The sequence below is a fragment of the Mesorhizobium sp. M0292 genome (assembly GCF_040321695.1).
GTDB lineage: Bacteria > Pseudomonadota > Alphaproteobacteria > Rhizobiales > Rhizobiaceae > Mesorhizobium.
The window spans coordinates 112,373-224,599 of sequence record NZ_JAMYSB010000008.1; the positions used below are offsets into that span (position 1 = coordinate 112,373).

The following is a 112,227-nucleotide window of genomic DNA, read 5'->3' on the forward strand; positions in this document are numbered from 1 at the left end:
CCAGCCTTACCGACATGATCGAGCCGATAGAAGGGGGCGCTGCGGCGGACAAGTCGCTGCCGTTCCAGTTTTCGCCGCTGTGGCGAAACCTGGAAGTGAAGGTCAAGGTTCTTGCCGACCTCGACCCCACTGGAGCGTGGCGGGCGACGCTCGTCGACTACTCCACCGACGTCAACGACCAGCTATCGCGCGAGACCGTCGATGCCGCCTTCATCCTTGCCTTCGAAGCCTATCGGGACGAGGCCCAGCAACGCTTCGTCCAGGTCGATCTGGCGCTGAAAACGGAATGCGCCTCGATCGTCCGCGTCAGCACGCCTTTGCACAAGATCATTGAGGACCTGGGGCCATGAGCGATGAACTTGCGACAGGCACGGAGACCGAAACTCCGGCCGATTTTATTTCGCTGAGCGACATCCGGATCGCACATCTCGAGCTGATGCGCATCGCCAGCAGCAATGAAGCCGTCGACCCATCGATGAGCCGCAGCGACAAGGCCGGCGCCGAGACGACGGAAGCCAGCATCGACAACACGGCCCCCGATGCGCAGGCCATCCGCGACTTCCTGGCCAAGGCACGGCGCGCCGGCAGCTCCATCGCGCGGGAATCCGACCGGCGCGCGGCGCAGCGCATACTCGATTATTGGTCCGCCGAACTGGTCACGCGGCCGGGCATCACCTCAGCCGACGTCAGCCCGGCGCGGCTCGCGTCTTTCGCAGGTGGCGGCGGCCTTGAAACGGTCGCTGTCGCGGCGGACGATCCGGGGTCGGTTGCAACGGATGCCATTGTCGGGCCGGCCAAAGCCGGCCCCACGGCCTCTGGGTCCAACGAGCAATCCGCATCCGACGACGAACTGAGTTCGGACGAACTGACCGAGCGCTTTCGCATCCGTGTGGCCGCTCAGGCCAGGCAATGGAAGAACACCGGCTATGCCGGTTATCTCCTGCGCGGCGAAGCGCTGAAGGAGGCGGCGGAGCTGCCGCAAGGTGCCGACATTGCCGAGTTCGTTGAGGCGAGCGCCAAGGCGGAGACGGACAGCCAGAAGCAGCGCGATCGCAGCAAGAACCTGCTGATCGCCGTGTTCGGCCTGGCAGCCCTGATCCTGGCCGCAACAACCTATTTTGCCTTCCTTCAAAGAGATGATGCTTTTGCGGAAGGCGAGAGGGCCGGGAGGAAGGCAGTCCAGATCGAGAAGCTCAACGACAAGCTTAACGCCGCCCTGAAAGACGCAGAAAATGCGCGTGCGCAAGCTGAGGCAGCACGTGATGTTGCCTTGAAGAATGCCGACGACGCGGCCAAGAGGCTCGCCGAGCAACAAGCTACGCAGGCCACGTTACGGTCCGCGATCGTGCTGGTGGTCCAACAGCTCAAACTCGGCAAAATGGCCATAGACGAACTGACACCCGATTTACGGCAGGCCGTGCTTGTCGAACTGGCCGGTCAGGTCAAGAACGGCGAGGTCTCAATCAGCCAATTGCCGGTGCCGTTGCAGAGTGCGCTTGAACCGCTGCTCGGCCAAGCTATCGACAAGCAGCCCAGCAGTTCAACAGGCTACAAGGTCGATTTCATCCAGGCCAAGATCGGCTTGCCCCGGCTGACCGGCGATTTGGCTCGCGACGCATCGGCCACACCGCTGGACTACATCAACTATTCGCTGGTCATGGGCCGTAGTCACCGCATAGCCATCTATTCAGCGGTCAATCTGGATCGGTCGCAAAGGATGACACTGCAGGTCACCGGAGGTGGATTGAGGTATGATAGTCGGCTGCTGCACGATTTGCAGCCGGACCGTGCCTGGTACCTCAGGCCGGACCGGCGGTGGCTGCCGGCGCGATTGGCGAATGCCAGCGACATCGCCTGGGGCCCCGAATTCACGGGAGATCCTGCAACGGCGGCGCTCAGACTGGCGCAGTATACCTATGTCCTGCCCAACACGATGCCGCAGTCCAGCGCTTTTTACGAAACAAGGTGGGCGCCGCTCGAAAACTGGGTGCGCACGCTGCACAACCCGCTGGCCAACAAGGTGACCATCTTCAGCGGCACCATCTTCAAGCCCACCAGCCACCCGATCGATGGCGTGCCGGTCCCCTATGCCTATTGGAAACTCGCCGTCTCGTCCGTGTCTGCTGCTGTGAAGGGTGAGGTGAGGGAGCCGCAATTCGTCGTTGATGCGTTCCTCATTCCGGGCGATGCTACAGATGAGTTCGACCCTGATCGGTACCGTGTCCCGGTCGCTGAGCTCGAAAACCGCACTGGCCTCAATTTTGGCTATCTTATCGAATGGTCGGACACGCATCCCGGCCCGAACGGAACCGCAGCCGACAATCTGGCCGCACGCCTCAAGTTGCTCGACAGCGCCAACGATGCCCAGGCAGTGCGTGACGAACTGACCTCCGTGCTTGGCAATCCGGATCTCCCTGTGTCCGAAAAACGCAAGGTTGTGGCGGCCCTTGTCGGGATGGCCGGTCTCCAGAGCATGACCGGGCTGACACAAGCGGGGCGCAGCAATGTGCTTGATGCCCTGCTCGGGGTTCCGACTGAATTCTGGGCACGCCCGGACTGGCTGCCTGCGTTCGCCGGGGCGCGTCGGGCGGTTGCCGATCTCATCGTGTCGGCAGCGGGGCCCCAGACGATCGTCGGCGACCAGGATCGCAACGCGCTCAACACTCTGAAGGAGCGGCTCCATATCCAGCCGAGCACGCAGACGGTTTACGTCCAGTTCGCCGGAATGGCGCGCGAGGACGCCGAGGCGCTTTCCGCAAAAATGCGCGCTTTGGGCTGGGGCATACCGAAGCCCGGCGAAGAACGGGTCGCCGCCGCCGCCGGCAAGAACGAGGTGCGCTACAATCCGGATGTCGACGCCGACCGCCGCGCCGCCGAACTGCTGGCCGCCGACCTCACTGCTGCCGGCCAGAAAGTGACCGCCCAGGCGGTACCGGTTATCGGCGCCAACACGCTGGAGATCTGGATCAGCATCTGAGCAATTCCAGGAAAAGTGTGAAACGGTTTCCCGGGAAAAGCGCGAAGCGCTTTCCCTTGGGAATTGCGTCAAACAGGGAGTTAGCCGGCTGCGAGCCGAGCACCGGAAGAAGTCGTTCGTCAAAAAGCCGTGATGCAGCGTTTCAAATTAGCGGCGACAATACGGGCCGGTTTCACTCAAGGGGTTTTTCATGCGCACACGCCACGCCGTCATGCTTGCACTTGCAGCACTTTCCATTCCTGCCGTCTCCATGCCGCTGCAGAAAGCCAGCGCGCTGGAGCCAGAAAAATACACGGTCTATTGCGCCAACGATCACATCGAGGTCTCGTTCTGGGATCTCGAGCAGATGAAGGTGCGCAACGGCTCCGATGTCTGCCAGTTCCAGAGCTATACCAGCTACTCAAGCGCCCTGAATTTCGCGCAGAAGAATTTTGGTGGGGAAGGGGCGAGTTGTAGCTGCTGAATAGAAGCCTGAAATGTACTTCAGGAATGGCAGATGGTGGCGATGGAGGCCGCCATCATTTTCAGGGGGTCAATATCCTCACAGGCGACAGCTTATGTCTTTCACCTCCCCCACTGCCATCTCGCCTTCCCAAAGGCAGTCTTTACGATCCTTTCGAGTTATCGTAACACTTACAGTGCCCTCATTCACGACATATTCGCTTAGCTCGGTAGAATCTACGAGTTGGCCATCGATAGTAATTATATAATCGCGCGGCGGAGTCGGCTTTACTATAATCCTAATTCTTGGCCTCTTATAAAGAATGTCAGTTACGTTCGTATATTTGGAGGCGGAAACGAACACTTCAAACTCGTTGAGGCTGCTGATTGCAAATTTGTTAGTGCCATTGCTCCAAAATCCATAGTCGCCGCCAGGCACCACCGTAACATATCCGGCGTTTGCCATCAGGGCGGCAATGGCCTGCGCCCTTTCGGTATCCAGCCCTGCGTTCTTCGCTTGAGATTCAATGCCAACCGATATCGCCTTCCAAACGACCCCTTTCGCTTGGGGCGTGACAACAATCCCGGTCGAGCTGACCCATTCTGCGATGAAATCGTCGGCAGATAGGCGATATTTGAAAACTTGGGCCTCCACATCTGCGGAAGTTATCGAAAGTACGAGCAGTGATATCAGACCAAAATATCTATTGAGCATTTTCGCCGTCCGAAGAGCTATTTGCACGTTCAAATGCCACTACGACGACCGTAACGGCAAAGAAAAAAATCCCCAAGCCCATAGCTAGAAAATGGGCCTTGTAAGATGTCTGTTGTGGATCCTTGGCAATGCAACTAACAGCATCGTTGAACCACAGATTAGCCAAACCCAGCCTCCATATGATGGCATAGAGAATGGATTGAACGAGGAGAATAATAGAGATCGAAAGGAGCGTGAGGGACGCTTTTTTCAGCTTTATATCGCCCTGAATGCCGAGGAGAAGCGCGGCAGAAAGGCCCACGACTCCAGTGCATATTGTAATGTCAAGATCTAGAATACCGTTCAGGAGTTCGACGACCTGCTTTAAAGGGTCGCTCACTTGATTTTGCGCCGGGCAGGGGGCGTCGGGTGCAGCTACAACAAAAGCCATGATCGAAAATAAAACGACTGTCACCAATATTATTGTAAACGTCGGCCATTGCTTTGCCATAATTCGGCAGATCAAATTGAGTTCGCTGGACGCATAAGTATAAGATAGCACCCAACGATATCCATTAGCAACAAAAGGATTCGCGTGTTGGCCTCGACAGTACCGACGGCGAATGGCGTCCGAATTCAGACGTGAGTCAGTCGCTCACGATGTAACGCCATTAGGCCTGCATTACTGCGCCGAAACGTGTCATTGGTAGGCGAAGCCTTTTCCGTCAGGACCTACGGGAGACGGGCCCGCAATTGAGCGCCATGCAGTTTCCTTGACCCCACAACGCTCACGCCCAATTCTGAGGCGATCAGGAGCAGCCTGCGAGCTGCTTTTTCGCCCACTAATCGTCCACATTCCACTTTGCCCGCCAGGATTCATCGCGTGGAGGAAGTTCCGGTGGTTCAGATTTATCGCCGTTCCTGAAGCACGCTTCCACCTTCAGGAATGCCTTGGCCTCCGGGGCGCAGGAACACGTCCAATGTGTAGATGTTTGCCTCCCCGCCGCCGACCTCTGCGTTTCGGATTTTACGGAGGTGCTCCAGATCCGCGAATTGCTCCTTCGAAAGGAGCCCGCGCGCGTAGGCGCCCTTCCCATCTCCGCCAGCACGAAAGATTGGGCGGTGACCTGCCGTGCGAACGGGCCGCACGTAAAACAAGCCCGACCATCCTTTAACGGAGACTCCCATGATTCTGGAGTTTTATTGCGAGGGAGAGAACACCCAAGATCTTCGACTACTACCTTGACCGCTACGGCTATCCCCGGTCGGCAATGTCCAAACCGCGGGGTATCGAGGGCGTAAAGCAGTTCGTCCTCCGGGGCGACCGGCCAAGCGCAAGGCAGCTCGAATGCATTAACAACGTGTTTCGGCAGCGCCCTTATTGGACGCCGATCTTCTTCCTCGGAGAGTGCCCCTTCTAGCGGAGGGGCATTTCTTGTGCGTCACAGCCCTACAGTAGCCGAGCTGTCATATCATGGGATGGTGCCGCTTTCAGAAGCAAAGCCACGTTCTGACGGGTTTGCGGAGTGTCGGCGACCGTAATCACAACCGAGACGTTATCGCCGGCAATATCGAACCCCACGAGAAATTGTGCGGCAAGCCTCTCGATATCCTCGCGAAAAGACCCAATTGCTTGCACTTCACGCGGCTTGACCTCAATCTGCATCAAATCGAGCCGCACTCGCATGCTCTTCGTAAGAGCGGGATTGAGCCGGTATTTCCCGTTAGTGGGCTCCAAGCTCGGCATATTACGCAAAAGTACCGAGAAAGCTGATGGAGCATTCTCAATTGTGCCGAGGCGCCTGAGGATGTCTGAAAGCTGGTCCTGCATGATTTTCTCAGAGGGCGTAGCCGTTTTGGCGAACTCCACTTTGCCGCGTGAAAAGGTGACCGGATTGTCCACCACATACTCGTCGGCGACCGCTGTTTTGACGAACTCCGTTAGCGTTTTCCGGGCAGCTTCCAGATCCTTCGGCCACTTTCGAGAGAATTCGATCGAGCGAAAAGAGCTGATGTCGAAGGGAATTTTTTGTCCTTCAAGATGCATGTGGATTGTCGGCTTTTGGATCGCGTGCCTGATGCCTATTTCATAAAAAGCATTCGGGTTCAGGTTAGTGAGGTCAGCAATGACCAACTCCGCCGACAGCAGAGCTGTGATAATCTGCTCATCGATGCGGCCAGGATTGGAAATCTTGTCGGCGCGTTCAACCCGAAAATTCGGGAAATGCTCCTCAAAGACGGGCTTGATAATTTCCTCCAGCAGCCAGTCTGCGTGAACCCGATCGTCGCTATCGTTGCCGCCTATTGGCCCGACGACGAAACAGAGCTTCTGTATTGCGGGAAACTTTGCCATCGACGCTCCCCCGAGTGAGAGCTCCCATTGCAGTCAACGCAGCGAGGAAGTCAACGGGATCGCAGCAAGGCCTCCATGGACACCACCTTTTTAGAGATGGGCCGGTCATCATGTACCAGAATGCACCGTGGTGCTGCACGGCTTCCATGGTTAGGCGAGGAAGTCGTCTCGCAGCATGCCTTCAGCAGGTTACGCGCTATGCCGATTTTCATAGGATTCGTCAGGATCAATTCATCCTACGTTTTGAAAGTGTTAGATGGTGGGCGATGCAGGGATTGAACCTGCGACCCCACCCGTGTGAAGGGTGTGCTCTCCCGCTGAGCTAATCGCCCGCTCGTTGCCCGAAGGCCAAGCGAGCCGCGATATAAGGGAGGCAGGGTCGTGAAGTCAAGGAGATGCGCCGGCCTTCTGTGCCTGAAATAGCCGAGGACAGGCGCTGCCGCGGAATCCCCGTTTCGCTCAGCCGGCCGCCGCTGCAATCAGCCGTTCCGCCAGGTCGAGCGTCAGCGCGTCGAAATGCGAAATCACCGCCGATGGCTCGAATTCCCTGACATGGCGGTCGGTGTAGCCGAAATCGACGGCGACCACCGGAATGCCGGCGGCCTTGGCCGTGTCGATGTCGGTCTGCGAATCGCCGACCATCAGTGCTCGATCCGGGTCGCCGCCGGCGAGCCGGATGGTCTCGGTCAGATGGCGCGCATCGGGCTTGCGGAAGGCGAACGTGTCCTGGCCGGCGATCGCGGCGAAATGCTTGGTCAGGCCGAGCGCCTCGATCAGCGCTTTCGAATTCGCCTCATATTTGTTGGTGCAGATGGCAAGCAGGTAGCCGGCCTTCTCGAAGCGGGCGATCGCCTCGACCACGCCGGGGTAGGGGCGGGACTTGCCGGGGATGTTGAGCGTGTAGTGGTCGAGGAACAGCTTGAGCAGCCGGTCGTGCTCCTCCACCGCCAGCGACTTCTGCTGCGCGGTATGCGCGCGCTCGATCATCACCCGTCCGCCCTGGCCGACAAAACGCCGGAAGCCGGCCTCGTCGACAGCGGCAAGCTCGCTGGCGGCAAGGCTGTGGTTGAGGCTGTCGAGCAGGTCCGGCGCCGTGTCGATCAGCGTCCCGTCGAGGTCGAACACGATGATCGGTTGGGTCATGGCCTGTCCTGTGGCTGATGCATTGCAGGCAGGCGATAGCGGCTGCGCTTCTTTCAGGCAAGCCGGTGCGAGCCAAAGTCTTTGACCCTGCGGGCAAAAGTGCTAGGAGCGCGCATCCAGAAAAATCAGAACCAAGCCAAATCCCCGGGGCGAGCATGGATGCGAGGCAGTTGAAGGTCGAGGCCGCGCGGGCTGCCCTTGCCCATGTCAGCGACGGCATGCGCATCGGCATCGGCACCGGGACGACGGCCGACGAATTCGTGCGGCTGCTGGCCGAAAAGATCGCCGCGGGCTTGACCGTCATCGGCGTGCCGACGTCGGAGCGCACTGCAGCCCTTTGCCGCGAACTCGGCGTGCCGCTGTCGACGCTTGAGGAAACGCCCGAGCTCGACCTCACCGTCGACGGCGCCGACGAGATCGACGCGGCGCTGACCCTGATCAAGGGTGGCGGCGGCGCGCTGCTGCGCGAGAAGATCGTCGCGGCGGCATCTCAGCGCATGATCGTCATTGCCGATCGCTCGAAGATGGTCGACACCCTTGGCCGGTTTCCCTTGCCGATCGAAGTCAACCGGTTCGGCCTGCGCGCGACCGAAATCGCGGTCGCGGCAGCGGCCAAAAGTCTCGGCCTTTCCGGCCCGGTTACATTGAGGATGACGGGGGGCCAGCCTTTTGTTACAGACGGCGGCCATTTTATCCTCGATGCATCTTTTGGCCGCATTCCGGATACAAGAGCGCTTTCGAATGCTCTCCATGCCATTCCTGGTGTGGTCGAGCATGGTCTTTTCATCGGGCTGGCGTCAGCGGCCATCATCGCCGGCGGCGACGGCATCCAAACCGTCCATGCCGCCCGAAAACCAGGGAGTTCTACCGATCATGATGTTGCATAACCGGGTTCGCAATCTTTGCGCCGTTCTGACGGCTTCGGCCGTTTTCGCCTTCTCCTCCCCGGCGTTCTCGCAGGAGATCACGGAATCGCATCTGAAGGCGGCGCGGGCGGCGGTCACGGCAATCCACGCGACCGACTCGTTCGACAACATCCTGCCGCAAGCGGCGGCCTCGCTCGAGCAGCAGCTTATCCAGAAGAACCCTGATATGCAGGAGCTGATCGGCAAGACCGTCAGCGAAAAGGCACTGGCGCTGGCCTCGCGCCGTGCCGATCTGGAGAAGGAAGCAGCGCTCGCCTATGCCAAGGTGTTCTCCGAGAAGGATCTCACCGACATCGCCGCCTTCTACAATTCCGATGCCGGCAAGAAGCTGCTCGACAACGGCCCCAACGTGACGCGCGAACTGGTCAAGGCCGCCGACATCTGGCAGAACGGCCTGGCGCGCGATCTCGCCCAGCAGGTCGGCGAAACGCTGGCAGCCGCCGCGAAGGCCGCTGCCCCGGCCGCGCCTGCGCCGGATAACGCAACTGCCCCCGCCGATGGCGCTGCACCTGCCGATGGCGCTGCACCTGCCGACGGCGATGCGCCCGCAGACGGTGACCAGCCGGAAGCGCCGAAGAACTAAGACGTCTGATTTCGCCACCGGCATCCTTGCCGCTGGACCAGAAAGCCCGGTGGAAACCGGGCTTTTCTTTTGGCTTCATGCGGCCTACCTGTCTCAAACATTTCTTGAGGCAAGGAACAGCAGCATGGCCGGTTACGACTACGATCTCTTCGTCATCGGCGGCGGCTCCGGCGGGGTGAGGGCGGCGCGCGTGGCGGCAGCGCTCGGCAAGCGTGTCGGCATCGCCGAGGAATACCGCTATGGCGGCACCTGCGTCATCCGTGGCTGCGTGCCGAAAAAACTCTATGTCTATGCCTCGCAATTTTCCGAGCATTTTGCCGACGCCGCCGGCTATGGCTGGACGGTGCCGGAGGCGAGCTTCGACTGGCCGACGCTGGTCGCCAACAAGGACCGCGAGATTGCCCGTCTGGAAGCGATCTACGAAAAGAACGTGAAAGGCGCCGGCGGCGAGACGTTCCACTCGCGCGCCATGCTGGTCGACCCGCATGTCGTGCATCTCCTGGGCGATGACCGCACCGTCACCGCCGACCAGATCCTGATCGCCACCGGCGGCCGGCCGGCGCCGCACCCGGCGCTGCCCGGTCACGAGCATTGCATCTTTTCCAATGAGGTTTTCGACCTCAAGCAACTGCCGAAGGCGATCATGATCGAGGGCGGAGGCTACATCGCCGTCGAATTCGCCAATATCTTCCATGGCTTGGGCGTCGACACCACGCTGGTCTATCGCGGCAAGGAGATACTGTCGCGCTTCGACATGGACCTGCGGCACATGCTGCACGAAACCATGGAAAAGAAGGGGATCAAGATCCTCTGCCACGCCGTGTCGGAATGGGTCCGCAAACGGCCGGACGGCAGGCTGGATGCGTTGGTCACCGGCGGCAAGGTGCTGACGATCGACCAGGTCATGCTCGCCATCGGCCGCCTCCCAAACACCGAGAATATGGGCCTGGAAGGCGTCGGTATCGAGCTCGGCATAACCGGCGCCATCGTTGTCGACCAGTATTCCCGCACCAACATCGACAACATCTGGGCGATCGGCGACGTCACCAACCGCGTGCAGTTGACGCCTGTGGCGATCCACGAAGCCATGTGCTTCATCGAGACCGCATTCAAGGGCAATCCGACCGCGCCCGACCACGACACCATTCCGACCGCCGTCTTCTCACAGCCGGAGATCGGCACCGTCGGGCTGTCCGAGGACGATGCCGTCAAGCGCTACTCCGATATCGAAATCTACCGCGCCACATTCCGGCCGATGCGGCACACGCTGTCGGGCCGCGACGAAAAGATGCTGACGAAGCTGGTGGTCGATGGCGCCACGCGAAAAGTGCTCGGCGCGCACATCCTCGGGCCGGACGCCGGCGAGATGGCGCAGTTGCTCGGCATTCCGCTGAAGGCCGGCGTCACCAAGGATGATTTCGACCGCACCATGGCCGTCCACCCGACGGCAGCGGAGGAACTGGTCACCATGTACAAGCCCACCTACCGCGTGAAGAACGGCGTGCGGGTCGATTGACGCCCGCGCGCTCGATCTTGAAGAACCCCCCATGGCAGCCGCTGTTGCCACCGCGATGGGAGGCCTGAAGCTTATTACAACAAAGTGCCGCGCAGGATGACCAGCGCCACCGAGAAATAGATCACCAGGCCGGTGACATCGACCAGCGTGGCGACGAACGGCGCCGAGGCGCCCGCCGGATCGAAGCCGATCCGTTTCAGCGCGAACGGCAGCATCGACCCCGACAGCGAGCCGAAGGTGACGATGCCGACGAGTGCTGCCCCCACGGTCGCCGCGATCAGCGGCCAATGCGGCCCATAATCGTAGAAGCCCATATATTGCCAGAGCGCGATGCGGCAGATGCCGACCACGCCAAGCATGGCGCCGAGCACGAAGCCGGTGGGCAATTCGCGCAACGCCACCCGCCACCAGTCGCGAAGGCCGATCTCGCGCAGCGCCAGCGCGCGAATGACGAGCGAGGTCGCCTGCGAACCGGAATTGCCGCCCGAGCTCATGATCAGCGGGATGAACAGAGTGAGCACGATCGCTTTTTGCAGTTCGCCTTCATAGCTTTGCATGGCATTGGCGGTCAGCATCTCCGAGATGAACAGCGCGCACAGCCAGCCGCCGCGCTTCTTGATCATCGCGAGAAAGCTCATCTTCATGTAGGGCTCGTCGAGCGCCTCCATGCCGCCGAAACGATGCGCGTCCTCGGTCGTCTCCTCGATCATGGTGTCGAATGATGTCGTCGATGGTGACGATGCCGAGGATCTTGCCGTGGTCGACGACGGGAACCGCGAGCAGGTCATATTTGGAGATCGTCTGCGCCAGTGTCTCGCGATCGGTCAGCGGCGTCACCGTCACCGGGGCGCGATCCGGCGCCACCGACAGGATCGGATCGTCCGGCTCGCCGGTGATCAGCCGGCGCAGGCCGGTCGAGCGCACCAGCACATGCGTGTCTGGATCGACGATGTAGATGGCGTAGACGGTCTCCCGCGTCCGCTCCACCTTGCGGATGTAGTCGAGCGTGCGCCCGACGGACCAGTCCGACGGCACGCTGACGAATTCGGTCGTCATGATTGAGGCGGCGCTGCCTTCGGGATAGCCGAGAATGGAAAGCAGCGTTGCCCGCAGCGGCGGGACCAACCCGCCGAGCAGCTCGGAGCGCGTCGGCTCATCCAGCTCTCGCAGAATATCGGCGGCGCGGTCGACCGACATGGCGGTCAGCAGCTTGCACGCCTTGGCGCGCGGCAGCGCCTCGGCCAGATCGGAGGCGCCGTCGAGTTCAGGCTGGTCGAAGATCTCGACCAGCCGCTCGAACGGCATTTCGCAAAGCAGTTCTATCGCGGTATCGCGAGCTTCCCGGTTCAGGGCCTCGACGACATCGGCGACGTGATCATTGGCAAGGATACGCGCGATAGCGACGGCATCGTCGCCCGCTACGACGGGGGGTAAATTCGTTCATGGCTCACTCCTTGCCGTCCGGCGGGACGTGAGCCGTTAGAGGTCACATCGAGGCGGACGGCGGTTGCGTTCGACTACTGTCGCCAGGCATGGCGCGGTGACCTTTCTGCTCGCGGGTTCGAGTTGGAATTCAGCGAGCGGGCGCAACATAGGAGCGCATCTTGGCGAGTCAATCGCGGGGGTGGCGGAAAACAGCCGGGAGCCGGCCCAATCGCGAGACTGTGATGATTATTGAAGGGGGAGGGAGCGAGTGCCCCGCCGCCAGTGGCGGAACGCGCTTCGGCGTGGCTGCTATTTCTGCTTCAGCCGGCGTGAAAAACGCATCCATTTGTCCTCGACCGGCCGCGGCTGCGTAAGGATGGTGGTGAGCTCGCGCGGAAGGTTCGGAACAAGCGGCCTCTTGGTGGCGACGCCGTCGGCGATCGCGACCACGCTATGGTAGAATTCCTCGCCCGAGGCCGAACGTGGCGGCACCGCCTCATGCATGATGCTGATCACCGTGACATCGGGACAGTTGTCCTTGATGGCCTGGTGGAAGGCGATCTTGCCATCCGGATCGAGCGCGCCGGTCGCTTCGTCGAGGAACAACAGTCCCGGTTGCTGCAGCACGATGCGGGCCACGACCAGCTTCTGCTTCTGGCCGCCGGACAGCAGCTGGTCCCAGATCTTTCCCTCGCGGCTTTCATCGGCCATGTGTTCGATGAAATCGCCAAGGCCGGCCTTGTGCAGGGCTGCCGCGACCTGCGCATCGCCATAGTCGTCCTCGGAGCCGGGCAGGCACACCAGCTGCTTCAGCGACACCAGCTGCAGCTTGACCTCCTGTGCGGCATAGAAGCTCCTCACACCGTCAGGGAAGACGATGGTGCCGCGGCCATAAGGCCACAAGCCGTTGATCGCCTTGATCAGCGAAGTCTTGCCGCAGCCGGATTCGCCCTTGAGGAATGCCCACTCGCCGCGCCGAAAGCGCAGATTGGCTGCGCTCAGGAACGGCGTGGCGTCTTCACCCTGATGCGCCAGTTCAAGCTTCTGGATGGTCAGGCCGAAGACCGGGTTCTGGCTGGCATAGTGGAAATCGGAACGGCCGGTCTGGCTGTAGAATTCCTGCGGCTGTTGGACGTTTTCAATGGCGTGCGCCAACTCGATGACGCGCTGGCTGTTGGCCCGCAAGGTGGCGAGACTCGGCATGACATGGATGAACCAGGAACATTTGCTGATCAGCGCGTTGACCTGCTCGGAACCGGTTATGTAGCCCTTGAGGTCGACGCCGTTGTGGATGAACGGCACCAGACCAGGTCCGTAGGCGACAACTTTGGCCCCGACGAAATTATAGACCGATTCGAATCCCGCATAGAGGGTGTTGACGATGTTGAGCTTCGACCAGGTGGTATCGATATCGAGATAGAGCCGTCCATGTATCGTCTTTTGCACGTCTTCGCCTTGCGACGCCGACACATGGAAACTGCGGCGCAACAAGGTGATCAGCTCGCTGCGATAGGTGCCTTCGGCCTTCTGCATCCTGACATTGAGCCACTCCAGCATTCCGCCGAGTTTGATCGCGATCCAGGTATTGACGGGCACATAGATGGCAACCGCCAGCAGAGCGAGGACGGCGCTGCCATAGCTGCCGAGGGCATCCAGGCCTTTTACCTCCACGGAATTCGCCAGCAAAGCGCCGCCGACAAAATAAAGTGAGGTGAAGACGCCGAAGACACCTTGGGCAAGCCCGATGGCGCCGCCCGCCATGTCTTTGATGGATTCCTGCACGCGCTGATCGATGTTGTCGGGCGCTGGCGCATCTGGCGAGCCATTCTGAGCGTGGTAGTGAGTATGGTTGGTATCAAGCAGCGCCGCATTGAAACGCGCGTTCAACCAGGCGCGCCATTTGCGATGCAATGTCGCCGATACAAATTTGCAGGCGCCTATGATTCCCATGTCCTTGAACACGACCAGCAGCACAAGCAGGCCGGCATTGGTAAGCACTGATTCAAGGGGCGTGGTATTCGCGGCGTCGTGGAAAAAAGCGATTGAGGCTGCCAGTTCGCCCGCCAACACGGTAAACCAGACGTCGGCCTTGCTCGACAGGGCTATGATGAGTGCGAGGACGACGGTGAGAGCCCAGGCCTCTCTCCACCGGTCCGAGAACCAGTAGGCCCGCATCAGTCCCCAGAAGGTCCGCATCGACGATACTGGCGTCAGGGGCGACGGCCCGGCGGGGGCGTCGCGGTTCCAAAGTGCCGATATTGAACGTCGCGGTCTGTCGACCCGAATCACAATCCCGCCCAAACCTTTTTAGTTTTGTTACGGATAGTAACACCAATTGATCATTTTCTATGAATTTTATCCCGGCGAATGTGAAGCAGCCCACCCGCCGTTGCCATGAGGCAACAGTTGGTGCTGCGAGACCGCCGTCTTTGGGCCGAATTTGTCCTTTGTTTCAAGGTGTTGCGAGAACGCTCAGATGTGCGAATATATTCCCTGAGGGAAGGCTCATACACGGCTTTGTGACCAAAAGGCCTGCCCGTCGGCCGGTTTTCCCACCGCGCGCTAACCGGATCGCCCGAAAAATTGCCGTCCGTGATCGCCCCAGGCCGCCCGAATCATTTCACCGGCCATCATGGTTGGGCACGCAAGATCGTCGCTCCTGCACGGCGACTGCTCATGAGTTGGCCCACGCTTTTTAGCTGCAGCTCAACACCGTTTGACAATCAAGCGCACTGGAATGAACCTTGCCGGGCACTGTCGGCACCGATGCATGTCCGGTCCCCAACAAGGAAGCTCCCCAATGCTTGCACGCGCAGCCGTTCCCGCAATGGTGACGCTCTTTGCCTGGCTGCCTCTTGCGCATGCCGTCAGCCAGACCATTCCGGCAAGCGCCGAAGGGCAAATCGAGTTCAATGCTCCGTCCGGCAACATCGGCTGCATCTACACGCCGAAGGGCGGCACCAGCACCTACGAACCACAGGATGGCGGTCCGGAACTGAGCTGTTCGCGCGTCGAGCCCAGCTACGTCACCGTGATCCTTGGGCCGAACGGCCCGGCGACCTTGATCAAGAATCCGGGAGAGCAGGGCTGCTGCAGCGATGTCGCGAAGCTGGCCTATGGCAACAGCTGGAGCAAAGGGCCGTTTACCTGCCAGTCGTCAACCAAGGGACTGACCTGCACGGGCAGCAACGGGCATGGCTTCTTCCTCAGCAAAGCCAAGGTGACGGTGAAATAACTTCGGTCAGCCGGCCTTTTCCAGCTCGCCCTTGGCCTTTGCAGCCGCGACCTGGCGGATGGCATCCGTCAGCGTGTCGGGGTCCTGCGCGCCCATGACGGCGTATTTGCCTTCGAGCAGGAAACACGGCACGCCGGTGATCCCCATCCGCGATGCCGTGGCGATTTCTGTGCGCACCTCCTCGACGTCGGCATCGGTCGGCAACAGCGTTTCGACCACGGCAGCGTCCATGCCTGCCTCGCGGGCGGCATCGACCAGCACGGCGTGGTCGCCAATATTGCCGCCTTCCTCGAAATACAGCTGGAACAGCCGGCGCACGAGCCGGTTCTGCACGGCTTCACCGGCGGCACCGGCCCAGCGGATGACACGATGCGCGTCCAGCGTGTTGGCGGCCACCTTGATGGCGTCGAAAGCGAAATCGATGCCTTCGGCTTCGCCGAGCGGCTCTATGCGGGCATGCATCTGACGGATGCGCTCGTCGCTGCCGAATTTGGCCAGCATGTATTCGCGCCGGTCCTTGCCCTCGGGCGGGATGGTCGGGTCGAGCTGGAACGGCCGCCAGCGCACATGAACCTCAACGTCGCCGGCAGCGGCAATCGCTTTATCCAGCCGCTTCTGGCCGACGAAGCACCAGGGGCAGACGACGTCGGAAACCACGTCGACGGTAATGGAATTGTCATCGCTCATCTTGATCTCCTGCAGCCGAACGTTTCAGCGAGACCGATCTCGGCCACGCTCAGTTCGGCTTGCGCCACCAGGTCGGCCATTGATAACCGAATATGGGCGTCTTTTTGGGATGGTCCAGGTAATTCCAATAAGCGAGCCATTGCTGCGCGTTGTACTGCATCGGCACCATGTAATTGCCGGAGATCAGCAATCGGTCGAGCACGCGCACGGCGGCGACATAGTCTTCCTTGGTCCGTGCTCTCAGCATCGCGTCGATCGCCGCGTCGACCGCCGGATCGGCGACGCCGGCCAGATTGAATGAACCTTCTCTTTTGGCCTCTGAAGAACCCCAGCGAAGGTTCTGCTCCATACCGGGAGACAGCGAGTTGCTGAACCCGCTCGACCCGACAAGAACCTCAAAGTCGAAACGCTGCTTGCGCGACTGGATCTGGTCGGCCTCGAGGCTGCGGATGGTCACCGCGATGCCGATCTTTTCCAGCGAGCGCTGATAGATGGCGGCAAAGCGTTCCTCGTCCTGCGAGGCCGTCAGGATCTCGAAACCGAACGGGTTTCCCTTTGGGTCCAGCAGGACCCCGTCCTTGACGGTGTAGCCCTGGCTCTTCAGCAGGTCGAACGCCACCTTCAGCACCTTACGGTCCTGGCCGGTGCCGTCATTCACCGGCGGGCGCCAGCTGCCGTCCATGACATCGGCCGGCACGCGGCCGGGGTAGGGCGCCAGCAGCGCCTTTTCCCTGTCGCTGGCGGGATGGCCGAGCGCAGAAAGTTCGGAATTCTGCCAGTAGCTCATCGTGCGCGTGTACTTACCGCCGAACAGGTTCTTGTTGGCCCATTCGAAGTCGTAGAGCATGCCGAGCGCGCGCCGCACCTCCGGATTGGAAAACTTCTCCAGCCGCGTGTTGAACAGGAACCCGGTCACCACGGGCGGTATGCCGGTGTCGAAGGTCTCGGCGATCACCTCGCCGCGATGAAAGGCGGGAAAATCGATATCGCGCTCGCGCTTGACCGGATCGCCCTCATCGTAAATGGCGCAGATGCCTTTCTTGAACGCTTCCGTCTTGGCATTGGCGTTGAGGAAGTACTCGATGGTGATCTGGTCGTAATTGTCGAAGCCGCGCTTGGAAGGGATGTCCTTGCCCCAGTAATTCGGATTGCGCTTGAAGACGATGCGCTGTCCCGGCTGCACCTTGTCGATGGTGTAGGGACCGCTGCCGATCACCGGCTTCAGCGTCGTCTTGTCGAAGGTATCCTTGTTGAAGGCGTGCTTTGGGATGATCGGCGTCAGCGCGATGATCAAGGGGGTCTCGCGATTGGCCTTGTCGTTGAAGGTGAAGCGCACGCTGTGATCGCCGGTCTTTTCGAGCTTGGCGATCAGGCTCATGCGATCCCTGTAGGGCGGGCGGCCCTTGTCGGTGAAGACATCGTAGGTGAACAGCACGTCATCCGGCGTCACCGGCTCACCGTCCGACCACTTCGCATTTGGATTAAGGTGGAATTCGATCGATTTGCGCTCCAGGTCCATATCGGCGCTGTCTGCGAGCAGGCCATAGAGGGTGAAGGCCTCGTCGTAGTTGCGCATCATCAACGGCTCGAAGACGAGATTGCCGAAAATGAGGTCCTGCATGCCGCGCGCCGTGGTGCGCAGGCTCTTCAGGATGAACGGGTTCAGATTGTCGAAGCTGCCGACGACGCAGTAAGTGATGTTGCCGCCCTTGGGCGCATCGGGATTGACGTAGTCGAAATGCTGGTAGTCGGCTGGCAGCGCCGGCTCGCCCTGCATGGCGATGGCATGTTTCGGTTCCGACATCGCCACGCCGGGTGCAAAGGCGAAGAACGAGATTGCGGCGATCAGCCAAACAAGAATGCGGCCCATGACCGTCTCCTTACTGGGCGGCTTGATGATTCGGAGTGCACCCTAACATGGCGCCGCGGCGCTCCGGCCAGATACATTAATCCAAATCGCACGACCCAAATTGCGAGGCCAAGAATTGCAGGCGGCGGGCTGGATTCGGCTGCTCATGCAGTGTAACACGCGCTCCGAAGTCATTCTGTTGCCTCAATTCGGCAACAGGTAGCAGGACCACACGGCGCGAAGAAGCCGGTCCCGGGATCATTTGAGAGGAAATGCACGACATGACGAGCCTGAACAGCAACGCATACCGCCTTTCGGTCCTGGCCGCGGGCGTGGTCGGCTTTCTGGGCGCCGGACTTCCCACCGCTTCGGCACAGCAACAGATTCCGCAGGGTTGGTTCAAGGCCTGCACCAAGCAGGAAGATGTCGACATCTGCAATGTCCAGAACATCATCACTGCCGGCAACGGCCAGTTCGTCACCGGCGTCAGCCTGATCGAGTTGAAGGGCAAGGTAAACCGCAAGGTCTTCCAGGTCACGGTTCCCCCAGGTCGCCTGGTGCCCCCCGGCATCGCCCTGCAAATAGACGCCGGCAAGGCGACGAAGCTGGATTATGTCATTTGCTTCGCCGACCGTTGCGTTGCCGAAGTGCCGCTGACCGACGCGCTCGTCGCTTCCTTCAAGAAGGGACAGGCGATCACGCTGACCTCGATCAACTTCCAGAGTCAGCCAAATCCAATCAAGGTTGCCTTGACCGGCTTCAGCGGCGCCTTTGACGGCGCGCCGCTGCAGCAGTCGGACATCGAGGACCGGCAGAAAAAACTTCAGGATTTCGTCGTCAAGAACAACCAGGACTTCGCCAAGAAGCTCAAGGACGAGCAGGCCAAGGCCAAAGCCGCCAACTAATCGCCGGGACAGATACCGGAGCGACAAAAAGCGGGGTCATGCCCCGCTTTTTTGTTGTCGTCACGTCGATGCAAGGTGATGTCAGTGTCTCGACTGGCGTTTTGGCTCATAGCGTCCGTCGGGCCGCTTGTCGAACATCTCGCCGATCTGTGGATGCCGGACCGGTTCGCCCGATTGATCCTCGAGCAGGTTCTGCTCGGAGACATAGGCGATGTATTCGGTTTCCGAATTCTCGGCGAGCAGATGGTAGAACGGCTGGTCCTTGCGCGGCCGCACGTCGGCCGGGATGGCTTCGTACCATTCGTCGGTGTTGGCGAATTGCGGATCGACATCGAAAATGATGCCGCGGAACGGAAACAGCCGATGACGAACCACCTGTCCGATCGAAAATTTGGCCGTTTTCATCATACTCACCACTAAGCCTCTAGAGCGCCCGGCGTCCCCTCGAATGTGCGAAGAGCGCTCTAAGACTTTGAATTTACACACACCGTGGCCAAAAATCGAGCCCGACTTAGGTCTGGGATCAGGCTTTATTTGGCGCAGATAGCGTGTCAGTTCAATGCCGAAGCGCTTGACGCCTGATGAAGCTACGGGCTAGCCCAGTCCCGGGGTTTCGGGCCAGGGCAAAAATGTCTGACATTGTCGGTCTTGTTCTTCCGTTCTTCGGGCTGATTTTCATCGGCTTTCTGGTCGCGCGCATGACCAGGCAGCCGCTGGAAGCGCTTGGCTGGATGAACACCTTCATCGTCTATGTCGCGCTTCCTGCCCTGTTCTTCCAATTGCTGGCCCGCACGCCGTTCGAACAGTTGACCGAATGGCGCTTCATCTTCGGCTCGGTATTTTCCACCTACACGATCTTCTCGATCATGTTCGTATGGTCGGTGACGGCGTCGCGCGGCGAGATCGCCCAGTCGACGATCAAGGCGCTGGCCGCGGCCTACGGCAATATCGGCTATATGGGGCCGGGGCTGGCGCTGCTCGCCTTCGGCGAACAAGCGGCGGTCCCCGTTGCGCTGATCTTCTGCTTCGAAAATATCATGCATTTCGCCATCGCGCCGATGATGATGGCGCTGTCGGGCGACGACAAGACATCGCCGTGGCGGCTCATCCTCGGCGTAGTCAGGAAAATCGTCCTGCACCCGTTCATCATCGCGACCGCGCTTGGCGTCGGCGCCGCCTATCTCGGCTTTCACCCACCGCAGCCGGTCGATCGCCTGCTCGAATATCTGTCTCGGGCGGCCGCCCCTTGCGCCCTGTTTGCCATGGGCGTGACGCTTGCGCTCCGGCCCCTCAACCGCGTGCCGCATGAGTTGGCGTCGATCGCGGCGCTGAAGCTGATCCTGCATCCATCGCTCTGCTACGTCGTGCTGAGCTGGATCGGGAACTTTTCCGAAATCTGGGTTTTTTCAGCCGTGCTTTTGGCGGCATTACCGACCGCAACTAACGTCTTCGTTATCGCCCAGCAATATGGCGTCTGGGTGCAACGCGCCTCGGCCAGCGTGCTGATCACCACCTGTCTCTCGGTGCTGACGGTGACCGGGCTGCTCTACATGATCCGCCACGGCATCTTACCGCCGGACCTGTTTCCCTGAACCGCCGGCAAGCGCCGCAAAGCCGCTGCCCGGCCTCAAGCCTTCGCGCATGAAAAAGGCGCGCAGCGGCGCGAAACTGCCGAGCACATTGAGGCCGGCGCTGCGTGCCATCTGCGCCGGCAACATGTCCGACAGCAACGACATGTTAAGCAGATTGACCGCGCCCGAACGCGCCAGAACGTCGGGACGGCGCCTGGAATCATAGGCGGCCAGGGCCTTCGCGGCGCCGGGGTCGCCGCGATTTTCACCAGCGATTCCAATCAGATCCTCGATGTCCCTGATGCCGAGGTTGAGACCTTGGGCTCCGATCGGCGGGAATACATGTGCAGCCTCGCCGACCAGCGCCACCCGGTTTTGCGCGAAGCGCCCCGGTGATGCCGCTGATAGCGGGTAAATTTGTCGGCCGGGCTCGACCGACACCCGGCCCAGCATCGACTGCATCTGCTGCTCGACACGCTCGGAAAGCGTCGCGTCATCGAGTGCGGCGAGGTCCTTCGCCGTCTCCGGTTTCACCACCCAGACGAGGCTGGAGCGGTTGCCGGGCAACGGCACCTGGGTGAACGGCCCGGTCTCTGTGTGGAACTCGGTCGAGGTGAAGCCGTGTTCGCTGCGATGGCCAAAATTCAGCACCAGCGCCGCTTGGCGGTAGGATCGCACCGAGGCCACTATGCCTGCCGCCTCGCGCGCCGGCGACAGGCGCCCATCGGCAGCGACCGCAAGCGCGGCCGAGACTTCGCGACCATCAGTCAAGACGGCATGCGCCTGATCGGCGTCCAGACGCCAACTCTCGACCATCGACGTCAGCCATTCGATGCCGGGATGCGCCGCGACGGACTTGGCCAGCGTCGGGTTCAGCGCACTGTTGGGCAGGTTGAGCCCGAACTGCTCCTCGCCGATCTCTATGGCGCGAAAAGTCACCACCGGGCTGCGGATCAGCCGGCTGGTCGCATCAACGATGCGCATGACCTTCAGCGGCGCGGCCTTCGGCGCAAGTTCGGCCAGCACGCCCAGCCGATCGAGAACCTTGAGAGCAGGGTTCATCAGCGCCGTGGTCCGGCCATCGGGCCCGCCTGCTTCGGGTCCGACCAGGGTTACCGGAAAGCCCGCCTCGGCGAAACCGAGCGCCGCGATCAGTCCGGCAGGGCCGCTGCCGGCTACCAGTATCCGTGCTGTCTCGCGATGATCCAAATTGGACTTCCAGTTTGCGATGCAGGTGTCTACCCATGGATATAGGTCAGACCATGCGGCTTGATCAACGCGGCGATTAGGCTCATTCGGTTGTCATGACCGGCCAGCAGGACGATTTCAGCCATCTCGACCGCGCCGGCCGCGCCACGGCAAGCCTGGCCCGCAGCCCCCGCCTGACGGTCAACATCGCCATCGTCGGCGGCATTCTGCTCGCCTGGTTCATTCTCGGCGCCATGGCGATCCGCGGCGCCGAAGGCCGGCTCCCCGGCGTACCAGGCGATGTGGTCCTGCGATATCTGCCGCAACTGCCGCTGCCGGATGTCCTCGACCGCTTCTTCGGCATGTGCCTGACGCCCGCACCACTTGATGCCGGCGGCGCACAGCTTCTGGCGTTGATCGTGATGTGGTTTTCGATGGCTGTGGCGACGATGCTGCCGTCGGCGGCGCCGATGATCCGTACCTATTGTGAAATCGCCGACACCGCCCGCATCAAGGGCGAGCCGGTGGCCCACCCGCTGGTCCTGGTTGCCGGCTACCTCTCGACATGGCTTGTCGCCTCTATCGGCTTCGCGGTGCTGACGTTGCTCGTCCACGCATTTGCGTCCTCCGCTCGATTGCTCGATCCGGTGAGCGGCCTTGCCGCGGCGGCCGCGCTGCTGGTTGCCGGCCTCTACCAGTTCAGCAGCCTCAAGCAGGCCTGCCTGACAAAATGCCGGAACCCGTTCTCGACACTGTTTTCCAACTGGAGCGCGGAGCCGGGTGGCATCTTCCGGCTAGGGCTGAAGCAGGGCCTGTGGTGCCTCGGCTGCTGCTGGGCGCTGATGCTGGTGATGTTTGCCGTCGGCGCGATGAACGTGTTCTGGATGGCGCTGATCGGCCTGTTCACCTTGATCGAAAAACAGACCACCGGCAGCCTTCCAACCCGAGTGGCCGGTGCGATACTGCTTGTCTGGGCAATCGCCCTGCTAGTAGTCTCGGCATGACGGGGGATAATTCCATGGCAGAGCAAGGCTGGGCAATGAAAGGAGAGCTCGTGCTCTCCTGCAATTGCACGGTTTTTTGTCCTTGCGTGCTGTCGCTTGGCAGCCATCCGCCGACGGAGGGTTATTGTCAGACCTGGGCGGGCTTCCGCATCGACGCAGGCCATTTCGGCGAGGTCGACCTGTCCGGCCTCAATCTCGGTCTGGTCATGGAAATCCCCGGCTATATGAGCCGCGGCAACTGGACCGCAGGCCTGTTCATCGACAAGCGAGCCTCCGTCTATGCGGTGAAAGCGCTGACCAGGATCTTCACCGGGAAGGCCGGCGGAACCACCGCGCTGTTGTCGATCCTTGTCGGCAAGTTCCTCGGCGTCGAGCAGGTGCCGATCACCTACGAGACGCGTGACAAGACCCGTATTTTCCAGATACCGAAGATCATCGACGGGGCGGTCACACCGATTCCCGGCAAGGATCGCGAGAAGGATACCGTGATCGGCAACTCGGAATACTGGATCGCGCCGGAGATCATCGTGGCCAGGTCCGACAAGAGCAAGATGCGGGCTTTCGGCCGCAACTGGAACTTTGCCGGCCGCTCGGCCGAAATCTGCAAACTGGATTGGCGGGGCCCGTGAGCAAGAACACAACCGCCAGAAACGCCGCCAAAAAGATCACCGACCGGATTCCGAGGCCGAAGAAGAAGGTCACCTGGCCGCAGGCGCGGGCATTCTCGGTGCATCTGTTGACCGCGTCTGGCTCGTTCCTGGCCTTCCTGTCTCTGGTGGCGGCAAGCGAGCAACGCTGGACGGCGATGTTCTGGTGGCTGGGTCTGGCGCTGTTCGTCGACGGCATAGACGGGCCGATCGCGCGCAAGCTCGAGGTCAAGGAGATTTTGCCGACCTGGTCGGGCGAACTCCTCGACAACATCATCGACTATGTCACCTACGTGCTGATCCCGGCCTTCGCACTCTACCAGCGCGGCTTCATGGGCGAAGGGCTGTCTTTCCTGTCGGCGGCCATCATCGTGGTGTCCAGCGCCATCTATTATGCCGACACCGGAATGAAGACGAAGGAGAACTTCTTCAAAGGCTTTCCGGTGGTCTGGAACATGGTCGTGTTCACGCTGTTCGTCATCGAGCCGGGACAGTGGGTGTCCTTCGGCGTCGTCGTGGCGGCCGGCATCCTCACCTTCGTGCCGATCAACTTCATTCACCCCGTGCGGGTGGTGCGGCTGCGGCCAATCAATCTTGGCATGACGCTGCTCTGGTGCGCTTTCGGTGCGCTGGCGCTGGCGCAGGCGGCCCTTGCCGCCTTCTACGACCAGATCGGCGTTTTGGGCGAACAGGTCAGCGTCTTTACCAAGGTCGGCATCACCATCACCGGACTTTACCTCGCCTGCATCGGCGGTATCATGCAGTTCTTCCCCAAACTCGGCGCCAAGCCGGACACTAAGAAAGCCTGACCGCAGGAAAGCCCACAAATGTCCAAAGCAATCCGTATCCACGCCCATGGCGGTCCGGAAGTCCTGACCTATGAAGACGCCGATCCGGGACAACCCGGCGCCGGGCAGATCCTGGTCAGGCACACCGCGATCGGCCTCAATTTCATCGATGTCTATCACCGCATCGGCCTCTATCCGCCGCCCGGCGGCTTCCCGCTGATCCCGGGCGGCGAGGCGGCAGGTGTGGTTCTCGAGGTCGGCGCAGGCATCGACTGGCTGAAGCCGGGCGACCGCATCGCCTATGCCGTCAATGTCGGTGCCTATGCCGAACAGCGCATTGTCGCCGCCGACCGCGTGGTCAAGGTACCGGACCGCATCAGCGACGAACAGGCCGCCGGCATGATGCTTAAAGGCATGACGGCGGAGTATCTGTTGCGCCGGACCTTCAAGGTGAAGGCAGGCGACACCATCCTGTTTCATGCCGCCGCCGGCGGCGTCGGGCTGATCCTGGGACAATGGGCAAAACATCTCGGCGCCACCGTGATCGGCACGGCAAGCTCAACCGACAAGATCGAGCTCGCCAAGGCGCATGGCTTCGACCATGTCATCAACTACAAGGAGCAGGATTTCGTCGCCGGCGTCGCCGCCATCACCGGCGGCAAGAAATGTGACGTCGTCTACGATTCGGTCGGCAACGACACATTCCCGGCCTCGCTCGACTGTCTGAAGCCGCTCGGCATGTTCGTCTCTTTCGGTCAGTCCTCTGGACCGATCCCGCCATTTTCGATGTCGCTGCTGGCGCAGAAGGGCTCGCTGTTCGCTACCAGGCCGACTTTGTTCGTCTACAACGCCAAGCGTGAAGACCTCGAAGTCTCCGCCGCGGCATTGTTCGACGTGGTGTTGAGCGGTGCGGTCGAGATCAAGATCAACCAGCGTTATGCTCTGAAGGACGCCGGCAAGGCGCAAGCCGATCTCGAAGGGCGCAAGACCACGGGCACGACCATACTGATCCCCTGATCTGCCTTGCTTTCAGCGTTTTGCCGCGACGCCAGGCACTGTTTGCACGAAAAACCGGGCGATCGGTCTGTTGTACGAAGCAGGTCGGTCTTTACCCCTTGAGTTTCCGCTGAAATTCTTGAAGCTCTTTCAAGGTGGGTGCTGCTTTCGCACGAGAGCGGCCAGCGCATACCATGCTGGCGGGAACACAGAACATGTCCGGGAACCGGATGGGAGGCACTGTGAGTGCAGATCACGATGGAGCGAACCTGCTTGAGGTTCGTGGCCTGACCAAGATATTCGGCACGCTGACGGCGTGCGATCATATCGACCTCAACATCGCCAAGGGCGAGATCCACGCGCTGCTTGGCGAAAACGGCGCCGGCAAGTCGACGCTGGTCAAGATGCTGTTCGGCTCGCTGGAGCCCAATTCCGGCGAGATATTCTGGAACGGCGAAGCGGTGCGGATCACCAGTCCGGGCATGGCGAAGAAGCTCGGCATCGGCATGGTGTTTCAGCACTTTTCGCTGTTCGAGGCGCTGACCGCGGCCGAGAATATCGCTCTGTCTCTGGATGACGGCTCACCGATCAGCTCGATCGCGGCCAAGGCGAGGGCGCTTTCCTTCAGCTATGGCCTGCCGCTCGATCCGGACTCGCTGGTCGGCGATCTCTCGGTCGGCGAACGCCAGCGCATCGAGATCATCCGCTGCCTGTTGCAGACGCCGCAGCTCATCATCCTCGACGAGCCGACCTCGGTGCTGACGCCGCAGGAAGCCGACAAGCTGTTCGAAACGCTTGAGCGCCTGCGCTCGGAGGGCAAATCTATCCTCTACATTTCGCACCGGCTGGAAGAGGTCAAACGCATCTGCGACCGCGCCACCGTGCTGCGTCACGGCAAGGTCGTCGGCCATTGCAATCCGCGCGAGGAAACGGCTTCGTCGCTGGCTCGCATGATGGTCGGCAACGAGGTGAAGGCCGTGGTGCGTGCGCCGGCCGAAGGCATCGAGACCGCGCAGCCGCTGCTCGAAACCCGCGCCCTCAGCCGCAAGCCGGCAACGCCGTTTTCGATTCCGCTGAAGAATATCAACCTCACTGTGCGCGCCGGCGAGGTGATCGGCATTGCCGGTGTCGCCGGCAACGGCCAGGGCGAGTTCTTCGAATCCGTGTCCGGCGAGGTGCTGCAGCAGGACGCCGCATCCGTGCGCATCCGCGGCAAGGATGCCGGCTCGCTCTCGATCACAGGCCGGCGGCTGATGGGCGCTGCCTTCGTACCGGAAGAACGCCTCGGCCATGGCGCCGCGCCGCGCATGAAGCTTTCGGAGAACCTGCTCCTGTCGCGCCACGCCACCGACGGCAAGGTTTTTGTCGGCACCGGCGGCACGGTCAAAAGCGGTGCGGTCTATGCCGCCGCCCAGCGCATCATCGTGGCGATGGATGTGCGCAAGAGCGCGCCCGATCCGGAAGCCGCGGCCCTTTCGGGCGGCAATCTGCAGAAATTCATCGTCGGTCGCGAACTCGACCGCAGCCCTGCCGTCATGGTCGTCAACCAGCCGACCTGGGGCGTCGACGCCGGTGCCGCCGCCCACATCCGCCAGGCGCTGATCGAACTGGCGCGCAGCGGCTCGGCAGTTCTGGTCATCAGCCAGGACCTCGATGAGCTGTTCGAGATTTCGGATGCGATCGCGGTCATGCACAATGGCGAATTGTCGAAACCGCTGCCGATCGCCGAGGCAACTTTCGAAAAGATCGGCCTGTTGATGGGCGGCGCCGAGCCCGGCCACGCCGAACATGGTCTGGAGACGGCATGATGCGCCTCGAACTCGTCAAACGCCCGCAGCGCTCTATGCTCTTTTCGGCGCTGTCGCCTTTCATCGCCTTCGCCCTAACGATCATCGCCGGCGCGGTTCTGTTCGCGCTGCTCGGCGTCAACCCGCTGAGCGCATTTGAGATCTATTTCATCGAGCCGATCAGCCAGGTCTGGCAGCTGCATGAGCTGGCGATCAAGGCCGCGCCGTTGATCCTGATCGCGGTCGGCCTGTCGGTCTGTTACAAGGCCAACATCTGGAACATCGGCGCTGAGGGACAGTTCATCCTCGGCGGCATTTTCGGCTCGGCCATTCCGGTGCTGTTTCCCGGGTTCGAAGGCCCACTGGTGCTGCCGCTGATGCTGTTGTTCGGTATGGTCGGCGGTGCCGCCTATGCAGCAATCCCGGCTCTCTTGAAGACGCGCTTCGGCACCAACGAAATCCTGACCAGCCTGATGCTGGTCTATGTCGCCCAGCTTTTCCTCGACTGGTTGGTGCGCGGCCCCTGGCGCGATCCACAGGGCCACGGTTTCCCGCAGACGATCCAGTTCAATGACTCGGCGGTCCTGCCGGAACTGATGCCGGATGCCGGCCGCGCCAATTGGGGTTTTGTCTTCGCGCTTGTTGCAGCCGTGCTGATCTGGGTGCTGATGAGCCGCCTGCTCAAGGGTTTTGAGGTCCGCGTGCTCGGCTCCAGCCCGAGGGCAGGGCGCTTCGCCGGTTTCGGCCTCAACCGCATGGTGTTCTTCGCCTTCCTGCTGTCAGGCGCGCTGGCTGGGCTTGCCGGCATTTCGGAAGTCTCCGGCGCCATCGGCCAGCTACAGCCGGTGATCTCGCCCGGCTACGGCTTCACCGCCATTATTGTCGCGTTCCTCGGCCGGCTCAATCCGCTCGGCATCGTCGCCGCCGGCCTGGTGCTGGCGTTGACCTATCTCGGCGGCGAGGCGGTGCAGAGCGCGCTCGGCATTTCCGACAAGGTGGCACGCGTGTTCCAGGGCATGCTTTTGTTCTTCGTGCTCGGCTGCGACACGCTCATCCACTATCGCATCCGTCTGGTCGGCATGGCGCTGACGAAAAGCGCGGCGAAGCTTGAAGCCGCGCCGAAGTTGAAGGAAGCCCGCTGATGGACATCGCCGTCAACATCCTTTTGACCATCGCCACGGCGGCGACGCCGCTTTTAATAGCGGCCATCGGCGAACTGGTGGTCGAGCGCTCCGGCGTGCTCAACCTCGGCGTCGAAGGCATGATGATCATGGGCGCCGTCGGCGGCTTCGGAGCCGGCTATCTCACGGGATCGCCCTGGATCGGCCTGTTGGCGGCAATTGCCATGGGCGCGGTGTTCTCGCTGCTGTTTGCGGTGATGACGCTGTCGCTCGCCACCAACCAGGTGGCGACCGGCCTGTCGTTGACGCTGCTTGGCCTCGGCCTGTCCGGCATGATGGGGACCAGCTTCGTCGGCCAGCCGGGCGAGCGGCTGCCAAACCTCTACGTTCCGGTGCTCACCGACATTCCCGTCGTCGGCAGGCTGTTGTTCGGCCAGGACCCGATCTTCTACATCTCGATCGCGCTGACGGCGGCCGTCATGTGGTTCCTGTTCAAGACCCGCACCGGCCTCACCCTGCGCTCGATCGGAGACAGCCACACATCGGCACATGCGCTCGGCATCAAAGTCATCCGCTACCGCTATCTCGCGGTCATCTTCGGCGGCGCCTGCGCCGGCCTTGCCGGCGGCCACCTGTCGCTGGTCTACACGCCGCAATGGGTAGAGAACATGAGCGCGGGCCGCGGCTGGATCGCGCTGGCGCTGGTCGTCTTCGCCTCCTGGCGTCCGTGGCGCGTGCTGGCCGGCGCCTACATCTTCGGCGCGGTGTGGATCGGCCAGCTTCATGCACAGGCATTTGGCATTCCGGTGCCTTCGCAGCTGCTTTCTTCTCTGCCCTATCTGGCAACCGTCGTGGTTCTCGTTCTAATCTCGCGCAACAAGCGTCTGACGATGATGAACACGCCGGCTTCCTTGGGGCAGCCATTCGTTCCGGATCGTTGACAACAAAAACAAACGGGAAGCTCCAAGGCTAAACTCAGAGAGGTAACACAATGAAAAAACTGCTTATCGCGTTGATGACCACGACCGCCGCCATGTCACTGGCGGCGTCGGCGCAGGCCGCCGACAAGTTGAAGGCATGCTGGGTCTACACCGGCCCGATCGGCGATTTCGGCTATTCCTACCAGCACGACCAAGGCCGCCTCGAGGTGGAGAAGGCGCTCGGCGCCAAGGTCGAAACCGCCTATCTCGAGAACGTCTCGGAAGGTCCCGATGCCGACCGCGCTTTCGAGCGTCTGGCGCGCGAAGGCTGCAAGATCATCTTCGGCACCTCTTTCGGCTTCATGGACCCGGAAGTGAAGGTCGCCAAGAAGTTCCCCAAAGTGATGTTCGAGCACGCCACCGGCTACAAGACCGCTGACAATCTCGGCATCTACAATGCGCGCTTCTATGAAGGCCGCTACGTGCTCGGCCAGATCGCCGCCAAGGAATCGAAGGCAGGGGTCGCCGGCTATATCGTTTCTTTCCCGATCCCCGAAGTGGTGATGGGCATCAACTCCTTCATGCTCGGCGCGCAGTCGGTCAACCCGAACTTCAAGGCCAAGATCGTCTGGGTGAACTCCTGGTTCGATCCGGGCAAGGAAGCCGACGCGGCCAAGGCGCTGTTCGACCAGGGCGCCGACATCATCGTCCAGCACACCGATTCCACTGCGGCACTGCAGGTGGCGGAAGAGCGCAAGATGCACGGCTTCGGCCAGTCCTCCGACATGATCAAGTTCGCGCCGAACGCGCAGCTGACCTCGCTGACAGACGAATGGGGGCCGTATTACATCAGCCGCGTTCAGGCGGCGCTCGACGGCACCTGGAAGCCTGACAATGTCTGGCTCGGCATCAAGGACGGCGCCGTCAAGCTGGCGCCCTTCACCAACATGCCGGACGATGTGAAGGCGATGGCCGAGGCAACCGCGAAGAAAATCGCAGATGGCTGGAACCCCTTCACCGGACCGGTCGCCAAGCAGGACGGCACGCCGTGGCTCAAGGACGGCGAAGTAGCCGACGACGGCACGCTGCTCGGCATGAACTTCTATGTGAAGGGCGTCGACGACAAGTTGCCGCAGTAAGTATCGGAAACGCAAAAGAGAAGGGGCGCCGCCCGGCGCCCTTTTTCATTCGCGGGCTGCACGCTTCGACTGCGAAACCGCGCCGAGGGCTGTGCCAAAAATCCGAGGGCGCCGGGAGGCGCCCTTTTTGGTAATTTTCTAAACCGCCGAGCCGTAAAGGTCGTAGGCGTCGGCGCGGTCGATCTTGACCGTGACGATGTCGCCTTGGCGCAGCGGGCGGCGCGACTGGATATGCACCGAACCGTCGATCTCGGGCGCGTCGTATTTTGTCCGGCCCTTGGCAGACGTGCCATGCGCCTCGTCGATCAGCACCGGCAGGCGCTTGCCGAGCTTCTTGGCCAACTGCGTCGCCGAGATCTTCTGCTGGCGCTGCATGAAGCGATGCCAGCGCGCTTCCTTGATCTCCTGCGGCACCTGTTCGAGGCCGAGATCGTTGGAGCGGGCGCCGCGGACCGGCTCGTATTTAAAGCAGCCGGCGCGATCGATCCTGGCCTCGTCCAGCCAGTCGAGCAGCATCTCGAAATCCTCGTCGGTCTCGCCGGGGAAACCGACGATGAAGGTCGAGCGTATCGCCAGATCCGGGCACACCTCGCGCCAGCCGCGAATGCGCTCCAGCGTCTTTTCGCCATGCGCGGGCCGACGCATGTTCTTCAGCACCTGCGGCGAGGCGTGCTGGAAGGGGATGTCCAGATAGGGAAGGATTTTTCCGTCCGCCATTAGCGGGATGACATCGGCGACATGCGGGTAGGGGTAGACATAGTGCATGCGTACCCAGATGCCGAGCTTGCCCAGCTCCTCCGACAGGTCGAGGAATTTCGCCCGCACTTCGCGGTCGCCGAACATCGACGTCTGGTACTTGATGTCGATGCCGTAGGCGCTGGTGTCCTGCGAGATGACCAGCAGTTCCTTGACGCCGGCCTTGGCCAGCTTCTCGGCCTCGCGCAGCACATCGGCCGCCGGGCGCGAGACGAGGTCGCCGCGCAGCGCCGGAATGATGCAGAAGGTGCAGCGGTTGTTGCAGCCTTCGGAAATCTTGAGATAGGCGTAGTGGCGCGGCGTCAGCTTGACGCCTTGCGGCGGCAGAAGGTCGATATACGGATCGTGGCTGGGCGGCGCCGCCTCATGCACCGCGGCCATCACGCTCTCATAGGCCTGCGGGCCGGTGATGGCGAGGACGTTGGGGTGCTTCTCTCGTATGACGTCCGGCTCGGCGCCGAGGCAGCCGGTGACGATCACCCGGCCGTTTTCCGAAAGCGCCGAACCAATGGCGTTGAGCGATTCGTCGCGGGCCGAATCGAGAAAGCCGCAGGTGTTGACGACGACAAGGTCGGCGCCGTCATGCTTGCGCGCGATCTCATAGCCTTCGGCGCGCAGGCGCGTGATGATGCGCTCGGAATCCACAAGGGCCTTCGGGCATCCAAGGCTGACGAAACTGACGCGAGGCGCAGACATGAGAAAACATTCCGGGTTTTTTCAGGATCGGCGGCCAGTACCACACTTATTGCGGCATTGGTATGGGCAGCGGCTGCGGCGAACGCGACCACTGCCTCCGGCAGATACCCATGCTGCTACAGAAGCTGTGGGACCGGCTGCGTCAGCTCACCACAGGACTGACATGCGGCCAGACCTCGACAACGCCGCGATAGACCATATCGATCGCGACGTAGAGAATGATCAGCAAGCCGACATAGGCGATCCAGCGGTGGCGATGCAGCAGCTTGGCAATGAAGCTCGCGGCCAAGCCCATTAAGGCGATTGACAGCACCAGGCCTATGACAAGCACCGGAAAATGATCGCGCGCCGCACCGGCGACCGCCAGCACATTGTCCAGCGACATCGAAACATCGGCGACGACGATCTGCAGGGCCGCCTGGCCGAGCGTCTTGCGCGGCGCCTTGCCACCCACCGTTCTGTCGCTGTTGAGGTCGGAATCGGACAGCGCCTCGGTCGCCTCGAACTCGTCGGCATGCGACGTCCGCAGCTCGCGCCACATCTTCCAGCACACCCACAACAAAAGGATGCCGCCGGCCAGCAGCAGGCCGACAATGGCAAGAAGCTTGACGGTGACGGCGGCAAACAGGATGCGCAGCACAGTCGCCGCCAACACGCCGATCAGGATGGCTTTCTTGCGCTGCTCGACCGGCAGGCCGGCGGCGGCAAGGCCGATGACGATGGCATTGTCGCCGGCAAGCACCAGATCGATGGCGATGACCTGGAGGAGGGCCGTCATGCTTGCAGCGCTGAAAATGTCCATCGACCGGAGCCCCTTGCTGTATCGGCGTGTTCGTCGTCGGATATGCCGACGCCCTAACGTGTATGGTTCCCGCGCGTCAAGAGACTGCCGGCGCGATTCCAGGAAAAGTTCCCAGCGGCTTTCCGTCCGGAATTATGCAAAAACAAAGAGTTAGTGCATGTCGCTCAAAAGTGGCCCCGGTTTTGAGACAACGACATGCATAAAAACAAAGCCCTAAAGCGCGTCGCCTGAGTCCGTTCAAACGCGACGCGCTTTAGGTGGGTCAGCTGCTCCATAAAAAGCTGAACCGCTCTAACGGCCGACGCTGAAAGCCACGGGAATAGGGAAGGTCGTTCTGCCAGAGAGAATTCTGGTCGCAGCGAATTCAGTCGTAGAGATTGTACTTCGCCCAGTCGGCTTCCGGAATCTCGTCGCCGATGCGGTAACGGAACTGCAGGACCTCCATATGGTCCGGCGCCGTCTCGCATTTGAACTTCAGCCGGTACCACTGTCCCTTGCTGCGGAAGGCAGCACCCGGGCTGCGGATGACATCGGCTTTCATTTCCGGCGTCGCGAAGGCGTAGGCGACGACGCGGTCTGCCTTGTACTTGTGGTCGTCATGGCTGATGCGGTCGAGCACTTCGGCGTCGCATCTCTGCTCCAGCCGGGTCTCCGGGTCGAGTTTCAGCAGGCCGGCGCGCAGGGCGGCGTCCATCGCGTGGGCGGGCCAGGCCAGCGTCACCGAGGCCAGCGCCGCAAGGAATAGTTTTTTCATGGGCGGGAGAACGACCATAACTCGCGTGAAAAATCAACCGGAGTGCCATTTTGGGGCAGCCGGATATGCGCGGAAATCGTCGTTGGCCGGGCAGGGTGTCTTGACGCAGCCGCTTTGACACGTCGCCGGCGCCATTCTTAATTGTCCGGGCTGCCATGCACCGATTGCCTGTTTCGCCGTCTTTCCGCTTCTCGCGATCGCGGCAGCCACCGCCACGGCCGCAAGGCGATATAGGCAGCGAGGAAGGCTCTTTGTGCAAGGCCGGCCTCGCTGTGCCAGACCTCCCTTATCCCCGCCGCCCTCAATGCCCTTCGTTGGGTGCTGTTGCGTTCCCAGCGCCGGCTGATGCTGCCCGCCCGATAGTATTTGTGGCAGAGCACTTGCGGCACGCGGACAAAGCCGCCGAGCAGCGACAGATGCAGAAGCCAGGTCCAGTCGGCGCTGAATTCGCCTTGGCTGTTGGGCTTGATCCCGCCGCTGCGGTGGAACGCCCAGGCCCTGAATACCCCACGGTTGGGGACCCACCATCCATGCGGCTGGCGCGCCATCACCCGGCCACGCGCAAAACCGTCCTGCAAGCCCTCCAGCAGGTCGAACTTCCACGTGGCACTTTCGCCTCTGACTTCGATCACTTCGACATCGCTGAACGACAGTACGGCCTCGGGATTGGCATCGAGCGCCCGCACCAGCGCCTCGATATAGTTTGGATCGATGACGTCGTCATGGAAGGCAAAGAACATCAATTCGCCGCTGGCATTGACCATCAGATCGTTGGAATTCTTCAGCCATCCCAGGTTTTTGTCCCGACGCAGGATGCGGACATCGTCGCGGCCGCCGGCGAAGGCCGAAACGATCTCGAATGTCGCGTCGGTCGAATTGTCCTCGCCGACCAGGATCTCGATATTGTCCCAGGTCTGCGCGGCGAGGCTGTCCAGCGTACGCGAAATGAATGCCGCCGAATTGTAGCATGGCACCAGCGCCGTGACCTTCGGCCGCCAGCCGGATCGAAGCTCGACTTGTTTCTGCGCTACCTGCTTCGCGCCGCCCTGTTCTGTCTCACCCATTCAGTCGATCCCGCAGATTTGCCGCGCCAGCCTGTCGGCAAGCCACGGCGCCGTCGAATATTTACCTGTGTCGACCGAGATGTAGTTGCCCAGGCGGTTGACCCCGAATTGGTCGCGGCGATGGATCGTGGCTTTCGGGTCGCTGAGCGAACCACGCCCTTGCGCAAACACGAAGCCGCCGCGTACCTCAAGCTCCTCGGCATCGTCGAACATGCTGGAAACAACGGGCACCAACCGAGTGAGCGTGGCGCGAACGTCGCCGATGAACCGCTGTCGTGCGTCGGCATCGAGCGCTTGTGGCGTTTCGATCGACAATTCGCCACTCTCCGCAAGCAACCCGCTCGGGTACCAGGAGAGATAGAAGTTGCGCCCGTCATAGTTTTTTATGTCGCCGAAGGGGCCAAGGGCGACGACCGCGCACGGCACATCGACAGGCTGGCTGGTGCGGCCGAACAGGCAAAGCCTGTAGCGGTGCGACCATCCGGGAACCGGCTCGATGCCGGCCGTGCGGTCGACAGCCAGCCGCCCCTCCCAAAGGCAATTGACGACGATGTCGAACGCCTCACTTTTTTCGCCTGCGACCGCCACGCGCCATTTCCCGTCAATTCCGTCCACCGGCTGTGCCGACAGGACTTTGGCCGCCATTCGCAAGCTGGTGTTGGGTTCACTCCGAAGCACGGCGCAAAGCCGGTCGGCAACCCATCGCGTGTTGACGGATCGCTCCGGCACCTGGAAGCCGCCGACGATCTGGTCCGAGTTGGTGACATCGGCCAATTCAGTTTTGGAAAGCCGATTCGATCGCGCCGCCGATACGTCGGCAAGGTAGCTGGTGGCGTCAGCGTGGCTGCGCACCAATACATCTACACGTTCAAAGATCGCCCCCAGCGCCTCGACAGCGACGACCGAGTTGCGATGGACCAGATAAAGGTCTTCCGAAAAGGTCGTGTGCGCTTCCAGATTGCTTCCGATCAGCTCGGAAACAAGCCTGCCGAAACACAGTCCTCCCGAAAGCAGATGCCGGGCGGTCAGCAGCGAGGGATCGTTCCCGTAGAGATAGCCGAGATGAATCTTGCCCTCGTTCCAACGGCTGGCGCAGGCCATCGGCTCGCTCTCCTTGTCGAAGAGGGACACCGCGTAGCCTCTGCGGGCCATCATGAGAGCGAGGCTGGCGCCCATGATGCCGGCGCCGAGAATAGCCATTCTGCCGCGAGGCGCTGTCATGTCCTGGCGCGCATCGCGGCCTCTCCTTTCCTGACGATTGTCATCAGGGATACGAGACGTAGTTTTCAGGGTCGTATTCGGTATCGCAGAAAACCAGCAAAGACGGGTTCTCGCCTTCATAGGTCTGCAGCGCCCAGACCGCGGCATCGACCAGCACCGCGCGGTTCGATGCGGTGAGCGTCAGCCGTTCGATCTGTTCCTGGTAGCGAAATTCGATGCCGATCTCGCCCGACAGCTGCATCATCAATTGCCGGCCCGAGCCGTGTGCATGTCCCCCCCGCGACGTGCCGCGCGGCGCGGTGACGACGAACGCCCGCACGGCTTGGAAATTGTAACCGTTGAACTCGATAGCTGTCAGCATTCCCCTGGGATCGCTATGTAACGAAGTGGGGATCTCGGTGACCTTGCCGCCAAAGAACGTTCGATGCTGCATAACGTAAGCCCGCCAGATGCCGGTCGAAATTTTACCTCAGACTAGCGCTTATATCAAAAGACAGGGAATACAACCACTTAGGCGGTGTTTGGGAACACTGCAGCGGATCGATGTCGAGCTCGGCCTCAGGCCGATAGGTGCCGACTACCGAAGGTCGCCGCGCCGTCACGACTTCTGAGTCGCGGCCGAAACCACGGCTTAAGACCTTGGTCTGAGCGGTCTAGGACCTTTGAGTTCGGAAGGCCGGCCGGTTCCAAGGAGGGTGATCTACTTCAGCAATTTCAAAGAGTTATGCTGGTTGGCGTTTCGCCGGCCGGCCGCTTCGTTCTCGCAATGAAAGCACATCTATATCTAAGTTTACCCTTTGTGTTAGCGATTCCTCATGTTGCCCGCTATAGCGGTTCGTGGCGGTGGCAATCTCGGAGGTAGTTATGACATCCCGAAAGACCCTTTTTGCTGCATTTGCGGTGTTCTCGCTTCTGGTGTCGCCGGCCCTGGCTGCTGCTGGTGGCAACGGCCATGGTAACGGCCATGGCAATGGTAACGGCAATGGCAATGGCAATAGCGGAGGAAACGGTAATGCTGGCGGCAATGGCGGAGGCGGCGGTTCGGTCGGCAAGTCGGCATCCGCCAAGGGCCAGGCCCCTAAGGGCCAGGTCGCCAAGGCCGCTACCCCTTCTGTGTCCAAGGAAAAGAATATCCATGCCAAGCTCGGCCGGTTGAACTCGCTGCAGCGCAACGCCAACGCCTTTATGCACTCCAAGAGCAAGAACTTCGCTGGCGTGCAGGCTTTTGTGACACAGTCGGCAATAGCCAAGAACGCTCAATCGGCGCTCGATGCCGCTAATCAGGCGGTTACCGACGCCAAAGCGGCGCTCGACGCGCTGAATGCGAAAGCGGCTGACCCGAATACCCTGCCCGAAGATGTCCCGACGCAGGCCGACCTCGATGCAGCACAGGCAGCGCTCGATGACGCCACCCAGGATGCGGCCGCTGCTCAGACCGCCGCCACAGCTGCCGCTGCCAACGTCCCATCGATCGATGCAGCCCTTGCCCAAATGGCCAACAAGCCCGTTGACCCTGAGGTGACAGATTGGGCCAATAGCGTACTTGCCGACAAGATCGACCAAGTAGCCGCCAAGCTGGCGCCGGCCGCGCCTTAAGGCCCCATGCGGCGGCAGCGATCCAATCGACGATAAGCCGTCGGGTCCGCCCGGCGGCTGCACCTTTCTCGCCTATCTGCAGCGTTGGTCCCAATGCAGGTCCGAGATTCTGGTCATGGCTATTTTGCGAAATCTCCAGCCGGGCCGCCGTCCTCAAGGCTGAATTCATGCGTGCTTCGCGCATCTTCATCGACCACACGAAACCAATGCTCCTGAAGCGCTCTAGGCGACACCCTTTGGCCCGTGACCTTCTCTACCGCAGATAACGGATCATCGGCGCTCGTGGCCTGAGTTGAGACACACTCCTCTCCATGCCACTCTTCCACCTGGTACTCTGGCATGCCGGCCTACCTACCGCTCCCCAGAGCCTTCGCTTCCCGCTCCAGCGTCTCGCGTCGGTTGCCGTGCTTCGCGATCAATTCCTTGACCTGCTGCGGGGTGATGCCGGCCTTGGTGGCGAAATACTCGACTTCATAATCCTCATCGGCAGAGACGCGGTCCCGATCGCGGAAGTCCGTCTTCGTTTTGTCGTCGGCCATTTGCTTTGCTCCTGGTTGAATGATCAACCGCAACGTGCAGCCGCAGCCTTTTGTTGCAGCGGAGCCCGGATTTCCGAAACGGTCACATGGGAAAACGGCCCTCAGTCGCAGGAGGTGCTGGTGTTGCTGTAACTTTGAACGGAACGGTTCTTCTCCTTGACGGTTGTGACGTGAAGGAGATGCCTCATGTTTGAAAGTGTGATGTGGTTGATCGTCGTTGCTGGTGGGCCACTGTTGCTGGCCCTATTGATGGCATACGTTCTTATGACCCGACGCCACCGTGGTCCTGCAGAACGCATGGAAAGCGACCGCGCGACCAAACGGCTCTATCGCCAGGACGAACGTTGATCCTGAGGCTGGCGCAACGTTTGCGCTCACGCTGGCCCGCTGCCTCACGGTGGCAGGCTTCTTCGTTTTAGGAAGTTAGGAATAACTTAGCAAAGATTTGGACCTCTTTGAAAATACAGAGGCAATTCAGCACGATAGCCAAATATCTGGCGGAGGGAGTGGGATTCGAACCCACGGTGGGCTTGCACCCACGCCGGTTTTCAAGACCGGTGCCTTAAACCGCTCGGCCATCCCTCCAACGTGACTTTTCAATCATCTAGGAACATCAACCGACCCAGTGAACGACAGTTGGTATCGAATGATACCTATCCTTCCGGACCAGCTTGCGGTTCATTTCTCTAGAGCGTTGCCCATCGCCAAGTCAACCATCGGCGCTGCCATGGATAATAGGGGGTGGCGTTCGTTACCCGAACGGAGCTGCGAACCCGTTTTCGAAGGAGCCGGGATCTAATTGCGATCCTTGCTGCCGACCTGCACAAGTTGCAGAAGACCCAGCACGACAAGTGCGAGCAAGGTAGCCAAAGCCGCGATCTGCCAGAACCCGAGCCCAACCGCCAGGCCTATGGCGCCTGCCAGCCACATGCCCGCCCCAGTGGTAAGCCCTTGAACCTCGCCCTTGGAGAAGAAGATCAAGCCCGCGGCCAGAAATGCCACGCCGGCAGTCGTGGCTTCGATCAAGCGGATAGGATCAATGGCGATTTCCTGACCATCGAAGACGTGAAGATGAGTAATCTCGATCGTGAGGATGGCAATTAGAGCCGTCGCAACACAGACCAGGATGTGTGTCCTCAATCCGGCCGGTCGGTTACGCCATTCGCGTTCGATCCCAACGATGGAGCCAAGGACGGCCGCGAGCAAAAGCCTGGCTGAAATTACGGAAAAGGGCAGCCACGTGTGTTGCCCGAAACGTTCAATGAATTCATCCATGAGGCGCAGAACGTATCTCGGGTCGGTCGGTTCCAGGCAGCCGCGCTTCATGCCACAGGTTCACTTCCAGACTCCAAAGGACAGAGGTCTCGGATGCCTCCTCACAGGCGCCCGGCCAGCCCGGGACCTGGCCGCCACATTCCTGCCCGGTTCCGGACACAATGGATTAATACGCTGATAAACAATTCCTGCGCACAAGGGATGGGGATTGGCGCGTCGCAGGCATTGCTCATCTGGCTCCGCCGAAATTCTAGAAGCGGCGCCTGTGTCGAGACGGTAGGGGACATCGGAAAACATGCAGACCACGACGCATCGGCGTCTTCGTCGCGCTCCTGCTTTGGTGTTGTGCGCTCTTTCGGCTGCGTTGCTGGCCGCGTGCGCGTCGCCGCAGTCCGAGCCGAAAGCCATGGTCTACAAGAAGCCTCGCTCGAAGGAATATTTTGCCGAGACCGAATACGGTGTGAAGGCCAGCCCGCGCGTTCAGTACATGCGGCGCGGCGGCGGCCGCGACCAGTTGGGCAAGCCCTATCAGGTGCGCGGCAAGTGGTATTACCCCAAGGAAGACAAGCGCTACGCCAAGGTCGGTCTCGCCTCCTGGTATGGCGATGCCTTCCACGGTCGTCTCACAGCCAATGGCGAAGTCTACGACATGACCCATCTGACGGCGGCGCATCCGACCATGCCGCTGCCAAGCTACGCCCGTGTCACCAACACCGAGACCGGAAGCTCGGTCATCGTGCGCGTCAACGACCGCGGCCCCTATCACGAGGGACGCATCATCGATGTCTCGGAACGCGCCGCGCAAATGCTCGACTATGCCAAGGTCGGCACGGCCAGGGTCAAAGTGGAATATATTGGCCGCGCACCGCTCGACGGCGACGACGACCAATATCTGGTCGCCTCCTACCGCCCGGGCAACAACCGCCCGGACCCGTCCGATGGCTTGCCGACCGGCGTCATGGTGGCGATGAACGGACCTTCGCCGAGCCTATCTGTTGGCGCACCCCCTGCCGTAGTGCCGTTTCCTGGTCAGTTGACGAATTCCGACACACAGCCAGGGATGTCGATGCAGGCACCGGCCTCAAGCGATGTGACGCTGCCTGAATTCGGGCCGATCGTGCCTCAGCGCCCGGAATCGCCCTTTGCCGTGGCTTCGCTCTCCTACGCGGATGAGCGCGTACAGCGCGCCGACGTCTTTGCAGCGCTTGACGACCAGGGCATGTCGCCAGCCGACATCCTGCAATCGTGGAAGAAACCCAACCCGCAGGCATCGCCTGCCGTTTCCGACTATGTCGCCGCCGGATCCTTCGACGATGCTGCCGAGGCAAAGCGGGTGGCTGCGGCTCTCGAACCGTTCGGCAGGACCGAAATCCAGAGCACCGAACTCGACGGCAATGACTGGTACGCGGTCAATCTCTATCCGGATGGCCATGGCAATGTCGACGACCTCTTGCGCGCGGCATGGTCGCATGGCGCGCCGGACGCGCTGGCTGTGCGCAACTGACCAACAAAGGCACGCCGGTTTTGTCATTGCGCGGTTGATCGGCCGGGAAGAAGCCTGATAGCGTTGCGGCAAGTTTCTGCCGGCTAACAGTCGAGCCTCTTCATGCGATTTCGCCTTTTCCACCCTTTTGCCGGGCTTTTTGGCCTTGGCTTCTTGCTTGCCGCGCTGGTTCCGGCCAACGCGCAGCTTTTTGAGACCAAGGCCACGCAGGCTTTCATGATCGATGCCGAAACCGGCACGGTGCTGTTTTCCAAGGACGCCGACCAACCGATCCCGCCGGCCTCGATGGCCAAGCTGATGACCATGGAGATGGTCTTCAACGCCATCAAGTCGAAGCGCATGAGCCTCGACGACACCTTCGTGGTCTCGGAGAATGCCTGGCGCAAGGGCGGTGCGCCTTCGGGAACGTCGACCATGTTCGCCAAGCTCAAATCGGCGGTCCGGGTCGAGGACCTGATCCAGGGGGTCACCATACAGGCCGCCAATGACGGCTGCATGGTGCTGGCCGAAGGCATGGCCGGCTCCGAACAGAATTTCGCGGCGCAGATGAACGATCGCGCCCGCCAGATCGGGCTGGCGAAATCGACATTCGTCAATTCCACCGGCCTGCCGGCCGACGGCCAGCAGACGACAGTGCGCGAACTGGCGCAGCTTGGCCTGCATATATGGCGCGAATATCCGGATCTCTATCTCTATTACGGCCGGGCCGATTTCACCTGGAACAAGATCTCGCAAAAGAACCGCAACCCGTTGCTGGCCATGGGCATCGGCGCCGATGGGCTGGCGGTCGGGTCGAGCGAGGCGGGCGGTTTCGGCATTGTCGGCTCGGTCAGCCATGACGGAACCAGGGTGTTCGCGGGGATGAGCGGATTGGCCAATGATCGCGAGCGCGCCGAGGAAGCGCGCAAGCTGCTCGAATGGGGCGTCCGCTCCTTCGAGAAGACCGAGATTTTCGCTGGCAACGAAGTGGTCGGCGAGGCCCAGGTGTTCGGCGGCGCCAAATCCAGCGTAGCGCTGAAGGCAAAGGCGCCGATCGACGTCCTGCTGCCGATCGCCAACCGCGACAAGCTGACCGCCAGGATCGTCTATCAGGGGCCGGTATCGGCGCCGGTGGAGGAGGGGCAACCCGTCGGCGCGCTGCGCGTCTGGATCGGCGACACGCTGAGCCAGGAAACGCCGCTTTTCGCCGCCGAATCGGTCGGCGTCGGCACGTTGCCGCAACGCGCGTTTGATGCCGCCAGGGAACTGGCCGTAGGCTGGCTGCGTTGAGTTCCTGCGGCGTGGACCTTTTCTCGGGCGCGGACTAAGACACCAGCGCAAAGCAGGACAAAGGCCTTTCGATTGGCAAGCGGATTTTTCATGACCTTCGAAGGCGGCGAGGGCGCCGGCAAGTCGACGCAGATCGAACGGCTGGCCCAGAAGATGCGCGCCAAGAAATACGATGTCCTCCTCACCCGCGAACCCGGGGGGTCACCCGGCGCCGAGGCGGTCAGGCACGTGCTCCTGTCCGGCGCCGCCGAGCCGTTCGGGCCGAAGATGGAGGCGCTGCTGTTTGCCGCCGCACGCTCCGACCATGTCGAGCAGGTCATTCGGCCGGCGGTGGAGCGCGGCTCCATCGTGCTTTGCGACCGTTTCCTGGATTCGTCGCGCGTCTATCAGGGCGTCACCGGCGGCCTCGATCCGGCTTTCATGGAAGCTCTGGAGGAGGTCGCCATCAACGGCATGATGCCGGACATGACGCTGATCCTTGACATTGACCCCGCCGAGGGCTTGCGGCGCGCCGCCGTGCGGCGTGGCGCCGAGGACGGTCCGGACCGCTTCGAAAAGGAGACGCTGGACATCCACCAGCGCCGCCGTGACGCCTTCCTGGCGATCGCAGCCGCCGAGCCGGACCGCTGCATCGTGATCGACGCGTCGGCGCCTCCCGCTGCGGTGGAGGATGTCATCACCGCGGTGGTGTTCGCCGCACTTGAGGCGAGGGCGCCCGCGCGCAACCGACAGGCGGCGCCCGCATGATCTTCGAACGCATCGCTCCCGAGCAGCACGACACACTGGACGGTGTACCGGAGCCGTCCGAGACGCTGCGCCTGGTCGGCCATGAGCAGGCGGCCGCGATGCTCGCTGCCGCCTATCGCTCGGGAAAACTGCCGCATGCGTTGATCTTTGCCGGGCCGGTCGGCATCGGCAAGGCGACGCTTGCCTTTCACCTGGCGCACCATCTGTTGAAGCATCCGGCCTTCGACCAGGCGCCGGACACGTTTGCCGTTCCCGATCCGGCCTCACCGCTGTTTCGCCAGATCGCCACAGGGGCGCATCCCGGCGTGCTGCATCTGACCAGGCCGCTGAACGACAAGACCAAGAGCTTCAAGACGGTCGTCACCGTCGACGAGATCCGCAAGGTCAACCGCTTCCTGTCGCTGACCTCGCATGACGGCAGCTACCGGGTGGTGATCGTCGATCCGGCCGACGACATGAACACCAACGCCGCCAATGCCTTGCTGAAGAACCTCGAGGAGCCGCCGAGCCGCACGCTGTTCATCCTCATCGTGCATGCGCCGGGCAGCCTTTTGCCGACCATCCGCTCGCGCTGCCAGATGGTGCGGCTGACGCCGCTCGATGCCGGCAGCCTGATGAGCGTTCTGGAAACCGTCGAGCCGCCGCCACCTTCCGATCCTGCCGCGAGCGCGGCACTGGCGGAACGGGCAGGGGGCAGCGCCCGCAATGCGATCCTTCTGACCCAATATGGCGGGCTGGAGATTGCCGGCACGCTCGACGCCCTGGTCACGTCGGGCAAGAGCGACATCGCCGGCGCCTATCGCCTTGCCGAGGCCGTCGCCGGCCGCGACCAGGCGATCCAGTTCGACATCTTCAACCGCCGCGCGCTCGATCTGCTCTCCACCGGCGCCAGTGAAGCCGCGCTGGCTGGGGATCTCGCGCGGGCGAAAACGCTGTCCGACACTTGGCACGAGGCGCTGAACGCCATATCTGAGACCGATACCTACAATCTTGACAAGAAGCAGCACGCCTTGACCATGATCGACCGCCTGAATTCCGCAATGCGAATGTGACCGGTTTCGGCATTGGGGCGGGATGGCAATCGCCGTCTCGATGCGATATCCACCGCTCACATTCATTCGGCCATTCATGACGGTTAATTCATGTCACGCGACACATTCTACATCACGACACCAATTTTCTATCCGAACGGCAAGCCGCATATCGGCCACGCCTATACGGTCATTGCGACCGACGCGCTGGCCCGCTTCCAGCGCCTGGACGGCAAGGACGTGCTCTTCCTCACCGGCACTGACGAACACGGCCTCAAGATGCAGCAGACGGCCGAGAAGGAAGGCATAACGCCACTCGCGCTTGCCGACCGCAACTCGGCGATCTTCCGTTCGATGACAGAGGTCCTGGGCGGCTCGAATGATGATTACATCCGCACGACGGAACCACGCCACTACGAGTCGTGCCAGGCGATCTGGAAGGCGATGGCGGCCAATGGCGACATCTATCTCGACCGCTACAGTGGCTGGTATTCGGTCCGCCAGGAAGCCTATTTCGAAGAGAGCGAAACCACGCTCGGCGACGACGGCGTGCGCCGCGAGCCGCTTGGCTCGCCGGTCGAATGGAATGAGGAGGAAAGCTACTTCTTCAGGCTTTCCGCCTATCAGGACAAATTGCTTGCGCTGTACGAAAGCCGGCCCGATTTCGTCGGTCCGGCCGAGCGCCGAAATGAGGTGATGAGCTTCGTCAGGTCCGGCCTCAAGGACATCTCGGTCTCGCGCACGACCTTCAATTGGGGCGTGCCGGTGCCGGGCGACGACAAGCATGTGATGTATGTCTGGGTCGATGCCTTGACCAACTACATCACCGCTGCCGGCTATCCCGACACCAAGGCCGAGCAATGGCGCTACTGGCCGGCCACGCACATTATCGGCAAGGACATCGTCCGCTTCCATGCCGTCTACTGGCCGGCTTTCCTGATGTCGGCCGGCATCGAACTGCCGAAGCGCGTCTTCGCGCATGGCTTCCTGTTCAACCGCGGCGAGAAAATGTCGAAGTCGGTCGGCAATGTCGTAGACCCCTTCACCATGGTCGAGCATTACGGCCTCGACCAGGTGCGCTATTTCTTCTTGCGTGAGGTGCCATTCGGCCAGGACGGCAGCTACAGCCATGACGCGATCGTCAACCGCACAAATGCCGATCTCGCCAACGGTCTCGGCAATCTGGCGCAGCGCTCGCTGTCGATGATCGCCAAGAACTGCGGCGGCGTGGTGCCGCATCGCGGCGAGCTGACCGAAGCCGACAGCGCGATCCTCGACCAGGCGGTGGAAGCGCTGGGTACCGCGCGCCAGGCGATGGCGGAACAGGGCATCCATCTCGCGTTGGCGGCGATCTTCGGCGTTGTGGCGGAAGCGGATCGCTACTTCGCCTCGCAGGCGCCCTGGGCGCTGAAGAAGACCGATCCGGCGCGCATGGAAACAGTGCTGTGGACGACCGCCGAACTGGTGCGGCGCGTGGCATTGCTGTGCCAGCCCTACATTCCGGGGTCGGCCGGCAAGCTGCTGGACCTGCTGGCGGTGCCGGCGGACAAGCGTGACTTCGCGCATGTCCATGCCGACTATGCGCTGGTGCCCGGCACGGCGCTGCCCGTGCCGGAGGGCGTGTTTCCGCGTTATGTCGAAAACCCTGAGGCGAGCGCCTGATGCTCGTCGACAGCCATTGCCATCTCGACTTTCCGGATTTCACCGAGGAGCGGGCGGCCATCGTCGCCCGCGCCAAGGCTGCTGGTATAGGTCACATGGTGACCATCTCGACACGCGTGAAGCGGTTTGCGCAAGTGCTTGAGATTGCCGAGAGTTTCGACGAAATCTATTGCTCGGTCGGCACTCATCCTCACAATGCCGGCGAAGAGCTGGATGTGACGGCTGAGGACCTTGTGCGCCTGTCCGCGCACCCGAAGGTGGTGGCGATCGGCGAGGCCGGGCTCGACTATTTTTACGACAAGGCGCCACGCGATGCGCAGGCGCAGGGCTTTCGCACTCACATAGCGGCCGCGCGCGAGACCGGCTTGCCGCTGGTGATCCATTCGCGCGATGCCGATGACGACATGGCTGCCATCCTCGAAGACGAAACAGGGAAGGGCGCCTTCCCCTTCATCCTGCATTGTTTTTCGTCGGGGCGACGGCTGGCAGAGGTCGGCGTGGCGCTTGGTGGCTATGTGTCCTTCTCGGGCATACTGACCTTCAAGAACTCCGCCGATTTACGCGCCATCGCAGCCGATGTGCCGCATGACCGGCTGCTGGTCGAGACCGACGCACCGTATCTGGCGCCGGTGCCGTTCCGCGGCAAACGCAACGAGCCGGCCTATATCGCGCATACAGCCAAGGTGCTGGCGGAGACGGTCGGCGTTGGCGAAGCCGAGATCGCGACGCTGACGACGGCGAACTTCTTCCGGCTGTTCGGCAAGATGCCGCGGCCCGCCGGGCTCTGACGCATGAGCGACCGGCTGCGCCTCACCATCCTCGGCTGCGGCTCGTCACCTGGCACGCCGCGCATCACCGGCGATTGGGGCAATTGCGACCCGGCCAATCCGAAAAACCGGCGTACACGCTCAGCCGCGCTCGTCGAGCGGATAGCAGCCAACGGCGCCAGAACCACGGTCGTCATCGACACCGGGCCTGATTTCCGTGAGCAGATGCTGATGGCGGCGGTCCGGCGCATCGACGCCGTGGTCTATACGCATCCGCACGCCGACCACATCCACGGCATCGACGATCTGCGCGGCTACGTGCTGGAGCAGCGCCATTTGATCGATGTCCATGCCGACCAGCCGACCATGCTCAGGCTGCGCGAAGCGTTCGGCTATTGCTTCGAGACGCCGTTTGGCAGTTCCTATCCGCCGATCGTCAGGCCGCACATCATCGATCACGCAAGGGCGGTGACGATCGAAGGCGAGGGCGGTGCCCTCACCCTCGAGCCGCTGCCGCAGATCCATGGCGACATCATTTCGCTCGGCTTCCGCATCGGCGGGCTGGCCTACTGCCCCGATATAAGCGACTTCCCGGATGCCACCGCCGAGCGGCTGCGCGGCCTGGAAATGCTGGTCATCGATGCCTTGCAGTACCATACCCATCCCAGTCATCTGTCGCTCGGTCAGGCGCTTGGCTGGATTGAAAAACTGACGCCGAAACAGGCCGTGCTGACGCATATGCATGTGCCGCTCGACTATGCCACGGTGAAGGCCGAGGTGCCGGCCAACGTCACTCCGGCCTATGACGGCATGGTGATCGAAATTCCTTTATGAGACAGCATGATACGAGCAGATGTTTGTAAGGACGTTCGGTTCTTCGGCGCGAAGATCAGCAGCGTTCCTATCCGCTCATAGCCCATGCGGGGATAAAGCAGCGCTCCGGCACGCGTCGCCAACAGCATCGAGCACCGCGACCCATGCGCTTTGTCGTCATGCAGCATTTTGGCCATCAGCGCCTGGCCGATGCCTCGACGCCGGTGCGAAGGCTCGACAAACATTGCCGAGCACCATGTGGCGCCGACGGCGTCTATGCTGCGCACACGCCCGACGATGGCGTCGCCATCGAGCGCCACATACTGGCGAAACGGCGCATCGTCGCCGAGTTGATCGTCTGGAAGTGGCCGCCTGCGTATGACCTTTCCCAGTTGTGCAGCGCGTTCAGCCGTCCTCACGCGTTCGATAGAGACGATCGCTGGCGGGTCTGGAATTTGGCGCAGCGACTGGATGAAAAAGCCTTCCGTCCGCAGCAGCCGGTAGCCGAGCGCCTTGTAGGCCGTTCGCGTTGGTTCGTCCGGGCCGTCATTCGCGATCACGACCGAAACGGCAAAGCCCGGCCGCGCATGCTGCCGCACGATGGCATCGGCTTCCTCGGCGGCGACGTCATGGACGATCCATTCTTCGCCACGGTAGTCGCGTGCATTCTTGCGCTCGGCATCGCGCATCAGCCACAAGGGTCCGACGCGGCTGGCTTCGTATGGAAAGGTGCGGCTCTTGTCGGTGCTGAAGCCGTGCACGAACACTTCGACCGCCGCTTCGATGTCACGCTTTCCTGTCGTCATCGACACAGCGTAGCGTTGGCCATCGGCTCAAGGCAACACGCGTCGATCATGCCAAGCCCTATGAAAGTCCGCGTCCTTTCCCAGCTGCAGCCTGATGCATAAGTTCCATAATATATCTTATGCGACTTTCATATGTGGCTGCTGCTTCCATTAGGGGCGTGCCAATATACGCCCTGCTGACTGAGATGCAGGCCGGCGGCTCTGATTGCTTGGCGGGAGGAACGTTGACGAAGCAGTGGCGAAATGAGTTGGCGTGGTCTTCATTTCTCAAGGGATGGCGCCTTTCGCAAAGGCCTCGACTTCCTGCTCGACCGGCCCGCGCCGGGATAACGAACAGGAGCGTCATCCCGAAAAGCTTTCCAGGAGGCCGCTGAAGGCTGCTGCGATTGCAACAAGATGGAAGACGCCAAGGGCCAGCCATCTGGAGCCGCCGGCGCCCGCAACAAATGCCCCATAGGCAGGAAACTGCAGCGCAGCCAATCCGATGGAAAGGCCGGTGATCGTTGTGTTGGTCAACAGCGTTGCCAGCATGGGGACCGGATAGAGAAGTCGCGCCAGCCCATAGTCGCCATGCCCGGCTCCGGCCGAATAGAGCGCCAGGAAAAAGGTGACGGGCGTGATGCCGAGGCCGACAAGGAACCCTGCCCGCGAGGAGAATTTTGGCGACGTCATCTCGCCATGGCCATGGCGGCGGACGGGTCGCGGTCGTCAGGCGCGAGCTTGGACGAAGTGACAAGCAGCTTCTCCTGATCCGCCCGCGACTTCGGCTCGATCGCCATTTGCAGCAGAGGCCAGGGCGCGGCAGACTTTTCCATCATGACGCCATGGTTGCAGATTGATCGGATGGCCGCAACGAAGGGGTCTACGCCCGGCCGGCCGTCCCTTTCGCTTCCTGACTGTGGACGCGCGCCAGAAAATCGCGCACCAGCGGAAGCGCCTCATCGAAATGGGTTTCGAGCAACCAGTGGCCGGCGCCGCCGATGAGATGAAGTTCTGCTTCCGGCAAATCGCGCTGGTAGGCATGCGCCGATTGCGCCGGCATGTAACCATCCTCGGGACCCCAAACGATGAGCGTCGGAGGTTGGTGCTCGCGCAGAAAGCTCTGATAGCGGGGGAACCAGCCGAGGTTCGCCTCCAACTTCTCCATCAGGTTGACCGCGAGCCGCCGGCGGATCGGCGTGTCCATCAAAGGCCAGTGGAGTTTCCAAAGATCGGGAGGCACGCGCTCGGCTACAGCGTCATCCACCTCTCCGACAAACTCGTGCCGGAAGCCCTCCTCGCTTACCGCCTCTTCCAACGGCCGGTGCTTTTCGGGCGTCTTCTCATTCCAATAGGCTTTTATGGCGGCGTATTTCGGCCCGAGAACGTCCTCGTAGATGTCACCGTTCTGGATAATGAGTGCGGCGATGCGCTCGGGATGTGCGATGGCGTGGCGCAGTCCGATCTGAGAGCCATAATCGTGCAGCCAGAGAGCATAGCGCGACATGCCGAGCGCATCGGCGAAAGCTGTCAGAAACCCGGCATAGGCATCGAAATCATAGCCAAAAACCGACATTTCGGGCGTGGCGCTGTAGCCAAAGCCGGGAAAGTCCGGCGCGAATGTATGCCAGCGATCGGCAAGTGCCGGCATCAACCTTCGGAATTGATAAGACGAGCACGGATAGCCGTGCGGCAGCAGGAGGACGGGAGCATCAGGCGGGCCGTCTTCGCGATAGAAGATGCTGTTTCCGTCAACGTCGATCCGGCGATGTTGCAATTCTACCTCCTTGCTCAAAGCTTGCCCGCCACTTTGTTTACGGCGCTCCGGCAAGAAGGTTCCCTTGAAGTCAGGGCGTGACGGCTTCCGGCTCTCCATTGCCCGACAGGATCTGCAGCGTTCCGCGCGTGGCGTTGCGGAACGCATCGTCGAAACTGACGCCACGTACCTGCCAGCGATACTCCTTATCCTTGAAGCTGAGCCGCCAGTCGCCGACCCAGCCCAGCGCTTCCTGGCGCCATACCAAAGTGCCGGCAAGCAGGGCGTCCCCATCCAGCGTGTTGGCCACGTCGGCGAGCGCGACGTCGGACGGCCGAGGCAACTCCAGCGGCAAACCGGTCCGGTGCGCCGCGTCCGCCAGCGCAACGCGCATATCCGCCGCAAGCTCGCCGCCGCCATCGCGCACCAGCGTGAAGCCGTCGCCTTTCATCGGCCTTACATCCAGCAGTGCGACGATTGTTGGCCGCGGCACCGCCCACGGTTTGCGCCCGAGCGACGCCAGCAAGGCATCGATCTTGTCCGGGTCGAAATCGGCGGTGATGTAATGCGGCCGGTCATGGGTGCCCTGCTCGTCATGCGGCGGACGGTTGTTGAGCAGGTCGCGGTAGCCGACACCAGTGACATAGTCGCTTGCGTGCCGACTCATGTCCGCAACACGCGGGTCGCCGATCAGCCGCGGGTCGCCGGAAACCTTGACCAGCACCTCTTCAAGGCACGGCGCCAGGCCCCACGCCCGGTTCTCCTCGCCAGTGCCGCTGGTCACCGATTGCGCGCGGTAGAGGCTGGCGCGGTCGATGTCGGCGGCAGCGACCGGAAAGACAATCAGCACAGCCAGCGCCGCTGCCACAAAGCCCAATTTCAAGCATCCAGGCACCCGCCGACCCTCCCGAAACGGTCCGGAACATCCGTTGGAGCCATACTCCTGATCATCAGGGAATTTCAAGGATGCGCCGGTGTACGCCGTCCAGGCTCTCGGTGAGCGCATCGAACACGTTTCGCGCCGTGAGTTCGCGAAGAACCTGTTCGTTGATGCCGCCGCGCGTCGCATAGTCCTGCGCCAGATGCATGAAGTCGGCATCCGGCGACATATCAGGAGCGCTTCCCAAGGCTTTGAAAAGCGAGGCGATGTAATCGCGCCCCTTTCCTTCCTCCACGCCATTCTTCTTGAGCCAGCTGTTGATCGTATCGAGATATCTGAAGTAGCTGGCATAGGTCGCGGTGACCACGCTCAGCGCATTGAATTCGGCTGAGTTCTCGACCTCGATCGCTTTCCCCAGATTGCCGAACAAGGCAGCGACAGTGGCATCGGGCGGGCAGATGATCGTTGCCCCCAGCCGGTGGGCAATCATCGGCATGGGCAGCGCTTTCGTCACCTGGTGCGCGGGTGCGGTCAAGCGGGCAATCTCCTCGCGCGGCAGCGTGGCGATCAAGCTGATGAGGTGATGCTCGCGCCGAAACCGCAAACCCGGCAGGACGTCATGCGCAATTTGCGGCCGGACAGCCAGCATGACCAGGTCGCATTGATCGAGAACCGCCTGATTGTCATCAGCAATACGCACATCCGGATAACGGGCTGCCAGCTCTGCGGCGATCTCTTCATTGCGCGGCGACAGCAGCACGGAGACGGAGTTATCCGCGACGGATTTGAGCCCGCTGACGATGGCCGCTGTAAGGGCACCCGTGCCGATGAAGCCTAGTTTCATCGCGCCTATCTCTGGTTCATCGGTCACAGTGGCGCATGCTCGAGCCGTACCTGATAGCTCAGCACGCGCTTTTCACCGGGCGCGATCAGCATCACGCCCGGCTTGTCCGCGAACTCGCCATCGAAATCCACGGGGCTGGCAAGCCCGTGCCAGGGTTCGATACACAGGAACGGAGCGCCGCCCGGCTTCGACCAGATGCCCAATTCCTTAAAACCCTGCCACGACATCTCGATCGCCGCACCGTTCGCGGCGGCATAGCGCACGCTGGTGCTGGCCGGCCGGTCGAGGATCACGGCGTCTGCCTCGAACAGCTGTTCGGAAAGCGCCAGCGTTTTGCCTTCGATGGGCGTCGGCCGCGGTGCAGCCAGCACCAGGCCATCCTTCAGCCGGCGGATCGGCGCCGGCTCGTCCTGGGCAAAGGTCAGGTGGTAGTCGGTCTTGGCGAGCCCCGGCTGCAATGGCCAATTGAAAGCCGGATGTGCACCGATGGAGGCTGGCAGCGTCTCGTCGCCGGTGTTGGCAATCTCGAAGCTCACACCAAGTTCGCGACGCTCGAGCGTGTAGGTGATGGCAAGGCGAAAGGCGAACGGATAGCGCGTGCGTGTATCGGCATCGTCGGTCAACACCAGCGTGCAGGATCGGGGACTCGTCTCAGCAGCCCACACAAACGGCTTGTCGCGGGCAAATCCGTGCTGCGTCAGGGGATAGACCTGGCCCCCATGGCGGAGCTGGTCGCCCTTCAGCCGGCCGACGATCGGAAACAGCACCGGCGAATGCCGCCGCCATTCCGGCCCGGCCTGCCACAAAAACTCCAGACCCTCGGCATTGCGCAAGGAGATGAGCTCGGCCCCCTGCCCGACAATGGTTGCCGAGATGCCGTCGCCGTGAAGCGTCACTTGTTCCATGCGTTCTCGCGGAAAGCTGCGTGCGAGCGGCAGGTTAGCAAAAGCCCGCGTGGACTCAAGGGCGCGACATCGCGCTGATAGAGGAGCGATGTCTCCACGCCAAAACGACAGTGGCCGGAGATTCACCTCCGGCCACTGCGAGATCGAGATTGTTGCCTTGCTACGGTTCGACTATTCGCGCTCGCCGGTGAAATTCAGCAACAGCTGGAAGATGTTGACGAAGTTCAGGTACAGCGACAGCGCGCCGAAAACGGCAAGCTTCTGCTGCGATTCCGCGTCGAAATTCTCCGCATACTGTTCCTTGATCGTCTGCGTGTCCCAGGCGGTCAGGCCGACAAAGACGGCAATGCCGATCACCGAGATGGCGAACTGTAGCGCGGTCGAGCCAAGGAAGATGTTGACGACGCTGGCGATCACCACACCGATCAGGCCCATGATCAGGAAGGACGAGAACTGGGTCAGGTCGCGCTTGGTCGTGTAGCCGTAGAGGCTGGTGGCGCCGAACATGGTGGCGGTGATGAAGAAGGTGCGCGCGATGCTGGTGCCTGTGAAGACCAGGAACACCGAAGCCAGCGACAGGCCCATCACCGCGCAGAAGGCCCAGAACATCAACTGGGCGCTCGCCGCCGACATCGTCTGCATCTTGAACGAGAACAGCAGCACGAAGGCGAGCGGCGCCAGCATCACCACCCATTTCAGCGGGCTGGAAAAGATCGGCACGTAGAGGGCCGGCGTCGAAGCGACCACCATGGCGACGATGCCGGTGACGACGAGGCCGATGCCCATGTAGTTATAGACACGCAGCATGTGGCTGCGCAGGCCCTCGTCATAGATGGCGCCGCCGCGTGCGCCAGTGCCCATGCGGTATCCGAGGTCAGGGGTATTCATTGCGGGTTCTCCTTAAGTGGTCTCAGTAAAGTGTCCTGATCAGTAAAGTGTCTTGGCAAGCGTCTCGGCGGCGCGGTCGAGGTCGTGGACATCGCTGCGCGCGACGACCGCGTACGCGACCTCGCCGATCTGGAAATAGGCAGAGGAGATGTCGCCGGAGGGCGCGATGGCAGGCTTGACCACGTCGAAGGTTCCGGGGCGGATCGCAAACAGCGAGACCAGCCCCATATCCTTCGTCTCCAGCGCCACCTCGACGCTCGGCCCGAAGCGCGACGGATAGATCTGCACGTCGCGGACCTTCCAGTCCTTGGGCAGCGATGGCATGACGATTGCGGTGGCGGCGCGGATTTCGTCGCCATTGTAGTTGGGCGCCTCCAGCTGCGAGGGCATCGCCTCGCGCATGAGCGTCGTCTTGTGCGCCCGGATCGCTTCTTCGACATAGGCGGGCGGCGGCGGCGAAGCCACGACCTTGGTCACCAGCAGCGGCCCGAAGAGGCCGTTCGCCAGCCAGCCGGCAGCGACAAAGACGGCGACCGCGGCCGCCCGCTGCAGCACGGCGAAGACGCGGCGACTGGCCAGCCCCCTGCCCAGCCGGCGCGCGACTTCAGTCGTCGCCGGCCGCGCCATGCCTGTGGAAGCAGCCAGCGCCAGGCGCAGTTCGTCGCGCGTCCTCAAGTCGGACATCACCCGCGCCGCAGCCTCCGGACGAGCCGACAGGAACGCCTCGACCTCGATGCGGCGCGCGACATCCAGCTGGTCATCGACATAGGCGTCGAGATCGGTATCGGTCACCGGGTCCCGCAACAGGTCGGTCATGACGGGTCTCCCACGATCCTCAGATGGCTTTTGGCCGGCGAAGGTGCAGCGTTTTCCATCTCGCGCAGTGCTGCGCGCGCCCTGCCGATACGCGACATCAGCGTGCCCAGCGGCACCCCGCTGGCGTCGGCGGCCTGCTGGTAGGAAAGGCCCTCGATGGCGACCAGATGCAGCGCCGAACGCTGCTCCTCCGGCAGACTGAAAAAGGCCTCGCGCACCTGCGCCAGTCGCACGGAATGTTCCTGCGGCGCCGGCGTGCTGGCATCGGTGAGATAGCCGGCCTGCTCGACACGCGCTGATTCCGACCGGCGCGAGCGCATCTTGTCGATGAAAGCGTTGTGGACGATCGACAGCAACCATGCCCGCAGATTGCCGCCCGAGCGGAATGTGTCGCGCCGCTCGTAGGCGCGCACCAGCGCATCGTGCACCAGATCCTCGGCGTCAGTGCCGTCGCGCGTCAGCGAGCGTGCGTAGCGCCTGAGCGAACCCAGCTGTCCGACAATATCGAAGCGTGGCATCGACCGTTTCATGCCCCGTTTACGAAACAGGCGGGGATCTTAATCCATCGCCACCAAAACTTTTTTGCGTCGCCACAATAGGCATCATGCAATCAGAAGTCCGCTGCGCACTTACCCATCTCCCGTGCGGCAGATGTTTGCTTTATGGATGAAGTCTAGCCTTATCCGTCTGTCCCAGGAGCAAAAGATGGCCAATGGTAGTCGTGTAACGGGTTTTGCAGCGTTGCCGATCGTCGGCAGGGTGTTCATCATCTTTGGCATTGTCGGACTGATCGCTTCCGGCGTGCTGGCCATCGTCGAGATGTACGGCCCTCGTACCGCTTCGGCGACAGGCAGGATTGTCGCCGCCGAATACAATCCCCGCATCGAGTTCTCGACCGCCGACGGCACCGTCATCCGCTTCAACAATGCCGTCCACAGCTCGTTCTGGGGTGATGGCGACAGCATCCCTGTCGCTTACGACCCAACCAATCCGCAAAATGCCTCCGTCGACAGCTTCGCCGGACGCTGGTTCCTTGCCGGGCTGGCCGGCATGCTCGGCGGTTTCTCCCTGCTGACCGGCATCGGTCTCGCCGTGATTGGACGGGTGCTTATCCGGCGGATTGGAATGAACCCGTCGCCATAGCCGCCGACCCCTGCCGTACAGACAAAGCTTGGCGTAACGGTCCAGTACGCTAGCGGACTGGCGCAGATGGAAGCACTGGCGAAACGCGGCCGCTTTGCGTATTACTCCGCCGCCATTGGAGCCGTATTGATGTTCGAGACCCTGCAACCTGCCCCGGCCGACAAGATCATCGCCTTGATCGGCCTCTATCGCGCCGATCCGCGCCCCGGCAAGATCGATCTCGGCGTCGGCGTCTACAAGGACCGCGACGGCAGGACGCCGGTCATGCGCGCCCTGCGCGAGGCCGAGAAGCGGTTGCTGCAGGACCAGGACACCAAGACCTATCTCGGCCTTGCCGGCGACACCGGCTTCAACACGGCGATGGTCAAGCTGGCCTTCGGCCCCGCTGCCGACATGACGCGCATCCGCGCCGCGCAAGCGCCTGGCGGTTCCGGCGCGCTGCGGCTGGTGGCGGAGCTGTTGAAGCGGACCCGCCCCGACGCAACCGTCTGGCTGTCGGACCCGACATGGCCGAACCACCCGCCGGTGATGCGCGGGGCCGGCCTCAAGGTGCGCGATTATCCCTATTTCGATGCCGTTTCCGGCGCGGTGCGCTTCCACGAGATGCTGGCAACGCTTGGCGCAGCCGAGCCCGGCGATATCGTGCTGCTGCATGGCTGCTGCCATAACCCGACCGGCGCCAATCTCGATATCGCGCAATGGGCCAGCGTCACCGATCTTGTCGTCGAGCGCGGGCTGTTGCCCTTTGTCGACATTGCCTATCAGGGCTTTGGCGAAGGCCTGGACGCCGATGCGGCCGGCTTGCGCCTTCTCGCGGGCAAGGTGCCTGAAATGGTCGTTGCCTCGAGCTGCTCGAAGAACTTTGCCGTCTACCGCGACCGCGTCGGCGCGGCGATGATCCTGGCGAAGAATAGCGCGCAAGCCGATGTCGCGATGAGCCAGATGCTGGCGGCGGCGCGCGCCATGTATTCGATGCCGCCGGACCACGGCGCCGCCGCCGTGCGCATGGTGCTGGAAGATGATGGCCTTCGCGCCGACTGGGAGGCGGAGCTGGAGGAGATGCGGCTGCGCATGCTGAGGCTGCGGGTCCAGTTCGCCGACGCGCTGCGCCGGCAGTCCAACTCCGACCGCTTCGACTTCATCGCCAGCCATCGCGGCATGTTTTCCAGGCTTGGCCTGACCGAGGCGCAAGTCGAGCGGCTGCGTGCCGAGTATGGCGTCTACATGGTCGGCGACAGCCGCATCAACGTCGCCGGCCTGCCCGAGGACGGCATGGATGACCTCGCCAAGGCGGTTGTGTCGGTACTCGGCTGATACGGCTGAGCTGTGGACAAGGTCAGGCCGCCAGCTGACAGCGTTGGCCGCACGACAGGCAGCGGGATAGCATTCGCCGCATGAAACCTTCGCGCGACATTTCCCGGCTGATCGAGATCATGGCGGCGCTCAGGGCGCCGAAGACCGGCTGTCCCTGGGACATCGAGCAGGATTTCTCGACCATCGCGCCCTATACGATCGAGGAAGCCTATGAGGTGGCGGACGCCATTGCGCGCGGCGATCTCGACGATCTGCGCGACGAACTCGGCGATCTCCTGCTGCAGGTCGTCTACCACGCGCAGATGGCTGAGGAAGCCGGCGATTTTGCCTTCGGTGATGTGGTCGAGGCCATCACCACCAAGATGATCCGGCGCCATCCGCATGTCTTCGGCGACGAGAAGGCGCGCAGCGCCGGCATGGCAAAGGGCATGTGGGAAAAGATCAAGGCTGAGGAAAAAGCCGAAAAGCGAAGTGCGCGCCTCGCCCGCGGCCTCGACCCCGAAGACCATGGCAAGGGTTTCCTGGACAGCGTGCCCGTCGCCCTGCCCGCTTTGACTCGTGCGCTGAAGCTGCAGGAAAAGGCAGCGCGTGTCGGTTTCGACTGGAGCGAGGCAGCACCCATCCTCGACAAGATCGAGGAAGAGATCGGCGAGCTGCGCGAGGCACTGGCTAAGGGCGAAACGGCTGAGATCAAGGACGAATTCGGCGACATGCTGTTTGCCGTCGTCAATCTGGGGCGTCACCTCAAGCTCGATTCGGAAGCGGCGCTTAGCGGCACCAACGAAAAGTTCCGCTCGCGCTTCCACTATGTCGAGCGCGCGATCGATGCATCGGGAAGCACGCTCGAAAAAGCCACGCTGGACGAGATGGAAGTGCTCTGGCAGCAGGCCAAGGGCGTGAAATAATCAGGCTTACTGCCTGTTTTTGCGGTGCAATCGGCTTTCGATCTCTTGCCGGGCGGTGTGCGTGGCCTTGAGTGCGATGGTCGCGCTGCCATCCTCATTGTCTACCCGCGAAACGACGTCGCCATTACGGTATAGCCAGTCGACAAGGCCGAACTGCGGCGGTTCGATCGTCACCGTCAATTCCTCGAGTTCGCCCGACATCCTGGTCTCGATCAGCGCCTTCAGCGCATCGATGCCTTGGCCGGTGACGGCCGAGATGGCGATCGGCGGCGCCTTGTTGGCGTCAGTGCCGTCGGCAAGCAGACGCTCGCGGTTGCCGTCGTCGAGCAGGTCGACCTTGTTCCACACTTCGACGACGCGCTTGGCATCGCCGGCATCGACGCCGAGATCGGCGAGAATGCGCTCGACGTCCTCGGCTTGCGCTGCGGTATCCGGATCCGAAATATCGCGCAGGTGGATGACCAGATCGGCCTCGACGACCTCTTCCAGCGTGGCGCGGAAGGCGGCGACCAGATGCGTCGGCAGGTCCGAAATGAAGCCGACTGTGTCCGACAGGATGATCGGCGTGCCGTGCGGCAGGCGCACGCGGCGCAGCGTCGGGTCGAGCGTGGCAAACAGCATGTCTTCGGCCAGCACGTCGGCCCCGGTCAGCCGGTTGAACAGCGTCGACTTGCCGGCATTGGTGTAGCCGACGATCGCCACCACCGGGAACGGCACCTTCTTGCGCTTGGCGCGGTGCAGGTCGCGTGTGCGGCGCACCGTTTCCAGCTCATGCTTGAGCTTGATGATTTTTTCCTGCAGCTGCCGCCGGTCCGATTCGATCTGGGTTTCGCCGGGGCCGCCGAGGAAGCCGGCTCCGCCGCGCTGGCGTTCAAGGTGGGTCCAGCTCCGCACCAGGCGGCCCTTCTGGTAGTTGAGATGGGCAAGTTCGACCTGCAGCGTGCCCTCCTTGGTCCGCGCGCGCTCGCCAAAAATCTCCAGGATCAATCCGGTGCGGTCGAGCACCTTGGCATTCATTTCTTTTTCGAGATTGCGCTGCTGCACCGGCGTCAGCGGATGGTCGACGATGACCACCTCCGCGTGACCCTCTTTGACGATCTCGGCGAATTCCGCGACCTTGCCGCTGCCGAGCAAGGTTGCCGGGCGTGGATCGTTGACGGTGACCACCGCCGTGTGGATCAGATCCAGGTTGATGGCGCGGGCAAGGCCGACCGCTTCGTCGTGGCGCGCATCCGCCGAACGCGTCAGCCGTGGACGGTTCGTTTCGTCATCGTTGCGCTGATGCCGGGTAAGCACCGGCACAATGACAACCGCCCGGGTCGGACCTGTGGCTTCCGTCCCGGAATTATGTGCTGGTTTCCCGCGGACGCCGCGGTCCGCGTCTTTTTCACGTGCCAATCAGGCGCCCTGGCTTTCCTCGCCATCGAACATCTGAACCGGCTGGCTCGGCATGATCGTGGAAATGGCATGCTTGTAGACGAGCTGGGAGTGGCCGTCACGGCGCAGCAGAACACAAAAATTGTCGAAGGAAGTGACCACGCCGGTCAGCTTGACGCCGTTGATGAGAAAGATGGTGAGTGGATTTTTGCTCTTGCGAACAGAATTCAGGAACAGGTCCTGAAGGTTTTGCGATCGTTCCGCCATTGTTCTTGTCTTTCGCCGATCCCCTTCGGTTTGCAGGCTAATGCGCCAAATTAGCGGGCACATGTCAAGCTTGCAAACACCCCCTTGCCGTCAGTAACGACAAGCAGAACGAGATATATTGATGTGCAGTCCGTCTGTGCGGTTATCAGGCTGGACTTTTTTCCGCAACGTCAAAAAAGGCTTGCCGCAATGAAAGTGTTATCGAACCGGGGTGCCCATTGGCGACCGCGGCACCGTCGATTGCCACGACCGGCATGGCGATTGTCGTTGCCGAACTGATGAAAGCTTCTCGCGCAGCCTTGGCTTCAGTGACTGAAAAACCGCGCTCCTCGATCGTCAACCCGAGCTTTGCCGCCACTTCGAACATGGTCGTGCGGGTGATGCCGCGCAGGATGCCATGCTCCGCCGGCCGGGTGACCAGAACGCCGTCCCTTGTAACGATCCAGGCGTTGGACGAGCCGCCCTCCTTGACGTTGCCATCGGTGTCGACGAACCAGGCTTCCTGGGCGCCGGCCTCCTTGGCTTTCTGCTTGGCCAGCACGTTGGGCAGCAGGCCGGTGCTCTTGATGTCGACCCGGTCCCAACGGTTTTCCGGCACGGTGATGACCTTGATGCCCGCCTCGGCTCGCTTGGCGGCCGCCGCCGGGTCGGCCTTTCTGGCCGTAATCACCAGCGATGACGGTGTATCGGCCGGGAAAACGAAGTCGCGGCTGGCAACACCGCGCGTAACCTGGACATAGACCAGGCCGTTGACGACGTGGTTGCGCCGCACGATCTCGCGCAGAAGAAGCGGCAGCACGCCCTTGGTGACCGGCCAGTCGATCGACAATTCGCTAAGCGAGCGGTTCAGCCGGGCAAGATGGCGCGGCATGTCGACGATAAAGCCCTGCGCCACCTCGCAGACCTCGTAGACGCCGTCGGCGAACTGATAGCCGCGATCCTCGATATGCACGGCAGCGTCGGCATGGGCGACATAGCGCCCGTTCACATAGGCAATGCGCGGCATGGGTGATCCCTCAGAAAAGTCCCGGTTTTTCTATGCGATTCCGCCGCTGCCGTAACCGGCAATTGAATGGGCCACAGCCCGCTGGACCAACAACAACGGGGGTCAGACCCCCAGCGACTTCAGTTTCCGGTGCAGAGCCGAGCGCTCCATGCCAATGAATTCGGCCGTCTTCGAGATGTTGCCGCCGAAACGGTTGATCTGGGCGATCAGATAGTCCTTCTCGAACTGTTCGCGCGCCTCGCGCAGCGGCAGCGCCATGATGTGCTGGTCGGACTGGTTCGGCGTGCGCGGCATGACATCGCCGATCTCCGACGGCAACAGGTCGGCGGTGATCGGCGCATCGATATCGTCGCCACGCGCCAGGATCATCAGCCGTTCGACATTGTTGCGCAGCTGGCGGACATTGCCCGGCCAGTTGTGCGCCTGCAGCACGGCAAGCGCATCGTCGCCGATGCGGCGCGGCTTGATACCGGCCTGGCGAGCGATCTGCTTCATGAAATTGTCGACGAGGTAGGGAATGTCCTCGCGTCGCTCGGCCAGTCCCGGCACCATGACCGGAACCACCGCCAGGCGGTGATAGAGGTCTTCGCGAAAACGGCCGTCGGCGATCATCGCCTCCAGGTTCTGCGAGGTCGAGGAGATGATGCGGACGTCGACCTTGACCCGCTTGGTGCCGCCGACCCGCTCGAACTGCTGTTCGACCAGCACGCGCAAAATCTTGTTCTGCGTCTCGCGCGGCATGTCGGCCACTTCGTCGATGTAGAGAATGCCGCGGTGCGCCTCTTCAAGCGCGCCGACCTTGCGCTCGGTGCCGTTCGATTCGGTGCCGAACAGCTCGATCTCCATGCGCTCGGGCGTGATGTTGGCCGCGCTCAGCGTCACGAACGGCGCGCCCTTGCGCGTCGACAGCGTGTGGATGGCGCGCGCGGCGAGCTCCTTGCCCGAACCGGACGGACCGATGATCATGACGCGGCTGTTGGTCGGCGCAACGCGCTCGATGGTCTGGCGCAGCTGGCTCATCGCCGACGACATGCCGATCAAGTCGAAGGTTTCGCCGCTGCGCTGCTTGAGGTCGGACACCTCGCGCCGTAATTTCGAGGTTTCGAGCGCCCGCTCGGCGATCAGGATCAGCCTGTCGGCCTTGAACGGCTTCTCGATGAAATCATAGGCGCCGCGGCGGATGGCCGACACCGCTGTCTCGATATTGCCGTGGCCGGAGATCATCACCACCGGCAGGCTCGGATGCATCGTCTTGATCTCGTCGAGCAGCGCCAGCCCGTCGAGGCGCGAGCCCTGCAACCAGATGTCGAGGAAAATCAGCCGCGGCGCCCGGTCGGCGATTGCCGCGAGCGCGCTGTCGGCATCGAATGCCGTGCGGGTTTCATGCCCTTCGTCGCTCAATATGCCCGCGACGAGTTCACGGATGTCTTCCTCGTCATCGACGATGAGAATATCAGACGCCATTACCGACCTTTTCAGTTTCTCGTTCGTGTTCCGTTTCGCCTTGACCGCGTGGCGGCGCGGTTGCGGCAGCTGGCGGCAGGATGATCGAGATCATCGCGCCGCGTCCACCGTGGAAGTCCGCAGGCGCATCGTGCAATTCAAGCCGCCCGCCATGGTCCTCCACGATCTTCTTGACGATGGCGAGACCAAGCCCGGTGCCCTTCTCGCGCGTCGTCATATAGGGCTCGAGCAGCCTTTGGCGATTCTCGCGCGGCAGCCCTTTGCCATTGTCGATGACGTCGATTCGTATGGCGCCATTCTGCCGGGCAGCTTGAATCCGGATTATGCCGTGCGAACCGTCCTTTTGTTCCAGCCCGTCAATCGCCTCGGCCGCGTTCTTGATGACGTTGCCGAAAGCCTGCGCCATCAATCGGCTATCGAACGTGCCCTTGAGCGGCTCGTTGCCGAACACGCGTTCGAAAGCAATGTCGGCGCGACTGACTTCGACCAGGAACGACGCCTCGCGCAGCGATTCACGCAGATCGATGGCTTTCATCTCGGGCTTGGGCATGCGGGCGAAAGCCGAGAACTCGTCGACCATGCGGCCGATATCCTCGACCTGCCGGATGATCGTGTCGGTGCACTGGTCGAAAATCTCGCGGTCCTCGGTGATGACCTTGCCGAAGCGTCGCCTGATGCGCTCGGCCGAGAGCTGGATCGGCGTCAGCGGGTTCTTGATTTCATGTGCGATACGCCGCGCCACATCCGCCCAGGCAGACGAGCGCTGTGCCTGGACCAGATCGGTGATGTCGTCGACCGTCACGACGTAGGATTTCTCCTCCTCGCCGTCGTCGCCGGCCTCGATGGTGATCTGCACGTTGAAGGTACGCTCGGCGCCGGTGCGATAGAAGGTGACCTGCTCGCGATAGACCGGCTTGCCGGATTTGCGGCCGATCTCGAAGACACGGCCGACATGCGGCAGCACGGCGGACAGGTTCTGCCCCAGCGCCGCCGTGGCCGATATGGCCAGCATCGTTTCGGCCGATTTGTTGACGATGGAGACGATGCCGTAGGGATCGACGCCGATGACGCCGGCGGTGACGCCGGCCAGCACCGCTTCCGAGAAACGACGCCGTTCGTCGATCAAATCCTTGGCCGACAGGATCTCGTTGCGCTGCGATTTAAGCTCCAGCAGCATCTTGTTGAACGTATCGCCAAGCGAGGCGACATCGCCGTCGGAAGGCCGTACCGGAACGGCGACATCGAGATTGCCGGTCGCAACCTCGTCAGCCGCGCCGATGAGCTGACGGATGGGCCGCACCAGACGGTCGGCCACCGCTATGCCGGTCCAGATGGCCGACAGGATGATGATCAGCGTCAGCGACAGATAGGGCAGCGCGAACGCCACCTGCGACGTCCGCCTGTTGTCTTCCAGGCCGCGATATTCGGCGGTGTTGGACTGGACGATCGCCCTCGCCTTGATCACTTCGGGGTCGACCAGGCGATTGGTGTAGAGGTAGAGGCCTTCGATCTCCCGCAGCTTGATGATGGCGCCCATGATGTTGCGCGTCTTCGGCTCGATCAGCACCGGCTTGCCGTCGGCCGCACTTGCCACCGCGCCCTCAGGCGGTGCCGGCATGGCGAAGTCCGCATCGGTCTGGGCACTCACGACAAAGGAGCCGTCCTCCCTGACCAGCGCCGCATGCACCAGGCTTCTGCCGACGGCTTCCTTGTTCATCAGGTCGAGAAAGCCGGTTCGATCGAGGCCGTAAAGCGTGCGCGACGCATCGAGATCGTAGGCCATCGACAGCGTCGTGCCCTGAAGATTGCGAGCGTTTTCCTGCACATAGGCGTCGGCGATCGACAGCGACGAGTTGACGATCGCCTTGGTGCGGATCTCGAACCAGCGGTCGAGGCCGATATCGAGCGTGATCGAGGCGATGATGGCCACCATGATGGCGGGGATGGCCGCGACCAGCGCAAACATCGTCACGATGCGCACATGCAGCCGCGACGCCGCCTTGCCGTGCCGGCGCGCCATGGTGATGCGATGCACCTCGCGGCCGACGAGGGCAATCAGCGCCAGCACAAATAAGGCATTGGCCGCAATCAGCGTCAGCGTTGTGTTTGCGTCTGGCGTGATCGGCGTGGCGCCGACAAGAATCGCAAACGAGATTGCCGCCGTAACCAGCGCGCCGGCAATTGCCACAACGCCGGGCAACGCAAGCAGCCGCCGTCCATCCCTCTGGCCGGGTCTGCTGAAAAGCGGTTCGTTTGATGTCAGAGCTTGCGAAGCCATGTCGCCGTCTAAGAGCCAGTGATTGCGTCGGATGTATGCAACGCATTGTGGCGATTATGCAACAAGTGTGGCCGTGACGGAAATCTTTCGGCCGCCGATCCCCTGAAAAGGGGACGACCTCGCGTCACTTCGGGCGCCAGGCGCTCATGATCTCGACGATTTGTAGACGTTGACGCCCAGCTCGCGAATCTTCTTGCGCAGCGTGTTGCGATTCAAGCCGAGCAATTCGGCCGCCTTGATCTGGTTGCCGCGCGTTGCCGTCATGGAAGCGAGCACCAGCGGATATTCGACCTCGGACAAGATGCGCTGATAGAGACCTGCCGGCGGCAACTCACCGGCGAAAGAGGCAAAATAGCGCTGCAGGAAGTGCTCCACCGCCTGGCCGATGGATAGATCGTCCGGGATCAAATTGCCGCCGCCGGGAACGACCGGTCTTTCGCCTGTCTTCAGCTCGGCTTCAATGATCTCGGCTGATATTTCGTCCTGCGAATAGAGCGCCGCAAGCCGGCGCACCAGGTTTTCCAACTCGCGCACGTTTCCCGGCCACGGATAGCGCTTCATCAATTCGATGCCGCCGGTCGAGATGCGCTTGGTCTGCAAGCCTTCGCTGGCGCCGATCTTGAAGAAATGCCGCACCAGATCGGGAATGTCTTCCGATCTCTCACGCAAACCCGGCAGCCGAAGCGGCACGACATTCAGGCGATAGAACAGATCCTCGCGGAAAAGCCCCTGGTTGATCAGCGTGCGCAGATCCTTGTTGGTGGCGGCGACGATGCGCACATCGGTCTTGATCGGGGTGCGCCCGCCGACCGTTGTGTATTCGCCCTGCTGCAGCACGCGCAGCAGCCGCGTCTGCGCCTCCATCGGCATGTCGCCGATCTCGTCGAGGAACAGCGTGCCGCCCTCGGCCTGCTCGAAGCGGCCGGTCGAGCGGTTCTGTGCGCCGGTGAAGGCGCCCTTCTCGTGGCCGAACAGCTCCGATTCGATCAAATCGCGCGGGATCGCCGCCATGTTGATGGCGACGAACGGACCGCCGCGGCGACGGCCATATTCGTGCAACGCGCGCGCCACCAATTCCTTGCCGGTGCCGGACTCGCCCGAGATCATCACCGTCAGGTCGGTCTGCATCATGCGCGCCAGCATGCGGTAGATGTCCTGCATGGCGGCCGACCGGCCGACCAGCGGCATCGCGTCAGGCTGTTCTTCCGGTCGCGTATCGATCTTCGGTCGGCGCGGCTCTGACAGCGCCCGGTTGACGATGTTGAGCAGTTCGGTCAGGTCGAACGGCTTCGGCAGATACTCGTAAGCACCTGTTTCGGAAGCACGAATCGCCGTCATGAAAGTGTTTTGCGCGCTCATCACGATGACCGGCAGCTCGGGCCGCGCCTTCTTGATGCGCGGCAGCATGTCGAAGGCGTTCTCGTCCGGCATGACAACGTCGGTGATCACCAGATCGCCCTCGCCCGCCGCCACCCAGCGCCACAGCGTCGAGGCGTTGGAGGTCACGCGCACCTCATGGCCGACGCGCGACAGCGCCTGATTGAGCACGGTGCGGATGGCCGCATCGTCGTCGGCGACGAGAATATTGCCGCGAACCGTCATTTGCGGTCTCCTTCGCCTTCATCATCGGCAGTGTCGATGGGTGTTTCTTTCCAGGCCGGCATCAGGATTCGGAAGGTGGTGCCGCGCGGCGTCGAATCGCATTCGATGATGCCGCCATGCTCGCCGACGATTTTCGCCACGAGCGCCAGGCCGAGCCCCGACCCGTTCGGCTTGGTGGTGATGAACGGATCGAACAGGATCGGCAGAATGTCTTCCGAAACGCCCGAACCATTGTCGCGCACGCAGAATTCAAGCGGCAGCGACACGCGGTCCTGGGTTCCGGGAACGGACACGCGGATGCCCGGCCTGAACGCGGTCGACAGCACGATCTCCCCCTGTGGGTCGCCGCCGATGGCCTCGGCGGCGTTCTTGACCAGGTTGAGGAACACCTGGATCAGTTGGTCGCGGTTGGCGAAAACCGGAGGCAATGATGGATCATAGTCCTCCATTATCCTGATTCTCTTGGCAAAACCGTTCTTCGCGATTGCCTTCACATGGTCCAGCACGACATGGATGTTGACGGGATAGCGGTCAATCGGCCGCTCGTCGGAAAACACCTCCATGCGGTCGACCAGGGAGACTATGCGATCAGTCTCGTCAGTGATGAGGCGGGTCAGCGCGCGATCCTCGTCGGACGCCGAGAGTTCGAGCAGCTGTGCGGCGCCACGAATGCCGGACAGCGGGTTCTTGATCTCATGCGCCAGCATGGCGGCAAGGCCGGTGACCGAACGCGCGGCACCCCTGTGTGTCATCTGCCGGTCGATCTTGTCGGCCATCGAGCGTTCCTGGAACATCACCACGATCGAGCCTGGGAATTCCGGCACCGGCGCGACATAGAGATCGACGACCTTCTCGATGCCGAGACGCGGCGACGACACGTCGACACGGTATTCGTTGACCGGCGCACGGCGCTCGCGCACCTGATCGACCAGCTGCAGCAACGGGCTGCCGAACGGGATCAGCTTGGACAGTGTGTTGCGGGCAAGCATGTTGGCACTTGAACGGAAGAAGTCTTCCGCATCGGCATTGGCGTAGGTGATGAACCCGTCCGGATCGACCATGATGACCGGACGGCGGATGGTGTTCAGCACGATACTGGCGGCATCCGCCATGTCGGAGCTCGGTGTGACGGTGGCGTTCATGCGGCGCTCCGCAAGGGCGTGGCTTCGCCGGAAAACACCTCATGCAGCAAGGCAATGACGCGGGCGGGTTCGAAAGAGATGAGGATGGCTTTCCGCCGCTCATCGGAAACGCCAGCAGAGTGGCGGTCGAGATACCAGCCGAGATGCTTGCGCGCCTGGCGCAAGCCGCTTTCGACGCCGTAAAGCGTCAGCATGTCTTCGTAGTGGGAAACGATGTAGTCCGCCATGGCTTGCGGGCTTTCGCCCGCAGCCGTTGCCGCGATGTGGCCCGCCGTCCATGGCGCGCCATAATGCGCGCGGCCGATCATCACCGCGTCGGCGCCCGACTGTTCAAGGATTTCGGCGGCCTCCGCGGGCGAGCCCACATCGCCGTTGGCGACCACCGGGATCGAGACGGCGTCCTTGATGCGGGCGATGGCGCCCCAATCGGCCTTGCCTTGATAAAACTGGCAGCGCGTGCGCCCATGCACGGTCACCATTTTAACACCGGCCTCTTCGGCGCGGCGCGCCAAAACGGGTGCATTGAGCGCATTGTCGTCCCAGCCGAGCCGCATCTTGACCGTGACCGGCACCTGGACCGCGCCGATCACCGCTTCGATCAGCGACAGCGCATGGTCGAGATCGCGCATCAGCGCCGAGCCGGCATAGCCGCCGGTCACCTTCTTGGCCGGGCAGCCCATATTGATGTCGATGATGTCGGCGCCCTCGCCGGCAGCGATGCGCGCGCCCTCGGCCATGTGCTCGGCCTCGCGGCCGGCAAGCTGAACCATATGGACGGGCAGCCCGGAATGACGGATGCGCAGGTCGCATCCGACCCTGCCCTTGGCAAGCTCGCCGCTCGCCACCATTTCCGACACGACCAGGCCCGCGCCATGCGCGTAGGCGCGCTGCCGGAACGGCTCGTCCGTTATTCCCGACATGGGCGCGAGGAAGACGCGGTTGCGGATCGTCACGCCGCCAATGTCGAGCGGCGAAGCCAATTTTGTCACTTCAGGCATGCACAAAAACCAAGCATATCGGATTGCTGCACATTCTCTAGCCATAAGAAAGGCATTGTGCAACGCGCAATGACGTCACATCGCGACGCATTTGGGAAAATGCTGGCCTTCGCCATAAGCCGCGACTAAGCCTCTCGGCATGACAGACGCAAGCGAAAAACCGGCCGAGGCGACGACCGACAAGGTCGGCGTGGTCATCGTTGCAGCCGGCCGCGGCGCGCGCGCCGGACAGGCCGACGGGCCGAAGCAATATCAGCGCGTCGGTGGCCGTGCCGTCATCGCGCGCACGCTGGAGACGTTCCTGGCGCATCCCGAAATTGGTCCCGTCGTCGTCGCCATCCATGCCGATGACCGCGCGCTTTTTGACAAGGCAGCCGGCCTGTATGCCGAGCGGGTTACCGCCGTGGTCGGTGGCGAGTCGCGCCAGGCCTCGGTCCGGCTCGGCCTGCTGGCGCTGAGGGATCGTACGCCCGGCCGTGTCCTTGTCCATGACGCGGTGCGGCCGTTTGTCGACGCGGCCCTGATCGACCGTACCATCGCGGCCATTGGCGAGCGCCAGGGCGCGCTGCCCGCTTTGCCTGTCGCCGATACGCTGAAGCGCGAGTCGGCGACCGGCATGATCGAGGAGACGGTGCCAAGGGCCGGCCTTCATGCCGCGCAGACACCGCAAGGCTTTCCGTTCTGGCCGTTGCTCGCCGCGCACGAAAAGGCCCATCATCTCGGCAAGACGGATTTCACCGACGATGCCGCGATTGCGGAATGGGCGCATATTCCGGTGAAAATCGTCGAGGGGTCGCCGGACAATGTCAAACTGACCTGGGCAAGGGATATCGCGATGGCGGATCAACGGCTTACTGGTGAGCGTTTTCCAGACATTCGCACCGGCAATGGCTATGACGTGCACGCTTTCGAGGCCGGCGACCATGTCACTCTGTGCGGCGTCGCCATTCCGCACGGCAAGAAGCTTTCCGGCCATTCGGATGCCGATGTCGGCCTGCACGCGCTGACCGATGCGTTGCTCGCCACTTGCGGCGCCGGCGACATCGGCACGCATTTCCCGCCTTCCGATCCGCAATGGAAGGGCGCGGCGTCAAAGATTTTCGTCGAGCATGCGGCCAGGTTGGTGCGCGAACGCGGCGGGCGCATCGCCAATGCCGATATCACGCTGATCTGCGAGGCGCCGCGCGTCGGCCCGCATCGCGAGGCGATGACCAACGCGTTGTCGGCAATGCTGGGCATTTCCAGCGATCGCATCTCGATCAAGGCGACGACCAACGAAAAGCTCGGCTTTGTCGGCCGCGAGGAAGGCATCGCCGCCATTGCCACCGCCAGTGTCGTCTTCCCCGGGGAGGTTCCCGCATGAACAACAGCGATCTCGCCAATGCCCTGCTCCAGGTCTGCCAGCAACGCGGCATCATGCTGGCGACGGCCGAGAGCTGCACCGGCGGCATGATCATCTCGGCACTGACCGACATTGCCGGCTCGTCCGCTGTCGTCGATCGCGGCCTCATCACCTATTCCGATGAAGCAAAGATGGAGATGCTCGGCGTCTCGCCCGCCACACTCGAGGCGCATGGCGCCGTCTCGCGCGAAACGGTTCTGGAGATGGCGGAGGGCGCTCTGGCGCGCTCGCGCGCCGGGCTGGCGCTTGCCGTCACAGGCATTGCCGGCCCAGGCGGCGGTTCGCCGGAAAAACCGGTCGGCCTCGTCTGGTTCGGAGTTGCCCTAAGAGGTGGGCCGGTGGCTGCCGAGCTCAATATGTTTGCCGACAATGGCCGCGACTTCATCCGCCGTGAGACCGTCAAGCATGCGCTGGAGATCGGCCTGCGCGCGCTCGGCGACACTCATGAGATGGGCGTCGTTCCGTAGATGACGTCCGCACGTTTTTCGAAGGCTTCGGAAAACATGCGGAAGGCGCGATCGAACATGGTGCCCATCAACACGCCGAGGATACGGCTCTTGAACTCGTAGTCGATGAAGAAGCGAACGTTGCAGCCGCCGCCGTCGGCCGGCTCGAAGCGCCAGATATTGCTGAGATATTTGAACGGCCCATCGATGTATTTGACGTCGATTGTGTTCTCGTCCGGCTTCAGCAGCACCTGCGTCGTAAAGGTCTCGCGGATCGCCTTGTAGCCGATGCTCATATCGGCGAGGAGAATGGTGCGGCGATCACGCTCCTTGCGAGAGCGCACCGTCAGCGCCTCGCACAGCGGCAGAAATTCAGGATAGGTCTCGATATCGGCGACCAGCGCAAACATCTGCTCCGGCGTGTGGGCAACGCGGCGTGTGGCTTCGAATTTCGGCATTGAAGCAGGATTTAACTGGCTTTTTTGAGCTGCGCCTCACGCGCCGCCCGCAGCCTGGCGAAATCGTCACCGGCATGATGCGAGGAGCGCGTCAGCGGGCTCGACGCCACCAGCAGGAAACCCTTGGTCTTGCCGATCGTCGCGAAGGAGTTGAACTCCTCCGGCGTGACGAAGCGGATCACCGGGTGGTGTTTCTTCGACGGCTGCAGATACTGGCCAATGGTCATGAAGTCGACATTGGCCGAGCGCAGGTCGTCCATCAGTTGCAGGATCTCGTTGCGCTCTTCGCCGAGGCCGACCATGATGCCGGACTTCGTGAAGATCGACGGGTCGAGCTCCTTGACCCGCTGCAACAGCCGGATCGAGTGGAAATAGCGAGCACCCGGCCGCACCGTCAGGTAGTTCGACGGCACGGTTTCGAGATTGTGGTTGAAGACATCGGGCTTGGCCGCCACGACGATCTCCAGCGCGCCCTCCTTGCGCAGGAAATCGGGCGTCAGGATTTCGATCGTGGTCAAGGGCGTCGCTGCTCGGATCGCCCGGATAACCTCGGCGAAATGCTGCGCGCCGCCATCGGCGAGATCGTCGCGGTCGACCGAGGTGATGACGACATGGGTCAGCCCCATCTGCTTGACGGCATGCGCGACACGCGCCGGCTCATCGGCATCGAGCGCGGTGGGAATGCCGGTGGCGACATTGCAGAAGGCGCAAGCGCGCGTGCAGATCTCGCCCATGATCATGAAGGTGGCGTGCTTCTTTTCCCAGCACTCGCCGATATTGGGGCAGCCGGCCTCTTCGCACACGGTGACCAGCTTGTGCGACTTCACGATCTCGCGGGTTTCGGCATAGCCCTTCGACATCGGCGCCTTGACGCGGATCCAGTCGGGTTTGCGCAGCACGTCCTGATCAGGCTTGTGTGCCTTCTCGGGGTGCCGCAGGCGCGGCGCGTTGGCGATCGTGTCGAGAACAGTGACCATCTCAAACCTGACTTGTTGGCGTCTGCCCGTCGGCATTCGCCCTTCTGGCGTCATCTAGGACTTTTCGGTGCAAAGAAAAAGGCTGCGGCGGCGCATGCCGCCACAGCCTTTTTCGCATAGCGGCGATCCAGAGCAATTCCAGGAAAAGTGTGACACGGTTTTCCGTCCGGAATTGCGTCAGAAGAACGAGATAAAACGGCGAGCCGTTTTATCGGCGTATCAGCCGCCCGGCAAAGATCAGCAGGCAGGCGCCGATGAAGCCGGTGATCAGGTAGGCGAGCCAGCCGACACCGAAGGGTTCGATGTTGAGCGCCCTGAGAATTGCGTTCAGCACCACCGCGCCGACAATGCCCATAATGATGTTCATCAAGACGCCGGTATTGCTCTTCATGACCATCTCGGCCAGCCACCCGGCCAAACCGCCGATGATGATGGCCGCAATCCAGCCCACGCCATTCACGTCCATATGCCAACTCCTCCAGTGTCAGGTGAAAATGCATCCGGAAACGAACTGTCTTGCCGTAAGGTTCCTCCGGCGCATGCGTCTGAGTCTCGCGGCACCAATTTATCACGCGTTGAGCGCACGGCCATAGGCATCGAGCACGCTTTCCTTCATCATCTCCGACAGCGTCGGATGCGGGAAGATGGTGTGCATCAGTTCTTCCTCGGTGGTCTCCAGGTTCATCGCCACGACAAAGCCCTGGATCAGCTCCGTCACCTCGGCGCCGACCATATGCGCGCCGAGCAGCTGGCCGGTCTTCTTATCGAAGATGGTCTTGATGAAGCCTTGGTCCTCGCCAAGCGCGATCGCCTTGCCGTTGGCGCCGAACTGGAAACGGCCGACGCGGATGTCCTTGCCTTCGGCCTTCGCCTTGGCTTCGGTGAGCCCGACCGAGGCGACCTGCGGGTTGCAATAGGTGCAGCCCGGGATCTTCAGCTTGTCTGTCGCATGCACGCCGGGGAAATTGGCGATCTTTTCGATACACACCACGCCTTCATGCTCGGCCTTGTGAGCCAGCATAGGCGGTCCGGCGACATCGCCGATGGCGTAGATGCCGGGCACGTTGGTCTTGCCATAGCCGTCAATGACGACGCAGCCGCGATCGGTCTTCACGCCGAGCGTCTCGAGGCCGAGATTCTCGATGTTGCCCTGCACGCCGACGGCCGAGATCATGCGGTCGGCGGTGATCTTCTCGACCTTGCCGTCCTTCATCTCGACATGGGCGGTGATCGAGTTGGCACCCTTCTCGACCTTGGTCACCTTGGCCTCGAGGATGATTTTCATGCCCTGCTTCTCGAACTGCTTCTGCGCGAATTTCGAGACCTCGGCATCCTCGACCGGCATCACCGCCGGCAAAAGCTCGACCACCGTCACCTCGGCGCCCATGGTGCGGTAGAAGGAGGCGAACTCGATGCCAATGGCGCCCGAACCCATGACCAGCAGCGATTTCGGCATCTCCTTCGGCACCATCGCCTCGAAATAGGTCCAGATCAGTTTGCCGTCCGGCTCGATGCCGGGCAGCGCGCGCGGCCGGGCGCCGGTGGCCAGAATGATGTGCTTGGCGGTATAGGTGCCCTCGCCCTTGACGCCCTTGGGCACCGGCGGCTGCGGCTCCATCGGTTTCTTGGCCGTCTTGGAGACGACGATTTCACCCGCCTTGGAGAGCTTGGCCTCGCCCCAGATGACGTCGACCTTGTTCTTCTTCATCAGGAAGGCGACGCCGCCATTGAGCCTCAACGACACTTTGCGCGAGCGGTCGACGACAGCGGCCGTGTCGGCGCTGACCTTGCCGCCTTCGAGCTTCAGGCCGTAGTCCTTCAGATGATCGGAATAGTGCATGATCTCGGCCGAGCGCAGCAGCGCCTTGGTCGGGATGCAGCCCCAGTTGAGGCAGATGCCGCCGAGGTGCTCGCGCTCGACGATGGCAGTCTTGAAGCCGAGCTGGGCGGAGCGCACCGCCGTGACATAGCCGCCGGGGCCCGAGCCGATGATTATGACGTCGTAGGATTCTGCCACGGGGTTTCTCCCTGATTTTTCTCTAGAGTTCCAGCATCACACGCACCAGCGGCACCAGCCCCTGGCCAATATTTCGCGTGTTTTCGGCATCGAGATGGACCCCGTCGATCGGTGTGGTCGAAGCCACCGTGCCGGCATCGAAAAAGCCGCAGCCGGCCTCGTCGGCGAGCGCGGAATATTGCGGCGCCAGCCGCTTCGAGGCCTCGTCGCCGCCGGCAAACATTTCCTTGAATTCGGCATTGTCGGTGCGGCTGACCGCGGGTGGCGCAACGATCAGGATTTGCGGCGCGGCCCAGTCGAACGGATAATCGTGGCCGCGTACGATGTCGATCAGCCGCTGCACGCCTTGCTTGGCCGCGACCGGATTGCCGTGGATCCAGGGCTTCATGTCGTTGGCGCCGAGCATGATGATGATCAGGTCGAGCGGCGCATGGCTGGTCAGGATTGTCGGCAGCACCCTGGCGCCGTTGCGGTCCGCACCGGCCAGGTGATCGTCGAAAGCGGTGGTGCGGCCGTTCAGACCTTCGGCAATGATTTCGATATCATCGTCGCCCAGCGCCGCCTTGAGCACGCTCGGCCAGCGGTCCCCGAGAGCATGGCGGCCGAGGTTCGCGGCGTCGTAGCCCCAGGTCAGGGAATCGCCATAGCAGAGGATCGTCTTCATGCACCCGCCTTAAGCCCGCGCCGCACGCGCCATCCAACGAACAGCCACTGCACGATAACCGTGGCGATGCTTGGCAAAATCAGACCGGCGACAACGGGGAGATCGCCCGACCACTGGGCTTTGCCCGGCGGCTGCGAGAAGGTCCAGGCAATCAGCCCGATTCCGGCCAGCACGAACAACGAAACCCCAACAAGCCCCGTCAGGTTTATCGCCCTTTGCGGGTTTGGCACGAACTGCGCGATGAAAAACGCCACCGTCGCAACGATGGTGACCAGCGCCGAAACCATGAAGACCAGGATGTATTCGGAATTCGCATTGGTGACGATTGCCAGCCACAGCGCCACCAGCCCGCCGGCCAGGCCGGAAAGGATCAGGGCGAAAAGGCTGGTGACGAATTTCCGCACAGCCTTTTTCCTTCCTAGACCAGCATGCCCATCGGGTTTTCGATCATGCGCTTGAAGGCGACCAGAAGTTCGGCGCCGAGCGCACCGTCGACGGCGCGGTGATCGGTCGACAGCGTCACCGACATGATATTGGCGATTTTGATCTCGCCGTTCTTGACCACCGGCCGCTGCTCGCCGGCACCCACCGCCAGGATCGTCGCATGCGGCGGGTTGATGACGGCGGCAAAGTCCTTGATGCCGAACATGCCGAGATTGGAAACCGCCGTCGTGCCGCCTTGATATTCCTCAGGCTTCAGCTTGCGGCTGCGGGCACGGCTCGCCAGATCCTTCATCTCGTTGGAGATAGTGGACAGCGTCTTTTCGTCGGCGTGGCGGATGATCGGCGTGATCAGGCCGCCGGGGATTGACACGGCAACGCCGACATCGGCGTGCTTGTGCTTGACCATGGCCCTTTCGGTCCACGATGCATTGGCATCCGGCACCGCCATCAGCGCCATCGCCATCGCCTTGATCACCATGTCGTTGACCGAGAGTTTGTAGACGGGAGCCTCGCCCTTGTCGGTCTTCTTCGTCGGAGCAGCCGCATTGATCTGTGTGCGCAGCGCCAGCAGCGCATCGAGCTCGCAGTCGAGCGTCAGGTAGAAATGCGGGATGGTTGTCTTGGCCTCGACCAGGCGGCGCGCAATGGTCTTGCGCATATTGTCGTGCGGGACGAGCTCATAGGACCCTTCGGCAAACAGCTTCAGCACCTGTTCGTCCGACATCGCCTTGGGTGCCGCAGCCGGAGCCGCAGGTGCCGGAGCGCCGGCAGGTGCGGCTTTCGCGGCCGGTGCAGCCTTGGCGCCACTGCCGGCAATCGCCGCCTCGACATCGGCCTTGACGACACGGCCATGCGGGCCGGTGCCGGTTACGGCGGACACATCGACGCCGGCGTCCTTGGCGATGCGCCGAGCCAGCGGCGAGGCGAAGGTGCGCTCGCCTGACGATTGGCTGATCTCCCCCTTTGTGGGGGAGATGGCCGGCAGGCCAGAGGGGTGCGCGACAGACTGAGAGGTCGGCGGGGCAGCGCCCCCCTCTGTCGACTTCGTCGACATCTCCCCCACGGGTGGGGAGATTGACGCCTTATCCTGCTTGGCATCGGCTTTCGCGGGCGCGGCATCGCCGCCGCCCTTTGCCGCTGCACCTGCATCCTCGCCTTCGCCGGCGAGAATGGCGATCAGCGCATTGACCTTGACGCCTTCGGTGCCGGCCGGAACGACCAGCTTGGCGACCGTGCCCTCATCGACGGCCTCGACTTCCATCGTCGCCTTGTCGGTCTCGATCTCGGCGATCACGTCGCCCGGCGAAACCTTGTCGCCCTCCTTGACCAGCCACTTGGAAAGATTGCCCTCTTCCATCGTGGGCGACAGCGCCGGCATGGTGATGTTGATTGGCATGATGTCCTCCCGACCGGCTCAGCGATACGTGACGGCTTTGACCGCCTCGATGACCTCGCCGACATTGGGCAAGGCCAGCTTTTCGAGGTTCGCCGCATAGGGCATCGGCACGTCCTTGCCGGCGATGGTGATGACCGGCGCGTCGAGGAAATCGAAGGCGCGCTGCGACACCTGATTGGCGATGTGGTCGCCGACCGAGCTTTGCGGGAAACCTTCTTCCACCACGATCAGGCGGTTGGTCTTCTTTACGGAGGCAATGACGGTGTCGAGGTCGAGCGGGCGGATGGTCCGGAGATCGATGATCTCGGCATCGATGCCCATGCCGCGCAGTTCGGCTTCCGCCTTGATGGCATAGGTCATGCCGATGCCGAACGAGACGATGGTGACGTCCTTGCCCTGCTTGTGAATGCGCGCCTTGCCGATCGGCAGCACGAAATCATCGAGCTTCGGCACGTCGAAGGACTGGCCGTAGAGGATTTCGTTTTCAAGGAAGATGACCGGGTTCGGATCGCGGATCGCCGCCTTGAGCAGGCCCTTGGCGTCGGCAGCCGTGTACGGCATCACCACCTTCAGGCCGGGAATATGGCTGTACCAGGCGGCATAGCACTGCGAATGCTGGGCGCCGACGCGGGCGGCCGCACCGTTCGGTCCGCGGAACACGATCGGTGCGCCCATCTGGCCGCCCGACATATAGAGCGTCTTGGCCGCGGAGTTGATGATCTGGTCGATCGCCTGCATGGCGAAGTTGAAGGTCATGAACTCGACGATCGGCTTCAGGCCGGCCATCGCCGCACCGACGCCGACGCCGGCAAAGCCGTGCTCGGTGATCGGCGTGTCGACGACGCGGCGCGGCCCGAATTCCTGCAGCAGCCCTTGCGTGATCTTGTAGGCGCCCTGGTATTCCGCGACCTCCTCGCCCATGACGAAGACATCGCCGTCGCGGCGCATTTCCTCGGCCATGGCATCGCGCAAGGCCTCGCGCACCGTAGTCGAGATCATCTCGGTGCCGGCGGGAATATCCGAATCGGCGGCAGGTTTGGCTGCCGGAGCGGCGGGAACTGCCTTCGGAGCCTCGCCGGCATCCTGGGGAGCCGCCTTTGAGCCTTCCTCGGCTGCATCGGTCCGCTGACCGCCAGCGGAAACGGCATCCTGGGTTGAGGCAGGCTGGCCGCTCTTTTCGACATCGCCTGCACTTTCGCCGTCCTGCAGCAACACGGCGATCACCGCATTGACCTTGACGCCTTCGGTGCCGGCGGGAACCACGATCTTGCCGATCGTGCCTTCATCGACGGCCTCGACTTCCATCGTCGCCTTGTCGGTTTCGATCTCGGCGATGACATCACCGGCGACGACCTTGTCGCCCTCGTTCTTCAACCACTTGGAAAGATTGCCCTCTTCCATGGTCGGCGAGAGAGCGGGCATGAGAATTTCGATCGGCATGTCCTTGCCCTCCCGTTACAATACGATGTCGGTCCAGAGCTCGGACGGATCCGGCTCTGCGTCGTGCTGGGCAAATTCGGCAGCGTCGGCGACGATGTCGCGGACTTCCTTGTCAATGTTCTTGAGCTCGTCCTCGGTCGCCCACTTCTTGGCCGTCAGCCGCGCCTTGACCTGCTCGATCGGATCATGATCCGAGCGCATCTTCTGCACTTCTTCCTTGGAGCGGTATTTCGCGGGATCCGACATCGAGTGACCGCGATAGCGATAGGTCTGCATCTCGAGGATGATCGGACCGTTGCCGGCACGGCACCATTCGGTCGCCTGATCGCCGGCGGATTTGACCGCACGCACATCCATGCCGTCGACCTGAATGCCGGGAATCTTGAACGAGGCGCCGCGATGCGAAAAATTGGTTTCGGCCGACGAGCGCGACACCGAGGTGCCCATGGCATAGCGGTTGTTCTCGATGATGTAGATCACCGGCAGCTTCCACAGCGAGGCCATGTTGAAGCTTTCATAGACCTGGCCCTGGTTGGCTGCGCCATCGCCGAAATAGGTCAGCGAGACATTGTTGTTGTCGCGGTAGCGGTTGGCGAAGGCCAGCCCGGTGCCGAGCGAAACCTGCGCGCCGACAATGCCGTGGCCGCCGTAAAAATGCTTCTCCTTGGAGAACATGTGCATGGAGCCGCCCTTGCCCCTCGACAGGCCACCACGGCGTCCGGTCAGCTCTGCCATGACGCCGCGCGGGGACAGTTCCATCGCCAGCATGTGGCCATGGTCGCGATAGGCGGTGATCATCTGGTCGCCGTTGATCAGCGACATCTTCATGCCGGTGACGACCGCTTCCTGGCCGATATAGAGGTGGCAGAAGCCGCCGATAAAGCCCATGCCGTAGAGCTGGCCGGCCTTTTCCTCGAAGCGGCGGATAAGCAGCATGTGCCGGTAGGCGGCAAGCTCCTCGTCCTTGGTGAAGTCGGCCGGCTTGGGGGCGGAAAGCCCGGTTGATTTGGCGGATGTCGATTTAACGGATTTGGCAGGCGCTTTTTTGGCGGCGGTGGCCATGCATCACTCCCTGTTGGCGTCTCTTTGCGGACACTAAAGCAGACCATGTCTGCTCCGGGGAGGATCAGCTCCTCCCCACCGATTGGAAGGAAGCTAACATGCGAGACCGCGTTTCGCCATGCAGAAAAACGCATGGCTGGCATGCATCTAAATGCCTAGAATCATTGGAAATAAAAGCGATTAACAGAAATTAGGTTATTTCGAATTGGCCGGCAGCATGATGGTGATTTCATCGGGCTGGGACAGATTGAGCGCCCGGCGTGCCTGCTCGTCGAGCATATCCTTTTCAAGCGTGCCCTCATGCATCAGCTGGACGCGCCGCTCCAGATCGACCCGGCGCGCCTTGATGGCATCGTACTTGGCCTGCAATTCGATGGTCTGCGCTTCGAGCTGATATTTGGAATTGATGCCGAACTCGCCATGATAGGCATGGAAGCCGAAATAGGCCAGGAACGCCACGCAAAGCGACGGGATGATCAGCCGGCCGGTGTTTCTCTGCTTGTGCTGGCGTGTCCACATGGTCGCAATCCTTTGACCGCCATTTGTCGCTCGATTGTGCTTAATGGACGGTTACGGACAGGTGCATTAGCCCGCGGCCGCAACGAAAAAGGGCGGGAAAATCCCGCCCTTCCATCGTTTTCGCCAGTTCGGCAGAATTTAGGCTTTGACCACCGACTTGCCAGCGTAGCGCGCCTGCTTGCCGAGCTCTTCCTCGATGCGGATCAGCTGGTTGTACTTGGCCATGCGATCCGAGCGCGACAGCGAACCGGTCTTGATCTGCCCGCAATTGGTGGCGACGGCGAGGTCGGCGATGGTCGAATCCTCGGTTTCGCCCGAACGGTGCGACATGACTGCGGTGTAGCCTGCCTTATGCGCGGTCTCGACAGCGTCGAGCGTTTCGGTAAGCGAGCCGATCTGGTTGACCTTGACCAGGATCGAATTGGCGACACCCATGCGGATGCCGTCGCGCAGCCGCGCCGTGTTGGTGACGAAGAGGTCGTCGCCAACCAGCTGCGTCTTGTTGCCGATCAAATCGGTCAGGTACTTCCAGCCCTCCCAGTCGTCCTCGGCCAGGCCGTCCTCGATCGAGATGATCGGATAGTCGGCGGCGAGCTTGGCCAGGTACTTGGCCTGCGCCTTCGGATCGCGGGTCTTCTTCTCGCCCTCATAGACGTAATTGCCGTCCTTGAAGAATTCGGTCGCCGCACAGTCGAGACCGAGCGCGATCTCCTCGCCCGGCTTGAAGCCGGCCTTCTCGATCGATTCCATAATGAAATCGAGCGCCACCGGCGCACTCTTCAGATTGGGCGCGAAGCCGCCTTCGTCGCCGACATTGGTGTTGTGGCCGGCATCCTTCAGCTTCTTGCGCAGCGTGTGGAAGATTTCGGAGCCCCAGCGCACGCCTTCGCGCAGCGTCGGCGCGCCGACCGGCAGGATCATGAATTCCTGGAAATCGATCGGATTGTCGGCATGCGCGCCGCCGTTGATGATGTTCATCATGGGCACCGGCAGCAAATGCGCCTTGGTGCCGCCGACATAGCGGTAGAGTGGCAGGCCGGCGGCTTCCGCTGCTGCCTTGGCGACCGCCAGCGAAACGCCGAGAATGGCGTTGGCGCCGAGCCGGCTCTTGTTGGGCGTGCCGTCGAGCTCGATCATGGTCTGGTCGATGTGGATCTGGTTTTCGGCTTCCATGCCGCCGATCGCCTCGAACAGCTCGCCATTGACGGCCTCGACCGCCTTGAGCACGCCCTTGCCGAGATAGCGGGCGCCACCGTCGCGCAGTTCGACGGCCTCATGCGCGCCGGTCGACGCGCCCGACGGCACCGCGGCGCGGCCCATCGAGCCGTCTTCGAGGACGACGTCGACCTCGACGGTCGGATTTCCACGGCTGTCCAGGATTTCACGCCCGACAATGTCGATGATGGCGGTCATTGCGATGTCCCCGATTGATCGATTGAAAGCGTCGCGCCCCTCTTAGCCAAAGTGCCGCAAAAGGCAATCAGGAATGGCATGAAATAATGGTGACAGTCGCCCCATGCGCTCAGGCCGTGGGGCATGGGCGACGCCATCTGAACGCAAACAGCCCGCCCTGACGTCATATGTCTGGCGCGGCATGGGGTGGGTGCCCCGCCCCTGCGGCAATGCCTTTGTCACGAAACCAGGCGGCACACAAACTCCACCCGATGCTTCAAAAGAGGCTACCGCCAACGTGACAAACTTCACAATGCAGAGAATTCGAAGATGTTAGGGTCACATCTACAACGCGAACTATTTGGCGACCACAGTGAAATCAACAAACTTGAACTCTTTGGGGAGGCGGCAATGGCAGCGATTTCAGGTACTGGCTGGGAACTTCTTATTAGTCGCCAAGTCGAGCATACGAGGGGCACCAGACGCAGGACAGTTGGTACCTATAAAGTCTTTCACAACGGCACGGCAGTAACGGGTCTATCGGGGTTCGTGTGTGAATCTCGCGGCCCAGGCGACAATTCCAAAGAAGACAATGGCAGGCGCATCGAGCCCGGCACCTATCCACTGGCGACGCAGGCCGGAGGCAAATATGTGACCATCGGCTACACTGGCGGCAAGACGCCACCCAAACCTGGACTCGAACTGCTGAAGACCAACAAGCGCACCGAAATCCTGATCCATCCGGGCGTCAATTTCCTGTCCAGCGTCGGGTGCATCAATCCGACGAAGAAGGTGAGCGGTCCGCTTTCCGACATGGATTTCACGGAGAGCCGGACACGCGTAATCGCCCTCATCGACGACCTGAAAACCTTTGCCGGCGGTGGCTTCCCGAAAAGCAACGGCAAGCGAATTCCCAATGCTTCGGTGGTCGTCGAAGGCGAACCGGTGCTCTCGACCGAGAGTGTCGAGAGCGTGCTCGAAGCCGTTGCGGGCGATCCGAACAAGGGTTTGCCAGCAGCGGTCTTCCAGAAATTCGCGCCGAGACCGGCAAGCGGTTCCAAGCGAACAATCTATGACGGTTACATCGGCGCCTTTACCTCCGACAAAGGCCTCAAGACACTTGGCGATCATGGCGTGTGCAACAACTATGATCGGCTGATGCATTTCTTCGCTCAAGCGGCGATGGAAACCGGTGGCTTCACCCTCATTCGCGAATCCCTGTCCTACACGACCGTGGCGGCAATCCGGAAAGCATGGAGGTCGCGAGCCGCGGGCAAGACCGATCAGTGGATCGAGGACAACCTGCTGCGCAAGCCGCAAGCCCTGGGCGACTGGGCCTATGGCGACCGCATGGGCAATGTGAAAGGAACGTTGGACGGCTTTAATTTCCGCGGCGGCGGTACTTTCCAGACCACCGGACGCGACGCGTACACGGCCAAGGGCAAGCTCGCCAAGGTCGACCTCGCCAATCATCCTGAACTGATCGAGGATCCGCAGATTTCGCTGCTCGCAGCTTGCGCCGAATGGAAAGGCTCAGGCTGCAATGCCTTTGCTGATTCCGGCCTGATCAAAAAGATCTCGCGCGCGATCAACGTCGGCAACGCCAATTCAACCACGCCGGCCAATGGCGAAGCGGATCGGATCGCCTGGCACGAAAAGATTTTCAAGGCGGTGAAGAATGCCGGACTCCTCGGCTGAGCATGCCTCGGATCACGTTCGACAACACCACGTCATCATAATTCAGAGATAACAATCTCTGTGTCGACTAGGATTGTGATGCGCGGGGCGAAACAGGAGGAGTTTCGCCATGTCCGAGTTGAGCGGTATCGTGAGTTTGTTCCTGATCGCGGCGGCGTTCCTGACGTCCTGCGATACGCAGCAGCCGCCCAGGGCGGCGACGCAGCTGTCTACGCTTCATGCAGCAGAATAATTTAGAAACTGTCGGGTTGCACTGAAAAGGCCCCCGTTTCGGAATTCGGGGGCCTTTTCACGTCAGGCGTCAGCGCAGCTGATCAATGCCAATACGGCGTGACCTTGTAGTAATCATAGGAAGCATCACGTGCGGCCTCGCCATCGGCGCCGGCCAGTTCATTGATCGAATAGGCGGGTGCTGCCTTCAGCTGCTCCTTCGAGAACGGCACGACATAGCCGCCCTTGTCCTCGTCATAGTCGAGGCTCGCCCACGGAATGGCGTGATACTTCTCGCCAATGCCGAGAAATCCACCGAACCCGATCACCGCGAACATGATGCCGTTCGACGTCTTGTCGAGCATGATGTCCTCGATGCTGCCGATGCTCGTGCCCTCGGTGTTGTAGACCGACGTGCCGATGACGCGCGAAGCGGCGATTGCTTCGGTGTGGCCTGTTTGGGTGGTCATGGCTGATGCTCCTCATGTCATTGATCTATACTTTGACAATGAGGTGCGCGGGCGAAAGTTCCCGTTTTTTCGAGCGGGCGGTTACTCCGCGAGGATGAACGTCACCTTCATGTTGACGCGATACGCCGCGATCCTGCCGTCCTCGACGACGATCTTCTGGTCCTGGATCCAAGCGCCTTCGACGTTCTTCAGGGTTTTGGATGCGCGCTCAATCCCCTTCTCGATGGCGTCCTGAAAGCTCTTTTTCGACGACGACGTGATTTCGGTGACGCGGGCGACGGACATGGCTTCCTCCTGCCAAGACGCTCATTTGCAGGAGCGAGCCTACAGCCGGCTTATGCCTTCCACAAGCAGGGCAGCGCGCGCGCCATAGCCGAAACCATCAGCCTCGGTTCAGGTCAGCAGCATTCTTGGCGATGCGGTCGAATGCCATCAGTCTTTCGAGCAGCGCCGGCATGTCCTTCAGCGGCAGCATGTTGGGCCCGTCGGAGGAGGTCGAATTGTCGGGATCCTGGTGGGTCTCTATGAACACGCCGGCGACGCCGACGGCAACGGCAGCCCGCGCCAGCGTCTCGACAAAGCGGCGCTCACCACCGGAGGAACCGCCCTGCCCGCCCGGCTGCTGCACCGAATGGGTGGCGTCGAAAATCACCGGCGCGCCGATCTCGGCCATCACAGGCAAAGCCCGCATGTCCGACACCAGCGTGTTGTAGCCGAAAGACGCGCCGCGCTCGGTGGTCAGCACATTGAGGTTGCCCGAACCGGTGATCTTGGCCACCACGTTCTTCATGTCCCAAGGCGCCAGGAATTGCCCCTTCTTGACGTTGATCACCTTGCCGGTCTTGGCGGCGGCGACCAGCATGTCGGTCTGGCGCGACAGGAAGGCCGGAATCTGCAGCACATCGACATGGTGTGCGACGATCGCGCACTGCTCCTCGGTGTGGACATCGGTCAGAATGGGAAGCGAAAACGCCTTGCGCAACTCGTCGAACACCGGAAGCGCCGCGTCCATGCCGGCGCCGCGCGTTGCCGACAGCGAGGTGCGGTTGGCCTTGTCGTAGCTGGTCTTGTAGACGAGGCCGATGCCGAGCTTGCCGGTCAGTTCCTTCAGCGCGCCGGCCATGTCGAAAGCGTGCTGGCGCGATTCGAACTGGCACGGGCCGGCGATCAACGCCAAGGGCCCGCTGTTGTCGAAGACGACGTTGCCGACGGTTACTGACGAATTCGGCGCCAGCGAATTGGGCCCTTGCGGCTTGCTCATGGGGTCTCCCGGAAGATGAAAGCCGCGCCCTGTCCGGATGCCGGCTGCACGACGATTTCGTTGCCCGCTATATCGTGCCCGACGGCGTTGTCTGCAAGCAGCCTCGCGACAGCGCCGACACTGCGGGCCGAAAAGACGATCGCGGCGAAGCGAAGGTCCGTCGGCGCGCCAGCCGACATGCCGAAGCGCTCAGCGAAAGCCGCGGGCTTGAGAACGCTCAAACGCGCGTTCGCCAGGTCGAACGCCGTGCTGCTCCTCTGCCTCGAACCCGTCGCTGTCTCGATCAGGTGGCGCTTTTCGGATGGCACGCCGCTGACCGCGACGATTTCGGCAATGCCGGTCACGCCGTTGGCATGGGCCTGCAGTGCCGTACGGTCGATTTGAGGGGCGTTGATCCGCTCGCAAGCGAACAGAAAGGCGTCCATCGTCTCGGCGCCGGCGGCGAAAGCCAGTTTGAACGAGGCCATGTCGCTCTTTCCGGCCGTGTCGGTGAAGGCGCGGGAAAAGCTCAGTACGTCTCCCGCCGACAGGCCGGCTTTGATAAAGCGCGCATGGTCCGCATCGGCATCGTCGGTGGCCAGCACCACGGCGGAAAAGCCCTCATCGCCCAGCCTGGCGCGATAGAGCCGGTCGCGCGCGACAAAGACATTGCCACCGGCAAATGCCTCGTCTGCAGCCTGTTCATTCCCGACCGCCAGCGGTTCGAGGTAGGTGCCGTCAGCGAAGAAGACGCAGCAATTTTCGGTGCCGAAAGGGTGGATGCCGGTTGGTGCGACGATGAAGCCAAGCGATGTCAGCCGCGCCCGCGCCACGGCGAGGCTCGCCGTCGGCAACACAAGATGGTCAAGCGGATGGATCGTGCTGGTCATGCCGGCGCGGTGTGCATCATTCCGGAAATCGGTTCAAGGCCTCTTGCCAGCCCGATCAGGCCATCGCCACGACATCGGCCGAATAGCGCAATTCGCGCAATGGTTTGACCCGACTGGTCGTCTCGGCATAGAGCGGGTGCGCCTTGTAGGCGGCAAGCGCGGCATCATCCTCGAACTCGGCATAGACGACCACGTCGATCGCATCCGACAGCGGATCGACCTTGGTGTTGAGCGTCACCTCGAAGAGGCTTGAATGCGGGATCTTGCCCAGCGCGAGCAAGCCCGTGCGCACGGCCTCGACATCGTCCTTGCGCCGCGCGCTGAAGAAAACGATATGCCGGATCACACCTGCCTCCACGTTCGATTTGCGGCATGTTTTGTGTGAGCGGGACCGTCGCGTCAACCGCCACGATGTCGCGCCCGGCAATGCCGGCAGGCGACTTTGCAGAGGCGCAAAAGCTAGGCTTTGCCGGTGACGTAGCGCACGACGCGCGACATTTCCCTGACCGTCGTGTCGAGATAGCGGCCCTGATTATAGAGGCCATCCCAGATCAGGAAAAAGGCGATGGCGGTGATGACGATGACGTAACGCATGGCTGAAACTAACGTATGTGGCTGTTCCTAACCATAGCGATTTCACCGGCGGTCGCTCGCCCTCACCGATTCTGGCCCCAGGCACGCCACCTGGGCCAGTGCCGGACACGGCTTGCCTCTTGAAGTTCCGGTCGATGCGGTGGAAGATTGTGGCGAAAATTTAAGCAGGCTACGGCGTTCGCGCCTGGCGAATGAAAGTGGAGGATGTGGAGGCCGGCAGATCTTGCGCCGCCCCCGCGGAAGTCCAGGGGGGTGTGAGATGGCTGTCAGGGAATACAAAGGCATCGGCGACGCCATCAGGCTGGACGAACTCAATTTCGCCGAGATCGTCAAGGGCCTGCCGGCCAAGGCGCGCATGGTGCTGTCGGCGGCGATGAAATTGCCGCGCGGTTCGCTGAAGGTGAGGATGCCGGATGGCCGGGCGGTGCTTGTCGGCGGCAACGGACCCGGGCCGGATGCCGAGCTGGTGTTGAAGAACTGGCGCCTGCCCGGCCGTGCCTTTTCCGGCGGCACCATCGGCGTTGCCGAATCCTACATGGACGGCGACTGGGAAAGCCCTGATGTAACCAGCTTCCTCGAACTGTTCGTCGTCAACTCGGCCGTTGGGGAACGCATTGCCGGCGGCGCCAACTGGCTCATCAACACGGTCCAGCGCATCCGCCACTGGTTCAACGAAAACACCCGCACCGGCTCGAAGCGCAACATCTCGGCGCATTACGATCTCGGCAACGCCTTCTACAAGCAATGGCTCGATCCCAGCATGACCTATTCGTCGGCGCTCTATGCGACCGGCGCCAACGACCTGGAAAGCGCTCAGGCCGCCAAATACCGCGCGCTGGCCAAGGATACCGGCATCGGCAAGAAGGACCATGTGCTCGAGATCGGCTGCGGCTGGGGCGGTTTTGCCGAATTTGCCGCGCGCGAGATCGGCTGCCGCGTCACCGGCCTGACCATCAGCCGCGAACAGCACGATTTCGCCAAGGCGCGCATCCAGAAGGCGGGACTGTCTGACAAGGTCGACATCAAGCTGCAGGATTACCGAGACGAAACGGGCACTTACGACCGCATCGCCTCGATCGAGATGTTCGAGGCGGTCGGCGAAAAATATTGGCCGGTATTTTTCGGCAAGATGAAGGCGTGCTTGAGGCCCGGCGGCACCGCCGGCCTGCAGATCATCACCATCAACGAGGCCGCCTACGACACCTATCGGGCGAGGCCGGATTTCATCCAGCGCTATGTCTTCCCAGGCGGCATGCTGCCGACGCCGTCGATCCTGAAGACGCTGGGCAGCGACCATGGCCTTGCCCATCTGCGCGAGCGCGTCTTTCCGGACGACTATGCCCGCACGCTTGCCGAATGGCGCAACCGCTTCTGGGCGTCGTGGGAAAAGATCGTCCCGCTCGGCTTCGACGACCGCTTCAAGAAGCTTTGGGAATTTTATCTCCACTATTGCGAAGCCGGCTTTAGAGCCAGCTACATCGACGTGCGCCAAGTGGTCTACAAAGCCTGATCCGAAGCGTGATTGAGCGGGCGTATGCCCGCTCGTTTTCCCTGTTAGCTGCACGTTGCCTCAAAGCAGGATGCGATACTTCGCAAACCCGGATTCGCCCTCGCCGGCCGGCTCGATCTTGAGCGATTTCACTCCCGATATAAAATCCTTCGCTTTGGGGCCGGTCTCGAACACGACGCTGGTGCCGGGCAGCGGCGTGAACGACCAATTGTCGTCGGCCGAGGGATTGATCGTGCCTTCGCTGACGACGTAGCGCACGATCACGTCGCGGTTGGTGTCCGGCGCCTCGTAGATGATCTTCGAGGCATTGATGTCGGGGAAATTGCCGCCACCGCCGGCGCGGTAATTGTTGGTGGCGACGACGAATTTCGCTGCCGGATCAATAGGCTTGCCGTCGAAGCTGAGGCCGACGATGCGGTTCGAGCCGGCATTGGCGACGCCACCCTTGGCATCGTATTTCGGCAGCTGCGACAGGTCTATTCCGTAGCTGACGCCATCGATCACATCGAAATTGTAGGACGGGAATTCGGTGTCGATGAGCGCCTGGTCGGCCTTGCCCGGCTCGATCTTCCTGAAAATGCCGGCCGACATTTCCAGCCATTCCTTCACTTGCGCGCCGGTGATTTCGACGGCGCGCACCGTGTTCGGATAGAGATAGAGGTCGGCGACGTTCTTGATGGCGATGTCGCCCACCGGCACGTCGGTATAGTAGTCGGCGCCGTTGCGCCCGCCGGCCTTGAAGGGTGCTGCCGCCGACAGCAGCGGCACATCCTTCCACTGCGTGCTCTTCAATATGTCCTTGAGGTACCAGCTCTGCGCCTGGTTGACGATCTGCACCGACGGATCGTCGGCGACCAGCGCGAAATAGGAATAGAGCGGCGCCGAGGTCTTGCCGACCGGTCGGCGGACATAGGCAAGTGTCGCCTCATGGTCCGCCTTCAGCGCATCGACGACGCGCTGGTCGTCCGCCACCGTCGGCTTGTTTGCCTTGTCGACGCGCTGGTAGATCGGCCTTGCCTCCGATGTGGCCGAGGCTACGCGCCATTTCGATCCGTCCCGTTCCAGAAGCAGATCGATCAGTCCCATATGCGAGCCCCAGAAACCGCCCATCACGGCGGGCTTGCCCTGCAGCGTGCCTTTCTCGGTGTCGACGCCTTCGAGCGCCTGAAAATCCTTCTTGCCGGGGAAGACGAGATGCTGATGGCCGGTGAACACCGCATCGATGCCTTCGACGCCGGCGACGAAGAAGGAGGCGTTCTCCATGCCGTCGCCCTGCTTGATATCGATGCCGGAATGCGAGAGCGCGATGACGATGTCGGCGCCCTCCTCCTTGATCTGCGGCACCCATGCCCTGGCCGCCTCGACGATGTCGCGCGTCCTGACATTGCCTTCCAGGTTCTTCAGGTCCCAGACCATGATCTGCGGCGGCACAAAGCCGATGATGCCGATCTTGATCGGCTGCTCGGCGCCCGACCCGTCCTTGATCTTCTTGTCGAGGATGACATAGGGCTTGAGGTAGAGCTTGTCGTCGCGCGGTTTGGCGGCAAGCTCGGTGCCGCGGATCAGATTGGCGCAGACGAAGGGGAAATTGGCTCCGGCCAGCACCTTGTCGAGGAACGACAGGCCGTAATTGAACTCGTGATTGCCGAGCGTCGAGCATTCATAGCCCAGCAGGTTCATGCCCTTCATGATCGGATGCAGATCGCCTTCCTTGAGGCCCTTCTCATAGGCGATGTAATCGCCCATCGGATTGCCCTGCAAAAGATCGCCATTGTCGATCAGCATCGCATTGGTGGCTTCCTTGCGCACCGCCGCGATCAGTGAGGCCGTCCGTGACAGGCCCATCGTGTCGTTGGCTTTGTCGGCGTAGTAGTCGTAAGGCAGCACATTCACATGGATGTCGGTGGTCTCCATGATCCTCAGATGCGCCTGATTGGCCTGCGCGCGGGCGGAAAACGGATGGAGCATGATCAGCGCCCCGCTGGCGGCCGTACCGGCAAGAAAACTACGGCGGGAGACGGGGTAATTGAGATGCGGCATTGGTTTTCCCTCCCAGCGACGTGACAAGATCCCAGCCCCGGGCGGAAGCTTCGCGCCGAAAACCGGCCATGTCCATCGGGAAGTCAGTCGATCAGCAAAAGGTGACGGCTGGATGAATATCCTTGGCCGCGGTTGAGAACCTCAGCCCTTGTCATCGTCGCCCTGGGTGATCAGCCGCGCGCTGCGCTGGCCGGTGAAATAGATCCATAGCCAGCTAAGCGACACCGAGAGCCGGTTGCGGAAACCGATCAGGAAGTAGATATGCGCCACGCCCCACAGCCACCAGGCAAGCCATCCCGTGAGCTTGATCGAGCCGAAATCGATCGCGGCTGCCCACTTGCCGATCGTCGCCAGGTCGCCGGCATGTTTGTAGCGGAAAGGCCGCGGCGCGCCATCGCCGGCCAGCCGCGCCCTGATCGTCGCGGCGACATGCTTGCCCTCCTGCTTGGCCGAGGGCGCCACGCCGGGCACCGGTTTGCCGTCCGGCCGCAAGACATGCGCGGTGTCGCCGATGACGAAGATTTCAGGACTGTTCGGCACGGTCAGATCGGGCTCGACCATTACCCTGCCCGCCCGGTCCACCGGCGCGCCCAGCCACTCTCCCGCGGGTGAAGCCGCCACGCCGGCGGCCCACAGGATGGTTCGCGCCGGCAGATGCGTATCGCCAAAGACGACGCCTTCGGCATCGAGGCGCGTGACGGCGCGGCCAAGCTCGACCGTGACGCCCCGTCGCTCCAGCGCCTTGCGCGCATAGTCGGACAGCTTTGGCGCGAAATTGGCTAGGATCCTGTCTCCGGCCTCGACCAGCACCACACGCGCCTCACGCGTGTCGATGTTGCGGAATTCGCCGCGCAGCGTTTCATGCGCGAGTTCGACAATGGTGCCGGCAAGCTCCACGCCGGTCGGGCCGCCGCCGACGATGACCAGTGTCAGCAGTGCCTGGCGCTTGGCCGGATCGGTCTCGCGCTCGGCCTGCTCGAAGGCGAGCAGGATGCGCCGCCGAATGGTGGTTGCGTCTTCAAGCGTCTTCAGCCCGGGCGCGAAAGGCTCCCATTCGTCGTGGCCGAAATAAGCATGACGCGCGCCGGTGGCGAGCACCAGCGTGTCGTAGGGAACAGAACTGCCGTCCTCAAGCAGCACGCGTTTGCCTGGACGGTCGACGCCGGTGACGTTGCCGAGCAGGGTCGTCACGTCCTCGCGCTTGCGCAGCAGATGACGGATCGGCCAGGCAACTTCCGAGGTCGCCAGCGAGGTGGTCGCCACCTGGTAAAGCAGCGGCTGGAAAAGGTGATGGTTGCGCTTGTCGATCATGGTGATGCGCACGGGTGCGCCGGCCAGCGCCCGGGTGAGTTCGAGACCGCCGAACCCTGCGCCGACGACAACGACATGATGGCTGGTTTCACTCATCGCATTCACCCCTGTTTGTCTCTCTTTATCTAGTGATTTTTGTGCACCGCAACAATGTCGCGGCGCGCTAGACTGCCGCGCGTAAGGCTGCCCAGGACTCGTCGCCGGATGTCGCGAATGCCTATGTCGGCAAGCCTGGACGGGTATAGCCTTGCAGGGGCTGGAACCACGGGAGTGAAGCATGGCCAACGACGATGACAAAGATCGCAAAGGGCGGGCGCAATATTCTTCGCCGCCTTGCTTCATGCACGAACTCGATCCGGAATTTCGCGCGCCATTGACCGACTGGACCGATGTGCGCCGTTGGCGCAAGGCCGAGCGCGAGCGTCTGATCGCGGCACGGTTGGCGGTTTCCGCCGATGCGCGGGTGGCGATGTCGCGGGCTATCGCCGAAGGGCTCGACGCGACCATCGGCGACATTGCCGGCCGCATGGTCAGCCTCTATTGGCCGTTTCGCGGCGAGCCGGACCTGCGGCCGTGGATGGCGTCGATCAACGAACGCGGCGGCCGCACGGCGCTGCCCATCGTGATCGAGAAGGGCCAGCCGCTGATCTTCCGCGCTTATGTGCCTGGCGACCGGCTGGAAAAAGGCGTCTGGAACATCCCTATCCCCGCCGAAGGCGACCCGGTGCTGCCCGACATCGTCATCTCGCCGATCGTCGGCATCGACCCGCGAAACTACCGCCTGGGCTATGGCGGCGGCTTCTTCGACCGCACGCTGGCTGCCATGCCGTTCAAGCCATTGGTCATCGGCGTCGGCTACGAACTGCAGCGCATCCCCACCATCTACCCGCAGCCGCACGACATCCCGATGGACCAACTGGTGACCGAGGTATTAAAAGCCTAGCGTGATGAGATTCAGAGACCCTCCGTGTGATCGCACATATTCATAAATATCACGCTTAGAAAAGATCGCCGTTGGTGTCATTCCCAGGCAACTGAGGAATATCCGCCTTACCGGCATCTTTATACTCGGCCAACAAACGAATGCGGCGATACACACTGAACAGAATTTTCAGAAAGACAAGCGGATCTCCGGTGCGCGCGTGTAGCGCACCTGCAGACGGAAGCTCAATCAATCGGGCCATGTCATTGGCACTGTCGGCGATTATCTTCACCTCTTCAGCGGCTTTTCTAGTATCCACTTTATTTGTTTTAAGCACAATTCCGTGCACTCCGCTACTCAGCTCCTAAGCCTCTCCGCTTCTTCTCCATCGCCGCGCGATCAACAATCGCGCAAGGCAAAGGACGAACTGATCTTCATCACGTGCGGCATAACAGACAGCCACTTCTTGTGGATGCGTTGATAGCCCACGAGGTGCTTCGCCGCGATGCGCAGGATGTAGTCGTATTCACCCGACATCAGGTGGCAGGACAGCACATTTGGGCAGCACTTTATCGCCGCATCGAGGCCGGTTGACCGCCGTGTAGCAACACAAATGTTACGTGACAAAAATCCGACGTGGTCGATAAATACTCTTTAAGGGAACCATGCTGCAGCGAACCGCTTCGACATGCGCTTCGGGCGGATCCAACAGTGTCGAGCCGCTCTTGAATTGGCTGCTTCGCAACGGGTGGCGAGATGATCGGACGAACCATAGCAATTACCCTCGCAATTGCGTTTTCCCTTTCGCCTTTGCATGCGCAACCACGGCATCGTTTGCCGAGCGGCTACAAATGGGGCCGCTGCCTGCTTGTTGTTGGCGGTCAGACCCGCATATCCGGAAGGTGCTCTTATCAAATCGAGCAGGGCGGCGATTTCAATATCCAGGGACCGAAGCAAGTTTTTGCAGGGATCGACTATCCTGATCCGCATAGTGGCGCTGGTGAAATGTCTAAAGATTACTGGGCGGATGTCTACAAGGACGGTGATGTCTGGGCGGGCTATGCAAACTCCGACATTCGCGCCACCCACGGTGATGAACGCTGGGAAGAACTTCGCCGCGAAGGCGCATGCTATATCGGGAAGGACGTCCGAGTATGTTTGTGGCGTTAAGCCAGTTCCGGCTTCATTCCCATGGCGGTCCGATCGACGATCTCGCGCAGGGCAAAGGATGAGTTGATCTTGGTCACATGCGGCATCGCCGACAGCCACTCCTTGTGGATGCGCTCATAGTCGACCAGATCCTTGGCGGCGATGCGCAGGATATAGTCGTATTCGCCCGACATCAGGTGGCACGACAGCACATTCGGGCAGCGCTTGATCGCCGCCTCGAAATCCGACAGCGTCTTTTCGAACTGTCCCGACAGCGATATGTGCACGATCGCCGTCATCTGGTGACCGAGCGCTGCATTCGAAAGCCGGGCGTGATAGCCGCGGATGGTGCCGGATTTCTCCAGATTGTCGAGCCGGCGCGAACAGGCCGACTGCGACAGGCCGACCCTTTCGGCGAGCGCCGCATTGGGTATGCGGCCATCCTTCTGCAGTGCCTCGAGAATGGCGATATCGATCCTGTCGAGCGGCATTTCTCGTGATTCCTGCGAAATTTCCTTGATTTCGCGCAACGATTATCGAAACGCGTGACCCCGCGCAAGCGCATTCGCAAACACCTGCGCAACGATTTGTGGTTCACTCGGTTGATACAGGGAACGAGCCCGAAGGGCCGGATCAGGAGAAGACTATGCGCGTCGGTTGCCCCAAGGAAATCAAGAACCACGAATACCGCGTCGGCCTGACGCCGGGCTCCGTCCGCGAATATGTCGCGCATGGTCATGAAGTGCTGGTCGAAAGCGGCGCCGGCGCCGGCATCGGCGCCGATGACAATGCCTACCGCGCCGCCGGCGCCACCATCGCCAGGACCGCCGCCGACGTGTTCGCCAAGTCCGACATGATCGTCAAGGTCAAGGAGCCGCAGCCCAACGAATGGGCGCAGCTGCGCGACGGCCAGATCCTCTACACCTATCTGCACCTGGCCCCGGATCCGGAGCAGACCAAGGGCCTGCTCGCGTCCGGCGTCACCGCAATCGCCTATGAGACCGTAACCGACGACCGCGGCGGCCTGCCGCTCTTGGCGCCGATGTCGGAAGTTGCCGGCCGCCTGTCGATCCAGGCCGGCGCGACCGCGCTGCAGAAGGCCAATGGTGGCCGCGGCGTGCTGCTCGGCGGCGTGCCCGGCGTGCTGCCCGGCAAGGTCACCGTGCTCGGCGGCGGCGTCGTCGGCCTGCATGCCGCCCGCATGGCGGTCGGCCTCGGCGCCGACGTCACCATCATCGACCGCTCGATCCCGCGCCTGCGCCAGCTGGACGACCTCTTTACCGGCCGCGTCCACACCCGCTACTCCACAGTCGAGGCGCTTGAGGAAGAATGCTTCTCGGCCGACATCGTCGTCGGCGCCGTGCTCATCCCGGGTGCTGCTGCACCCAAGCTGGTGACCCGCGAAATGCTGTCGGGCATGAAGAAGGGCTCGGTGCTGGTCGACGTCGCTATCGACCAGGGCGGCTGCTTCGAGACTTCGCACGCCACCACCCATGCCGAGCCGACCTATGAGGTCGACGGCGTGATCCATTACTGCGTCGCCAACATGCCGGGCGCCGTGCCGGTGACCTCGGCGCACGCGCTCAACAACGCGACGCTGCATTATGGCCTGCAGCTGGCCGACAAGGGCCTGAAGGCGCTGGTCGACGACCACCATTTGCGCAACGGCCTCAATGTCCACAGGGGCAAGATCACCAATCGCGCCGTGGCCGAAGCACTCGGCTATGAGCTGGTCGAACCGAAAGTGGTTCTGGCTGCCTGACCAGACCTAAATCCTGATCTCACCTAAATTGGGAAGACTTGCTCCCGTCAGCCCGCCGGCTCATCCCGGTGGGTTTTTTCTTGCGGGCAAAACGCCGGCAACAAAAAGCGGAGCCAAAGCCCCGCTTCCTCGATATCGAGATCCCCGCCGGTTCATCCGCGGTCGGCAATCCATCGACACTCACCTTTTAACGTATGAATGCGACGGCAGTACGACAGTTCGCCGCCAGTCGGCGCGCCACCGTGTGCCGGCGATAGTCGCGGGCGCTGTGTGAAGCGTTTCACATCAGCCATCCGAAAAACCTGCACAGACAGGGGTGCCAACTTGACGGATCGAGCCGTCACACGGTTCCCAACTGCCCGCCAGACCACCGGCGGGCATCTTTTTGTCAGAAACGCTCGATGCGGCACTGATAACAATTGTTGCGCGCCGAGCGGACGTGGACATAGGCGATGTCAGCGCGCTCGAACAGCGTCTCTGCCCGCGCCGCAATGCCGCCAGTGGGAATGACGCCGCCGCTGCCATAGACGATGCGGTCATCCGCACCATAGCCGCGCACGATATAGTCGCTGCTCTCAAGCATCTCTGGAAGCGCTTCTGACTTGGCTGCGCGTTCGCATTCCTGCGCATGCAGGAAGATCGGTCCTGTCTCGGCGTAAGGCTGCAACGCCGGAAACGGCCGATAGGCCATGATCAGATAGCCATCGCCTTCGGCGACGTTTCTCAGGCAATGCCGGCACGGCACCCCGTCGCCATCTGAAACCTTCCGCTCCGGCGTTTGCCCGTAGGCGTCCGGCCCGCCGCGCTGCAGCGCTCTCACATCTTCTGTCGGCAAGGCTTTGAACTGGACGGTCATGGCTAAATCTCCGGTGCGGTTGACCGGAAATTATGCCCCCGCCGAGGTGCTTCCCACCCGATTCCTGTCATCTGTCAGCAGCCCGGCCAGTCTCAGGCCGGACTGCTTCGGCATTGGGCAGGTCCCGCGCCGGCTCATCGGATGAAATCGTCGAAGCGGCGCAGCGTCACCCGGCGGCTGCGCCAGTTCTCGTCCTGGGTCCGCACGAGCAGGAATTCCTCGCCGTGAACGGTCGGTTCGGCCTTCAGTCGGAGAAAGTCACGGCCGCATGACGCTGGCCGAGCGCTCGGCGAACGACAGCGGATGCACGGTCTCCTTCTTTTGCGCCACCGGCGCAAAACCGAGCTTCTGGTAGAGCGGCAAGGCAGCCGGATGGTCGAGCGTACAGGTCTGCACCGTTACCCGTTTCGGCCCATACGACCATGCTGCGGCGATCGCCGCACCGAGGAACCAACGGCCGATGCCTTGCCCGGTCGCATGTTCCATCATGCCGAAATAAGCGAGTTCGACTTCCTCTGGCAAATGCGGCTTGAGGTCGAAGAACCCGGCCGGCGCGCCGTCGAGATAAAGCACCCTGATGTCGCGGTCCTCGCGGTGGATGCCGGCGGCAAGCTCGTCATCGTCCAGCCTCAGCACATTGACCCAGTGCCATTTGCGTCCGACCCGATCCATCAGATAGCGGTAGAAATGCAGCGGAATGTCCTTGGTCCTGAGCAGCGCGATCTGCCTGTTGTAGGGCAACGGCGGCGAATAGGCCGGCGGCACATGCATTTCCAGAAACGTGACCGTGACTTCGATGTCGTCCAGCGCGCCATTTTCCATCGCCATCATTCCTTGCCCGTCACCACAGGCGTGTCTGCCAGCCCGCCCCATTCCGTCCATGAGCCGTCATAGAGCCGGTTGTCGGTGTGACCGAGCGTCTCCAGCGCCAGAGTGACGACGGCCGCCGTTATGCCGGAACCGCAAGAGGTGACGACCGGTTTCGACAGATCGATACCGGCACCCTCAACGGCCTTGCGCAACTGGTCCTTCGACAACAGCGCGCCATTCTGTGACAGCGCCGAATAAGGCAAATTGTGCGCGCCGGGCATGTGGCCGGAGCGAACGCCGGCGCGAGGCTCAGGCTCGGTGCCGGTGAAACGGCCGGCGCCACGGGCGTCGGCAATCTGGCTTTCTTTCGTTTCGACGATGCGACGCGTGTCGGCTAGGTTGGCGACGCGGGCGGCGTCGAAATCTGCGTGGAACACGTTTGGCGCGATCTTGGTCGGCTCCGCCGTCACCGGCCGGCCCGCCGCCTTCCAGCGGTCGAAGCCGCCATCCAGCACATAGACCTGGAACACGCCCATGACACGGAACATCCACCAGGCGCGCGGCGCCGAGAAGAAGCCCGGACCGTCATAGACGACGATGGTGTCGTCGGCCGAAATACCCATGGCGCCGACATATTGCGCGAAATGCTGCGGCGAAGGCAGCGTGTGCGGCAGCTTGGCATCTGGGTCCGAGGCCGCATCCTGGTCGAAGAAGCGCGCACCCGGAATATGCGCTGCCTCATACTCGGCGCGCGCATCGCGCTTCTGCGCCGGCAGGTACCAGGACGCATCGACGATCGTCAGGCCGGGCTCGCCAAGACGGCTCTGCAACCAGTCCGCATCGACTGTGAAAGGGCTGTCATCGGCCATCGTTGTTCTCCTGCCTTGTTGGCCGACTACTATATTTTGGCGGCCATTCGGTTCCGGATCCTGTTTGGCCCGACAATCTGAATGCGCAGCGAGCGCACGACGTAGTCAGCCGCAGCAGTGTGTTGATTCTGATTGTTTTCGTGTTTCGTGGCGAGTACGGAGTGATGGTTATGATCTGGGATGGGCGGGGTCAATAAAATCTCGACATGAGCAATCTCTTGTTTTCCCGAACTCCGAGCAATCCGGCTTCGCTCGGGCTTGTTTGCAATTTTCTTGCACACTATCCGCCTTTCGATGGTTACGAATTCGGCTTGATGGTGAAGACGCTACGCTATCAAATGGATCAGCAGACACATATGATCGGCTCGATCGACGACGTTATCGTGGCCTACGTTGGATGGATCCAGACCAGTCGCGAGATAGCGGAGGCATGGGCGAAGAATGGCGGTCCGCTCAATCCTTTTCCCGGCGGCGACGCTACCGCCGTCACGGTGCTGGCGACGCGGTCTTCGTCCCATATCCTGCCACTTATCAAGAACGCCAAGCTCATAAACCTTGACAAGTCGGTGTTCTGGAAACGCGACTTCATTAACAACCGCGGCTCGGTCAAGCGTGCCGTCCGCAAGCGCGACATCTGATGAGTTCGGCCAAGCCTGCCGAGGCACTGACGCAAGAAATACTTATCCGGCTGGATGACCGGTATGCCGCAATGTTCGTGCGCATCTGGCGGCCAGCCGGCACGCCTCACGCCACAGTTTTCTGCCTTCACGGCTTCACCGGCAATGGTGCCGATTTTAACTACCTCGCCACATTCTTGTGCCGCAATGGTTTCCTGGTTGTCTGCCCAGACCTGTTGGGGCGCGGGCGTAGCGCCTATCTGGGCTCCGGCTACGACATCAACGTCTATTCCAAGTGCCTGCGCGCGCTTGGCGAGTTCGCCGGCACGGAGAACCACTTCATCGGCACTTCGTGGGGCGGCACGATCTTGCTGTTGTTTCTGCAAATGACTCGCTCCAAGGCCACGAAAATCGTTCTCAACGACGTTCCAATGCTCGGCGGGCCTAAGGTCGACGCTATGAGAGACGACGTCATGAAGGAAAGTGCGCTTAAATTTGAGAGCCGTGCGGCTGCCAAGGACTATCTGGCCACCACCAGATCCCTCATGGGGCCGGTCGAGGACGCAGTGTTCAATCGCTATGTGGAGAACCGGATCGCAGCCGGTACCGCGGGCTTCCGGCTCGCCTATGACCCCGCAACGACGGGAAATTTCGGCGCATTGACCGGCCGCCAATACGATCTTTTCCCAATCGCTGCCAAGATCGACGCCCGCGTTCTGTTGATGTACGGCCGCGACAGCCAATTCGTCGACCGGCAGGCCATCGAGCGCACACGGCTCGCACGGCCTGATCTGTGGCTTGTCGACAACATCGATGCTGGCGATCCGCCATCGCTGATGACGCTGGACCAGGCTCTGCTCATCCTGGGGTTCCTGTCTGCGGCCTAAATCTGGCGTGTGATTGTGGGTTGGTTCCGGATATGCATTTCGACGATTTGTACAGTGAATACATCTCGGCGACCTATGATCGCCAAAGCTCAAGCGAAAATCCCGCCAAGATCCTGATTTGCACCACTCCGCGAACGGCCGGGCATTCCTATTGCCAAACCTTGCAACAGTTCGGCTTGGGAATCCCAACAGAGTATTTTCAGTGGCAGTATGCCTTGCCGCTGATGATACGCTGGTCGGCCGACAACACAATTGATCTTGAAAAACTCAACGAGCGGGCAATGGCCTATGGTCGCCAGCTCCTGGCGAAAAGGACTGAGAACGGTGTGTTCGCCGCCAAGATCTTTTTTGAAAACCTGCCATTCGCACGCAATTCAATCGGCAACGACGACGGCAACTCGTTCTATGTCTTCCTCTCAAGAAGAAACAAGGTGGATCAAACCATAAGCCTGCTTTCGATGCTCCATACTGGCCAGCCGTTCGACAGTCGGGAGACGCTGCCTGGAATCCCCAAGGTGACAATTTTGACCGAGAGGGTTGCCAGGGATACCGCCCAACATATTTTCGACAGCGAAATCAGGTGGAAAAATTACCTGAACACCCTTGATCAGAGCAGAGTGGCTGAGGTCTGCTACGAGGACTTCATCGCCAACCAGCAGGAAAACGTTTCCGCCACGATGAGCAACTGGTTCCCAGGTTTCGAGTTGAAATCAAAAGCCGTATCGACGGGTGCGCGCTATGCGCATGATGCCGAACTCAAGGCGATGATCAAAAGGCAATTTGGGGACTATGTCGCTCGGTTTTGGCAGGACCATGCCTGACCCTGCGTTTCATCGACGCGAAACACTGACGGAGGCACCCTGCGCCGGGCGCAGTGCCAGCGCATAGTCGAACCGGATGACATCGTCGGCCCGGCTAAAAGCAAACTGGCGCACAATGGCAAGGACTGCCTCCCGAACTTCCAGCCGGCCGAGACGCGCGCCACCGCACATGCGCGGTCCGGTGAGGAAAGGAATGAAGGCCCTCCGATCAAAGCTGTTGTCGAGGAACTCCTTCCGGCTGGCATCGAAGACACGCGGGTTTGACCAGAAAGCCGGGTTCTGGTGCACGCCGACGATCGACACCATGATCAATTGCCCGGCGTAGAGACGCCGACCTTCGAGAACCGTATCGGCACCGACTTCCCGGGTCAGGAACGGAATCGGCGGGAAAAAGCGCATCGTTTCGTTGATCATGCAATCGGTATACGGCGTCTGCGCATCGCCCGAGAGAACCTCGGCATGGATACGGTCTTGCACCTGCTGGTTTGCCCCCAGTCGATCGATCACCCAAAGTGCGGTCGTCACCGATGTCTCGACGCCTGCGAAGAAGTTCATGACAAACTCCTCCACAGGCGAGAAGCCTTCGATATCTGTGGCTTCGCTTCTAAAGCGGTCCATCTCCGCAGCGGCGCGGGGATCCGCCATCAGCAGCGATGCGAAATCGGCGACCACCGCGCGAGCGTCCTGGATGGCGTTCCCACGTTCGGCGGTCGTCGGCGTCACCCAGGAATAATATTGGAGACGCCTCAGAACGTCGCGGACCCTGTCGAGCAGCAACAGCGTCGCCGCCATATCGGGAACAAGGCCGAAAGCCCGGTAAAATATGGTCATCGACGCGGCGAACAACGCTTGCTGGATGGCTGGTAGCGTGGCGTCGCTACTGGACAGACAGGTGGCGAAGATTTCCGCAACGGGATGCTGCTGCGCCGGCTTGGCGGCCGCCAAATAGACGTCCTGGGTGATGGTACGCCGGACCGACCAATCCTGATCGTTCGTGTTGAAACGGCTGAAACCGAGCGCCGAGATCAGGGAGAAGTTCTTCCGAAAGAGCTCCGGCGCCTTGACGATTGTGTCGACGGCTTCCGGATTGTCAAAGACAACCAGGTTGCCGAAGTCGCTGGGCCGACCACTCGTTTCCGCCTGCCCGCCATGAGCAAAAAGCGCATAGACGAGGTTGTTGAGAACGCTTTCGATTTGTATCCGGTCGTCCATCGATGCCCCCCGCGCAGCCGTAGACACCAGGCGGCCAGCGCCGACATCTCGACCAGAAACTCCTACGCTATCATATTCGATTCGCAGAGATAAAACGGGTTCTGTGGCAAACGCGTAACACTGCCCGATAAATGATTATGGCAGCTATGACGAAAGGTGCCGCTGCGGTAGTGTGCGAGTGGGCTAATATCAATTCAGTTCGATTCCAGGCGGGGAAAAATGCGAAATCAGGTTTCAAGTAAGCTTCTTGCTACGGTTGCAGCGTCTGCCGCTTCGGTGACATCAGTTGGTGTGGTCGCGGCTCATGCCGCCGATGCACAGGTAACCGATCCTGCAGTGGTCGATTCCCGCATCAAGATTGCCTTCGAAGGCGCGGTCTATCAATCCAACGTCGACAAGCTTGGCGATACCAGCGACAAGCTCGGCAGTGGCAATGATTTCGGCGATCTCTACGGATCAGTGGCGCTCACCAAAGCGATTTCTTCGGATGTGGACTGGAGGCTCGCTGGTACTTTTCACGCCGGCCAGGACAACGACTTTAGTCTGAATGTCCCGCAAAGTGGCGGCGTCATCGGCCTGTCGTTCGGCAACAGCTACAATTTCCAGACGCTCGACTTCGATGTCGGCAAGCATGTCGAGGCGCAGGGCGCCGACATCCGGTTCTTCGGCGGTCTGCGCTTGCTGCACTCCAAGGAGAAGCTGAATTTCAATGTGAGCGCCACTCCCAATGATCCGGCCGACAAGGGCGGCAACGCTGACAAGCTTGGCTCATCCGAGTTCTACGGCATCGGTCCGCGCCTCGGCGCCGAAGTCTACTATCCGCTGGGTGAGACGTGGGGTCTTACCGGTGCGGTTTCGGGCTCGGCTATGTGGGGCCGACGGACGGACAAGTTTAGCCTCCACGAACATGAGAGCGATCCAAGCGATCCTACTCCTGATCCAGATATCAACGTCAGCGAAAGCCAGCATTCCAACAAGGTTGTTACCAGCATAGACCTTTCCGGTGGCGTGACTTTCAAACCGTGGGAAAATACCACGTTCACCGCAGGCTATCGGCTCGAACAGTGGCACAATCTGCTTGAGATGGCGGACAAGAGCACCCAGACATTCAACGGCCCGTTCCTGCGCCTCGAAGTCAAGATGTAGGCCGGCGGTTCGAGCCTCCCAGCTCGGACTACTGCTTCGAATGGATTGCAATTGACGGAACAGGAAGTGGCGTTTGAATCTAGGGTTGCCGTCAATGGCAACGTCAAACTGCACTACACAGCGGCGGGCTCAGGCCCGCCGATTGTGTTTCTGCATGGCATTCCGGATCACGGAATGGGCTGGCGCCGGCAGATGCAAGCGCTCTGCGACCGATATCGGGTGATCGCGCCGGACCTGAGGGGCTTCGGACAAAGCGATGGACCACAAGGCCACGGCAACTATGCGCTGACCCACCTGGTCAACGACGTGCTGGCTGTTCTTGCAGCGGAAAAGCTGACCCAGGCCGCTATTGTCGGCCATGACTGGGGTGGCATCATCGCATGGTGGCTGGCCATACGCGTGCCGCAGGTCGTGCGCCATCTCATCCTGCTGTCGGCACCGCACCCCCGCAACTATCTGCGTGCGGTCGCCGATCCGGCCAATGCCGAGATCATCGGATATGTACGTGGCTTCCAGGTCCCGGGCGCCACCCAGATGCTGGACATCGACAAACTCGCCACCTGGGTCGCCGATCCGCAGGACAGGCAGGCCCTGACAGATTCGCTCAGGCGATCCGATCCGGAAGCGATGCTGGGCTACTACAGGGCCAACATACCGCTTGGCAGGGTGCCGGATCTGGGCCAGCTGCCTTTGGTCAAGGCGCCGACCATTGTGCTGTTTGGCTCCGACGATCCCTATGTGCCGTCAAGCGCTTTTGACGGGACCTTCCGAGAAGTCGACAACGTTACCGCCGTGATTGCTTTGCCCGGGGCTGGCCACTTCATCCACCATCAAGCAGCCAAGTTTGTCACCGAGCAGATCGAAGCATGGGTTGAGCGATCACCGTCCAGTTTCCGACACCTTGGTTAAGCCAAGGTGTCTCAGACCGGCTGAGCAATATAGAGGCCACGTGCTATTTGACCCTAATTCGCCGGCAGCGGTCCGAAGCGAATGCGAAAACGCCGGTTTTCGCGGCCCTTCTTCTCGATCTTGCCGATATGGATTTCACCGACTTCGCCGGTGCTTTTGACATGGGTGCCGCCGCAGGGCTGGCTGTCGATCGAAGCGTTGTCGCCGATGCAGACCAGGCGGATCTTGCCGGTGCCGGCGGGCGGCCGGACAGTCTTGGATTTCACCAGGCCAGGATTGGCTGCCAGTTCCTCGTCGGTGATCAGCCTGACGAAGATCGGATGATCGGCCCGCACCAGCTCCATCAGCCCGGCGGTGACGTCTTCCCTGGTGAAGCCGGCATCGGGAGCGTCGAAGTCGACGCGGCTGTCATCTTCGGAAACCGCAGCACCGGTAATCGGAAACGGACAGACGACGGTGAGCAAATGGCAAGCTGCGTGCATGCGCATCAGGAGATGCCGCCGCTCCCAGTCGATGGCGAGTTTCACCTGCTCGCCGACCTCGGGTGCCGGCTGCTCCGGCGCCGGCACATGGATGATCTCGTCCTTGGTCTCGCCGGTGATGGTGGCGGCAATGGCGATGCGGGTGCCGTCGGCGCGCTCTAATGTGCCGGTATCGCCAGGCTGGCCGCCCGATGTGGCATAGAAGATGGTCCGGTCGAGAATGATGCCGCCGCGCTCGTTGATGGCGACAACGGTGGCGTCGGCCGCTCTGAGATAGGCGTCGTCGCGAAACAGCGCTTCTGTTCTGTGCGCCATCAGGCGACCTTCTCATACGGCACCGGAATTGTGCTGCGCTCATCCATCCAGCCCGGCACCGGCAGGTTCTTCTCGCGCAGGAATTCCGGGTTGAACAGCTTCGACTGGTAGCGCGTGCCATAGTCGGCAAGTATGGTCACGATGGTGTGGCCGGGGCCAAGCTCGCGCGCCATCCGTATAGCGCCGGCAATGTTGATGCCGGTCGAACCGCCGACGCACAGGCCTTCTTCCTGGATCAGGTCGAAGACGATCGGCAGCGCCTCTTCGTCCGGCACCTGGAACGAGAAGTCCGGCGTGAACCCATCGAGATTTGCCGTGATGCGCCCCTGCCCTATCCCTTCGGTGATCGAGCTGCCGTCGGACTTCAATTCGCCACTGGTGTAGAAGGAATAGAGCGCCGCACCCAGCGGATCGGCGAGCGCGATCTTGACGTTGCTGCTCTTGGCCTTCAGCCCGAAGGCGACGCCGGCCAGCGTTCCGCCCGAACCCACCGCCGAGACGAAACCGTCGACCTTGCCGCCGGTCTGCATCCAGATTTCTTCCGCCGTGGTGCGGATATGGCCGTCGCGATTGGCAACGTTGTCGAACTGGTTGGCCCAGATCGCGCCGTTCGGCTCCGACCTCGCCATCTGCTCGGCCAACCGCCCCGACAGTTTCACGTAATTGTTGGGGTTCTTGTAAGGCACCGCCGGCACTTCGATCAGCTCGGCACCAAGCAGCTTGATCGTGTCCTTCTTTTCCTGGCTCTGGGTGTCGGGAATAACGATCACTGTGCGATAGCCCAGCGCCTTGGCAACCAGCGTCAGGCCAATGCCGGTATTGCCTGCCGTGCCTTCGACGATGACCCCGCCCGGCTTCAACAGCCCGCGCTGTTCGGCGTCGCGGATGATGAACAGGCCGGCGCGATCCTTGACCGACTGGCCGGGGTTCATGAACTCGGCCTTGCCCAGGATCTCGCAGCCGGTCTGCTCCGAGGCCTTGTTGAGGCGGATCAGGGGCGTGTTGCCGATCGCTTCGATCACAGAACGGGGCATCCGGGATTCCTTATGTAGCTGCGGCGAGACCCTAGAAACCCGAAGCTTGCGTTTCAAGGCAAGAATTCGCCTGGTCCAGTCGCATTTCGGGCACTGCAATCTCCCGCGGCCGGACAACGCGCGATGACGATCATTTCAACCAGTACGGAAAAGCGCTCTTTTCATTCGATTTTTTCACCGCTAGAGCACTAATGACAGATCGGCAGGGCGCAGAATGACACTTTACCGGGCCAACCCGAAGCACGGCGTCGCCTGGATAACCGGCGGCAGCAGCGGCATCGGCCGTGCGCTGGCCAAGGACCTCGCGGCAAAGGGCTTTGTCGTCGCGGTCACCGCACTCGACGGCGACCCACTCGACGCGCTCATCGTCGAGACGGCGCAGATGCCGGGACGTGTCGTCGCCTACCCTTGCGACGTCACCGATGAGCCGCGCATGGCAAGCACGGTGGCGGCGATTGAAAAGGAGCTCGGGCCGATCGTGCTCGCCGTCTTCAACGCCGGCAACTACATCGCCACGCCCGGCGAAGACCTCAGGGTCCGCGACTTTCGCCAGACCTTCGAGGTCAACTATTTCGGTATCATCAATGGCCTCGTCCCGCTCATGGAGCGCATGCGCATCCGTGCGCGCGGCCATATTGTGCTTGTCGGATCGGTTACCGCCTATTTCGGCTGGCCGACCACGGCGGCCTATGGCGGCTCGAAGGCGGCGATCAACATCCTGGCCGAGTCGCTGAAATACGATTTCGACAAGATGAATGTCCGGATCCAGGTGATGAATCCGGGCTTCATCGACACGCCGCTGACCGAAAAGAACATGCTGCCAATGCCGGGACTGATGCCGGTCAACCGCGCCTCGCGCCGCATGCTGCGCGGCATCGAGCATGGCGGCTTTGAGGTTACCTTCCCTCACCGGCTGAGCTGGGGGCTGAAGCTGCTGGCACTGCTGCCAAGGCCAGTCTGCCGGTGGTTCATCAGCACGGCGACCCGCTGGACAGGGCGGCCGCTGAATTTCGACCGCAAGCCGCCGAACGAATAGCTGTCCACAGCCCGGCTGTTGCCTGACTGCACCGGCCGCCATAGGCTTTAGAATTGTTGTGGTGTCTGAGATGGGGCGACGGATCGTGCTTGCGGTGCTGGGCGTCGTCATCATCCTTGTCCTGGCCCTCCTGCTTGGTCCGCGCGTTCCCGTCGACACAACAATCAGCTTCGACCCCAAGGTGATCGGCGACGATCCGCAAGCGTATATCGCGCGTGAAGAGGCTACCGTGCCCAACGTCCGCGACGCGCTCGAGAAAGAAATCATCTGGGCCGATCCGATGGTTCACGCCAAGACGCCATTGGCGATCGTCTATATCCATGGCTTTTCGGCATCGAAGGGCGAGGTTCGCCCGCTGGCCGACGAGGTCGCCGACCAACTCGACGCCAACCTTTTCTACACCCGCCTCACCGGTCATGGTCAGGACGGCGCTGCTATGGCGCAAGGCAGCGTCAATGCCTGGATCAACGACTATGAGGAGGCGCTCGCCATCGGCCGGGCCATCGGCGACAAGGTGATCGTCATCGGCACCTCGACCGGTGGATCGCTGGCGGCATGGGCGGCGACTGAGCCTGGCGCATCGGACGGCGTCGCTGCAATCGCATTCATCTCGCCGAATTTCGGCGTCAGGGCTGCAGGCGCCGAGCTGCTGACCATGCCCTGGGGCAGGCAGATCGCCGAGTTCGTCGGCGGCAAGGAGCGCAGCTTTCCGACCCGCAACGCGCTGCACGAGAAACTCTGGACGCACACATATCCAATGGCAGCCGTGCTACCGATGGCGGCGCTGACCAACCTTGCCTACGCAGCGCCTGTGGAGAAGGCAACCATACCGGCGCTGTTCATCTTCTCGGATTCCGACAAGGTGGTGCGCCATGATCGCACCCGCGAAATCGCCGGCCGCTGGGGCGCACCGCATGAACTGGTGCCCGTCGACGACAATGGCGATCCCGACAACCACGTCATTGCCGGCGACGCGCTGTCGCCCTCGACCACGGCATTCCTGGCGCAGCGGATCGTCGTGTGGGTTCAGGCAATTGCCGGGCAGCCCTAAACGAAAAAGGACGGCCGAAGCATTGCCCCGGCCGTCCTCATATTCAATCGTCAGCAATCAAGCCAGGCTCGACGAGCCTGACCGGTTCGTCTGATCAGGCAGCCCGCGCCGCGGGCCGCTTGCCGCCGAAGCGGCGCTTGTTGTTGCCCTTGAAGGCCTTGGCGCCTTCCGGCTTGCGCTCGCTTGCACCCGCAAAGGCCGGCTTGTCACCAAAACGCTTCTTGGCGAAGCCGTTGTTCTGGCCACCGGGCCGCCTGCCGTCGCGACGGCCATTGCGGTCGTTGCGATCATTGGCGGGCTCGAAGCGCTCGTTCTTTTCGGCCGGATTGCGCACCGGATCCGGGCTGCCGAGATGGTCGGCAACGATCGGCAGCTTGCTGCGGATGATGCGCTCGACCTGACGCAGCTTGCTGTTTTCGGAAGGATCGCAAAGCGTGATGGCGATGCCGTCCATGCCGTTACGGCCGGTACGGCCGATGCGGTGGACATAGCTTTCGGCCTCATCCGGCAGGTCGAAATTCACCACATGGCTGATGCCGGGGACGTCGATGCCGCGCGCCGCGATATCGGTCGCCACGAGAATGCGCACCGAGCCCTCGCGGAAATCGTTGAGCGCCTTCTGGCGGGCGTTCTGCGACTTGTTGCCGTGGATGACGGCGGCCTTGAAGCCGTCGCGTTCGAGGTCCTTGGTCACCCGGTCGGCGCCATGTTTGGTGCGCGAGAAGATGATGACGGACTTCATCGCTTCGTCGGCGAGCATCGTCGACAGCACCTGGCGCTTCTGCTTGGTGCGGGCAAAGACGACGCCCTGCACGATCTCGGCGGCCGCGGTGCTCTGCGGCGCGACTTCGACGCGGATCGGGTTCTTCAACAGGCCCTTCGCCAGTTCGGCGATTTCGTTGGGCATGGTGGCCGAGAACAGCACCGTCTGACGGTCGGGCGCGGTCGCCTTGGCGATCCGCTTGACGTCGTTGATGAAGCCCATGTCGAGCATGCGGTCACCCTCGTCCAGCACCAGCCATTTGGTGTCGGAGAGAATCAGGTCGCCCTCGCGCACCAGGTCGGTCAGGCGGCCGGGCGTGGCGATCAGGATGTCGACGCCGGGAGCGACCTTCTTCACCTGGCTGAAGCGCGAGACGCCGCCAAGCACGAGAGCGGTCGAGACATGCGCGCCCTTGGCGAGGATCTTGATGGTGTCCTCGATCTGGACGGCGAGTTCGCGCGTCGGCGCCAGGATCAGCGCACGGGTGGTCTTGGCCCGGCGCTTGGTGCCGAGCGCGATGATCTTCGACAGGATCGGCAGCGCGAAGGCAGCGGTCTTGCCGGAGCCGGTCTGGGCGATGCCGAAGATATCACGGCCTTCCATCTGCGGCGGGATCGCCTGCGTCTGGATCGGCTTCGGCTCGGTGAAGCCGGCGCCATGCGTCGCCTTGAGCAGCGCGCCGGTAATTCCAAGAGCTGCGAAACCGGTGAGTTCCGTAGTGTTGCCGGCCGAGATTGCGTTACCGGCTGAGGTGTTTTCGTTGGTCAAAATAGTCTTCTTTCACGCGGTCTTGGCCGCAAACATCGATGGCGGCAGGGCGCAACCTGCCGTCGAAAAATTTGATATGAAACGACAAGGCGGGCGGACGGAAACGTCCACTCGGCTGCGCTGTCGTGCCCGCAGGCGTCATGCCACGGGGCTCTTTCGCCACTTCGCGATGTATCGGAAAGGGGGCCGATATACCGGAAAGAGGGAAAACAGACGCAACCAGTCTCATTTGTCGAGAAGGCCGGAATCTCCGGCCCAAGCGCCTATGGGCTGCATATGGCTGAGTTCGCTCCGGAATGCAAGGGGCCACATGTTGCAGCGCAGCAAAATCGACTGCGAAAGCGGCGCTTGCGCACGCCTGCAGCCATCATTACCACAAAGGCAGCTGCCATTTCTGGGGACCGAGCGATGAAGGACGTGCTGAAGGAACTTGAGCGCCGCCGCGAGATCGCCCGCATGGGCGGCGGCCAGGCCCGCATCGACGCCCAGCACAAGAAGGGCAAGCTCACCGCGCGCGAGCGCATCGATGTCTTTCTCGACGAAGGCTCGTTCGAGGAGTTCGACATGTATGTCGAGCATCGCTCGACCGACTTCGGCATGGAGAAAACCAAGATCGCCGGCGATGGTGTCGTCACCGGCTGGGGCACCGTCAATGGCCGTCCGGTCTATCTCTTCGCCAAGGATTTTACCGTCTTCGGCGGCTCGCTGTCGGAGGCTCATGCCGAAAAGGTCATCAAGGTGCAGGAGATGGCGCTACGCAACCGCGCGCCGATCATCGGCATCTACGACGCCGGCGGCGCCCGCATCCAGGAAGGCGTGGCGGCGCTTGGCGGCTATGCCGAGATCTTTCAGCGCAATGTGCTGGCCTCCGGCGTCATTCCGCAGATTTCCGTGATCATGGGCCCTTGCGCCGGCGGCGACGTCTATTCGCCTGCGATGACCGACTTCATCTTCATGGTCCGCGACACCTCTTACATGTTCGTCACTGGGCCAGATGTGGTGAAGACGGTCACCAACGAGACGGTGACGGCCGAGAGCCTTGGCGGCGCGTCCGTTCACACGACCAAATCGTCGATTGCCGACGGCGCCTACGACAATGACGTCGAGGCGCTGTTGCAGATGCGCCGGCTGGTAGACCTTTTGCCCGCGTCAAATACGTCGGAGCTTCCTGAGATCGAGTGCTACCAGTCGGTCACCGACCATGATCTGTCGCTCGACCGGCTGATCCCGGACAACGCCAACAAGCCTTATGATATCAAGGAGTTGATCCTCAAAGTTGCCGACGAAGGCGACTTCTTCGAAATCCAGCAGAACTTCGCCAAGAACATCGTCACCGGTTTTGGCCGCGTCGAGGGCCGTACCGTCGGCTTCGTCGCCAACCAGCCGATGGTGCTGGCCGGCGTGCTCGATTCCGACGCAAGCCGCAAGGCGGCGCGCTTCGTGCGCTTCTGCGACTGTTTTTCCATTCCCATCGTCACCTTCGTCGACGTCCCCGGCTTCCTCCCCGGCACCGCGCAGGAATATGGCGGACTGATCAAGCACGGCGCCAAGCTCTTGTTTGCCTACGCCGAGGCAACCGTGCCGAAAATCACCGTCATCACCCGCAAAGCCTATGGCGGCGCCTATGACGTGATGGCCTCAAAGCACCTGCGTGGCGACATGAACTATGCCTGGCCGACGGCGCAGATCGCGGTGATGGGGGCGAGAGGCGCGGTCGAGATCATCTACCGCAAGGATATCGGCGACGCCGAAAAGATCGCAGCTCACACAAAGGCTTACGAGGACCGTTTCCTGTCGCCCTTCGTCGCCGCCGAACGCGGCTATGTCGACGAGGTGATCATGCCGCATTCGACCCGCCGCCGCATTGCCCGGGCACTGCGCATGCTGCGCAACAAGGACATGCAGAACCCTTGGAAGAAGCACGACAACATCCCGTTGTAACATCCAATGTCGCGACTGATCATCAGCGCCGGTCGGCGGTTTGGCAGGTTCACGGTCCTGTTTTTCGTTGTTCCCGCCCTCGTCATCTTCTGCGTCTGGATGTCCCTGCTCGACAACCATCCGATCTGGTTTATGGCCAGCGGCTTCGTCGTCATGCCGATCGCCACCACGGCCTTGGCATTTCTGTTCGGCACATTGTTTGCGGGCTTCCGACGCAGCAAGATCAAAGGCGTCAGTGAAGCAGAAGCGCCCGGCCTGTGGGCGCTGTGGCGGAGCGTCGCCGGACCGCGCCGTGCTGCGCGCACGGTTGTCATACTAGAGGGCAACCTGAACGCCAGCGTGCGCGAGGAGCGCACGCTTCTCGGCCTTCTCGGCAATCGGCTGTTTCTAACCATTGGCATCCCTCTCCTCGCAGTGACCGATGAAAGAGCGCTTGCCGCGATCCTTGCCCATGAGGACGCGCATGTGCGCAACAAGGATACCAATGGCAGCCTCAATCTCGCTGAGTTCGAAAACGGTTTCGGATTTGTCTTCGAGTATGCCCCGCCCGGAACCACGATCACAGGCAGCCTGCTCCACGCCGCTATCGGCTGGCTGTCGCAATCGTTCGAGCGGGAAGAAATCCGGCTTTCGCGCGAAGCGGAGATCAAGGCAGATCGACACGCGGCATCCTCCGGCGACGCCGAGCACGCCGCACGCGCGCTGTTGCTTCTTGCCACGGCAGACGTGCATTTCGCGGAGACGGTCTATGACCCTTTGCAGCATGAATTGCGAGGTGCTTTGCGTCCGCCGCGACCGCCGCTCGAGCGCATGCTGGAAGCTGCCGGCCAGCTGCGAGAACCCATTTGCCTCAATGTTTGCGCCCGCAAGGCGTGGGCAAGCCCGGATGACGCAAAGTCCACCCATCCATCATGGGCTCAACGGCTGGCGGCGCTTGGCTACACGGAGCCGCCCGACCTGGACCCGATCGCCGTGACCGCGCTCTCGACGCTGCTGAACTCGAGCGTAGCACAGCGCCACATTTCGGAATTCGACACCAAATGGACTGCGCGGATGGAAGACTATCTCCAGCGCTGAACTGGTGGTCGCCCAACTCGCAGGCTCACTCCTCTTCCGCCGCCCCGAACCCCGCATCCCTGGGGGCGCTGGTCGCGCTCGCCCAGGGCGTCGCGTGATTATCGATGCGCATCTGGAAGATGAAATAGGTCGGCGAGCAGTAGCCGATGCCTTTCACCTTGGCAGCACCCGGCGTGTCCGGCGGCAGCGACTGGCACATATAGTCCTCGCGGCAGAAATGATCAGCCGAGCAGGCTGGACGGTTGCCGCGGTTGACCGCGCCGCCGAGGCACTGGTCGAAATTGTTGGTGGCGACGCAGGTGTCGAATTTCTTGCCGCCGACCATGCCGCAAATTTCCGATGGCATCGGCTTGCCCGTCTTGAATGCGGCGAAGCTGCGGTCCTTGTCGTCGCAGGCGCGATAAGCGATGCCTGCCGGTACGCCGATTTTCGGTGGCCGGCAGGTGTAGGCGGTCCGCGAAAAGGTCGGCGCAAAAGCCGCGAACTGGCCGGTGATCTTGTAGCGGTCGTTGAACGGCTGAGACGGGTTGCTGGCGATCGACCCGGTCAGGCAGGGATGGCCCGAAAACATCTTTGGACTGTCCGTGGGCAACAGACATTGCGCCAACGCGGTATGCACGCCTGAAGCCGTCGCGAGCGGCGTGCAGACGGTGCCGCCACCGCATTGCCAGGTCGCGCCGAAGCGTTTTGCATCATCCGGCATCAGGCACGGCATCGCCATCTCGGCCGGGGCGTAGTCGACATCGCCGGCATCGGTCCATGTCGCTGGCGGCGCGAAGGACAGCGGCCGGTAGCGGTTCGGCTCCTTGCCTTCTTCCGTCGCGCGCAGCCAGGCCTCACGTCGCGGAATCTCGGCATGGAGATGCGGCGAGATGCCGACCTCGATCCGGTTGAGAGGCGACGTCGTTTTGTCGTCGAGGCCGATGAAGTGAAAGCCGGCCGTCGAGCCCGCCTGGTGGCAGCCCTGGCAGGCGCCATTGTCCAGCCGCTCGACCAGCGCCTCCGGTGTCCGCACCAGCTTTAGCGCCGCATAGTCCAAGCCGGCGAAATCCGCTGGCTGGAACAGCGGCGTGAACGGATGGTTGGCCCGTCTCGCGCTGCCGAAGGTCGACCACGAGATGATTTTCTTCGCCAGGAATTCGTCGGGGATTTCGTAGACGCCGAGATCGACCGCCGCGACATTGGCGCTGACGTAGTCGGCGAGCCCTTTCTTCAGTGCGGCATCATCCGAGAGCCGCGCAACGTCAGGCGTATTCTCCAGCGGCTTCTCGCTGATGGCAGCGCCATCGATGCCGAAGATCCGCATGAGATAGGCCGCCTGCCCGCCGAATTCGGTCTCCTGTCCCGAGGGAAAACGCACCACCTGCGCATTGAGTTCAAGCTGCTTGAACGTCAGTTCCTCCGGTGCCAGCGAACCGCCGGCCAGCCAGCCGGCATCGACGTTTTCGTCGATCTGCGGTGTCCAGCGCCCGGCAACGCCGACGCAGCCGCCATCGGCATCCGGCGCCACGCTGTAGACGGCGTTGAAATTGAATGGCAGCCGCGATGCCAAAACCTTGCCGTTCTTGCGGAAACTGTAGGCCAGGCGATAGATGAAGCGCACCTCGCCACAGCTCTTGTCACCTTGCAGCGCGGTGAAGTCACGCCGGTCCAGCCGGTTGACGACGCCGACCAGGCGGAAGCGCGCGGCCTCGGTCTTCAGCCAGCGCATATCCATGATGCGGCCGACATTGCCGTCGGTCACCTCGTAGAGCGTGCGCCCGCCGGCCTTTATCTCGGCCCGCAGCGTGGCAATATCGGCCGCCACCATGTCGACAACAGCACGATAGGCCGGCACCTCACTGTAGAGCGTCTTCAGATCGTCCGCGCCGTCGACGGCGAAAATGCCGGCGAAGCCAAACCCCTTGGCATCGAGGGCGGCGAGCACCGCCGGATCGTCGACGATGGTCACCGGCTGCTCAGCGCGCACGCCATGCGAGGCGAACAGCGCGATGATGGCTGCAATGGCGAGCGCGAAACGCTTCATCCGATCGGCACCTTCTGCCGTGCCTCGACAAGTTCACGCAGCACCGGCACCAGCGCCAGCGGCAGATCCTCGGCGATCAGACCCGGTCCGAAGCGGCTGCCGGCCTCGGCATGGATCCAGACCGCTGCGCAGGCGGCCTCGAATGCCTGCATGCCCTGCGCCAGCAGCGCGGCCACAATGCCCGCCAGCACGTCGCCGGAACCGGCGGTGGCGAGCCATGGTGCACCATTGGCGTTGATCACCGCGCGGCCGTCCGGCGCCGCGATGACGGTGTCGGCGCCCTTGTAGACCATGATGGCGTTGGCTCGTTCAGCGGCTGCGCGCGCCTTGGCGAGCTTGGACAGACTTTTGTCGTCGGCGATGTCGGGAAACAGTCGGCCGAACTCGCCCTCATGCGGCGTCATGACCAATGCTGGCGCATCCGGCCTGCCGGCCGCCTCGAACAGCGTTGAGACCGCGTTGCGGAAAGACGTGATGCCGTCGGCATCGAGCACCAACCCTTCAACACCACCCTCTTGCCGTGCTCTGCCGAGCACGGCGAGGGCGAAATCGCGCGCCTTGTCACCAACACCAAAGCCCGGGCCGAGGACAAAGCTCGACGACCGGCGATCGCCGAGAAAGTCTTGCACGTCCTCGATAGCGTCGGCCTTGCGCAGCATGATCGCGGTCAGATGCGTGGCGTTCACCTGCATGGCATTGGCGGGAGACAGCACGGTCACGGCCCCTGCCCCGCTTCTTGCAGCGGCAAGTGCGGCCAACCGCGCCGCACCAGTCGCCGACGGTCCGCCGGAGAAGACGCCGACATGGCCGCGTTTGTATTTGTGTGCATCGAC

111 protein-coding genes, 2 tRNA genes and 3 pseudogenes (2 of these 116 only partly in view) are annotated in these 112,227 nt (G+C 61.9%); 46 read left to right on the forward strand and 70 right to left on the reverse strand.

Annotation, left to right across the window (positions count from 1 at the left end; translation table 11 throughout):
* The 3 genes from NKI96_RS14950 to NKI96_RS14960 all read left to right on the forward strand — a co-directional run.
* Positions 1–350, forward strand: the 3' portion of a protein-coding gene (locus tag NKI96_RS14950; protein ID WP_352804981.1) for a hypothetical protein. Its footprint begins 781 nt before the window's first position; the window shows 350 of its 1,131 coding nt (coding positions 782–1,131); the start codon falls outside the window, past its left edge; its stop codon occupies positions 348–350.
* Complete coding sequence (locus NKI96_RS14955) at positions 347–2,977, forward strand: DNA/RNA non-specific endonuclease (protein ID WP_352804984.1); 2,631 nt, start codon at positions 347–349, stop codon at positions 2,975–2,977. The genes NKI96_RS14950 and NKI96_RS14955 overlap by 4 nt, the downstream gene beginning before the upstream one ends.
* Before the next feature lie 190 nt (positions 2,978–3,167).
* The gene (locus NKI96_RS14960) at positions 3,168–3,440 is read left to right on the forward strand and encodes a hypothetical protein (protein WP_155922395.1); all 273 of its coding nucleotides are present in this window, start codon (positions 3,168–3,170) and stop codon (positions 3,438–3,440) included.
* A 78-nt stretch (positions 3,441–3,518) separates the two neighbouring features.
* Here NKI96_RS14960 and NKI96_RS14965 read toward each other — a convergent pair whose 3' ends face one another.
* From NKI96_RS14965 to NKI96_RS14985, 5 genes are all read right to left on the reverse strand, one after another.
* Positions 3,519–4,133 (reverse strand): hypothetical protein, encoded by a 615-nt coding sequence (locus tag NKI96_RS14965; protein WP_352804987.1) that lies wholly within the window; start codon positions 4,131–4,133, stop codon positions 3,519–3,521.
* Positions 4,123–4,674, reverse strand: a complete 552-nt coding sequence (locus NKI96_RS14970) for a hypothetical protein (RefSeq protein ID WP_352804989.1) — start codon at positions 4,672–4,674, stop codon at positions 4,123–4,125. The genes NKI96_RS14965 and NKI96_RS14970 overlap by 11 nt, the downstream gene beginning before the upstream one ends.
* A gap of 888 nt (positions 4,675–5,562) precedes the next feature.
* Positions 5,563–6,465 (reverse strand): hypothetical protein, encoded by a 903-nt coding sequence (locus tag NKI96_RS14975; protein WP_352804992.1) that lies wholly within the window; start codon positions 6,463–6,465, stop codon positions 5,563–5,565.
* 257 nt (positions 6,466–6,722) lie between these two features.
* Positions 6,723–6,797: transfer RNA gene (locus tag NKI96_RS14980), tRNA-Val, on the reverse strand.
* A 127-nt stretch (positions 6,798–6,924) separates the two neighbouring features.
* Complete coding sequence (locus tag NKI96_RS14985; RefSeq protein WP_023805169.1) at positions 6,925–7,608, reverse strand: phosphoglycolate phosphatase; 684 nt, start codon at positions 7,606–7,608, stop codon at positions 6,925–6,927.
* 155 nt (positions 7,609–7,763) lie between these two features.
* Here NKI96_RS14985 and rpiA point away from each other — a divergent pair, with 155 nt between their 5' ends.
* From rpiA to gor, 3 genes are all read left to right on the forward strand, one after another.
* Complete coding sequence (rpiA, locus tag NKI96_RS14990) at positions 7,764–8,495, forward strand: ribose-5-phosphate isomerase RpiA (protein ID WP_023726579.1); 732 nt, start codon at positions 7,764–7,766, stop codon at positions 8,493–8,495.
* Positions 8,482–9,117, forward strand: coding sequence for a DUF2059 domain-containing protein (locus NKI96_RS14995; protein WP_352804996.1), 636 nt, complete (start codon positions 8,482–8,484; stop codon positions 9,115–9,117). Before rpiA ends, NKI96_RS14995 begins: the two co-directional genes overlap by 14 nt.
* Positions 9,118–9,241: 124 nt before the next feature.
* Positions 9,242–10,633 carry a glutathione-disulfide reductase gene (gene gor, locus NKI96_RS15000; protein WP_352804998.1) on the forward strand — a complete coding sequence of 464 codons (1,392 nt, stop codon included), beginning with the start codon at positions 9,242–9,244 and terminating at the stop codon, positions 10,631–10,633.
* A 74-nt stretch (positions 10,634–10,707) separates the two neighbouring features.
* Here the strand turns inward: gor and mgtE are convergent.
* A pseudogene (gene mgtE, locus NKI96_RS15005) lies at positions 10,708–12,031 on the reverse strand (magnesium transporter).
* 336 nt (positions 12,032–12,367) lie between these two features.
* On the reverse strand, positions 12,368–14,254 hold the full coding sequence (locus NKI96_RS15010) for an ABC transporter ATP-binding protein/permease (RefSeq protein ID WP_023696128.1): 1,887 nt from the start codon (positions 14,252–14,254) through the stop codon (positions 12,368–12,370).
* A 631-nt stretch (positions 14,255–14,885) separates the two neighbouring features.
* Here NKI96_RS15010 and NKI96_RS15015 point away from each other — a divergent pair.
* Positions 14,886–15,293 (forward strand): hypothetical protein, encoded by a 408-nt coding sequence (locus NKI96_RS15015; protein WP_196813629.1) that lies wholly within the window; start codon positions 14,886–14,888, stop codon positions 15,291–15,293.
* 6 nt (positions 15,294–15,299) lie between these two features.
* Here the strand turns inward: NKI96_RS15015 and NKI96_RS15020 are convergent, their stop codons facing one another.
* Positions 15,300–15,980, reverse strand: coding sequence for a DsbA family oxidoreductase (locus NKI96_RS15020; RefSeq protein WP_023755261.1), 681 nt, complete (start codon positions 15,978–15,980; stop codon positions 15,300–15,302).
* Positions 15,981–16,029: 49 nt separating this feature from the next.
* Positions 16,030–17,850, reverse strand: a complete 1,821-nt coding sequence (locus NKI96_RS15025) for an extracellular solute-binding protein (RefSeq protein WP_023726575.1) — start codon at positions 17,848–17,850, stop codon at positions 16,030–16,032.
* A gap of 260 nt (positions 17,851–18,110) precedes the next feature.
* Here NKI96_RS15025 and NKI96_RS15030 point away from each other — a divergent pair, with 260 nt between their 5' ends.
* Positions 18,111–18,734 carry an invasion associated locus B family protein gene (locus NKI96_RS15030; protein ID WP_023668972.1) on the forward strand — a complete coding sequence of 208 codons (624 nt, stop codon included), beginning with the start codon at positions 18,111–18,113 and terminating at the stop codon, positions 18,732–18,734.
* 81 nt (positions 18,735–18,815) lie between these two features.
* Here the strand turns inward: NKI96_RS15030 and hspQ are convergent, their stop codons facing one another.
* A complete protein-coding gene (hspQ, locus tag NKI96_RS15035; RefSeq protein ID WP_023668971.1) occupies positions 18,816–19,139 on the reverse strand; it encodes a heat shock protein HspQ in 324 nt (107 codons plus the stop codon).
* 224 nt (positions 19,140–19,363) lie between these two features.
* Between hspQ and NKI96_RS15040 the strand changes: the two genes are divergently transcribed.
* Positions 19,364–20,326 carry an AEC family transporter gene (locus NKI96_RS15040; protein WP_023741221.1) on the forward strand — a complete coding sequence of 321 codons (963 nt, stop codon included), beginning with the start codon at positions 19,364–19,366 and terminating at the stop codon, positions 20,324–20,326.
* Here NKI96_RS15040 and NKI96_RS15045 read toward each other — a convergent pair.
* On the reverse strand, positions 20,303–21,514 hold the full coding sequence (locus tag NKI96_RS15045; RefSeq protein ID WP_352805002.1) for a UbiH/UbiF family hydroxylase: 1,212 nt from the start codon (positions 21,512–21,514) through the stop codon (positions 20,303–20,305). The two genes, NKI96_RS15040 and NKI96_RS15045, sit on opposite strands and share 24 nt — an antisense overlap.
* Positions 21,515–21,609: 95 nt before the next feature.
* Here NKI96_RS15045 and NKI96_RS15050 point away from each other — a divergent pair, with 95 nt between their 5' ends.
* The 8 genes from NKI96_RS15050 (at position 21,610) to NKI96_RS15085 (ending at position 29,895) form a co-directional block, all read left to right on the forward strand.
* Complete coding sequence (locus tag NKI96_RS15050; RefSeq protein WP_352805005.1) at positions 21,610–22,497, forward strand: DUF2182 domain-containing protein; 888 nt, start codon at positions 21,610–21,612, stop codon at positions 22,495–22,497.
* Positions 22,498–22,511: 14 nt separating this feature from the next.
* Entirely contained in the window at positions 22,512–23,126 is a 615-nt protein-coding gene (locus NKI96_RS15055) for a DUF1326 domain-containing protein (protein WP_023688484.1), read from the forward strand.
* Positions 23,123–23,953 (forward strand): phosphatidylcholine synthase, encoded by an 831-nt coding sequence (gene pcsA, locus NKI96_RS15060; RefSeq protein ID WP_023668966.1) that lies wholly within the window; start codon positions 23,123–23,125, stop codon positions 23,951–23,953. Before NKI96_RS15055 ends, pcsA begins: the two co-directional genes overlap by 4 nt.
* A gap of 18 nt (positions 23,954–23,971) precedes the next feature.
* Positions 23,972–24,949: a quinone oxidoreductase family protein gene (locus tag NKI96_RS15065; protein WP_352805008.1), complete on the forward strand. Its 978-nt coding sequence runs from the start codon at positions 23,972–23,974 to the stop codon at positions 24,947–24,949.
* A gap of 209 nt (positions 24,950–25,158) precedes the next feature.
* Positions 25,159–26,736 carry an ABC transporter ATP-binding protein gene (locus NKI96_RS15070; RefSeq protein ID WP_352805109.1) on the forward strand — a complete coding sequence of 526 codons (1,578 nt, stop codon included), beginning with the start codon at positions 25,159–25,161 and terminating at the stop codon, positions 26,734–26,736.
* Positions 26,733–27,857 (forward strand): ABC transporter permease, encoded by a 1,125-nt coding sequence (locus NKI96_RS15075; protein WP_031193354.1) that lies wholly within the window; start codon positions 26,733–26,735, stop codon positions 27,855–27,857. The genes NKI96_RS15070 and NKI96_RS15075 overlap by 4 nt, the downstream gene beginning before the upstream one ends.
* Positions 27,857–28,777 carry an ABC transporter permease gene (locus NKI96_RS15080; RefSeq protein WP_023668962.1) on the forward strand — a complete coding sequence of 307 codons (921 nt, stop codon included), beginning with the start codon at positions 27,857–27,859 and terminating at the stop codon, positions 28,775–28,777. The genes NKI96_RS15075 and NKI96_RS15080 overlap by 1 nt, the downstream gene beginning before the upstream one ends.
* Positions 28,778–28,827: 50 nt before the next feature.
* Positions 28,828–29,895 carry a BMP family ABC transporter substrate-binding protein gene (locus tag NKI96_RS15085; protein WP_352805011.1) on the forward strand — a complete coding sequence of 356 codons (1,068 nt, stop codon included), beginning with the start codon at positions 28,828–28,830 and terminating at the stop codon, positions 29,893–29,895.
* Between the two features lie 138 nt (positions 29,896–30,033).
* On the opposite strand, the gene rimO is transcribed toward NKI96_RS15085, so the two are convergent.
* The 6 genes from rimO to NKI96_RS15115 all read right to left on the reverse strand — a co-directional run bounded on the left by rimO (position 30,034) and on the right by NKI96_RS15115 (position 35,621).
* Entirely contained in the window at positions 30,034–31,347 is a 1,314-nt protein-coding gene (rimO, locus tag NKI96_RS15090) for a 30S ribosomal protein S12 methylthiotransferase RimO (RefSeq protein ID WP_023668960.1), read from the reverse strand.
* 142 nt (positions 31,348–31,489) lie between these two features.
* Positions 31,490–32,149 (reverse strand): TerC family protein, encoded by a 660-nt coding sequence (locus NKI96_RS15095; RefSeq protein ID WP_023668959.1) that lies wholly within the window; start codon positions 32,147–32,149, stop codon positions 31,490–31,492.
* Positions 32,150–32,513: 364 nt separating this feature from the next.
* A complete protein-coding gene (locus NKI96_RS15100; protein ID WP_032904882.1) occupies positions 32,514–32,921 on the reverse strand; it encodes a DUF930 domain-containing protein in 408 nt (135 codons plus the stop codon).
* A gap of 119 nt (positions 32,922–33,040) precedes the next feature.
* Positions 33,041–33,967, reverse strand: a complete 927-nt coding sequence (locus NKI96_RS15105) for a glycosyltransferase family 2 protein (protein ID WP_352805015.1) — start codon at positions 33,965–33,967, stop codon at positions 33,041–33,043.
* Positions 33,968–35,188, reverse strand: coding sequence for an FAD-dependent oxidoreductase (locus NKI96_RS15110; RefSeq protein ID WP_352805017.1), 1,221 nt, complete (start codon positions 35,186–35,188; stop codon positions 33,968–33,970).
* 43 nt (positions 35,189–35,231) lie between these two features.
* Entirely contained in the window at positions 35,232–35,621 is a 390-nt protein-coding gene (locus NKI96_RS15115; RefSeq protein ID WP_352497404.1) for a sugar 3,4-ketoisomerase, read from the reverse strand.
* A 410-nt stretch (positions 35,622–36,031) separates the two neighbouring features.
* Between NKI96_RS15115 and NKI96_RS15120 the strand changes: the two genes are divergently transcribed.
* Positions 36,032–36,784, forward strand: coding sequence for a hypothetical protein (locus tag NKI96_RS15120; RefSeq protein ID WP_348529830.1), 753 nt, complete (start codon positions 36,032–36,034; stop codon positions 36,782–36,784).
* Positions 36,785–37,131: 347 nt separating this feature from the next.
* On the opposite strand, the gene NKI96_RS15125 is transcribed toward NKI96_RS15120, so the two are convergent.
* Positions 37,132–37,323 carry a DUF3606 domain-containing protein gene (locus tag NKI96_RS15125; protein ID WP_023668952.1) on the reverse strand — a complete coding sequence of 64 codons (192 nt, stop codon included), beginning with the start codon at positions 37,321–37,323 and terminating at the stop codon, positions 37,132–37,134.
* Between the two features lie 186 nt (positions 37,324–37,509).
* On the opposite strand from NKI96_RS15125, the gene NKI96_RS15130 reads away from it, so the two are divergent.
* Positions 37,510–37,671: a hypothetical protein gene (locus NKI96_RS15130; RefSeq protein WP_023691300.1), complete on the forward strand. Its 162-nt coding sequence runs from the start codon at positions 37,510–37,512 to the stop codon at positions 37,669–37,671.
* Between the two features lie 147 nt (positions 37,672–37,818).
* Here NKI96_RS15130 and NKI96_RS15135 read toward each other — a convergent pair.
* Positions 37,819–37,908: transfer RNA gene (locus tag NKI96_RS15135), tRNA-Ser, on the reverse strand.
* 210 nt (positions 37,909–38,118) lie between these two features.
* Positions 38,119–38,598 carry an MgtC/SapB family protein gene (locus tag NKI96_RS15140; protein WP_352805021.1) on the reverse strand — a complete coding sequence of 160 codons (480 nt, stop codon included), beginning with the start codon at positions 38,596–38,598 and terminating at the stop codon, positions 38,119–38,121.
* A gap of 295 nt (positions 38,599–38,893) precedes the next feature.
* Here NKI96_RS15140 and NKI96_RS15145 point away from each other — a divergent pair, with 295 nt between their 5' ends.
* The 7 genes from NKI96_RS15145 to NKI96_RS15175 all read left to right on the forward strand — a co-directional run bounded on the left by NKI96_RS15145 (position 38,894) and on the right by NKI96_RS15175 (position 46,412).
* Entirely contained in the window at positions 38,894–40,102 is a 1,209-nt protein-coding gene (locus NKI96_RS15145; RefSeq protein ID WP_352805024.1) for a septal ring lytic transglycosylase RlpA family protein, read from the forward strand.
* A 102-nt stretch (positions 40,103–40,204) separates the two neighbouring features.
* Positions 40,205–41,371, forward strand: coding sequence for a D-alanyl-D-alanine carboxypeptidase family protein (locus tag NKI96_RS15150; protein ID WP_352805026.1), 1,167 nt, complete (start codon positions 40,205–40,207; stop codon positions 41,369–41,371).
* 72 nt (positions 41,372–41,443) lie between these two features.
* Complete coding sequence (gene tmk / locus NKI96_RS15155) at positions 41,444–42,118, forward strand: dTMP kinase (protein ID WP_352805028.1); 675 nt, start codon at positions 41,444–41,446, stop codon at positions 42,116–42,118.
* The gene (locus NKI96_RS15160) at positions 42,115–43,170 is read left to right on the forward strand and encodes a DNA polymerase III subunit delta' (RefSeq protein ID WP_352805030.1); all 1,056 of its coding nucleotides are present in this window, start codon (positions 42,115–42,117) and stop codon (positions 43,168–43,170) included. The genes tmk and NKI96_RS15160 overlap by 4 nt, the downstream gene beginning before the upstream one ends.
* A gap of 90 nt (positions 43,171–43,260) precedes the next feature.
* Positions 43,261–44,811: a methionine--tRNA ligase gene (metG, locus tag NKI96_RS15165; RefSeq protein WP_023696114.1), complete on the forward strand. Its 1,551-nt coding sequence runs from the start codon at positions 43,261–43,263 to the stop codon at positions 44,809–44,811.
* A complete protein-coding gene (locus tag NKI96_RS15170) occupies positions 44,811–45,599 on the forward strand; it encodes a TatD family hydrolase (RefSeq protein ID WP_023696113.1) in 789 nt (262 codons plus the stop codon). Before metG ends, NKI96_RS15170 begins: the two co-directional genes overlap by 1 nt.
* A 3-nt stretch (positions 45,600–45,602) precedes the next feature.
* Entirely contained in the window at positions 45,603–46,412 is an 810-nt protein-coding gene (locus tag NKI96_RS15175; protein WP_023696112.1) for an MBL fold metallo-hydrolase, read from the forward strand.
* Here NKI96_RS15175 and NKI96_RS15180 read toward each other — a convergent pair.
* The 10 genes from NKI96_RS15180 to NKI96_RS15225 form a co-directional block, all read right to left on the reverse strand.
* Positions 46,379–47,197, reverse strand: a complete 819-nt coding sequence (locus NKI96_RS15180) for a GNAT family N-acetyltransferase (protein WP_352805033.1) — start codon at positions 47,195–47,197, stop codon at positions 46,379–46,381. The two genes, NKI96_RS15175 and NKI96_RS15180, sit on opposite strands and share 34 nt — an antisense overlap.
* A 342-nt stretch (positions 47,198–47,539) precedes the next feature.
* Entirely contained in the window at positions 47,540–47,869 is a 330-nt protein-coding gene (locus NKI96_RS15185; protein WP_023691292.1) for a hypothetical protein, read from the reverse strand.
* Positions 47,866–48,015 (reverse strand): hypothetical protein, encoded by a 150-nt coding sequence (locus tag NKI96_RS15190; RefSeq protein WP_023691291.1) that lies wholly within the window; start codon positions 48,013–48,015, stop codon positions 47,866–47,868. Before NKI96_RS15190 ends, NKI96_RS15185 begins: the two co-directional genes overlap by 4 nt.
* Positions 48,016–48,059: 44 nt before the next feature.
* Positions 48,060–48,971, reverse strand: coding sequence for an alpha/beta fold hydrolase (locus NKI96_RS15195; RefSeq protein WP_031208114.1), 912 nt, complete (start codon positions 48,969–48,971; stop codon positions 48,060–48,062).
* A gap of 52 nt (positions 48,972–49,023) precedes the next feature.
* The gene (locus NKI96_RS15200) at positions 49,024–49,800 is read right to left on the reverse strand and encodes a DUF8605 domain-containing protein (protein ID WP_352805113.1); all 777 of its coding nucleotides are present in this window, start codon (positions 49,798–49,800) and stop codon (positions 49,024–49,026) included.
* An 82-nt stretch (positions 49,801–49,882) separates the two neighbouring features.
* Positions 49,883–50,683, reverse strand: a complete 801-nt coding sequence (locus tag NKI96_RS15205; protein ID WP_352805036.1) for a pyrroline-5-carboxylate reductase — start codon at positions 50,681–50,683, stop codon at positions 49,883–49,885.
* Positions 50,680–51,561: an aldose 1-epimerase family protein gene (locus tag NKI96_RS15210; RefSeq protein ID WP_023696105.1), complete on the reverse strand. Its 882-nt coding sequence runs from the start codon at positions 51,559–51,561 to the stop codon at positions 50,680–50,682. The genes NKI96_RS15205 and NKI96_RS15210 overlap by 4 nt, the downstream gene beginning before the upstream one ends.
* A 171-nt stretch (positions 51,562–51,732) precedes the next feature.
* Positions 51,733–52,449: a Bax inhibitor-1/YccA family protein gene (locus NKI96_RS15215; RefSeq protein ID WP_023696104.1), complete on the reverse strand. Its 717-nt coding sequence runs from the start codon at positions 52,447–52,449 to the stop codon at positions 51,733–51,735.
* Positions 52,450–52,488: 39 nt separating this feature from the next.
* Complete coding sequence (locus NKI96_RS15220) at positions 52,489–53,265, reverse strand: anti-sigma factor family protein (protein WP_023741240.1); 777 nt, start codon at positions 53,263–53,265, stop codon at positions 52,489–52,491.
* Positions 53,262–53,795 (reverse strand): sigma-70 family RNA polymerase sigma factor, encoded by a 534-nt coding sequence (locus NKI96_RS15225; protein WP_023668935.1) that lies wholly within the window; start codon positions 53,793–53,795, stop codon positions 53,262–53,264. Before NKI96_RS15225 ends, NKI96_RS15220 begins: the two co-directional genes overlap by 4 nt.
* Before the next feature lie 175 nt (positions 53,796–53,970).
* Here NKI96_RS15225 and NKI96_RS15230 point away from each other — a divergent pair, with 175 nt between their 5' ends.
* The 3 genes from NKI96_RS15230 (at position 53,971) to mazG (ending at position 56,627) form a co-directional block, all read left to right on the forward strand.
* Positions 53,971–54,408: a DUF3592 domain-containing protein gene (locus tag NKI96_RS15230; RefSeq protein ID WP_352805039.1), complete on the forward strand. Its 438-nt coding sequence runs from the start codon at positions 53,971–53,973 to the stop codon at positions 54,406–54,408.
* A 129-nt stretch (positions 54,409–54,537) separates the two neighbouring features.
* On the forward strand, positions 54,538–55,722 hold the full coding sequence (locus NKI96_RS15235) for an amino acid aminotransferase (protein WP_023701733.1): 1,185 nt from the start codon (positions 54,538–54,540) through the stop codon (positions 55,720–55,722).
* Positions 55,723–55,802: 80 nt separating this feature from the next.
* Complete coding sequence (gene mazG, locus NKI96_RS15240; RefSeq protein ID WP_023688462.1) at positions 55,803–56,627, forward strand: nucleoside triphosphate pyrophosphohydrolase; 825 nt, start codon at positions 55,803–55,805, stop codon at positions 56,625–56,627.
* Between the two features lie 6 nt (positions 56,628–56,633).
* Here the strand turns inward: mazG and hflX are convergent, their stop codons facing one another.
* The 8 genes from hflX to dusB all read right to left on the reverse strand — a co-directional run bounded on the left by hflX (position 56,634) and on the right by dusB (position 66,761).
* Positions 56,634–58,025, reverse strand: coding sequence for a GTPase HflX (hflX, locus tag NKI96_RS15245; protein ID WP_352805042.1), 1,392 nt, complete (start codon positions 58,023–58,025; stop codon positions 56,634–56,636).
* A complete protein-coding gene (gene hfq / locus NKI96_RS15250) occupies positions 58,026–58,271 on the reverse strand; it encodes an RNA chaperone Hfq (protein WP_006202172.1) in 246 nt (81 codons plus the stop codon).
* Between the two features lie 145 nt (positions 58,272–58,416).
* Positions 58,417–59,277 carry a D-amino-acid transaminase gene (locus NKI96_RS15255; protein WP_023755217.1) on the reverse strand — a complete coding sequence of 287 codons (861 nt, stop codon included), beginning with the start codon at positions 59,275–59,277 and terminating at the stop codon, positions 58,417–58,419.
* Positions 59,278–59,379: 102 nt separating this feature from the next.
* Entirely contained in the window at positions 59,380–60,741 is a 1,362-nt protein-coding gene (gene ntrX / locus NKI96_RS15260; RefSeq protein ID WP_023668929.1) for a nitrogen assimilation response regulator NtrX, read from the reverse strand.
* Entirely contained in the window at positions 60,731–63,019 is a 2,289-nt protein-coding gene (locus NKI96_RS15265; RefSeq protein WP_352805044.1) for a sensor histidine kinase NtrY-like, read from the reverse strand. Before NKI96_RS15265 ends, ntrX begins: the two co-directional genes overlap by 11 nt.
* Positions 63,020–63,163: 144 nt before the next feature.
* Positions 63,164–64,621, reverse strand: a complete 1,458-nt coding sequence (ntrC, locus tag NKI96_RS15270; RefSeq protein ID WP_023710528.1) for a nitrogen regulation protein NR(I) — start codon at positions 64,619–64,621, stop codon at positions 63,164–63,166.
* Positions 64,618–65,763, reverse strand: a complete 1,146-nt coding sequence (locus NKI96_RS15275; RefSeq protein WP_023668926.1) for a two-component system sensor histidine kinase NtrB — start codon at positions 65,761–65,763, stop codon at positions 64,618–64,620. The genes ntrC and NKI96_RS15275 overlap by 4 nt, the downstream gene beginning before the upstream one ends.
* Positions 65,760–66,761, reverse strand: a complete 1,002-nt coding sequence (gene dusB / locus NKI96_RS15280; RefSeq protein WP_352805047.1) for a tRNA dihydrouridine synthase DusB — start codon at positions 66,759–66,761, stop codon at positions 65,760–65,762. Before dusB ends, NKI96_RS15275 begins: the two co-directional genes overlap by 4 nt.
* 139 nt (positions 66,762–66,900) lie before the next feature.
* On the opposite strand from dusB, the gene NKI96_RS15285 reads away from it, so the two are divergent.
* Both NKI96_RS15285 and NKI96_RS15290 read left to right on the forward strand, forming a co-directional pair.
* Complete coding sequence (locus tag NKI96_RS15285) at positions 66,901–68,124, forward strand: bifunctional 2-C-methyl-D-erythritol 4-phosphate cytidylyltransferase/2-C-methyl-D-erythritol 2,4-cyclodiphosphate synthase (RefSeq protein ID WP_352805049.1); 1,224 nt, start codon at positions 66,901–66,903, stop codon at positions 68,122–68,124.
* Complete coding sequence (locus NKI96_RS15290) at positions 68,121–68,630, forward strand: CinA family protein (RefSeq protein WP_023696095.1); 510 nt, start codon at positions 68,121–68,123, stop codon at positions 68,628–68,630. The genes NKI96_RS15285 and NKI96_RS15290 overlap by 4 nt, the downstream gene beginning before the upstream one ends.
* On the opposite strand, the gene NKI96_RS15295 is transcribed toward NKI96_RS15290, so the two are convergent.
* The 11 genes from NKI96_RS15295 to eno all read right to left on the reverse strand — a co-directional run bounded on the left by NKI96_RS15295 (position 68,606) and on the right by eno (position 78,999).
* Positions 68,606–69,067, reverse strand: coding sequence for a type II toxin-antitoxin system RatA family toxin (locus NKI96_RS15295; RefSeq protein WP_023736661.1), 462 nt, complete (start codon positions 69,065–69,067; stop codon positions 68,606–68,608). The genes NKI96_RS15290 and NKI96_RS15295 overlap by 25 nt on opposite strands.
* Before the next feature lie 11 nt (positions 69,068–69,078).
* Positions 69,079–70,044, reverse strand: coding sequence for a lipoyl synthase (gene lipA / locus NKI96_RS15300; RefSeq protein ID WP_023688453.1), 966 nt, complete (start codon positions 70,042–70,044; stop codon positions 69,079–69,081).
* A 208-nt stretch (positions 70,045–70,252) separates the two neighbouring features.
* Complete coding sequence (locus tag NKI96_RS15305; protein ID WP_023668920.1) at positions 70,253–70,510, reverse strand: GlsB/YeaQ/YmgE family stress response membrane protein; 258 nt, start codon at positions 70,508–70,510, stop codon at positions 70,253–70,255.
* 102 nt (positions 70,511–70,612) lie between these two features.
* Entirely contained in the window at positions 70,613–72,061 is a 1,449-nt protein-coding gene (gene lpdA / locus NKI96_RS15310; RefSeq protein ID WP_352805051.1) for a dihydrolipoyl dehydrogenase, read from the reverse strand.
* 22 nt (positions 72,062–72,083) lie between these two features.
* Entirely contained in the window at positions 72,084–72,725 is a 642-nt protein-coding gene (locus tag NKI96_RS15315; protein ID WP_352805054.1) for an SGNH/GDSL hydrolase family protein, read from the reverse strand.
* Positions 72,722–73,129 (reverse strand): hypothetical protein, encoded by a 408-nt coding sequence (locus NKI96_RS15320; RefSeq protein ID WP_352805057.1) that lies wholly within the window; start codon positions 73,127–73,129, stop codon positions 72,722–72,724. The genes NKI96_RS15315 and NKI96_RS15320 overlap by 4 nt, the downstream gene beginning before the upstream one ends.
* Before the next feature lie 14 nt (positions 73,130–73,143).
* Complete coding sequence (locus tag NKI96_RS15325; protein ID WP_352805058.1) at positions 73,144–74,565, reverse strand: pyruvate dehydrogenase complex dihydrolipoamide acetyltransferase; 1,422 nt, start codon at positions 74,563–74,565, stop codon at positions 73,144–73,146.
* 18 nt (positions 74,566–74,583) lie between these two features.
* Positions 74,584–76,005: a pyruvate dehydrogenase complex E1 component subunit beta gene (locus tag NKI96_RS15330; RefSeq protein WP_352805061.1), complete on the reverse strand. Its 1,422-nt coding sequence runs from the start codon at positions 76,003–76,005 to the stop codon at positions 74,584–74,586.
* A 15-nt stretch (positions 76,006–76,020) separates the two neighbouring features.
* Positions 76,021–77,067, reverse strand: coding sequence for a pyruvate dehydrogenase (acetyl-transferring) E1 component subunit alpha (gene pdhA, locus NKI96_RS15335; protein WP_023682559.1), 1,047 nt, complete (start codon positions 77,065–77,067; stop codon positions 76,021–76,023).
* Positions 77,068–77,262: 195 nt separating this feature from the next.
* Entirely contained in the window at positions 77,263–77,586 is a 324-nt protein-coding gene (locus NKI96_RS15340; protein WP_023688447.1) for an FtsB family cell division protein, read from the reverse strand.
* 138 nt (positions 77,587–77,724) lie between these two features.
* A complete protein-coding gene (eno, locus tag NKI96_RS15345; protein ID WP_023682561.1) occupies positions 77,725–78,999 on the reverse strand; it encodes a phosphopyruvate hydratase in 1,275 nt (424 codons plus the stop codon).
* 309 nt (positions 79,000–79,308) lie between these two features.
* Here eno and NKI96_RS15350 point away from each other — a divergent pair, with 309 nt between their 5' ends.
* Positions 79,309–80,676 carry a glycoside hydrolase family 19 protein gene (locus tag NKI96_RS15350; protein WP_352805063.1) on the forward strand — a complete coding sequence of 456 codons (1,368 nt, stop codon included), beginning with the start codon at positions 79,309–79,311 and terminating at the stop codon, positions 80,674–80,676.
* 109 nt (positions 80,677–80,785) lie between these two features.
* Positions 80,786–80,908 (forward strand): hypothetical protein, encoded by a 123-nt coding sequence (locus NKI96_RS15355; RefSeq protein WP_023682563.1) that lies wholly within the window; start codon positions 80,786–80,788, stop codon positions 80,906–80,908.
* A gap of 82 nt (positions 80,909–80,990) precedes the next feature.
* On the opposite strand, the gene NKI96_RS15360 is transcribed toward NKI96_RS15355, so the two are convergent.
* The 6 genes from NKI96_RS15360 to NKI96_RS15385 form a co-directional block, all read right to left on the reverse strand.
* Positions 80,991–81,356 (reverse strand): PRC-barrel domain-containing protein, encoded by a 366-nt coding sequence (locus NKI96_RS15360; protein ID WP_023668909.1) that lies wholly within the window; start codon positions 81,354–81,356, stop codon positions 80,991–80,993.
* Positions 81,357–81,437: 81 nt separating this feature from the next.
* Positions 81,438–81,641, reverse strand: coding sequence for a dodecin family protein (locus tag NKI96_RS15365; RefSeq protein WP_023668908.1), 204 nt, complete (start codon positions 81,639–81,641; stop codon positions 81,438–81,440).
* 97 nt (positions 81,642–81,738) lie between these two features.
* Positions 81,739–82,617: a 3-deoxy-8-phosphooctulonate synthase gene (gene kdsA / locus NKI96_RS15370; RefSeq protein ID WP_031196594.1), complete on the reverse strand. Its 879-nt coding sequence runs from the start codon at positions 82,615–82,617 to the stop codon at positions 81,739–81,741.
* Positions 82,614–83,486, reverse strand: a complete 873-nt coding sequence (locus NKI96_RS15375) for a VOC family protein (protein WP_023714175.1) — start codon at positions 83,484–83,486, stop codon at positions 82,614–82,616. The genes kdsA and NKI96_RS15375 overlap by 4 nt, the downstream gene beginning before the upstream one ends.
* 55 nt (positions 83,487–83,541) lie before the next feature.
* Complete coding sequence (locus tag NKI96_RS15380) at positions 83,542–83,832, reverse strand: Dabb family protein (RefSeq protein WP_023682566.1); 291 nt, start codon at positions 83,830–83,832, stop codon at positions 83,542–83,544.
* A gap of 113 nt (positions 83,833–83,945) precedes the next feature.
* A complete protein-coding gene (locus NKI96_RS15385) occupies positions 83,946–84,080 on the reverse strand; it encodes a hypothetical protein (RefSeq protein WP_023668905.1) in 135 nt (44 codons plus the stop codon).
* Positions 84,081–84,339: 259 nt separating this feature from the next.
* On the opposite strand from NKI96_RS15385, the gene NKI96_RS15390 reads away from it, so the two are divergent.
* Positions 84,340–85,590, forward strand: coding sequence for an SAM-dependent methyltransferase (locus NKI96_RS15390; protein WP_023668904.1), 1,251 nt, complete (start codon positions 84,340–84,342; stop codon positions 85,588–85,590).
* Between the two features lie 60 nt (positions 85,591–85,650).
* Here NKI96_RS15390 and NKI96_RS15395 read toward each other — a convergent pair whose 3' ends face one another.
* On the reverse strand, positions 85,651–87,630 hold the full coding sequence (locus NKI96_RS15395) for a bifunctional 2',3'-cyclic-nucleotide 2'-phosphodiesterase/3'-nucleotidase (protein ID WP_023668903.1): 1,980 nt from the start codon (positions 87,628–87,630) through the stop codon (positions 85,651–85,653).
* Positions 87,631–87,771: 141 nt separating this feature from the next.
* Entirely contained in the window at positions 87,772–89,037 is a 1,266-nt protein-coding gene (locus NKI96_RS15400; protein ID WP_023668902.1) for an NAD(P)/FAD-dependent oxidoreductase, read from the reverse strand.
* Positions 89,038–89,218: 181 nt separating this feature from the next.
* Here NKI96_RS15400 and NKI96_RS15405 point away from each other — a divergent pair, with 181 nt between their 5' ends.
* Positions 89,219–89,884: a 5-formyltetrahydrofolate cyclo-ligase gene (locus NKI96_RS15405; protein ID WP_023668901.1), complete on the forward strand. Its 666-nt coding sequence runs from the start codon at positions 89,219–89,221 to the stop codon at positions 89,882–89,884.
* Between the two features lie 55 nt (positions 89,885–89,939).
* Here NKI96_RS15405 and NKI96_RS15410 read toward each other — a convergent pair whose 3' ends face one another.
* On the reverse strand, positions 89,940–90,212 hold the full coding sequence (locus NKI96_RS15410) for a hypothetical protein (protein ID WP_031203541.1): 273 nt from the start codon (positions 90,210–90,212) through the stop codon (positions 89,940–89,942).
* Positions 90,213–90,262: 50 nt separating this feature from the next.
* Positions 90,263–90,445: pseudogene (locus tag NKI96_RS15415) on the reverse strand (Lrp/AsnC ligand binding domain-containing protein); the annotation flags it as partial.
* A gap of 174 nt (positions 90,446–90,619) precedes the next feature.
* Here NKI96_RS15415 and NKI96_RS15420 point away from each other — a divergent pair.
* Positions 90,620–91,033 (forward strand): hypothetical protein, encoded by a 414-nt coding sequence (locus tag NKI96_RS15420; protein WP_155922397.1) that lies wholly within the window; start codon positions 90,620–90,622, stop codon positions 91,031–91,033.
* Here NKI96_RS15420 and NKI96_RS15425 read toward each other — a convergent pair.
* Entirely contained in the window at positions 91,030–91,503 is a 474-nt protein-coding gene (locus NKI96_RS15425; RefSeq protein WP_023668897.1) for an Lrp/AsnC family transcriptional regulator, read from the reverse strand. The genes NKI96_RS15420 and NKI96_RS15425 overlap by 4 nt on opposite strands.
* A gap of 155 nt (positions 91,504–91,658) precedes the next feature.
* Here NKI96_RS15425 and ald point away from each other — a divergent pair, with 155 nt between their 5' ends.
* The gene (gene ald, locus NKI96_RS15430) at positions 91,659–92,774 is read left to right on the forward strand and encodes an alanine dehydrogenase (RefSeq protein WP_023688436.1); all 1,116 of its coding nucleotides are present in this window, start codon (positions 91,659–91,661) and stop codon (positions 92,772–92,774) included.
* A gap of 388 nt (positions 92,775–93,162) precedes the next feature.
* Here ald and NKI96_RS15435 read toward each other — a convergent pair whose 3' ends face one another.
* From NKI96_RS15435 to sseA, 4 genes and pseudogenes are all read right to left on the reverse strand, one after another.
* Positions 93,163–93,630, reverse strand: a complete 468-nt coding sequence (locus NKI96_RS15435) for a DUF1203 domain-containing protein (RefSeq protein WP_352805067.1) — start codon at positions 93,628–93,630, stop codon at positions 93,163–93,165.
* A gap of 134 nt (positions 93,631–93,764) precedes the next feature.
* Positions 93,765–93,869: pseudogene (locus NKI96_RS15440) on the reverse strand (OmpA family protein); the annotation flags it as partial.
* A gap of 19 nt (positions 93,870–93,888) precedes the next feature.
* Positions 93,889–94,452: a GNAT family N-acetyltransferase gene (locus tag NKI96_RS15445; protein WP_023682574.1), complete on the reverse strand. Its 564-nt coding sequence runs from the start codon at positions 94,450–94,452 to the stop codon at positions 93,889–93,891.
* Between the two features lie 5 nt (positions 94,453–94,457).
* Positions 94,458–95,309, reverse strand: coding sequence for a 3-mercaptopyruvate sulfurtransferase (gene sseA, locus NKI96_RS15450; protein ID WP_352805070.1), 852 nt, complete (start codon positions 95,307–95,309; stop codon positions 94,458–94,460).
* Positions 95,310–95,515: 206 nt separating this feature from the next.
* On the opposite strand from sseA, the gene NKI96_RS15455 reads away from it, so the two are divergent.
* Genes NKI96_RS15455 through NKI96_RS15465 form a run of 3 tightly spaced genes read left to right on the forward strand, consistent with a single transcriptional unit; the run spans position 95,516 to position 97,634 of the window.
* Complete coding sequence (locus tag NKI96_RS15455) at positions 95,516–95,947, forward strand: hypothetical protein (protein ID WP_352805073.1); 432 nt, start codon at positions 95,516–95,518, stop codon at positions 95,945–95,947.
* Complete coding sequence (locus NKI96_RS15460) at positions 95,947–96,813, forward strand: alpha/beta hydrolase (protein ID WP_352805075.1); 867 nt, start codon at positions 95,947–95,949, stop codon at positions 96,811–96,813. The genes NKI96_RS15455 and NKI96_RS15460 overlap by 1 nt, the downstream gene beginning before the upstream one ends.
* A gap of 32 nt (positions 96,814–96,845) precedes the next feature.
* The gene (locus NKI96_RS15465) at positions 96,846–97,634 is read left to right on the forward strand and encodes a Stf0 family sulfotransferase (protein WP_023672791.1); all 789 of its coding nucleotides are present in this window, start codon (positions 96,846–96,848) and stop codon (positions 97,632–97,634) included.
* A gap of 9 nt (positions 97,635–97,643) precedes the next feature.
* On the opposite strand, the gene NKI96_RS15470 is transcribed toward NKI96_RS15465, so the two are convergent.
* A complete protein-coding gene (locus tag NKI96_RS15470) occupies positions 97,644–98,846 on the reverse strand; it encodes a cytochrome P450 (RefSeq protein WP_352805079.1) in 1,203 nt (400 codons plus the stop codon).
* 219 nt (positions 98,847–99,065) lie between these two features.
* On the opposite strand from NKI96_RS15470, the gene NKI96_RS15475 reads away from it, so the two are divergent.
* Together NKI96_RS15475 and NKI96_RS15480 are read left to right on the forward strand one after the other, a co-directional pair.
* The gene (locus NKI96_RS15475) at positions 99,066–99,992 is read left to right on the forward strand and encodes an Lpg1974 family pore-forming outer membrane protein (RefSeq protein ID WP_156933445.1); all 927 of its coding nucleotides are present in this window, start codon (positions 99,066–99,068) and stop codon (positions 99,990–99,992) included.
* Positions 99,993–100,043: 51 nt separating this feature from the next.
* The gene (locus tag NKI96_RS15480; protein WP_352805081.1) at positions 100,044–100,901 is read left to right on the forward strand and encodes an alpha/beta fold hydrolase; all 858 of its coding nucleotides are present in this window, start codon (positions 100,044–100,046) and stop codon (positions 100,899–100,901) included.
* 53 nt (positions 100,902–100,954) lie between these two features.
* Here the strand turns inward: NKI96_RS15480 and NKI96_RS15485 are convergent, their stop codons facing one another.
* Both NKI96_RS15485 and NKI96_RS15490 read right to left on the reverse strand, forming a co-directional pair.
* Positions 100,955–101,698, reverse strand: a complete 744-nt coding sequence (locus tag NKI96_RS15485) for an alanyl-tRNA editing protein (protein WP_352805083.1) — start codon at positions 101,696–101,698, stop codon at positions 100,955–100,957.
* On the reverse strand, positions 101,698–102,732 hold the full coding sequence (locus NKI96_RS15490; RefSeq protein WP_023830002.1) for a cysteine synthase A: 1,035 nt from the start codon (positions 102,730–102,732) through the stop codon (positions 101,698–101,700). Before NKI96_RS15490 ends, NKI96_RS15485 begins: the two co-directional genes overlap by 1 nt.
* Positions 102,733–102,946: 214 nt before the next feature.
* Here NKI96_RS15490 and NKI96_RS15495 point away from each other — a divergent pair, with 214 nt between their 5' ends.
* Positions 102,947–103,768, forward strand: coding sequence for an SDR family oxidoreductase (locus NKI96_RS15495; RefSeq protein ID WP_023672784.1), 822 nt, complete (start codon positions 102,947–102,949; stop codon positions 103,766–103,768).
* 70 nt (positions 103,769–103,838) lie between these two features.
* On the forward strand, positions 103,839–104,819 hold the full coding sequence (locus NKI96_RS15500) for an alpha/beta hydrolase (protein WP_352805087.1): 981 nt from the start codon (positions 103,839–103,841) through the stop codon (positions 104,817–104,819).
* A gap of 94 nt (positions 104,820–104,913) precedes the next feature.
* Here NKI96_RS15500 and NKI96_RS15505 read toward each other — a convergent pair whose 3' ends face one another.
* Complete coding sequence (locus NKI96_RS15505; RefSeq protein WP_023698795.1) at positions 104,914–106,350, reverse strand: DEAD/DEAH box helicase; 1,437 nt, start codon at positions 106,348–106,350, stop codon at positions 104,914–104,916.
* A gap of 408 nt (positions 106,351–106,758) precedes the next feature.
* On the opposite strand from NKI96_RS15505, the gene NKI96_RS15510 reads away from it, so the two are divergent.
* A complete protein-coding gene (locus NKI96_RS15510) occupies positions 106,759–108,291 on the forward strand; it encodes an acyl-CoA carboxylase subunit beta (protein WP_023682585.1) in 1,533 nt (510 codons plus the stop codon).
* Positions 108,292–108,444: 153 nt separating this feature from the next.
* Positions 108,445–109,368, forward strand: coding sequence for a M48 family metallopeptidase (locus NKI96_RS15515; protein ID WP_198025444.1), 924 nt, complete (start codon positions 108,445–108,447; stop codon positions 109,366–109,368).
* A gap of 25 nt (positions 109,369–109,393) precedes the next feature.
* Here NKI96_RS15515 and NKI96_RS15520 read toward each other — a convergent pair whose 3' ends face one another.
* Together NKI96_RS15520 and NKI96_RS15525 are read right to left on the reverse strand one after the other, a co-directional pair.
* Positions 109,394–111,394, reverse strand: a complete 2,001-nt coding sequence (locus tag NKI96_RS15520; RefSeq protein ID WP_352805091.1) for a hypothetical protein — start codon at positions 111,392–111,394, stop codon at positions 109,394–109,396.
* Positions 111,391–112,227, reverse strand: partial view of an NAD(P)H-hydrate dehydratase gene (locus NKI96_RS15525; RefSeq protein ID WP_352805093.1) — the 3' portion only. 705 nt of this gene lie beyond the right edge of the window; the window shows 837 of its 1,542 coding nt (coding positions 706–1,542); the start codon falls outside the window, past its right edge; the stop codon is at positions 111,391–111,393. Before NKI96_RS15525 ends, NKI96_RS15520 begins: the two co-directional genes overlap by 4 nt.

What these genes read in the sequence shown, in the direction of transcription:
- NKI96_RS14955 (WP_352804984.1), top strand. Translation starts at nt 347, where the DNA reads ATGAGCGATGAACTTGCGACAGGCACGGAGACCGAAACTCCGGCCGAT.
- NKI96_RS14960 (WP_155922395.1), top strand. Translation starts at nt 3,168, where the DNA reads ATGCGCACACGCCACGCCGTCATGCTTGCACTTGCAGCACTTTCCATT.
- NKI96_RS14965 (WP_352804987.1), bottom strand. Translation starts at nt 4,133, where the DNA reads ATGCTCAATAGATATTTTGGTCTGATATCACTGCTCGTACTTTCGATA.
- NKI96_RS14975 (WP_352804992.1), bottom strand. Translation starts at nt 6,465, where the DNA reads ATGGCAAAGTTTCCCGCAATACAGAAGCTCTGTTTCGTCGTCGGGCCA.
- NKI96_RS14985 (WP_023805169.1), bottom strand. Translation starts at nt 7,608, where the DNA reads ATGACCCAACCGATCATCGTGTTCGACCTCGACGGGACGCTGATCGAC.
- rpiA (WP_023726579.1), top strand. Translation starts at nt 7,764, where the DNA reads ATGGATGCGAGGCAGTTGAAGGTCGAGGCCGCGCGGGCTGCCCTTGCC.
- NKI96_RS14995 (WP_352804996.1), top strand. Translation starts at nt 8,482, where the DNA reads ATGATGTTGCATAACCGGGTTCGCAATCTTTGCGCCGTTCTGACGGCT.
- gor (WP_352804998.1), top strand. Translation starts at nt 9,242, where the DNA reads ATGGCCGGTTACGACTACGATCTCTTCGTCATCGGCGGCGGCTCCGGC.
- NKI96_RS15010 (WP_023696128.1), bottom strand. Translation starts at nt 14,254, where the DNA reads ATGCGGACCTTCTGGGGACTGATGCGGGCCTACTGGTTCTCGGACCGG.
- NKI96_RS15015 (WP_196813629.1), top strand. Translation starts at nt 14,886, where the DNA reads ATGGTGACGCTCTTTGCCTGGCTGCCTCTTGCGCATGCCGTCAGCCAG.
- NKI96_RS15020 (WP_023755261.1), bottom strand. Translation starts at nt 15,980, where the DNA reads ATGAGCGATGACAATTCCATTACCGTCGACGTGGTTTCCGACGTCGTC.
- NKI96_RS15025 (WP_023726575.1), bottom strand. Translation starts at nt 17,850, where the DNA reads ATGGGCCGCATTCTTGTTTGGCTGATCGCCGCAATCTCGTTCTTCGCC.
- NKI96_RS15030 (WP_023668972.1), top strand. Translation starts at nt 18,111, where the DNA reads ATGACGAGCCTGAACAGCAACGCATACCGCCTTTCGGTCCTGGCCGCG.
- hspQ (WP_023668971.1), bottom strand. Translation starts at nt 19,139, where the DNA reads ATGAAAACGGCCAAATTTTCGATCGGACAGGTGGTTCGTCATCGGCTG.
- NKI96_RS15040 (WP_023741221.1), top strand. Translation starts at nt 19,364, where the DNA reads ATGTCTGACATTGTCGGTCTTGTTCTTCCGTTCTTCGGGCTGATTTTC.
- NKI96_RS15050 (WP_352805005.1), top strand. Translation starts at nt 21,610, where the DNA reads ATGACCGGCCAGCAGGACGATTTCAGCCATCTCGACCGCGCCGGCCGC.
- NKI96_RS15055 (WP_023688484.1), top strand. Translation starts at nt 22,512, where the DNA reads ATGGCAGAGCAAGGCTGGGCAATGAAAGGAGAGCTCGTGCTCTCCTGC.
- NKI96_RS15065 (WP_352805008.1), top strand. Translation starts at nt 23,972, where the DNA reads ATGTCCAAAGCAATCCGTATCCACGCCCATGGCGGTCCGGAAGTCCTG.
- NKI96_RS15070 (WP_352805109.1), top strand. Translation starts at nt 25,159, where the DNA reads ATGGGAGGCACTGTGAGTGCAGATCACGATGGAGCGAACCTGCTTGAG.
- NKI96_RS15075 (WP_031193354.1), top strand. Translation starts at nt 26,733, where the DNA reads ATGATGCGCCTCGAACTCGTCAAACGCCCGCAGCGCTCTATGCTCTTT.
- NKI96_RS15080 (WP_023668962.1), top strand. Translation starts at nt 27,857, where the DNA reads ATGGACATCGCCGTCAACATCCTTTTGACCATCGCCACGGCGGCGACG.
- NKI96_RS15085 (WP_352805011.1), top strand. Translation starts at nt 28,828, where the DNA reads ATGAAAAAACTGCTTATCGCGTTGATGACCACGACCGCCGCCATGTCA.
- rimO (WP_023668960.1), bottom strand. Translation starts at nt 31,347, where the DNA reads ATGTCTGCGCCTCGCGTCAGTTTCGTCAGCCTTGGATGCCCGAAGGCC.
- NKI96_RS15095 (WP_023668959.1), bottom strand. Translation starts at nt 32,149, where the DNA reads ATGGACATTTTCAGCGCTGCAAGCATGACGGCCCTCCTCCAGGTCATC.
- NKI96_RS15100 (WP_032904882.1), bottom strand. Translation starts at nt 32,921, where the DNA reads ATGGTCGTTCTCCCGCCCATGAAAAAACTATTCCTTGCGGCGCTGGCC.
- NKI96_RS15105 (WP_352805015.1), bottom strand. Translation starts at nt 33,967, where the DNA reads ATGGGTGAGACAGAACAGGGCGGCGCGAAGCAGGTAGCGCAGAAACAA.
- NKI96_RS15110 (WP_352805017.1), bottom strand. Translation starts at nt 35,188, where the DNA reads ATGACAGCGCCTCGCGGCAGAATGGCTATTCTCGGCGCCGGCATCATG.
- NKI96_RS15115 (WP_352497404.1), bottom strand. Translation starts at nt 35,621, where the DNA reads ATGCAGCATCGAACGTTCTTTGGCGGCAAGGTCACCGAGATCCCCACT.
- NKI96_RS15125 (WP_023668952.1), bottom strand. Translation starts at nt 37,323, where the DNA reads ATGGCCGACGACAAAACGAAGACGGACTTCCGCGATCGGGACCGCGTC.
- NKI96_RS15130 (WP_023691300.1), top strand. Translation starts at nt 37,510, where the DNA reads ATGTTTGAAAGTGTGATGTGGTTGATCGTCGTTGCTGGTGGGCCACTG.
- NKI96_RS15140 (WP_352805021.1), bottom strand. Translation starts at nt 38,598, where the DNA reads ATGGATGAATTCATTGAACGTTTCGGGCAACACACGTGGCTGCCCTTT.
- NKI96_RS15145 (WP_352805024.1), top strand. Translation starts at nt 38,894, where the DNA reads ATGCAGACCACGACGCATCGGCGTCTTCGTCGCGCTCCTGCTTTGGTG.
- NKI96_RS15150 (WP_352805026.1), top strand. Translation starts at nt 40,205, where the DNA reads ATGCGATTTCGCCTTTTCCACCCTTTTGCCGGGCTTTTTGGCCTTGGC.
- NKI96_RS15160 (WP_352805030.1), top strand. Translation starts at nt 42,115, where the DNA reads ATGATCTTCGAACGCATCGCTCCCGAGCAGCACGACACACTGGACGGT.
- metG (WP_023696114.1), top strand. Translation starts at nt 43,261, where the DNA reads ATGTCACGCGACACATTCTACATCACGACACCAATTTTCTATCCGAAC.
- NKI96_RS15170 (WP_023696113.1), top strand. Translation starts at nt 44,811, where the DNA reads ATGCTCGTCGACAGCCATTGCCATCTCGACTTTCCGGATTTCACCGAG.
- NKI96_RS15175 (WP_023696112.1), top strand. Translation starts at nt 45,603, where the DNA reads ATGAGCGACCGGCTGCGCCTCACCATCCTCGGCTGCGGCTCGTCACCT.
- NKI96_RS15180 (WP_352805033.1), bottom strand. Translation starts at nt 47,197, where the DNA reads ATGACGACAGGAAAGCGTGACATCGAAGCGGCGGTCGAAGTGTTCGTG.
- NKI96_RS15185 (WP_023691292.1), bottom strand. Translation starts at nt 47,869, where the DNA reads ATGACGTCGCCAAAATTCTCCTCGCGGGCAGGGTTCCTTGTCGGCCTC.
- NKI96_RS15190 (WP_023691291.1), bottom strand. Translation starts at nt 48,015, where the DNA reads ATGATGGAAAAGTCTGCCGCGCCCTGGCCTCTGCTGCAAATGGCGATC.
- NKI96_RS15210 (WP_023696105.1), bottom strand. Translation starts at nt 51,561, where the DNA reads ATGGAACAAGTGACGCTTCACGGCGACGGCATCTCGGCAACCATTGTC.
- NKI96_RS15215 (WP_023696104.1), bottom strand. Translation starts at nt 52,449, where the DNA reads ATGAATACCCCTGACCTCGGATACCGCATGGGCACTGGCGCACGCGGC.
- NKI96_RS15220 (WP_023741240.1), bottom strand. Translation starts at nt 53,265, where the DNA reads ATGACCGACCTGTTGCGGGACCCGGTGACCGATACCGATCTCGACGCC.
- NKI96_RS15225 (WP_023668935.1), bottom strand. Translation starts at nt 53,795, where the DNA reads ATGAAACGGTCGATGCCACGCTTCGATATTGTCGGACAGCTGGGTTCG.
- NKI96_RS15230 (WP_352805039.1), top strand. Translation starts at nt 53,971, where the DNA reads ATGGCCAATGGTAGTCGTGTAACGGGTTTTGCAGCGTTGCCGATCGTC.
- NKI96_RS15235 (WP_023701733.1), top strand. Translation starts at nt 54,538, where the DNA reads ATGTTCGAGACCCTGCAACCTGCCCCGGCCGACAAGATCATCGCCTTG.
- mazG (WP_023688462.1), top strand. Translation starts at nt 55,803, where the DNA reads ATGAAACCTTCGCGCGACATTTCCCGGCTGATCGAGATCATGGCGGCG.
- hfq (WP_006202172.1), bottom strand. Translation starts at nt 58,271, where the DNA reads ATGGCGGAACGATCGCAAAACCTTCAGGACCTGTTCCTGAATTCTGTT.
- NKI96_RS15255 (WP_023755217.1), bottom strand. Translation starts at nt 59,277, where the DNA reads ATGCCGCGCATTGCCTATGTGAACGGGCGCTATGTCGCCCATGCCGAC.
- ntrX (WP_023668929.1), bottom strand. Translation starts at nt 60,741, where the DNA reads ATGGCGTCTGATATTCTCATCGTCGATGACGAGGAAGACATCCGTGAA.
- NKI96_RS15265 (WP_352805044.1), bottom strand. Translation starts at nt 63,019, where the DNA reads ATGGCTTCGCAAGCTCTGACATCAAACGAACCGCTTTTCAGCAGACCC.
- ntrC (WP_023710528.1), bottom strand. Translation starts at nt 64,621, where the DNA reads ATGACGGTTCGCGGCAATATTCTCGTCGCCGACGACGATGCGGCCATC.
- NKI96_RS15275 (WP_023668926.1), bottom strand. Translation starts at nt 65,763, where the DNA reads ATGAACGCCACCGTCACACCGAGCTCCGACATGGCGGATGCCGCCAGT.
- dusB (WP_352805047.1), bottom strand. Translation starts at nt 66,761, where the DNA reads ATGCCTGAAGTGACAAAATTGGCTTCGCCGCTCGACATTGGCGGCGTG.
- NKI96_RS15285 (WP_352805049.1), top strand. Translation starts at nt 66,901, where the DNA reads ATGACAGACGCAAGCGAAAAACCGGCCGAGGCGACGACCGACAAGGTC.
- NKI96_RS15290 (WP_023696095.1), top strand. Translation starts at nt 68,121, where the DNA reads ATGAACAACAGCGATCTCGCCAATGCCCTGCTCCAGGTCTGCCAGCAA.
- NKI96_RS15295 (WP_023736661.1), bottom strand. Translation starts at nt 69,067, where the DNA reads ATGCCGAAATTCGAAGCCACACGCCGCGTTGCCCACACGCCGGAGCAG.
- lipA (WP_023688453.1), bottom strand. Translation starts at nt 70,044, where the DNA reads ATGGTCACTGTTCTCGACACGATCGCCAACGCGCCGCGCCTGCGGCAC.
- NKI96_RS15305 (WP_023668920.1), bottom strand. Translation starts at nt 70,510, where the DNA reads ATGGACGTGAATGGCGTGGGCTGGATTGCGGCCATCATCATCGGCGGT.
- NKI96_RS15315 (WP_352805054.1), bottom strand. Translation starts at nt 72,725, where the DNA reads ATGAAGACGATCCTCTGCTATGGCGATTCCCTGACCTGGGGCTACGAC.
- NKI96_RS15325 (WP_352805058.1), bottom strand. Translation starts at nt 74,565, where the DNA reads ATGCCAATCAACATCACCATGCCGGCGCTGTCGCCCACGATGGAAGAG.
- NKI96_RS15330 (WP_352805061.1), bottom strand. Translation starts at nt 76,005, where the DNA reads ATGCCGATCGAAATTCTCATGCCCGCTCTCTCGCCGACCATGGAAGAG.
- pdhA (WP_023682559.1), bottom strand. Translation starts at nt 77,067, where the DNA reads ATGGCCACCGCCGCCAAAAAAGCGCCTGCCAAATCCGTTAAATCGACA.
- NKI96_RS15340 (WP_023688447.1), bottom strand. Translation starts at nt 77,586, where the DNA reads ATGTGGACACGCCAGCACAAGCAGAGAAACACCGGCCGGCTGATCATC.
- eno (WP_023682561.1), bottom strand. Translation starts at nt 78,999, where the DNA reads ATGACCGCCATCATCGACATTGTCGGGCGTGAAATCCTGGACAGCCGT.
- NKI96_RS15350 (WP_352805063.1), top strand. Translation starts at nt 79,309, where the DNA reads ATGTTAGGGTCACATCTACAACGCGAACTATTTGGCGACCACAGTGAA.
- NKI96_RS15355 (WP_023682563.1), top strand. Translation starts at nt 80,786, where the DNA reads ATGTCCGAGTTGAGCGGTATCGTGAGTTTGTTCCTGATCGCGGCGGCG.
- NKI96_RS15360 (WP_023668909.1), bottom strand. Translation starts at nt 81,356, where the DNA reads ATGACCACCCAAACAGGCCACACCGAAGCAATCGCCGCTTCGCGCGTC.
- NKI96_RS15365 (WP_023668908.1), bottom strand. Translation starts at nt 81,641, where the DNA reads ATGTCCGTCGCCCGCGTCACCGAAATCACGTCGTCGTCGAAAAAGAGC.
- kdsA (WP_031196594.1), bottom strand. Translation starts at nt 82,617, where the DNA reads ATGAGCAAGCCGCAAGGGCCCAATTCGCTGGCGCCGAATTCGTCAGTA.
- NKI96_RS15375 (WP_023714175.1), bottom strand. Translation starts at nt 83,486, where the DNA reads ATGACCAGCACGATCCATCCGCTTGACCATCTTGTGTTGCCGACGGCG.
- NKI96_RS15385 (WP_023668905.1), bottom strand. Translation starts at nt 84,080, where the DNA reads ATGCGTTACGTCATCGTCATCACCGCCATCGCCTTTTTCCTGATCTGG.
- NKI96_RS15390 (WP_023668904.1), top strand. Translation starts at nt 84,340, where the DNA reads ATGGCTGTCAGGGAATACAAAGGCATCGGCGACGCCATCAGGCTGGAC.
- NKI96_RS15395 (WP_023668903.1), bottom strand. Translation starts at nt 87,630, where the DNA reads ATGCCGCATCTCAATTACCCCGTCTCCCGCCGTAGTTTTCTTGCCGGT.
- NKI96_RS15400 (WP_023668902.1), bottom strand. Translation starts at nt 89,037, where the DNA reads ATGAGTGAAACCAGCCATCATGTCGTTGTCGTCGGCGCAGGGTTCGGC.
- NKI96_RS15405 (WP_023668901.1), top strand. Translation starts at nt 89,219, where the DNA reads ATGGCCAACGACGATGACAAAGATCGCAAAGGGCGGGCGCAATATTCT.
- NKI96_RS15420 (WP_155922397.1), top strand. Translation starts at nt 90,620, where the DNA reads ATGATCGGACGAACCATAGCAATTACCCTCGCAATTGCGTTTTCCCTT.
- NKI96_RS15425 (WP_023668897.1), bottom strand. Translation starts at nt 91,503, where the DNA reads ATGCCGCTCGACAGGATCGATATCGCCATTCTCGAGGCACTGCAGAAG.
- ald (WP_023688436.1), top strand. Translation starts at nt 91,659, where the DNA reads ATGCGCGTCGGTTGCCCCAAGGAAATCAAGAACCACGAATACCGCGTC.
- NKI96_RS15435 (WP_352805067.1), bottom strand. Translation starts at nt 93,630, where the DNA reads ATGACCGTCCAGTTCAAAGCCTTGCCGACAGAAGATGTGAGAGCGCTG.
- NKI96_RS15445 (WP_023682574.1), bottom strand. Translation starts at nt 94,452, where the DNA reads ATGGAAAATGGCGCGCTGGACGACATCGAAGTCACGGTCACGTTTCTG.
- sseA (WP_352805070.1), bottom strand. Translation starts at nt 95,309, where the DNA reads ATGGCCGATGACAGCCCTTTCACAGTCGATGCGGACTGGTTGCAGAGC.
- NKI96_RS15455 (WP_352805073.1), top strand. Translation starts at nt 95,516, where the DNA reads ATGAGCAATCTCTTGTTTTCCCGAACTCCGAGCAATCCGGCTTCGCTC.
- NKI96_RS15460 (WP_352805075.1), top strand. Translation starts at nt 95,947, where the DNA reads ATGAGTTCGGCCAAGCCTGCCGAGGCACTGACGCAAGAAATACTTATC.
- NKI96_RS15465 (WP_023672791.1), top strand. Translation starts at nt 96,846, where the DNA reads ATGCATTTCGACGATTTGTACAGTGAATACATCTCGGCGACCTATGAT.
- NKI96_RS15470 (WP_352805079.1), bottom strand. Translation starts at nt 98,846, where the DNA reads ATGGACGACCGGATACAAATCGAAAGCGTTCTCAACAACCTCGTCTAT.
- NKI96_RS15475 (WP_156933445.1), top strand. Translation starts at nt 99,066, where the DNA reads ATGCGAAATCAGGTTTCAAGTAAGCTTCTTGCTACGGTTGCAGCGTCT.
- NKI96_RS15485 (WP_352805083.1), bottom strand. Translation starts at nt 101,698, where the DNA reads ATGGCGCACAGAACAGAAGCGCTGTTTCGCGACGACGCCTATCTCAGA.
- NKI96_RS15490 (WP_023830002.1), bottom strand. Translation starts at nt 102,732, where the DNA reads ATGCCCCGTTCTGTGATCGAAGCGATCGGCAACACGCCCCTGATCCGC.
- NKI96_RS15495 (WP_023672784.1), top strand. Translation starts at nt 102,947, where the DNA reads ATGACACTTTACCGGGCCAACCCGAAGCACGGCGTCGCCTGGATAACC.
- NKI96_RS15500 (WP_352805087.1), top strand. Translation starts at nt 103,839, where the DNA reads ATGGGGCGACGGATCGTGCTTGCGGTGCTGGGCGTCGTCATCATCCTT.
- NKI96_RS15510 (WP_023682585.1), top strand. Translation starts at nt 106,759, where the DNA reads ATGAAGGACGTGCTGAAGGAACTTGAGCGCCGCCGCGAGATCGCCCGC.
- NKI96_RS15515 (WP_198025444.1), top strand. Translation starts at nt 108,445, where the DNA reads ATGCCGATCGCCACCACGGCCTTGGCATTTCTGTTCGGCACATTGTTT.
- NKI96_RS15520 (WP_352805091.1), bottom strand. Translation starts at nt 111,394, where the DNA reads ATGAAGCGTTTCGCGCTCGCCATTGCAGCCATCATCGCGCTGTTCGCC.